This is a genomic window from Geodermatophilus sp. SYSU D00691, from assembly GCF_054050275.1.
This window is the reverse complement of sequence record NZ_JBJGYZ010000024.1, coordinates 1-89,410: the sequence shown is the minus strand read 5'-3', so window position 1 is coordinate 89,410 and position 89,410 is coordinate 1. Positions and strand designations below refer to the sequence as shown.

The following is an 89,410-nucleotide window of genomic DNA, read 5'->3' as shown; positions in this document are numbered from 1 at the left end:
GCGCGCCCCCCTCCCCCCCCCCCCCCCCCCCCCCCCCCCCCCCCCCCCCCCCCCCCCCCCCCCCCCCCCCCCCCCCCCCCCCCCCACCGGGGCCGCTGAGCTGCCGAGATCACGCGATCTCGGCAGGAGTCGGGCGCCGACGTCAGGAACGCCGGCGGCGGGCGGCGACCACGGCCAGCACAGCCAGGACGACGAAGCCCGCCGCCTCCACCCAGAACGACTCCCACCACAGCTCCGCCGCCGTCGACTCCTTGAAGCCGAACAGGCCGACGGTCGTGGAGACGATCAGCGCCCCGAGCGTGCCCAGGCACAGCAGCGCCCCGAGCACCGCCGCGACCGGCAGCCAGCGCAGCGGGGTGACCAGGACCAGCAGCGCACCGCCGATCCCCAGGACGACGCTGGCGAGGAACGACGGGCCGATGACGTCGATCGAGTCGTAGCCCTGCTGCCACAGGTACCAGTGGATCCAGGCCAGCCCGACCAGGGCGGCGGCGCCGAGCAGGCGCAGCACCCAGATCAGGGCCCCGGACCCGGTGCGGGCCGGCGCGGTCGCCGTGGTCATCGCGGACACCTCTTCCTGGTCAGGCGACGGTCACGTCGACCTCCATGCCCATCTGCCGGTGGTTGCCGATGGAGCAGTAGAAGGCGTACGAGCCGGGCTCGAGGGTGACGGTGAAGGTGCTGGACTCGCCGGGGCCGATCTGCTCGCTGGCCGCGACGTCGGAGCCGTCGCGCTCGACGACGAGGTCGTGGGTGGCGTCCCCGTTGTTGGTGAGCGTGATCTCGTACTCGCCGGCGGCCAGCTGGGTGCTGTCCATCTCGAAGTCGAAGTCGACCGAGCTCACGGCCAGGGCCTGGGTCTCCGCCGGGGCGCTCGAGCTGGTCTCGGCGGCGCTGGTCTCGGCCGGCGCGCTGGACGTGGCGCTGCTGCTGCTGGTCGTGGTCGTGCCCGAGGCGGTGTCGCCGCCCTCGTCGTCGTCGCCGCCCCCGCACGCGGTGAGGGCGCCGAGCGCGACGGCGAGCACCACGGCGGCGGAACGTCGGCGGGCATGGAACACGGTGCCTCCTCACGGACCGGCGGCCGGCGCCCGGACGGCGCGCGATCCCGCTGGCCAGATACTGCAACCTTGTAGGACCTCCCCGGAACCCTCCGCAGCCTGTGAAGACCGTGTGAGTCCTCCGGGTGCGGGCGACTCTGCCCGGTTCCGCAACCGGGGGCCAGACCTTCGCGCGCGCTAGGCGCTCGCCCCGAGCGCCGTCACCGCGCGGCACCAGCTCGCCACCAGGTCGAGCACCTCCGCGTCGACCGGCCCGCGCAGCTCGCGGCGGTAGGCGGAGAGCGACGGCGCCCCGGGCTGCCGGCGCAGGGTGTGCGTCAGGTCGGGGACGCGGTGCACGGTGACCGGGCCGGGCACGGTCGCGGCGACGACGTCGAGGTCGGCGGGGTCGACCTGCAGATCCTTGGCCCCGGTCACCGCCAGCACCGGGACGGTGATGCGGCGGAGGTCGGCGCGCGGGTCGTGGTCGAGGAACTCGCGGGTCCACCGGGCGTTGAGCCGCGCCCCGCCGATGCGGGCGACGTCGGTGGTGGTCGCGCGGATCTTCTCGTGGTTGCGCGCGACCCTCGCCTCCAGATCGGTGCGCAGCAGCCGCAGCAGCCCGCGGACCGGCGCGGGCAGCGTCGGCGCGATCTGCCTCGCCTGCCGGCGCAGCAGCTCGTCGCCGGGGGTGGCCGACGACGACAGCAGGACGACGCCGCCGACTGGTGCCCCGCGGACGGCCAGCGCCGCGGCGAGCAGCGCTCCCTCGCTGTGGCCGGCGAGCAGCAGGCGGCCGGGGTCGACCTCCGGGCGGGCGGCGAGCGCGGCGAGGACCTCGCCGAGGTCGTCGACGTTCTGCAGCAGGCCGACGCGGCGCCAGTCGCCGGGGCTCTCGCCGACGCCGCGCTTGTCGTAGCGCAACGAGGCCAGCCCCGCGTCGGCGAGGGCGTGCGCCAGTTGCCGGGCGACGTCGAAGCGGGCCCGCTTGTGATTGCTGTCGCGGTCGAGCGGCCCCGAGCGCGAGGCGATCAGGACCGCCGGCAGCGGACCGGGCGCGTCGGGGAGCGCGAGGGTGCCGGCCAGGCCGCCAGGGGTGACGAGGTGGATCTCGCGCACGTCAGCCGCCGAGCTCGGCGGCGAGCGCCGCGGCGTCGTCCGCCCCGATGAGCAGGGTGTCGTAGCGCTGGCCGGAGAGGTCGACCCGGACGGCGGGCTGGTGCCGCCGGATGCTGACCAGCGTGCGGGTGCCCCGCCGGCGCCAGGTGCCGATCTTGCGGACCCCGGGCAGCCCCAGGCCGGGCGCGCGCAGCCCCCGCAGGTCGGCGAGGGGGTCGGTCACGAGAGCGACGCCGGTGACCGCGCTGCGGGGGACCTCGAGGTCCCGCACCAGGCCGCCCAGCTTCTCGGCCGGGGTGAAGGAGACGCGGACGGTGTCGGCGGTGCGTTGCAGGGTGGCCATGCCTCGATTATTCTCATCGCTGCGACCGATGCCAAACATGAGAACGGTGGAGGTCGGATGGCGACCGCGGACCTGCTCCTGCACCCCGTCCGGCTGCGCGTCGTCCAGACGTTCCTCGGCGGCCGGACGCTGACCACGGCCGACCTGCGGGCCGAGCTGTCCGACGTGCCCGCGGCCACGCTGTACCGGCACGTCGGCGTCCTCGCGGAGGCCGGCGTGCTGGAGGTGGTGGGGGAGCGCCGGGTCCGCGGCGCCACCGAGCGCAGCTACCGGCTGGTGGACCGGGCGGCGTCACCGAGTGCCGCCGAGCTCGCCTCCCTGTCGGGGGAGGAGCACCGGAACGCGTTCGGCACCTTCGTCGCCGGTGTCCTCGCGGACTTCGACCGCTACCTCGACCGCGCCGGTGAGCCTCCCGACCTCACGCGCGACGGCGTCGGCTACCGGACGGTCGCCCTCTGGCAGACCGACGAGGAGTTCTCCTCGTTCGTGCTCGCGCTGCGCGCGCTGCTGCTGGAGCGGATGGCGGCCGGCCCGGGGGAGGGCCGGCGCCGCCGGATCGTGCACGTCGTCCAGCTGCCCGGCAGCTGACCTCAGGACGTGCGGGCGGCCTTGCGGGCCTCGCGGCGGCCGGCCTTCTCGGCCCGGCGCGCCCGCTTCTCGGCCTTGCGCACCGAGACGCTCGGCCCGCTGAGCCCGCGCAGCACGATCGACAGGCCGATGCCGGCGAGCCAGGCGTCCTTGGCCAGCGCCAGCCCCTCCTGGGTCGGCGCCAGGCTGCCCTCCTTGCGCATGCCGGGCGTGCGCAGGTAGAGCCCGAGCAGGCCCCCGGAGAAGGCGGTCAGCGCCGTGCCGGCCACGACGGTCGGCACGAACGGCGTCAGCAGGGCGGCCCCGAGCACGATCTCGGCGGTCGAGAGGTACTTCAGGAACTGCTGCGGCGGCACCGACCCGAGGAACGGGTAGGTGCCGGCGGCGAAGCCGTGCATGCCGGCGGCGGTCGCCTCGTCGGCGCCCCGTTTGCCGAGGCCGCTGTTGAGGATGAACGCGCCGGCCGACACGCGGGCCGGGATCTCGGAGAGGGTGATGGGCAGGGCCATGCGCGGACAGTGCCCACCACCCGGCCGGTCAACCGCCCGGTCAGCGACCCCGGCGGGAGCGGGCGCTGAACGAGGCGGCCGACGTCGTCCCGGCCCGCGCGGCCAGCTCGGCGCGCGTGCGGGCCGGTCCGGTCGGGCGGCCGGTCGTCCCCGCCGATCCGGCCGTCGCGGGCTTCCCCGACGAACCGCCGCGGCGACGACGGCCGCCGCCGGCGGCCTGCGGCTGCGCGGCCGGCGCGGGCGCCGGCTCGACGTACGGCGCGGCCGGGCCGGTGAGCGCGGTGATCTCCGCGGCCCCGGGCCGGACGGCGGTGACGGTCGGGCGGATGCCGGCCTGGCGGGCCAGCGTGCGCACCTCGCCGGCCTGGTCGGGCGTGCAGACGGTCACCACGGTGCCGCCGGCGCCGGCGCGGGCGGTGCGCCCGGAGCGGTGCAGGTAGGCCTTGTGCTCGGCCGGCGGGTCGACGTGCACGACGAGCGAGACGTCGTCGACGTGGATGCCGCGGGCGGCGATGTCGGTGGCGCACAGGACGCGCGTGCTGCCGGTGCTGAACGCCTCGAGGTTGCGCTCGCGGGCGTTCTGGCTGAGGTTGCCGTGCAGGTCGACGGCGGGCACACCGGCCGCGGTCAGCTGCTTGGCCAGCTTCTTCGCCTGGTGCTTGGTGCGCGTGAACAGCACGCTGCGGCCGAGGCCGGAGGCGAGCTGGCGGACCACCTCCGCCTTGTCGGCGGCGGCCACCTGGAAGACGTGGTGGGTCATCGTCGCGACGGGGGCGACCGCGGGGTCGACCGAGTGCGTCGTCGGGGCGGTGAGGTAGCGCTTCACCAGGACGTCGACGCCGTTGTCCAGCGTCGCCGAGAACAGCAGCCGCTGGCCGCCCTTCGGCGTGCGGTCCAGCAGCCGCTTGACGCCGGGCAGGAAGCCCAGGTCGGCCATGTGGTCGGCCTCGTCGAGCACGGTGATCTCGACGGCGGAGAGGTCGGCGTGCCCCTGGCCGATGAGGTCCTCGAGCCGGCCGGGGCAGGCGATGACGACGTCGACGCCGCGGGCCAGAGCCTGCACCTGCGGGTTCTGGCCGACGCCGCCGAAGATCGTCGTCGCGCTCATGCCGAGCGCGCGGGCCAGCGGCTCGACGACGGCGAGCACCTGGTTGGCCAGCTCGCGGGTCGGCACGAGCACCAGCGCGCGGGGCTTCCGCGGCGTCCGCCGGCTGTCGGAGGCGGCCAGCCGGGCGACCAGCGGCAGGCCGAACGCCAGCGTCTTGCCCGAGCCGGTGCGGCCGCGGCCGAGCACGTCCCGGCCGGCGAGGCTGTCGGGCAGCGTGGCGACCTGGATCGGGAACGGTGCGGTGATGCCGCTGGCGGCGAGCACCTCGACGAGCGGGGCGGGGACGCCCAGGGCTTCGAACGTGGTGTCGGTCGGCAGGACGGTGGCCTCGGCGCCGACCGGGAGGACCGGGGCCTCGACGGCCCTCTCGACCGGGGCGGGCCGGGTGGCGGGGTGGCTGCCGCGACCGCGGCCACCGCGGCGGCGGCGGGTGCGGGTGGGCGTGCTGTCGGACTGCGGAGCAGGGTGGGTCACGGACTTCCTCGACGTCTGTGGTGGCCGTCGTCGTCCGCAGCGCAGCGGGGAACGCGCGCCGGCGGGGGACGTCGAACGGCCTGGCGCGCCTCGGTGGCGCTGCCCGGGCCCGACGTCGAGTCCTGCTCGGGATGAGCGAGGGCGGCGCCGGTACCCCTACTCAACCAGACGGGGCGCCTCCCCGGCGTGCTGGAAGGGCGAGTCGCGTGTCACATCACCCACTCCACCGGGGGACAGGGTGACCGCCACCTTCATCACGAAGAGTCACCAGCACCCCGAGTTCCGGCGGTGAAAGCCCAGCTGATCACCGGATCGGGCGCCCCTTTGTCCCCTGGTGCCCCCCGCTTCGTGACGCTTAGTGTTCGGCGCTCGTCATTTCGGGACGAGTCGTGCTGAAACGGGGGGCGTTTCATGAAGGCCTGGGCAACAGGCGTGACGAGCCGGTTCGTGGCCGGTGTGGTGAGCCTGCTGCTCGTGGCAGCGGCCCTGGGGATGGTCGGTCCGGAGGTGGCCAAGGCCGACTCCGCGCCGCCGGCCTCGGCCGCGCAGCCCACCACGGTGAGCGCCGATCCGCTCCCCACCGTCCAGGTCAACGGCGTGGTCTGGTCGCAGGTCGTCGTCGGCAACACGGTCTACGTCGCCGGCCGGTTCACCCGTGCCCGCCCGGCCGGTGCCGCCGCCGGGACGCAGGAGGTCGTGCGCAACAACCTGCTCGCGTACGACATCCGCACCGGGGCCCTGGTCACGTCGTTCACGCCCGATCTCAACGCCCAGGCGATGGTCGTCACCGCTTCGCCGGACGGCTCGCGCATCTACGTGGGCGGGGACTTCACGGTCGCCAACGGCCAGGCGCGCAGCCGGATCGCCGCCTACGACACGGCGACCGGTGCCCTCGTCACCACCTTCCGGCCGAGCGTCAACTCGCAGGTCCGCGCGATCGCGGTCAGCAGCCAGCACGTCCACTTCGGCGGCAGCTTCTCCGCCGTCGGCGGGGTGAGCCGCACCCGGCTCGCGGCTGTCCGGCCCGACGGCACCCTGCTGCCGTGGGCGCCGGTGCCCAACGGCACGGCCAACGAGGTCCTCACGATGGTCCTGGCCAACAACGGCGCGCTCGTGGTGGCGGGGGGCCGGTTCGCCACGGTGAACGGCGTCAGCGCCCGGGGCATCGCCGCCATCGACGCGCTCTCCGGGCAGACCCGCTCGTACGGCATCAACTCGATCCTCACGAACAACGGCCCCGACTCGGCGGTGTGGGGCCTGTCGACGGACGGCACCAACGTCTACGGCACCGCCTACGACTACGGCGGCCCGGGCAACTTCGAGGGCGCGTTCGCGGTCGACCCGGCCACCGGGTCGCTGCGCTGGGGCGCGTACTGCCGTGGTGACTCCTACTCGAGCTTCGCCACCGGCGGCGCGCTCTACGTCGCCTCGCACCAGCACAACTGCAGCTTCATCGGCGGCTTCGCCGAGACCAACCCGGTGGTCTGGAAGTACGCGACCGCCTTCGGCCTCTCGGCGACGACGACGATCTCGGGCAACCTGTGGAACAACCAGAACTGGATGGGCAAGCCCGCCCCGTCGATGCTCAACTGGTGGCCGGCGCTCGCGCAGGGCAGCGTCACCGGTCAGTACCAGGCCGGGTGGAGCGTCTCCGGCAACGCGCAGTACGTGGTCTACGGCGGGGAGTTCCCCCGCGTGGGCGGGGTCGCCCAGCAGGGCCTGGTGCGGTTCGCGATGCCCTCCCTCGCTCCGAACGGGGTGGGGCCGGACAGCTCCACCGGGCTCACCCCGACGCTGGCGTCGCTCGGCGCGGGCACCCTCCGGGTCAGCTGGCGGGCCACCAGCGACGTCGACAACGAGCACCTCACCTACCGCGTCTACCGGGACGGCGGGACGACGCCCGTCTACACGACGACCCGGGCCTCGCAGTGGTGGACGATGCCCACCATCGCCTTCGCCGACACCGGCCTCTCCGCAGGCACGCACACGTACCGGGTGACGGCGTCCGACCCGTTCGGCAACACCGTCACCTCGGGGACGACGTCGGCCACCGTCGCCACCGGCGGCACCACCCGGCCCTACGTGCAGGCCGTCCAGGCGGCCACGCCGTCGGACTACTGGACGCTCGGCGACCGCTCCGGTGCCGCCTACGACCTCGGCGGCACGGCCGACCTGACCCTGGCCACGGGCGTCACCCGCGGAGCGGCGGGGGCCGTCAGCGGGGACGCCGACACGGCGTACGCGTTCAACGGCACCGCCAACGCCTACGCGTCGACCCGCCAGCTGATCGCCGGGCCCAACACCTTCGCCGTCGAGGCCTGGTTCCAGACCACCTCGGCGCAGGGTGGCCGGATCGTCGGCTTCGGCGACACCAGCACCGGTCAGAGCAACATCTTCGACCGGCACCTCTACATGGACACCGCCGGCCGGGTGCTGTTCGGCGCCAAGCCGACCCCGGCGGGGGCGATCGTGCAGAGCGGCACCGGGCTCAACGACGGCCGCTGGCACCACGTCGTCGGCTCGATCGGCGGCGGCGTGATGTCGCTCTACGTCGACGGCGACCTGGTGGCCTCGCGCACCGGCGTGACCGGCGGCGAGCGGTACAACGGCTACTGGCGGATCGGCGCCGACAAGAGCTGGGCCGGCGCCAGCACGTGGAACGGCCGGATCGACGAGGTGGCGATCTACCCGGCGCCGCTGACCGCCGACCAGGTCCGCCAGCACCACACCCTCGGCAGCACCGGCTCGGGCAGCAACCTCGCGCCGACCGCCCGGTTCCAGTCGACGGTGTCCGACCTGGCCGCCACGGTCGACGGGTCGGCGTCCGCCGACACCGACGGGACGGTCAGCTCGTGGGAGTGGTCCTTCGGGGACGGCTCGATCGGCACGGGCCGGACGCAGTCGCACACCTACGCCGCCGCGGGCACCTACACGGTGCAGCTCACCGTGACCGACGACGACGGGGCCACCCACACCGTCACCGCGCCGGTGACGGTGACCGCCCCGCCGCCGAACCGCCTGCCGAACGCGGTGTTCACCTCGTCGGCGTCCGGCCTCACCGCCACGTTCGACGGGCGGGGGTCGAGCGACGCCGACGGCACGATCGCCGGCCATGCCTGGGCGTTCGGTGACGGCGCGACCGCGACCGGCCCGACCGCGTCGCACGACTACGCCGCCGCGGGCACCTACACGGTGCAGCTCACCGTCACCGACGACGACGGTGCGACGCACACGTCCACCGGCACGGTGACGGTGACCGCGACGCAGACGGACGTGCTGGTCCGCGACACCTTCGGGCGCACCGTCACGGGCGGGCTCGGCACCGCCGACGTCGGTGGGAGGTGGACGGCGTCGGCCGGTGCGACGCGCCAGTCGGTGACGCCCGGCGCGGCCGTGCTCACCGTCCCCGGGGCCGGCAACAACACCGGCTCGTACCTCGACCGGGTGCTGCCGGCGGGGACGGACACACGCACTACGTTCTCGCTCAGCGCGATGCCGACGGGCACCGGCACCTACGTCTACGTCACCGGCCGGCGGGTCGGGACGGGGACCGAGTACCGCGTGCGGGTCCGTCTGCTGCCCGACGGCACGGTCGCCCTGGCCCTGTCCCGGCTCTCCGGGGGCGCGGAGACCTTCCCCGGCGGGGAGGTCGTCGTCCCGGGGGTGACGTACACCGCCGGCTCGCCGGTCAACGTGCGGGTCCAGGTCTCGGGCACCGGCACCACGACGGTGCGCGCGACGGTGTGGACCGGGGCGACCGAACCGGCCACGCCGCAGCTGGTCCGCACAGACACCACGGCGGCGCTGCAGTCACCGGGCGGTGTGGGTCTGAACGTGTACCGGCCGAGCGCCAACACCGTGGCGACGACGGTGCGGGTCACCGCCTTCACCGTCACGCCGCTGGCCTGACCCGACCGACCGGCCCGGCCCCCCGCGGGGGGCCGGGCCCGTCGGCTCAGCCGCGGAACGAGCGGCGGTACGCCTGCGGCGAGACGCCGAGGGCTGCGCGCAGGTGCGCGCGCAGCGACGCCGGCGTGCCGAAGCCGGCCTGCGCGGCCACCTGGTCGACCGGGGCGTCGGTCGACTCCAGCAGGTGCCGGGCCAGCGAGATCCGCTGGGCCGCCAGCCAGCGCAGCGGCGAGTCGCCGGTCTCCTCGCGGAAGCGGCGGGTGAAGGTGCGCACGCTCAGGTGCGCGTGCCCGGCGAGGTCGGCCAGCGTCAGCGGCTCGCCGAGCCGGTCGAGCGCCCAGATCCGGGTGGCCGCCGTCCCGCTGCCGCCGTCCTCGGGCACGGGGCGCTCGACGAACTGCGCCTGCCCGCCGTCCCGCCACGGGGCGACGACGTTGCGCCGGGCGACCCGGTTGGCCACCTCGCTGCCGTGGTCGCGCCGCACCACGTGCAGCAGCAGGTCGATGCCGGCGGCGACCCCGGCCGAGGTGAGCACGTCGCCGTCGTCGACGAAGAGGACGTCGGGGTCGAGGTGCACGGCCGGGAACACCCGGCGGAACTGCTCGGTGTCGCGCCAGTGGGTGGCCGCCGGCCGGCCGTCGAGCAGCCCGGCCGCGGCGAGCACGGAGGCGCCGGTGCACAGGGAGACCAGCCGGGCGCGCCCGGCGGCCTCCCGCAGGGCGGTGCGCAGCGCGTCGGGGATCTCGCCCCGCTCGAGCGCCGGGCCGCCCTCCATCCCGGGGATCACGACGGTCTGCGCGCCGTCCAGCAGGGAGAGGTCGTGGTCGGGCTGGACGGTGAAGCCGTCCGACGTCCGCACCGGTCCGCCGTCGACGCTGCCCACGCGGACCCGGTACAGCGGGCTGCCGGAGCCGTCCTCGGCGAGGGCGAGCAGGCGGTGGGGGAGGCCGAGCTCCCAGGCGACCACCCGGTCGAGCGCCACGACGGCCACCTCGTGCGGTGCGGACGGCGGCATGGCCGGATCCTTGCACTTGTTGGCCGTCCGGCCACTCGTCGCACCGGGGGCCGTCCGGCATCCTCGACCGTCGTGACGAGCACCGCTGCGCCGACGCGCCGGATCCACCCCGCCTGGTGGGTGGCCGCGGTGACCTTCCTGGCCCTCGTCGGCGCGGCCGCGTTCCGCGCCGTCCCCGGCGTGCTCATCGACCCGCTGCACGCCGAGTTCGGCTGGTCGGTCTCCACCATCTCGGCCGCCGTCGCCGTCAACATGGCCCTCTACGGGCTGACCGCGCCGTTCGCCGCCGCGCTCATGGAGCGCTTCGGGATCCGCCGGGTCGTGATGGGGGCGCTGCTGCTCACCGCGCTCGGCAGCGGCCTGACCGTGTTCATGACGGCGAGCTGGCAGCTCATCGTGCTCTGGGGCCTGCTGGTCGGCCTGGGCACGGGCTCGATGGCGTTGGCACTGGTGGCGACCGTGACCGGCCGCTGGTTCGTCGCCCGCCGCGGCCTGGTCAGCGGCATCCTCACCGCGGGCGGCGCGGCCGGCCAGCTGGTGTTCCTCCCGCTGGTCGCGTGGGCCGACGCGCGCTGGGGGTGGCGGACGGCGGCGCTGGGCACCACCGCGGCCGCCCTGGCCGTCGTCCCGCTGGTGGCGTGGCTGCTGCGCGACCGGCCGCGCGACGTGGGCGTCGTCCCCTACGGCGGCACCGCCGCCGACGACGTCGACCCGGTGCGCACCGGCGCGGCGCGCACCGCGCTGCGCGGGCTGGCCGACGCCGCGCGCAGCCGGGTCTTCTGGGTGCTGGCCGTGAGCTTCATGGTGTGCGGCGCCTCGACCAACGGCCTGGTGCAGCCGCACTTCATCCCGGCGGCGCACGACCACGGCATGCCGGTCACCACCGCCGCGGGCCTGCTCGCCGTGGTCGGGATCTTCGACATCGCCGGCACGATCTTCTCCGGCTGGCTGACCGACCGCTACGACCCGCGGCTGCTGCTGCTCACCTACTACCTGTTCCGCGGGCTGTCGCTGTTCCTGCTGCCCTCGCTGTTCGCGCCGGGCGTGGGGCTGTCGATGGTGGCGTTCATCGTCTTCTACGGGCTGGACTGGGTGGCCACCGTGCCGCCGACGCTGGCGCTGTGCCGCGAGTACTTCGGCGCCCGCGCGCCGGTGGTGTTCGGCTGGGTCTTCGCCGCCCACCAGGTCGGCTCGGCGATCGCCGCGTTCGGCGGCGGCGTCGTCCGCGACCTCACCGGCTCCTACAACCCCGCCTGGTACGCCGCCGGGCTGCTCTGCCTCCTGGCCTCGGCGCTGTCGATCTCGATCCGCCGCGGCCCGCGGGACGGCTCGTTCGCCGGGCTGCCGCCGTCACCGGTGCAGGCCGCCGCCGCCTCGACCCACGGCTGAGGCGACGGCCCGGGGCGCGTGCGGCATCGCCACCGCGGCCGCCGCGGCGATGCTGTGCACGCCGAGCCGCTCCCGGACGTGCTCCATGTGCTTGCGCACCGTGCCGACCGACAGGAACAGCTGCGCGGCGATCTCGGCGTAGGACCAGCCGGCCGCGGCCAGCGCCAGCACCTCCCACTCCCGCGGGGTCAGCCGCGGGACGCCGGCCCGGCGTCGCTCGGCGGTGAGCCAGATCTCCTGGACGTGCGGGCGGACCAGCTCGGCGAGCTGCCGTTCCCGCTCGGTGAAGGGCGGGCCGTCGGAGCGGAAGAAGAGGATCCGCCGCGCCTCGCCGGGGGGCGCGGGCAGGGTCAGGACCATCTCGTGGCGGATGCCCGGGAGGAGGTCGGTCATCGGGTCGGCCCGCCGCTCGCGGTCCGAGGCGTAGGCGTCCCCGCTGTGGACGACGCTCATGTCGCCGGTGCGCTGGGCCCAGGAGCACATCCCCCGCCAGGACAGCGGCCAGAACGGGTGCTCCGGTGTCGGCGGGTCCGGACCGACGGGCCCGAAGCGGTCACCGGCGAGCTCGACGCCCTGCATGAGCAGCACCTGGCGGTGCCGGTAGTCGTGGTGCTGGTAGCTGATGTCGTAGTCGCACGGGATCAGCTCGTGCAGGCCCGCGAGGAGGGCCCACGGCATCGCCGGGCCGGGCTCGTCGGCCCGGGCCTCGGCGAGGACGCGGAGCAGGCGGTCGAGGTCGCGCTCGCCCAGGTGACCGTTCGGCATGGCTCCTCCGAAGGCCGGTTCCCCTGCCGGAACGGTAGGACCGCCCGGGTGCCGGCGGAATACGCACGAAGGCGGATACCGGTCCGCGGGCGGGACGAGCAGCGTCGCCGCCGTCCCTGCTGGTCCTCGTCGGAGGAGCCCCCGATGTCCGCCATCTCCTCCCGGCCGGCCCACGTCTGGGCCGCCGGACACCGCCTCCTGCTCGCCCTCGCCGCGGTCGTCCTCGCGGTCGCCGTGACGGTGACCGTCGTCGTGCTCGCCTCCGGCCGGGCGGACCCCGCCACCGGCACCGGGAACCTGCCCGTCGTCGACGACCTCTGCGCCGAGGTCGGCCCCGGCCTGCCCTGCTGACCACTGCCGCTCCCGGCGCCGGGAGAGGTTCGGCTCCCGGCGCCGGGAGCGGTCAGGAGGCGGCGGTCAGGGCGGGGTCGACGCTGCGGCCGCGGATCAGGTCGGCGGCCCGCTCGGCGATCATGATCGTCGGCGCGTTGGTGTTGCCGCGGACCAGCGTCGGCATCACCGAGGCGTCCACCACCCGCAGGCCCTCGAGGCCGTGCACCTTCAGCTGGGGGTCGACGACGGCGAGGTCGTCGACGCCCATCCGGCAGGAGCTCACCGGGTGGTAGAGCGACTCGAGCGTGGCGCGGACCTTCGCCCGCATCGCCTCCCGCCCCGACACCGTGCCGCCCGGCGACCACTCCTCGGCGAGCACCGGGGCCAGCGGCGCCGTCTGCGCGATCTCCCGGGCCTTGCCCACGCCGGCGACCAGGGCGTCGAGGTCGCGCTCGTCGGTGAGGTAGCCGGCGTCGATCGCCGGCGCCCACGACGGGTCGGCCGAGCGCAGCCGCACCGAGCCGCGCGAGTGCACGTGCACCAGCACCGTGGCGGCGGTGAAGGCGTCGACGTCCGGGTCGACCTCGGCCTGCCGCCAGAACTTGACCGGCAGGAAGTGGAACTGCAGGTCGGGCTCGGCGAGGTCGTCGCGGGAGCGGGTGAAGAGCCCCGCCTCGGCCAGGTTCGACGTCAGCGGGCCACGGCGGGCGCCGAACCACTGCGCGTAGCCCGACGGCGACTCGGCCCGGAACAGCGACCTGCCGCTGCGCACGTGCCAGATGACCGGCACGAGCGGGTGGTCCTGCAGCCCCCGGCCGACGCCGGGCAGGTCGTGGACGACGTCGACGCCGACCTCGCGCAGGTGGTCGGCCGGGCCGATGCCCGAGAGCAGGAGCAGCTGCGGCGAGTTGATCGCGCCGCCGGCGAGCACCACCTCGGCCGCGGCGCGGGCGGTGTGCGGCGCGCCGCCGTGGCGGTACTCGACGCCGGTGGCGCGGCCGCCCTCGACCAGCACCCGGGTCGCGTGCGCGCCGGTGAGCACCGTCAGGTTCGGCCGGTCCAGCGCCGGCCGCAGGTAGGCGTCGGCGACCGACCAGCGCCGGCCCCGCCGCTGGGTGACCTGGTAGAAGCCGGCGCCCTCCTGGGTGGGGCCGTTGAAGTCCTCGTTGCGCGGGTAGCCGGCCGCCACCGCGGCCTGGACGACGGCGCGGCTCCACCGGTGCGGCGAGCGGAGGTCCTCCACGCGCAGCGGGCCGCCGACGCCGTGGTGCTCGTCGGCGCCGCGGGCGTTGTCCTCCATGCGCGTGAACAGCGGCAGCACGTGGTCGTAGGACCAGGAGTCGTCGCCGGTGAGCTTGGCCCACTCGTCGTAGTCGGCCGCCGCGCCGCGGACGTAGATCATCGCGTTGAACGACGACGAGCCGCCGAGCATCTTGCCGCGCGGCCAGAACAGCCGGCGGCCGCCGAGACCGGGCTGCGGCTCGGTGGTGTAGTTCCAGTCCCGGCGGGTGCGCCACAGCTTGTACAGCGCCGCGGGGATCTTGACCTCGAGGACGTCGTCGGAGCCGCCGGCCTCGAGCAGGAGCACCTGCAGCGACGGGTCCTCCGACAGCCGCCCGGCCAGCGCGGCGCCGGCCGAGCCCGCCCCGACGACGACGACGTCGTACCCCGCCATCAGCGGTGCCGCCCGTGCACGAGGCCCATCACCCGGGCGAGGGCGTCGGCGGCCTGCGCCGGCCGGCCGAAGCTCATCAGGTCCACCGGGAGGGGAAACTTCCGCCGGGTGATCGCCTTGGCCCGGGTGAACTCCTTGAGGCCGTCCTCGCCGTGGATGCGGCCGAAGCCGCTGTCGCCCACGCCGCCGAAGGGCAGCGCCGGCACCGAGGCGAAGGTGAGCACCGAGTTGACCGACGTCATCCCGCTGCGCATGCGCCGGGCGAGGTCCATCGCCTTGTCCTTGGACCGCGAGAACACCGCGCCGGCCAGGCCGTAGGTCGTGGCGTTGGTCCGCTCGAGCGCCTCCTCGGCGTCGCGCACCTTCGTGATGGTCAGCGTCGGGCCGAAGGTCTCCTCGCGGACGGCGGCGGAGGTCTCGGGCACGTCGACCAGCACGGTCGGGGCGATGAGGCCGCCGTCGACGGTGCCGCCGACCAGCGCCCGCCCGCCGTTCGCCGTCGCGTCCTCGAGGTGGCGGCGCACCACGTCGGCCTGCGACGCCATGGTCATGGGGCCGTAGGCGGCGTCGTCGTCCGACCCCGGCCGCAGGCCCTCGACCTTACGGCGCACCTCGGCGACGAAGGCGTCGTAGACCTTCTCGGTGGCGTACACGCGCTCGATGCCGATGCAGGTCTGCCCGGCGTTGCTCAGCCCACCCCACACGGCCGCGTCGGCGGCCGCGGCGACGTCGGCGTCGTCGTCGACGATCATCGCGTCCTTGCCGCCGAGCTCCATGAGCACGGGCACCAGGTTCTCCGCGCAGGCGGCCATGACCTTCTTCCCGGTCGGCGCCGAGCCGGTGAACGCCACCTTGTCGACGCCGGCGCGGCACAGCGCGCCGCCGGTCTCGCCGAAGCCGGTGACCACCTGGAACGCGTCGGCCGCGTCGGGGACGGCGGCCCGCCAGGCGGCGGCCAGCCACGCGCCCACGGCGGGGGTGTGCTCCGACGGCTTGAACACGACCGCGTTGCCGGCGGCCAGCGCGTAGGCGATCGAGCCCATCGGCGTGAACACCGGGTAGTTCCACGGGCCGATGACGCCGATGACGCCGAGCGGCTGGTACTCCAGGTACGCGGCGTGGTTGGCGGCGAGCAGGCCGGCGCTCACGCGGCGCGGTCCGAGGGTCTTGCGGGCGTGCCCGCCGGCCCACGCGAGGTGGTCGACGGCCAGGGTGATCTCGAGGATGGCGTCGGCGTGGGGCTTGCCGTTCTCCCGGTGCACCAGGTCGGTCAGCTCGTGCATCCGCCGGGCGAGGTAGCCGCGGTAGGCGGCCAGCCGCTGCTTGCGGCCGTCGTACCCGAGGGCCTGCCAGGCCTCGGCGGCCGGCCGGGCCTTCGCGACCGTCTCGCGGACGGCGTCGGCGTCGTGCACGGGGAAGACGCCGACGACGGCGCCGGTGGCCGGATCGGTGGACTCGAACGTCTCGGTGGTGGCGTGCCGGTCGACCGTGCCCGCGGCGACAGCGGTGACCGTGTCCATCTCTTCGGCGAGCGACATGTGGCGGAGGTTACCCCGCAAGTTACCGGCGCGTAGGGTCGGTGTCGGGCGCCGTCAGGACGCCTGCGCCGTCTCCAGCGTCTCCCGGTCGGACTCCAGGACGTCGGCGGCGGCGACGACGATGTTCGGGTCGGGGCGGCCGACCACGCGCTCGTCCTTGCCGTCGTACTCCGACCGGCACAGCAGGTACCGCATCGCCTCGAGGCGGGCCCGCTTCTTGTCGTTGCTCTTGATCACCGTCCACGGCGCCCAGGGGGTGTCGGTGGCGGCGAACATCGCCTCCTTGGCCGCGGTGTAGTCGTCCCAGCGGTCCAGCGAGGCGAGGTCGGTGGGGGAGAGTTTCCACTGCCGGACCGGGTCGAGCTGCCGGACGATGAAGCGGGTGCGCTGCTCGCGGCGCGAGACCGAGAACCAGAACTTGACCAGGCAGATGCCGCTGTCGACGAGCATCCGCTCGAACTCCGGCGCCTGCCGGGTGAAGCGCTCGTACTGCTCGTCGGTGGCGTAGCCCATGACCCGCTCGACGCCGGCGCGGTTGTACCAGGACCGGTCGAACAGCACGATCTCCCCGGCCGCGGGCAGGTGCTGCACGTAGCGCTGGAAGTACCACTGGGTCTGCTCGCGCTCGCTGGGCTTGTCCAGCGCCACCACGCGGGCGCCGCGCGGGTTGAGGTGCTCGGTGAAGCGCTTGATCGTGCCGCCCTTGCCGGCGGCGTCGCGGCCCTCGAAGAGGACGACGACCTGCTGGCCGCTCTCCTTGACCCAGCCCTGGAAGCGCAGCAGCTGGATCTGCAGGCGGCGCTTCTCCCGCTCGTACACCCCCCGCGGCAGCTTCTCGTCGTACGGGTAGCCCTCGCGCCAGGTCTCGACCAGCCGCCCGTCGGGGCCGAACAGGGCGCCGTCGTCGTCCCAGTCCTCGTCGGAGTCCTCGTCGGGCAGCGCCTGGAGGCGGTACTGCGAGAGGTCGACGGTCGAGGCGAGGGGCGGGGCGTCGGTGCTCACACCGGCGCACTACCCGCCCGCGGGCGCTGCGATGCTGTCGGCGTGCCCGACCCCTTCGACACCGCGGGGATCGGGCGGCGGGTGCTCGCGGCGTGGGCGGACAGCCCGGCCCGCTTCCGGGAGGACGCCAACGCGGAGGAGGACCTGGTCCGCGGCGGCTATCGCGACCGGGTGCTGGTCGAGCTGGCGCAGAACGCCGCCGACGCCGCGCTGCGGGCCGGCGAGCGCGGCGTGCTGCGGCTGGAGCTGCGCGCCGACGAGCTGCGGGCCGCCAACACCGGGGCGCCGCTGGACGCCGCGGGCGTGCAGGCGCTGGTCACCCTCCGGGCGTCGGCGAAGCGGGACGGGTCGACGGTGGGCCGGTTCGGCGTGGGGTTCGCCGCGGTGCTGGCGGTCAGCGACGAGCCGGCCGTCGTCTCGGTCTCCGGCGGCGTGGCGTTCAGCGCCGGGCGCACCCGCGCGGAGGTGGCCGCCGTCCCCGCCCTGGCCGGCGAGCTGGCCCGCCGGGACGGTGCGGTGCCGGTGCTGCGGCTGCCGTGGCCGGCGCCCGGCTCCCCGCCGGAGGGGTTCGCCACCGAGGTCGTGCTGCCGCTGCGGCCGGGCGCCCACGCGACCGTGCGGACCGCCCTCGGCGCCGTCCAGGCCGAGCTGCTGCTCGCCCTCCCCGGCCTGGAGCGGATCGACGTCGTCGTCGGCGACGCCGTCCGCACCCTGACCGTCGAACCGCTTTCCGCACCGAGAGCGGGACCGCTTCCGGTGCGGAAAGCGGTGTTGTCGGACGGCGGGCGGACGACGGTGTGGCAGGTGGCAGAACGGTCGGGGGAGCTGCCGGCCGCGCTGTTCGCCGAGCGGCCGGTCGAGGAGCGCGAGCGCCGCGGCTACACCGTCACCTGCGCCGCGCCCCTGGACGACGACGGCCGGCCCCGCCCGCTGCCGGTGCCGCAGGTCGTGCACGCGCCGACGCCGAGCGACGAGCCCCTGGCGCTGCCCGTCCGGCTGATCGCGCCGTTCCCGCTCGGGCCCGACCGGCGGCACGTGCTGCCCGGGCCGGTCACCGCCGCGCTGGCCGAGGTCGCCGCCGACGCCTGCGCCGACCTGGTCGCGGCGCTGCCCCGCGACGCCGCCGTCCTCGGCCTGGTGCCGCGGACCGGGCTGGCCGCCGCCGAGCTCGACGCCGTCCTCGGCGCCGCGGTGCTCGACCGGCTGCGCGCCGCCGCGTGGCTGCCCGTGGCCGGGGACGACGACGCGGTGCAGCCGCCCTGGCGCGCCGCGGTCCTCGACGACCCGACCGACGAGCGGGTCGCGGCGCTGACCGGCGTCGTGCCGGGGCTGCTGCCGGCGAGCTGGTCGCGCCGGGCCGACGCGCCGGCGCGGACCGCGCTCGGCGTGCGGCGGGTCGGTCTCGCCGACGTGGTCGAGGCAGTCCGCGGCGTCGACCAGCCGCCGGCCTGGTGGGCCGGCCTCTACGCGGCGTTCGCCGACGCCGACCGCGAGGAGCTGGGCGCGCTGCCGGTCCCGCTCGCCGACGGCCGCACCGCGCACGGCGCCGCCGGCGTGCTGCTGCCCGAGCCCGGGCTGCCGGTGGAGCGGCTCGGTCCGCTGGGCCTGCGCGTCGCGCACCCGGAGGCCGTCGCGGGGCCGGATGGGCGGCGGTTGCTGGAGCGGCTGGGCGCGCGCCCGGCCACGGCGGCCGCGGTGCTGGCCGACCCGGCCGTGCGGGCCGCGGTCGAGGAGTCGGTGGACGCCGTCGACGAGCTCGACGGGCCCGATCCGCGCGCGCTGGCCGACGCCGTGCTGGCGCTGGTGGCCGCCGCCCGCCCGGCGCCCGGGGAGCTGCCGTGGCTGGCCGAGCTCGCGCTCCCCGACGCCGACGGCGGGTGGGCGCCGGCCGGTGAGCTGGTGCTGCCCGGCTCGCCGCTGGCCGCCGTCCTCGCCCAGGGCGCGCTCGGGCTGCTCGACCCCGCGCTGGCCGGCGACCCCGAGGCGCTGCGGGCGGTCGGCGTCCTCGGCACCTTCGCGCTGGTCACCGCCGACGACCCGGACGAGCTCGACGTCGACGGCGCCGAGGACTGGGCCGACGCCGTCCTCGACCGGCTGCCGCCCGGTGCGCCGCCGCCCGCCTGGCCGTCGCTGACCGCCGTCCGCGACCTCGAGCTGGTCGTCGACTGGGCGGGTGCCCTCCCGCTGCTGGCCGCGCTGCCGGCCGCGGCGTGGGCCGACGTGCGGCTCGGCGAGGTCGCCGTCCCGTCGTACCTGCGGTGGTGGCTGTCGACCCATCCCGTCCTGGAGGGACGGCGACCCGACCGGCTGCGCGACCCCCGCGGCACCTCGTTGCAGGGACTGTACGAACCGGCCGCCGCCGACCCGGCGCTGCTGGACCTGCTGCGGCCGCCGGCCACGGTGGACGACGTCCTCGCCGACGTCGACGGCGCGCTCGACCTGCTCGAGCGGCTCGGCGACCGGGCCCGCACCGTGCGCCCCGAGGTGCTGCGCACGGTCTACGCCCGGCTGGCCGCGGCTCTCGACGGGGTCGACGTCGCGCCGCCGGCCCGGATCCGGGTGGCGCCCGACCGCGTGGTCGAGGACGCCGTCGTGCTCGACGTGCCGTGGGTGCAGCCGCTGGTCGACGCGCCGCTGGTGCCCGCCGGCGGTGACCCCGAGGCGGTCGCCGACCTGCTCGACCTGCCGCTGGCGAGCGAGCTCGTGTCGGGTGCCCCGGACGGCACGCCGGAGCGGCGGCTGCCCTGGCGAGAGGTGCCGGGCGCCGCGCTGGCCGCGGCCCGGCTGGGCCTGGACGACCTGGACGGCGAGGTGGCCGTGCACGCCGCGCTCACCGTCGGCGGCCGGCGGGTGCCCTGGTGGCCCGGGGCGGACGTCGACGCCGTGGACGGGACGCCGGACGCCAGCGGCCGGGCGCTGGCCTGGCGGGCGGGCGCGTGGCCACTCCGCCAGGCCGTGGCCGAGGCGTTCGCACACCCCGACCGCGCCGACCAGCTGGCCGCCGAGGACGGCGTGACGGGCTGACCGTCAGTGCCAGCGCGGTGCCGCCATCGCGCCGGGGGCGTGGCCGTGACCGTTGGACGACCGACCGCGGGCGCCGCGGGCCACCGGCGCCCCGGCCGCCGGCACCCGGCCGGACGTCGTCCAGACGGCGAACAGCGACAGCCACTGCTCGGCGGAGAGCGACGCCGGGCGAGCGGTGGGCGACACCCCCTGCGTGTGCAGCCAGCGGAAGCCCGCCGGCCCGGGCAGGGCCGACCGGAGCGCCGGGCCGAGCGACGACGAGGCGAGGACGGCCGAGGTCAGCCGGTCGAACCGGGCGGCCTCGTCGGCGGGGAGGGCGGCGCGGGCGGTGGCGACCGCGCCGTCGGCGGGGGAGTGGGCAGGGCGTGACAAGGCGGTACCTCCTGCGGGCAGCGGCGCCGGCCCGGGGCGCGGGGCAGCCCGGGACGGGGAAGGGGAGCGGAGAGGGAGCCGGCGGTCAGCGGTGCCGGCGGGAGCGGCTCAGCGGGCCGCTCGGCGCGAGCCGTTCAGGAACGGCGCAGCCGCAGGGAGTTCCACACGCGCAGCACGCTAGCCAGCGGCCGCGAGGGCCGTCGAACGATTTACCGGCCGCCCTTGCGCGCCTGGTGGGCCTCCCACAGCGCCCGGTCCCTGGCGCGGGCGTCCTTGGTCCGCTCCCGCTTGGCGGCGCGCTTGCGGGCGCGGTCGAGCTCGCGCTGCTCGAAGGTCGGGTGGCGCTCCCAGTCACCCGCGACGGCCACCACCACGACCAGCGTCGCGGCGAAGATGCCTACGAAGGCGGCGAGGACGGGGTGGAGCAGCCAGACCGCCAGGCCGGTGAGCACCGCCCAGACGGCACCTCCGAGAAGCCACCGTTTCGCCACGCATCCAGTATCCGCCACGGCCGTGCGGAACGGGATCGGTGGTGCGCAACCGGTCGGGGCCGCGGTGCCTTGCGGTGCGGTGATCCGCTCCGTACCGTCGGGGGCAGCGGTTCAACCACCAGCCGTGAACTGCCAGTGTCGAGTTGTCCGTCGTCCCCGACGCCGTATCGCTCTCATTGGTCCGGACCTCGATGTGAAGAGGTGCTCGTGACCGCAACGCTCGACCCTCCCTCCGGCGACCTCCTGACGCTGTCCGCGACCGTCGACGGCGCCACCGCCCGCGTCTCCACCACCGGTGAGATCGACTCCTCCTCGGCGCCGGACCTGCGCGCCGAGCTCGACCGGCTCCTCGAGGCCGGTGCCCGTGAACTCGAGGTCGACCTCACCGGCGTGACCTTCCTCGACTCGGCCGGCCTGTGCGTGCTCGCCGCCGCCCACCGGCGCGCCGCCGCCGAGGGCGTGCGCCTGCGCGTGCGCGCCTCCAGCCGCGCGGTGATCCGCCCGCTGCAGATCACCGGGCTGTTCGACCTGCTCCGCGTCGAGACCACCTGACCCCTAGGCGGACTGCAGGTAGCGCCGCCGCAGCACGTGCTTGAGCAGCTTCCCCGTCGGCGTCCTCGGCAGCTCGTCGACGGCGTCGATGCGGCGCGGGCACTTGAACCCGGCCAGCCGTGACCGGCACAGGTCGGCCAGCTCCTGCCCCAGCTCCGGGGTCCACGGGACCCCGGCGGCGGGCTGGACGACGGCCGTGACCGCCTCGCCCATCTCCTCGTCGGGCACGCCGATCACCGCGACGTCGTAGACCGCGGGGTGCTCGATGAGCACGTCCTCGATCTCGCGCGGGTAGATGTTCACCCCGCCCGAGATGATCATGTGCGACTGCCGGTCGGTGAGGTACAGGAACCGGTCCTCGTCGAGGTATCCCATGTCGCCGACCGTCGTCCATGTGGGGTGGTCGGGGTGCTGCGCCGCGGCGGTCTTCTCCGGGTCGTTGAGGTAGCTGAAGGGCACCTCGTCGCGCTCGAAGTAGATGACGCCGCTCTCGCCGGGCGGGAGCTCGCGGCCGTCGTCGCCGACGACGTGCGCGGTGCCCAGGACGCCGTCCCGGCCCACCGAGCCCGGCTTCTCCAGCCACTGCCGGCTGTCGATGAACGTGATGCCGAGACCCTCGGTGGCGCTGTAGTACTCGTAGAGCACCGGGCCCCACCAGTCGATCATCGCCCGCTTCACCTCGACCGGGCACGGCGCCGCCGCGTGCACCGCCACCCGCAGGCTCGACACGTCGTAGCGGGCCCGCACCGCCTCGGGCAGCTTGAGCATGCGGACGAACATCGTCGGCACCCACTGGCTGTGCGTGACCCGGAACCTCTCGATCGCGGCCAGCGCGCCCTCGGCGTCGAACGACTCCATCATCACGACGGTGCCGCCGACCGAGTGGACGACGCCGACGAAGCGCAGCGGCGCGGCGTGGTAGATCGGTGCGGGGGACAGGTAGACGGTGTCCTCGCCGAACCCGTACATCGGCTGGAACACCGCGACGTAGGTGTCGCCGGGCTCGGTCACGTCCCGGTCCGGCAGCGCCGGCTTGATCCCCTTGGGCCGGCCGGTCGTGCCGGAGCTGTAGAGCATGTCCGCGCCGCGCGGCTGCTCGGCGGGAGGCACGGGCGAGGCCGCGGCGAGGGCGGCCTCGTAGTCGCCGAAGCCCTCGATCGCGCCGGCGAAGGCCAGGGCCTCGGTGATCGCGGGGGTGGCCGCGCGGACCTCGCGGGCCAGCCCGCCGAGCGCGGCGGAGGCGATGAGCACCCGGGCGCCGCAGTCGCCGACGACGTAGGCCGCCTCACCCGCCGTGAGGTGCCAGTTCACCGCGGTCACGTACAGCCCGGCGCGCTGGCAGGCCCAGTAGACCTCGCACGCCTGGGGCCGGTTGTCGGTGAGCAGCGCGACGACGTCCCCCGGGCGCAGACCCAGCCGGCGCAGGTGGTCGGCCAGCCGCACCGAGCGCTCCTCGAGCTGCGCGTAGGTCAGCGTCTCCCCGGACCCGGCCATGACGACGGCGGGCCGGTCGGGCGCGGTGGTGGCGAAGACGCCGGGATAGGGCACGCAGGACCTCCGAGCGGGCAATCCATCACGGGCTCGTAACGAATCGACGCACTGGAGTGACCCCACCCTTCCAGCGCGCCGCATCGTCACCCTAGTGTCGCTGCTCACACCGAGTGAGTGACCAGGGTCACTTTTCGTTGCCGAGTGCAACGTGTTCAGACGAGGGGCGGTCGGTTGCTCGCAGTCCAGAACCTCGAGGTCGTCTACGACGACGTCGTCCTCGTGCTGCGCGGGGTGAGCGTGGAGATCCCCGACAAGCAGATCGTCACGCTGCTCGGGGCCAACGGCTCCGGGAAGACGACGCTGCTGCGGGCGCTGTCCGGGCTGCTCGACATCCACCACGGGGAGGTCACCCGCGGCCGGATCACCCTGGACGGCGACCGGATCGACCACCTCGACCCGCAGCAGATCGTCGCCCGGGGGATCAGCCAGGTGCTGGAGGGCCGGCGGGTCTTCGCCGAGTTCAGCGTCGAGGAGAACCTGCGGATCGGCGCGCACACCAAGCCCAAGCAGCGCGCCGCGAACCTGGAGCGGGTCTTCGACCTGTTCCCGCGGCTGCTGGAGCGCCGCACCCAGACGGCCGGCTACCTCTCCGGCGGCGAGCAGCAGATGCTCGCCATGGGGCGGGCGCTGATGAGCGACCCCCGGTACCTGCTGCTCGACGAGCCGAGCCTCGGGCTGGCGCCGCAGCTGGTCGGCTCGATCCGAGACCTGATCACGGCGATCAACGAGCAGGGCACCACGGTGCTGCTGGTCGAGCAGAACGCGTCGATGGCGCTGTCGATCGCCGACCACGGCTACGTGCTGGAGAACGGCCGGGTCGTCATGGACAAGCCCGCCGCCGCGCTGCGCGACGACGAGGACATCCAGGAGTTCTACCTGGGCCTGGGCGCGGAGGGGTCGGAGCGGTCGTTCCGCGACGTCAAGCACTACCGGCGGCGGAAGCGGTGGCTGTCATGACCGAGCCGGTCCTCGAGGTCAGCGACGTCACCCTGAAGTTCAAGGGCGTGACGGCGGTCAACGGGGTGTCGTTCACGGTGGGCCCGCAGGAGCTCTTCGCCGTCATCGGCCCGAACGGCGCCGGGAAGACGTCGATCTTCAACGTCCTGTCCGGGGTCTACCGGCCCCAGGAGGGCCGGGTCCGCTTCCTCGGCGAGGACGTCCTCGGGCTGCGGCCGCACACCATCGCCGCCCGGGGGCTGGCCCGCACGTTCCAGAACATCGAGCTGTTCGAGAACCTGACGGTGATCGACAACCTCATGCTGGGCCGGGCGCACACCGTGCGGTACGGGATGCTCGCCGCGGCCGGCTGGCTCGGCCCCGCGCGCAAGAGCGAGATCGCCGACCGGGCCGCTGTCGAGGAGATCGTCGACTTCCTCGAGCTGGCCTCCTACCGGGCGTTCCCCGTCGGACTGCTGCCGTACGGCGTGCAGAAGCGGGTGGAGCTCGGCCGGGCGCTGGCCATGGGCCCGCGGCTGCTGCTGCTCGACGAGCCGGTCGCCGGGATGAACCTCGAGGAGACCGAGGACACCGCCCGCTTCATCCTCGACATCCGCGACGAGCTGAAGATCCCGATGATCATGGTCGAGCACGACATGGGCCTGGTCATGGACCTCGCCGACCGCGTGATGGTCGTGGACTTCGGCGTCCCCATCACGACCGGGACGCCGCCCGAGGTGCAGCGCAACCCCGACGTCATCCGGGCCTACCTGGGCGAGGACCACGCGACCGGCGGGCGCCGGTCGAAGGGCAGCACGGCAGCAGGAGGTGCTCCGTGACCACCACCGCCGACCCCCGCACCGGCGTCGCCTCGACCGCGACGACGACGGTCGTCACCCGCGTCCGCGACCGCGCGGTCGCCACCCCCACCGGGGTGGCGATGCGGTCGAAGGCGTTCGGCCTCTGGCGGGAGACCACCTGGGCCGCGTACTGGGAGGAGATCCAGGACGTCGGCCACGCGCTGCTGGCCCTCGGGGTGACCCGCGGCGGCCGGATCGCGATCCAGTCGGAGAACCGGCAGGAGTGGCTGACCGCCGACCTGGGCGCCGTGGCGATCGGCGCGGCCACCGTCGGCATCTACCCGACCAACCCGGCCGCCGAGGTGGTGCACCTGCTGCGCGACTCCGGGGCCACCGTCCTGGTCGCCGAGGACCAGGAGCAGGTGGACAAGGCGCTGGAGGTCACCGCCGAGACGCCGGAGCTGAGCACGATCGTCTACATCGAGCCGCGCGGCATCCGCGGCCGCTACGACGACCCGCGCCTGCTGCACTGGGACGACTTCCTCGCCCGCGGCCGCGAGCACCGCGCCGCGCACCCGGGCGCCGTCGAGGACGCCATGGCGCAGACGCAGCCCGGCGACCTGATGACGCTCATCTACACCTCGGGCACCACCGGCCTGCCCAAGGGCGCCATGCTCACCGTCGCCAACGTCGAGGCGACCATGGCCGCGCTCACCGGCCCCGGGCTGGTCGAGCCGCCGGCCGGCCCCAAGGACCTCGCGCTGTCCTATCTGCCGCTGTCCCACGTCGCCGAGCGCATCTTCACCACCTGGAACAACGCCGCGACCGGCATCCAGGTGAACTTCGCCGAGTCGATCGAGACCGTCCCGGAGAACCTCCGCGAGATCCAGCCGACCTTCTTCTTCGCCGTCCCCCGCATCTGGGAGAAGCTGCTGGCCACCGTCCAGGTCAAGCAGGCGGCGGCCAGCCCGCTCAAGGGCGCGCTCGGCCGCGCCGGGCTGTCGCTGGCCGCGGGCGTGGGGGAGACCCTGGCCCGAACCGGCGGCCGGCACACGGCGGGCTCCCGCCTGAAGTTCGCGCTGGCGTGGGTGCTCGTCGTCCGGGCGCTGCGCGAGCGGCTGGGCCTGCGGCGGGTGCGCTGGGCCGGCTGCGGCGCCGCGCCGGTCGCCCTCGACGTGCTCAAGTTCTTCCTCGGCCTCGGCATCCCGATCTACGAGCTCTACGGGATGACCGAGAACACCGCGTCGGCCACGGCCAACAAGCCGGGCCGCTGGAAGCTCGGCACGGTCGGCGTCCCCCACCCCGACGTGGAGCTGCGCATCGACGAGCTCACCGGCGAGGTGCTGACCCGCGGGCCGGCCACCTTCCTCGGCTACTGGAACCGGCCCGAGGCGACCGCGTCGACCATCGACGACGACGGCTGGCTGCACACCGGTGACGTCGGGGTCGTCGACGAGGACGGCTTCCTGCGGATCACCGACCGCATGAAGGACATCATGATCACCGCGGGCGGCAAGAACATCGCGCCGTCGGAGATCGAGAACGCCCTCAAGGTCAGCCCGTACATCAAGGAAGCGGTGCTGATCGGCGACCGCCGTCCCTACCTGACCGCGCTGATCGGCATCGAGCCCGACACCGTCTCCGACTGGGCGCAGCAGAACCGGATCGCCTTCACCACCTACCGCGACCTCACGCAGAAGGAGGAGGTCAGGGACCTGGTGCAGGGGATCGTCACCGACGTCAACAAGAACCTCGCCACCGTCGAGCAGATCAAGTCGTTCCGGCTGCTGCCGAAGCTGCTCGACCACGAGGACGGCGAGCTGACCGCCACGCAGAAGGTGCGCCGGTCGGCCATGGCCGAGCGCTTCACCGACCTCGTCGAGTCGATGTACTCCGGTGGGGGACGCCGCTGATGGCCGAGGTCGTCGCCACCTTCGTCCGCGGGCTCGGGTTCGGGTCGCTGTACGCCATGCTCGCGGTCAGCTTCGTGATCATCTACAAGTCGTCGAAGGTGATCAGCTTCGCGCAGCCGGCGCTCATGCTGGCCGGCGCGGTGCTGGTCAGCTACCTCGCCGGGCCGGTCGGCTTCTACCTCGCCGTCCCGATCGCCGCGGTCGCCCTGGCCTTCGTGGGGCTCGGCGTCGAGCGGACGACGATCCGCCCGATGATCGGCCGGCCGGTCTTCGTGGTCGCGATCATCACGCTCGGCCTCGACATCGCCATCCGGGTCGTGGTCAACGTCTTCATCGGCGCCAACGTGCGCCAGGTCGGGGACCCGTGGGGGCTGTCCACCGTCGACATCGCGGGCATCCGGATCCAGCAGCGCTACATCGCGATGATCGTGGTGCTCGTCGTCGTGGTCGCCGCCCTCTTCGCCTTCTTCCGGTACAGCCGGTGGGGGCTGGCCATGCGGGCGGCCTCGCTCGACCAGGAGACGGCGCTGGTGCAGGGCGTCTCGGTCGGCGGCGTGATGGCGCTGTCGTGGGCGATGGCCGGCGGGCTGGCCGCGGTCGCCGGGGCGTTCGTCGGCACCGGCGGCGGTGTGGACCAGTCCACCTGGATCATCGCGCTCAAGGCGCTGCCGGCGATCATCATCGGCGGCCTGGACTCCATCGAGGGCGCCGTCATCGGCGGGCTCCTCGTCGGTGTCTTCGAGTCCTTCGTCGCCGCGTACCAGGACGACTTCGCGCCCTGGCTGGGGCAGAACTTCGCGCTGGTCTCGCCGTACGTGCTGCTGTTCATCGTGCTGCTCGTCAAGCCCTACGGACTCCTGGGCACGAGGGAAGTGGAACGGGTATGACGACCACCGAGCCGCGCACCGGGACGTCGGCGCCGGAGCCGGCCCGCGGCCGTGCCCGGCGCCCGCGCGGCCGCCCGGCCATGTACACCGCGTACGCGCAGGACATGGCGCTGTTCAACACCGGCGCCAAGCGGGCCGGCGTCGCCGTGCTGCTGGTGGTCGCCGCACTCGCGCCGTTCCTGTTCCAGGACGACATGCTGCGGCTGCTGGCCATCGGCTGCGTGACGTCGATCGGCGCCATCGGGCTCAACCTGGTCACCGGCTACGCGGGGCAGGTGTCGCTCGGGCACGCCTTCTTCATCGGGGTGGGCGCCTACACCGCCTCGGTCGTCTCCGGCGACCCGACCGACGAGGACGTCTGGGGCTTCGGCATCACGTTCCTGCCGGTCTGGATGCTCGCCGCCGGCATCGTCGCCGCGCTGCTCGGGCTCCTCGTCTCGCCGCTGGCCAGCCGGCTGCGCGGGCTGTACCTCGCCATCGTCACCCTCGGCCTGGTCTTCATCGGCGAACACATCTTCCGCGAGTGGGACTCGCTCACCGGCGGCGTGGGCGTCGGCCGGCAGGGGCCCGACCCCGTGCTGTTCGGCACCGACCTCTCCCGCCGCACCGAGTCGTTCTCGGGCGACCAGCAGATGTACTGGCTGATGCTGGTGCTGCTGATCGTCTTCGCCGTGGTGGGCCGCAACATCGCCCGCTCGGCGATGGGCCGCAGCTTCGCCGCGGTGCGCGACCGCGACATCGCCGCGGAGATCACCGGGGTGGATGTGCGGCAGGTCAAGCGCCGGGCGTTCGTGGTGTCGAGCTTCTACGCCGGCTGCGCGGGGGCGCTGTGGTACTCGATCCTCGGCTACATCGACCCGGCGTCGTTCGGGCTGCTCGTGTCGGTGCAGTTCATCGCGATGGTGCTGATCGGCGGGGTCGCGACGATCTCCGGCTCGATCATGGGCGCCTTCTTCATCGCGCTGCTGCCGCGGCTCACCCGCGAGTTGCCGGAGTACCTGCCGTTCCTGTCCTCGTCGGCGACCGAGACGCCCAACGTCTTCCAGGTGGAGACGCTGCTCTACGGCCTGCTGATCGTGATCTTCCTGATCTTCGAGCCGCGGGGGCTGTTCGGGCTCTGGATCCGGTTCCGCAACTACTGGAAGGCCTGGCCCTTCAGCTACTAGCCGCACCACCACGTCGTACGCGTTCACCCGGCAGAGGTGCCGGTAGAAGGGAGCACCCATGAGGAGCACGTCCCGGCGGAGGGTCGCTGCAGCCGCGCTGGCCGGAGTCGCCGTGCTGGCAGCCGGTTGCCGCGGCGGCGACAGCGGCGGTGGCGGAGGGGGCGGCGAGGGTGGCGACGTCGCCACCGACGTCGGCGTCACCAGCGAACCGTGTCCCGACGCGGTCAACGAGGACAACGGTTGCATCTACCTCGGCACCCTGTCCGACCTCACCGTCGGCCCGTTCGCACCGGCCGGCCCCCTGATCGTCGAGGGGCAGGTGGCGTTCTGGAACCGGGTCAACGAGGACGGCGGCATCGGTGGCTACGACATCAACGTCACCGAGTACGTCCGCGACAACCAGTACAACCCGCAGGTGACCAACCAGGTCTACCAGGAGATCAAGCCCGACGTCCTCGCCCTGGCGCAGAGCCTCGGCTCGCCGCCCACCGCCGCGATCGTCGACGACCTCGACGCCGAGGACATCGTCGCCGCCCCGGCCGGCTGGACCTCGCTCTACCTCTTCCAGGACGTGATCGTCGAGAGCGGCGCCACGTACTGCGCCGAGGCGATGAACGGCGTCGACTACGCCGTGGAGAACGGCGACGTCCAGTCGGTGATGGCGGTGCACTACGCCGGGGACTACGGCGGCGACGCCGCGGCCGGCGCCAAGGTCGCCGCCGACGCCAACGGGCTCGAGTTCATCGACCTGGAGACGACTGCCGGCCCCGACAACCAGGCCGCCGCCATCGCCGCGATCCTGGAGCAGCAGCCCGACCTGGTGATCATCTCGGCCGGCGCGGCCGACACGGCCACGGTTGTGGGCCAGGCCGTCGCGGGCGGGTACCAGGGCCAGTTCATGGGGTCCTCCCCGACCTGGAACCCGGCGATCCTGCAGTCGCCGGCCGCACCGGCGTTCCAGGCCTCGTTCATGCACATGGGGCCGTGGGGGCCGTGGGACGCCGAGACCGACGCCCACGCCGCGGCGAAGGAGGCGCTCGGTGACGTCGAGCCGAACGAGTACTACCTGTCCGGCTGGTTCTGGTCCTACCCGCTCAAGGCCGCGCTCGAGGCGGCGGCCGAGAACGGCGACCTGACCCGCGCGGGTCTGCGCGAGGCTGCCGAGGGCCTCGAGGAGGTCGACTTCGAGGGCGTCCTGCCCGAGGGGTCGGGCAACTACGCGGGTGGCCCGAACGAGGCGGCGTCGCGGGCCACGTACATCAGCGCGATCGACCCGAACGCGAGCACGGGTCTGGCCCCGGTGGCCGAGGCGTACACCGGTCCCACGGCCGAGGACTACGAGTTCACCGGTCCCTGCTACGAGGAGGTCGACCTGGGCTAGGTCCGCAGCCCTGACCGACCGAGCGGCCGGCTCCCGTCGAGGGGGCCGGCCGCTCGCCGTTCCGGCCAGGCAGCGACGCTGTGCGCGAACTGGCAGCCGGAGCGCCAGGGACTGCCAGTCCGCGCGCACGGTCGCGGCCCGTGTGCGGGAACCTGCTACCCAGCACGCCGGGAGGTTGGAGCACACTCGGGGCAGGGCTGGTCTGACGTGGACGTCGACGAACGAGGAGGAGCACGTGCGAGATGCGGTCATCTGCGAGCCGCTGCGGACCCCGGTGGGGGGTTTCGGCGGATCGCTGCGGGACGTGCCGGTGCAGGACCTGGCGTCCACGGTCATCAAGGCGCTGATGGAGCGCACCGGCCTGCCGCCGGAGTCGGTCGACGACGTGCTGCTGGGCAACTGCTACCCGACGATGGAGTCGCCCGCGCTGGGCCGCATCGCCGCCCTGGACGCCGGGCTGCCGGTCACCGCCACCGGCCTGCAGATCGACCGCCGCTGCGGCTCGGGCCTGCAGGCGGTGCTCTACGCCGCGATGCAGGTGCAGAGCGGGGTCTCCGAGGTCGTCCTGGCCGGTGGCGCGGAGTCGATGAGCAACGCGCCGTTCTACTCGGTCGGGATGCGCTGGGGCGTCAAGGCCGGCCCGGGCGTGCTGCTGCAGGACGGCCTGTTCCGCGGCCGGGTGACCGCGGGCGGCAGGAACCACCCGGTGCCCGGCGGGATGATCGAGACCGCCGAGAACCTCCGGCGTGACTACAAGATCTCCCGCGAGGAGCAGGACGAGTTCGCGGTCCGCTCGCACCAGCGGGCGGCCGCGGCCACCGCGGAGGGCCGGTTCGCCGACGAGATCGTCCCGGTGACCATCTCGGGCCGGAAGGGCGACACGGTCGTCGAGCGCGACGAGCACATCCGCCCGGACTCGGACGTCGAGACGCTGGCCAAGCTGCGCCCGATCATGGGCAAGGACGACCCCGAGGCCACCGTCACCGCCGGCAACGCCAGCGGTCAGAACGACGGCGCCGCGGTCTGCGTCGTCACCTCGCCCGAGAAGGCCGCCGAGCTGGGCCTGCGCCCGCTGGCCCGGCTGGTCTCGTGGGGCGTCGGCGGCGTGCCGCCCAAGACCATGGGCATCGGCCCGGTGCCGGCGACGGCCAAGGCGCTCGAGCTGGCCGGCCTCAAGCTGTCGGACGTCGACCTCATCGAGCTCAACGAGGCCTTCGCCTCCCAGGTGCTCGCGGTGACCCGTGAGTGGGGCTTCACCGAGTCCGACTTCGACCGGATGAACGTCAACGGCTCCGGCATCTCCCTCGGCCACCCGGTGGGCGCCACCGGCGGCCGCATCCTGGCCACGCTCACCCGCGAGATGGACCGGCGCGGGGCCCGCTACGGCCTGGAGACCATGTGCATCGGCGGCGGGCAGGGCCTGGCCGCGGTCTTCGAGCGGGTGGCGGCATGAGCGCGTCGACCCAGCGGGTCGCGATCGTCACCGGCGGCGCCCGCGGCATCGGCGCCGCGACGGCCCGGCGGCTGGCCGCCGACGGGTTCGCCGTCGCCGTCCTCGACCTCAAGGAGGACGACGCCCGCGACACCGTGTCGGCGATCGGGGCCGCCGGCGGCCGGGCGCTGGCCGTCGGCGCCGACGTCGGCGACGCCGAGCAGGTGCAGGCCGCGGTCGAGCGGATCGCCGCCGAGCTCGGCCCGCCGGTCGTCCTGGTGAACAACGCCGGGGTGACCAAGGACAACCTGCTGTTCAAGATGAGCGACGACGACTGGGACGTCGTCATGCACGTGCACCTGCGCGGCTCGTTCCTCATGACGCGGGCGACGCAGAAGTACATGACCGAGGCGAAGTGGGGCCGGATCGTCAACCTGTCGAGCACCTCGGCGCTCGGCAACCGCGGCCAGGCCAACTACTCGACGGCCAAGGCCGGCCTGCAGGGCTTCACCAAGACCCTCGCCATCGAGCTCGGCAAGTTCGGCGTCACCGCCAACGCGATCGCACCGGGCTTCATCGCCACCGACATGACCAAGGCGACCGCCGCCCGCATCGGCCGCGACTGGGACGAGTACGTCGCCGAGCGCGCCGCCGCGATCCCGGTGGCCCGCGCCGGGCAGCCGGAGGACATCGCGCACACCGTCTCGTTCCTCGTGAGCGAGGGCGCGGGCTTCGTCTCCGGCCAGGTCATCTACGTCGCCGGCGGCCCCAAGGCCTGACGCTGAGGCCCGGGGGCACCGGCGCTGCGCGGACGTCACGATGAGCCGCCTGACCGCCCGTCGAGCCACGTCACGACCCGGCTCGACGGGCGCCCGCGCGGCTTGACCTACTGCGCGGCGGAGCGCGGTGGGGGTGGCGGCGTCTCTCCTCCGCTCTCGGCGCCGGGAGCGGAAGTTCTGCGGCCTCCCGGTCCGTCCGTCATGATCACGGCGAGCGGACCGGGAGGGAGGCGGGGTGAACCTCGAGAAGGTCGTCTTCGGCTTCTTCGTGGTGCTCGCCGCCACGCTGAACTTCGGGTTCTTCATCGGTGACATCTCCGACCCCGACCTGCACAACCCGTACGAGCTGTTCGCGGCGGTGATCGTCAACCTCATCGCCACCGTGCTGAAGTTCGGCGACCGCACGCAGATCGGGGCGGTGCACCTGGCCACCAGCCTGGTCGCCGACCTCCAGCTGATCGGCGCGGCGCTGATGTACGGCTACGCGGTCTACGTCTCCTCGGCCGGGCTCACCGAGTCCTGGACGGCCAGCGTCGTCTCGCTCTCCGGCGGCGCGCTGCTGGCCAACATCGTCTCGGTGGTGCTGCTGGTCGTCGAGACGGTGTCGTTCCACCGGAGCTGATCGGAGACCGCCGTGGGCAACCCCCTGCTCACCTTCTGGACGCGGCTGTTCGGCCCCGACCAGGACGAGCGGCGGGTGCGCCGTGCCCCGGTCCGGGCCGCCGCCGCGTCGGCCGCGCGGGCGTCGGAGGCGGTCTTCCTCGTGATGCGGCGGATGCGCGCGCCGCTGATCGTGCTCATCGTCATCTTCGCCGTCAGCGTGCTCGGGCTGACGTTGATCCCGGGCGTCGACCCCGAGGGCCGGCCCTGGCGGATGGGCTTCTTCGACGCCTTCTACGTCATGAGCTACACGGCGACGACGATCGGGTTCGGCGAGATCCCGTACCCGTTTACCTACAACCAGCGGATGTGGGTCACCGTCTCTATCTACCTGACGGTGGTCGGCTGGGCGTACGCGATCGGCTCGCTGCTCGCGCTGCTGCAGGACCGGTCGTTCCGGCAGGCGCTGGCCCTGCAGCACTTCAGCCGCAAGGTCAGCCGGCTCGGCGAGCCGTTCGTGCTCGTCGCCGGGTACGGCCGCGCCGGCGAGCTGCTCGGCCACGCCCTGGACCGGCTGGGCCGGCGGTTCGTCGTCCTCGACGCGTCGGCCGAGCGGATCGAGGGCGTCGAGCTCGACGCCTTCCACGGCGACGTGCCGGGCCTGGCCGCCGACGCGCGCGACCCCGGCATCCTCGCCGTCGCCGGGCTGCGGCACCCGCGGTGCGAGGCCGTGGTGGCGCTCACCGACGACGAGGAGGTCAACCTCTCCGTCGTCCAGGCTGCCGCGCTGCTGCGCCCCGACCTGCCGGTGGTCGCCCGGGCCACCTCGCAGACCATGCAGGACCGGATGGAGGCGTTCGGCACCCCGAGCGTGGTCAACCCCTTCGACCGGTTCGGCGACCACCTGCGCCTGGCGCTGCGCTCGCCGGCCGGCTACCAGCTGCTGACCTGGCTGGAGAGCGGCCCCGGCGCGGCGCTCCCGCCGCGCGGCCGGCCGCCGCGCGACGGCCGCTGGGTGGTCTGCGGCTACGGCCGCCTCGGCCGGGAGATCACCGAGGACCTGCGCGCCGAGGGGATCGAGGTCACCGTCGTGGAGCCGCACCCCGACCCGGCACAGGGCCCGGACGACGGCATCGTGGTGGGGGACGGCGTGGAGCCGGAGGTGCTGGCCCGGACGCGGCTGGCCGACGCCGTCGGGTTCGTCGCCGGCACCGACAACGACACCACCAACCTGTCGCTGGTCGCCGCCGCCCGCCGGGTGAACCGGTCGCTGTTCGTGGCCGCCCGCCAGAACCGGCCGGCGAGCGCGCCGCTGTTCGGCGCGATGCGCATCGACGCGCTGCTCGTGCCCACCGAGGTGATCGCGCACGAGGTGTACGCCCAGCTGTCCACCCCGCTGCTGTGGCGGTTCCTGCGGGAGATGCCCGCGCTGGGGGAGGAGTGGGCGGCCGCCATCGTCGAGCGGCTGCGCGAGCTGTGCGGGCTGCGGCTGCAGGCGCTGTGGAAGATCCGGGTCAACCACCAGGAGGCGCCCGCCCTGCACGCGCGGGTGGCCGAGGGCGGCGTGACCCTGGGCGAGCTGCTGCGCGACCCCGAGACGCGGGAGGACCCGTTGCACGCCGTCGCGCTGCTGGTGCTGCGCGGCGACGAGGCCCACCTGGCCCCGGACGCCGACTTCGTACTCGCCCGCGACGACGAGGTCCTGCTCGCCGGCCGCCCCAGTGCCCGCCGCTCGCTGTCGACGATCCTCGTCGTCGACGCCGTCCTCGAGTACGTCGTCACCGGCCGGCGGGTGCCGTCCGGCTGGATCTGGCGCAAGCTCTCCCGGACCCCCGAGCGGGAACCCGAGCCCGCCGGTCAGGTGCGCTCGGGGTAGCGCGCCCGCACGAGCAGGAAGGCGCCGAACGCGGCGATCCCGACCGCGACCAGCGTGAGCAGGGCGGCGCCGAACGGCGCGTCGAGGATGGCGCGCAACGCGCCGTCGAGCCCCTGCGCCTTGGACGGGTCGAAGGTGATCGCCGCGTAGAGCAGCAGCCCGCCGACGACGGCCAGCGCGACGCCCTTGGCCGGGTAGCCGGCCTGGCCGAGCCGGGTGACCAGGCGGACCGCCTTCGGCGGCGCCTCCACCAGGTCGATCTCCTTGAGGAACGACTTCTTCACGCCCTTGACCACGTGGTGCACGCCGATGCCGACGAGCACCAGCGCCACGATGCCGACGAGCCAGCGGCCGGCGGGCCAGCCGAAGACACCGGCGGTGGTCTGCTGCTGGCTCTGCGAGCTGGACTGCCCGTTGCCGGTGGCGAACTTGATCGTGAGCACCGCCAGCGCGGCGTACACCGCGGCCTTGGCCAGCGACTTGGCCGACTTCCAGACCGCCTTCTTGCGCAGCTGCCCGGACGCCGACCAGCCGCTGCGCCAGCGCAGCACCTCCATCGCCTGCCAGGCGGCGAGCGCGACCAGGCCGACCGCGATGACCCACAGCAGCGGCTTGCCCACCGGCGACTCGGCCAGGGTGGACAGCGCGCCGGACTGGTCGGCCGACTCGCCCCCGCCGCCGCCCCACGCCAGCTGCAGGGCCAGCCAGGCGACCAGCAGGTGGACCACGCCGTAGGCCAGCAGGCCCACGCGGGCGAGGTGCTCCAGGCCGTCGCTCGCGTCGAGGCGTCCGGCGGTGCTCGTGGCCGTGCCCTGTGCGCTCATCCCGAGATCCTCTCCGGCACCCGCCCTCGGCTGGACGGCACGCCGGCGGGCCATTACCCGTGACCGGGCGTGTCATGCACGGGGCCCGGCGGGTCGCCCGGTCGGGTGGGGGACACTGGGCGGCGTGGCGAGCGCAGCACCCGGCATCCTGACCGCGCAGGCGGACCCCGACGTCGCGAAGCGGGCGTGGCCGCGCTGGGGAGCGCTCGGCCTGGCGATGCTGGCCGTCGCCGCCGTCGGGTTGTTCTGGCCGGTGACCGGCGGGCGCGTGCTGCTCGGCGCCGTCGGGCTGTTCCTCGTCGCCCGCGGGGTGGTGGTGCTGCGCGCCGGCGCGCTCGAGGGCCCCGCTCGCCGGGTGGGGACGGCGGCCGCCGTCCTGGGCGCCGCGGCGGTCGCGGTCGCCGCGGTCTCCGCCACCGCGACCGGCTGGGTGCTGCTGGCCGCCGTCCCGGTGGTGCTCGTCGGCGGCGCGCTCGGCCTGGTCGGCCGGGGTGGCACGGCCCGCCGCGGCGGCTGGGCGCTGCTGGTCTGGGCGGTGCTGGTCACCGGCCTGCTCGCGGTCACGGGTGCGGCGCAGGGCTGGGCCCGCGCCGCCGAGGTCGGCACCGTGGTGTCGGCCGTCGCCGTCGCCGTCCTCGCGGTCCCCGTGCTCGTCGGGGCGGCCGGGCTGCGCGCCGCCGCGGCCCGTCCGGCACCGCGCCCCGCGCCCGCCGGGGCCGGCTGCGCGGGCTGCGCCTGCGGCGCCGGCGGCTGTGGCGCCCTCGGCTGACGGTCTCAGTCCGACCGGTCGCCGGCCACGGTCCACAGCACCACCCCGCCGGCGCACACGCCGAGGGCGTGCACGGTCCCGTCCGGCGCCAGCGCGAGCGCCTCGGACGACCGCACGCCCGCGCCGCACAGCTCCGCGGTGGCGGTGACCGACCCGTCCGCGGGGTCGACCCGGGAGAGCGTCGTCCCCGGGCCGAGCACCCACACCCCGCGGTCGTCGACCGCGATCGCCACCGGGAGCTCGCCGGTCCCGCCGAGGTCGCGCAGGCGGTCGTCGCCCGGTCCGAGGACGGCGAGCCGGTCCGGCGCACCGCTCGGCGCGAGCCCGGCGTGGACCGTTCCGTCGTCGCCGACCGCCAGGCCGTGCAAGCCGGTGTGCGAGGTGCCGTCGCCCAGCGGCACCGGGGGTTCCACGGCACCGGTGCCGCGGTCGACCCGGACGAGCACGGTCACCGTCTCCTCGGCACCGTCGAGGCCGTACAGGTGGACGGCGGCGACCAGGTGCCGGCCGTCCGGGCTGACCACCAGCCGCTCGGGCTCGACGTGGCCCGCGCGCCCGGGCAGCCCGTCCAGCTCCAGGACCGCCGAGCCCAGCAGCGCCCCGGTCGCCGGGTCCACGGTGTGCAGCACCGGCGGCGCCGGGGAGCCCGCCGTCCACAGCACGACCAGCGTGCCGTCGGGGGCGAACGCGGCGACGGTGCCGCCCTGGTCCGGGGGGACGGCGTCGACCGGTCGGTGCTCCAGCAGGGCCCCCGTCGCCGGGGCGACCACCCACACGCCGAACACCCACGGCGCCGAGGGGTCGGTGTGCCCCCGGCCGGCGAGCAGCACGACGTCCCCGTCGACCCGCGCGGCGTCGACCGCCAGGTCGAGGACCTGCGCCTCCGACCGCGGTCCGACGTCGCCGCTCGCCCCGTCCACCAGCGTCAGCCAGTCCGCCACCCCGGCCTCGCCGAGGGAGCGGACCAGCACGTCGCCGTCCGCGGTGGGCACGACGTCGGCCGGCGTGAGCAGGTAGGGGGCCTCGATCCCGACGCTCGCGGGCGTGCCCAGCCGGTCCGGGGAGCCGACGGAGGAGGTGGTGCAGGCCGACAGCGCGAGCGTCGCCGCGGCGGCCAGCAGGAGGGGGCGGGCGATCACCGCGGGGCCTCCTCGGGTGCCAGCACCCACAGGTGCGCGGCGCCGTCGCACACCGCGGCGGCGTACACGGTGCCGCCCGGGCCGGCCGCGAGGACCACGGGGGCCTCGGACTCCCCGGGGCACAGTTGCGCCGACCCCGTCACCGCACCGTCGGCCGCGTCGACCCGGAGCAGCTCGCCGTCCCGGTCGAGCACCCACAGCTCGGTGCCGCTGACGGCCACCGCGTCGGCGTCCCCGTCGAACTCCTCCAGCGTCCGGGTGGTGTCCCGGCCGCCGGGGCGGGTGACCAGGACGTCGGTCAGGTCGTCGCCGTCCTCGCGGGTCACCGCGACGTGCACGGTGCCGTCGTCGGCGACCGCCGGGGGCCGGGCCAGCGACAGCTCGTGCCCGGTCCCGAGCGCCTGCGCCTCCGCCTGCCGGAGGTCGGCGTCGATCGGCACCACGAGGGGCACCTGCTCCGCGCGCTCGCGGTCGGAACCCACCAGCTCGACGGCGAGCCAGCGGCCGGTCGGGCTGACGGCGAGGGACCGGGGGAAGACGTACGGCAGCTCGGCGGCCCACCGGCCGAGGTCCAGCTCGACGGAGCCGGTCGCCGCACCGGTGGCGGGGTCCACCGCGACGACCGTCGGCCCCTCCGGCGCGTAGCCGTCCAGGACGACGTACAGCGTGCCGTCGGGCGAGAAGACCGCCGCCGACTCGCTCCAGCCCGGCCCCACGGCGTCGACCACCCGCTGCTCGAGCACCCGGCCGGCGCCGTCGACCACCAGGACGACGAAGGCGTCGGGGGAGGGGTCGCCCGGCAGCCAGCCGGCGACCAGGAAGGTGTCGCCGTCGGCGGTGGCGGCCGCGGGCAGGAAGCCGTCGAGCCGGACCTCGACCTGGTCGGCGCGGGGCGAGCCGGCCGGCACCACGGTGAGCAGGGCGCCGTCGCCGGACTCGTCGGTGGTGAGCAGCACCGCGTCGCCGTCGGCGGTGAACCCGAACGACCGCGGGGCCACCCCGGCGAAGCCGTCGGGCTGGTCGAGCCGCACGCCGGCGGGCACGTCGCGGTCGATGCCGCCGGCGCACGCCGCCAGCACCAGCAGCGCGACGGCCAGGAGGACGGCGGGCAGGGAACGGGTGCGCACGTCAGCCCACCGCCCAGACGACGCCGCTGCCGCTGCAGTCGCCCCCGAGGTAGACGGTCCCGCCGACGCGGGCCGGGGCCAGCGTCCGCACCTCGCCGTCGGCGCACAGGGGTAGCTCGGCGAGCGCCTCGCCCGCGGCGACGTCGACCACGCTCAGCACCAGCCCGCCGTCCACCTGGGCCGGCAGGTATGCCCGCCCGTCGGTGCCGACCACGACGTCGCCGGTGTATCCGCCCGTCTCGGCGCCCGCGTCGAGCTCGACGACGTCCTCGAGGACGTCGGCGGCGACGGCGACCAGCCGCAGCCGCTGCGCGTCCCCGGTGCCCACCTCGACGGTGACCAGCACCCGCCCGTCGGGGAGGACGGCCAGCGAGCGGGCGCTGCCGTCCTCCCCGTCGGGAGTGAGGCCCACCGGCTCGCCGCGGCGGGTCAGGGCCGCGTCGAACTCGGCGGCGACGGCCGAGCCGCCGATGTCGAAGACCGCCACCAGGCCGCCGCCCGGGACGACCACCAGGCCGCGCGTCTCCACCGGCTCACCGGTCAGCAGGTCGACCGGCGCGCGGGCGGTGACGGTGCCGGTCGTGGGGTCGGCGGCGACCAGGGTCACGTCGCCGTCGCGGTCCTCGACGAGCACGTGCAGGGTGGCGCCGTCGGGGGAGAAGGCGGTGTACACCCGGCGGGCGTCGGGCCCTAGGTCGACGGTCACGGGCTCGGTGGTGCCGCCGTCCTCGTCGACGGTGACCACCCGCAGGCGCAGCGGGTCGCCCGGGTGCGGGATGCCGACCAGGACGACGGTGCCGTCGTCGGCGGTGTGCGCGGCGTGCGGCTGCCCCACCGAGGGGACCGTGCGCTCCTCCACCACGTCGATCACGTCCTCGCCGCCGCCGTCGGACAGCGGGCCGACGTCGACCAGCGCCGGGCTCCCCTCGGGCGCGTCGTCGGGCGTGACCACCGCGTGGGTGCCCGAGCCGCGGTCGGGGGCCAGCGCCGAGGGACCGTCCTCGACCGGGACGACCGCCAGCACCTCGGCGGGGCCCCCGGCGCCGACCGGGTCGGCGCCGCTCGCCGTCCCCCGGACCTCGACCGAGCAGCCGGCCAGCACGAGCAGGGCGGCGGGGAGCAGGACGGGCAGCGGGCGGCGCATCGGGCGTTCCTCGGGTCGGTGGGGTGGTCGGGTCCAGCCTCCGGACGGCGCTTGCGCCGCACCTGCGCCGCGCTAGGGCCGGGCCAGCACCCAGAGGTAGGCGTCCTCGTCCTCGCACACGCCGGTCAGCCAGACCGCGCCGTCGGCGCCCGCCAGGACGTTGCCGCCCTCGTTGTCGAAGGGGTCGTCGCACAGGGCCTGCGCGCCCTCCAGCACGCCGCTCGCGGCGTCGTACCGGGACAGCTGCACCTCGGCGCCGACCACCCAGAGCGTGCCGCCGGCGACCGCCAGGTCGTTGACCCCACCGCGGAGGGAGGCGAGCGGCCGGGCGTCGGCCGCACCGGGGGCGACGGCCACCAGCGCGGTCGAGTGCTCGGCCTGCGTGTCCCGGGCGGTGGCGTAGACCGTGCCGTCGTCGGCCACGGCGACCCCGCCGGTGCCCGGCGCGTCCCAGACGGAGGGGAGGGCGACCGGCGGGCCCAGCGGCGCCAGGTCGGCGCCCACCCGGACGAGGACGGTCGTGTCCGGTGCGATCTCGCCGTCGCTCACCGCGGCCACCACGGTCGACCCGTCCGGGCTCACCGCGATCTCGTCGGGGAAGAAGTCGCCGGGCACGCCGGGGTCGACCGGCGTGGCGGCCCGCACGGCGCCGGTGGCCGGGTCGACGGCGAGCAGCTCGGGCACCGAGCCGGGCCGCTCGTACAGGACGTAGAGCGTGGCGCCGTCGGGCGAGAACGCCGCTCGCGTCGCGGGCAGGCCCTCGGGCACGGCCGGGATGCGCCGGAACTCCTCGACCACGCGGCTCTCCGTGCCGACGACGGCGATGCCGTAGCGGAACGGCGTGGGCCCCTCCTGCGTCCAGGTGACCAGCAGCAGCCGGTCGCCCTCCTCGGCCACGGCGTCGGCCTCGAGCAGGTCGCCGCGCACCGGGTCGGTCTCCTGCCGCACCTCGCCGGTGCGCGGGTCGGCCTGCACGACGCCCAGCCCCAGCCAGCCGAGGACGACGAGCAGGTCGCCGTCGGCGGTGAGGGACAGCTGCTCGGGCCGCGGCTCCGGAGAGGGGGCGGGCAGCTCGGTGCGGGAGACGACGTCGAGGCCGACGCCCTCGGGCTCGGCGGCGGCAGCGGTCAGCAGCGAGAGGGGCACCAGCAGCAGGGCGCCCAGCAGCACGCGCATTCCGCGCAGGAGGGGGGCGGGCATCGGTCGTGTCCTCGGTCGGGGGATGTCGGCACCAGCCTCCGCGGCCGGCTTGCGCCTGGCCTGCACCGGACTTGAGCGGCCGTCCGGTCCCGTTCCGATTCGCCCGCGGCGGGTAGGGCAGGGGCGTGCACGGCCACGTCTTCGTCGTCGGGGCGGACCTGACCCGGCTCGCCTGCGACGACGTGCTCGTCCCCACCGACCGCCGGCTGCGGGTGGCACCCGGCTTCCGCGAGCTGCTGCCCGACCACCTGGTCACCGCGGAGGGCCGCGACGGCGCCTGCCTCGGGCTGTCCTGGTCGGGGGAGGAGCGGGTGCTCGAGGTGCCCGCCGGCGGCGCGCGCCGGGTCTGGCTGGTCGACACCGTCGACGACGGCGGGCGGGGTCTGCCCTGGCTGCTCGACGGCGCCCGCGAGGCCCTCGCCGCGGTGGCCCGGCGCGAGGTGGGCGAGCCGGTGCACGGGCGGGCGCGCCGGCTGGTGGGGCTGCCCGCGTTGGGCACCGGCTGGGGCGGCGCCGCCGGCGAGCGCGGCACGCTGCTGCGCGAGCTGCTGCCGGTGCTGCGGGAGGCGGCGCGGGAGCACGGCTTCGACGTCGCGCTGGTGCTCAAGGGGCCGAGCGACCTGGCGGCGGCCCAGCGGGTGCGCCGCGGCGAGCCCGACGGCTGGGACCTGCCCGACGGGCTGCGGTCGCTCGCCGAGCGGCTGGGCGAGGACGCCCGGCTCGGCCGGCTGGCGGTGTTCGTGGGGGCCGGGGTCAGCGCCGCGGCCGGGCTGCCCACGTGGGAGCAGCTGCTCGGCGAGCTCGCCGAGCGGTCGGGGCTGGACGAGGAGCTGCGCGCGGGGATCGGCCGGCTGCCGCCCCAGGACGCCGCCGCGCTGCTGGCGCGCGAGCTCGGCCGCGACGCGCTGGAGGCGTTCGTCAAGGAGCGGTTCGGGCCGGGCTGCTACGCGCTGGCGCACGCGCTGATCGCCGACCTGCCGGTGCAGGAGTTCGTCACCACCAACTACGACCCGCTGGTCGAGCTGGCCGCGCAGGGCATCGGCCGCACGCTCACCGTGCTGCCCTACGACGAGGCGGTGCCCGGCTCGCCGTGGCTGCTCAAGCTGCACGGCGACGCCGCCCACCCGCAGAGCGTCGTCCTGACCCGCGAGGAGTACCTGCAGCTCGGCGACGCGCGGGCGGCGCTGGCCGGCGTGCTGCACGCGCTGCTGCTCACCCGGCACGTGCTGTTCGTGGGCACCTCGATGCTCGACGACGACCTGATCCGCATCGCCCACCAGGTGCGCAGCGCGCTGGACGTCGACGGCGTCCGCAGCCGGCGGCGCAGCGGCACCGTGCTGGCGTTGCGCGAGGACCGGGCGCGGGCCCGGCTCTGGGAGCGCGACGTCGACACCGTGGCCATGTCCTCGACCGGGACGCCGGCGGCCGAGGCGGCGCGGCGGCTCGAGGTGCTGCTCGACCTGATCTGCTGCCTGTCCACCCCGCCGACCGGCTACCTGCTCGACCCGGCCTACCGGGGGCTGCTCAGCGAGGAGGAGACGGCGCTGGCGGAGTCGCTGCGGGCGGTGGCCGAGCACTTGCCGGACGGCGGCGACCGGTCCTGGGCCGGCGAGGAGGTGGCGGCGCTGCTGCGGCGGCTGGGCGGCGGCAGCTCGGCCGCGCACGGCGACACCGCCCCGGCCGACGAGGCCACCCGGCCGCACGACGACCGCAGGCAGGAGCAGCGTCCCGGCTGACGGCCCACGGTTGCCGCCCCGGTCCCCAGGGAAGGGCCGGGCCATGGCGTTCGACGGTGCGAAGCTGCTGACCAGGGGCTACGGGTGGCTGCCCGACCAGCGGCGGGCCCGTGCCCGGCGGACGGTGCGCACCCGGCTGGCCGGGCTGCGCGCGGTCGGCCTGGAGGGTCCGGACGCCGCCCGCTTCTTCTACGACGAGGACCACGTGCGCCGCGCGCACGCGATCCCCGAGCCGGTCCAGGCGACGCTGTTCGGCAAGGGGGCGGTGCACACCCTCGACGGCTACGAGCACCGGGTGCGCAAGGCGATGTTCGTGGCCCTGCTGCTGGGCGACGGCACCGGCCCGCTCGTGCAGCGCACCACCGCCGCCTGGGACGACGCGGTGCGCGCGTGGGCGCAGCGCCGGTCGATCGTGCTGTTCGAGGAGTCGGCGAAGGTGCTCACCGGGGCGGTGTGCCGCTGGGCCGGCGTCCCGCTGGACGACGACGAGGTGCCCGCCGTGGCCCGGGACCTGCAGGCCCTGGTCGACGGCTTCGCCACCGGCGGGCCGCGGCACTGGCGCGCCCGCCGGGCGCGCGGCCGGCGCGAGCGGTGGCTGGCGCAGCTGGTCGAGGACCACCGGGCGCAGCGGACGACGGAGGTCCCGGTCGGCTCGGCGGTCGACGTCGTGGCGCACCACCGCGACGCCGACGGGGAGCTGCTGGAGCCCCGGATCGCCGCGGTCGAGCTGCTCAACGTGATCCGGCCGACGGTGGCCGTCTCGTGGTTCGTCGCCTTCTCCGCGCACGCCCTGGTCCGCTGGCCGGGGAACCGGGAGCGGCTGGCCTCCGGCGACCCGGCGTTCGCCGAGGCGTTCGCGCACGAGGTGCGCCGGTTCTACCCGTTCGCGCCGTTCATCGGCGGCCGCGCCCCGCACGCGGTCGAGTGGGACGGTCAGCGGATCCCGGCCAACGCCGTGGTGCTGCTGGACCTGTACGGGCAGAACCACGACCCCGAGGTGTGGGGCGACCCGTACGCCTTCCGGCCCGAGCGGTTCCTCGGTCGCGACATCGGCGCGTTCGAGCTGGTGCCGCAGGGTGCCGGCGACCCGCGGTCAGGCCACCGCTGCCCCGGAGAGCAGATCACCGTGGCGCTGCTGTCGGCGCTGGCCGTGCGGCTGGCGCAGCTGCGCTTCGACGTCCCCCGGCAGGACCTGTCGATCTCGCTGCGCCGGATCCCGGCGAAGCCGGCCAGCGGCGTCGTCCTGCAGGTGCACGGCACGGACTGACCGGGGGCCCGGGCCGGGGCCGAGAGCGGCCGCGGCTGACGCGCGTGCCCCTTCCTGGCGGCGGGCCCGCGGTGGCACCGTTGCCCCGCACCGGATCGACGAGGAGGTGGCCCGTGTCCCGGACCGTCGCGCGGGGGATCGCGCTGACCGGGCTCGCCCTGATCGGGGTCGCGGTCGTCCTGCTGTGGTCCGCGGGACCGGACGGCGACGGGACCGCCGGTGCCGTGGTCCTCGCCACCGGCCTGGTGCTGCTGGCCGCCGGGAACGGGGAGCGCGCGGCTCGCCCGCCGGACGACCCGGCCCGGGCCCTGCCCCACCGTCCGTGGCGGGCGCGGCTCACCGGCTGGCTGCTCGTGCCCGGCCTGGTCGGCATGCTCGTCGCGATCGCGCTGCTCCCGGTGGTCGAGGGTGCGACGTTCGCGTGGCTCTTCGCCGCCGGCGGCGTCGCCCTGGTGGCCTGCGGTTTCCTCCTCGGCGGCCGGCTGAGCCTCACGGGGGGCGGGGCCGCCCCGTACCACTACCGCGGGTTGTCCGACCCCTCGGGGAGCTCTTCCGGTGGGGGCGGGAGCCGCCGATCCGGCGGCGGCTCGTTCGGTGGCTCCTCGCGACGCGGCGGCGGCCGGTTCTGACCTGCGCAGGCCGAGATCCCGTGATCTCGGCACCTCAGGCGCTCTGACTCGCCGAGATCACGCGATCTCGGCGAGAGGGAGGCGGGTCAAGCCGTTCCCCAGCGGGGCGCAAGCGCCGCCGGGCAGCCTCGACGGCGTCGCGAACCGTCCCGTCCGAGGAGTTGACCACCATGTCCGGCCTGTCCCGCCCCGCCGTCAAGGCCCGACTGGCCGTCGGTGCGGCTCTCGGGATCGTCGTCGCCGTCGTCTGCGGCTACTACTGGTCGTGGGACGCGAGCGGCTTCCTGCTGCTGGCCGTCCTCGGCGGCGGCATCGGCTACTACGCCGTGCTGCTCACGGTCGTCGCCCAGCTCGCCCGCGCCGCCGAGAAGGCCGCCCGGGACGACGCCGAGCCGCGCAACGTGCCGATCGGCCTCTAGGACGCCGGCGCCGGCCCGAGCCCCGCGTCGCGGGCCAGCGCCACCGCCTCGGCGCGGCTGGCCGCGTGCAGCTTGGTCAGGACGTCGGACACCCGGTTGCGCACCGTCTTCTCCGACAGGAACAGCCGCTGCGCGATCGCGACGTTGGGCAGCCCGTGCGCCACGAGGTCGAGCACCTCGCGCTCGCGGTCGGTGAGCTCGGGGAACGGCACCGCGCTCGACCGCGCCCGCGACGAGGCGAAGAAGGCCAGCACCCGGTCGGCGATCCGCGGCCCGAACACCGCCTCCGAGCGCGCGGCGGCCCGCACCGCCCGGGCGATGTCGGCGCCCTCCGACTCCTTGAGCAGGTAGCCGCGGGCGCCGGCCCGCAGCGCGGCGAACACCGAGTCGTCGTCGTCGCTCATGGTCAGCACGACCACCGAGGTGCCGGCGTGGGTGGCGGCGATGCGGGCGGTCGCCGGCAGCCCGCCGGTGCCGGGCATGCGCAGGTCCATGAGGACGACGTCCGGGCGGTGCTCGTCGACGGCGGCGACCGCGGCCTCGCCGTCGGCGGCCCGGCCCACGACCTCGATGTCGGCCTCGTCGCCGAGGGCGTCGGCGACGCCGTCGCGGTAGACGGGGTGGTCGTCGACGACGACGACCCTGATGGTGCTGTTCAGCGGGGGGCCTCCAGGGGGAGCCGGGCGCGGACCGTGGTGCCCGCGCCCGGTGCGGTGACGACCTCGAGCGTGCCGCCGAGCTCGGCGGCGCGCTCGCGCATGCTGGTGGTTCCGACACCGGGGACGGCGTCGTCGGGGACGCCCCGGCCGTCGTCGGCGACCTCGACGAGCAGGTCGCCGTCCTCGGCGGCCAGGGTGACCCGGCAGGCCGTCGCCTCGGCGTGCCGGACGGCGTTGGCGACCGCCTCGGTGGCGATCCGGTAGGCGGCCACCTCGACCGCCGCGCGCAGCTCGGGCAGCTCGCCGGCGACGACGGTGACCCGGTCGGGCTCGGCCTCGGCGGGGGCGCCGCCGGCGGGAACGGGCATGCGGTAGGCCGCGACGTGCTCCCGCAGCGCGCCCACCAGGCCCAGCTCGTCGAGCGCGGGTGGCCGCAGGTCGTCGACCACCCGGCGGACGGCGGCCACGGTGCGCCGCATCTGGTCGCGCAGCCGCCCGGCCGGCCCGGATAGCTGCTCGTCGCCGGCGAGCTTGCCGGCCAGCCGCTCCAGCTGCAGGGCCATGCCGGCCAGCTCGGGACCGACGCCGTCGTGCAGGTCGTGGCGCAGCCGGCGGCGCTCCTCCTCGCGGCCGGCGACGATCCGCTCGCGGCTGACGGTGAGGTCGGCGACCAGCCCGGCCGCCCACACCAGGATGGCCGCCCGGCGGGCGACGTCGGCGAACGCGGCCCGCTCGGTGCGCCGCCACCGCTCGCCGGGGTAGCGGTGCGTGACCCGCAGCAGGCCGACGTCGGTGCCGAGGGCGTTGAGCGGCAGGTCGGTGACGTCGCCGTCGTCGCGGCCCGGCCCGTCGGCGGCCGCGGCGGGCAGCCGGGGGTCCGCAGGGACGATGGCCACGCGCGGCAGCCGCAGCGCCCGGCGGACCTCGTCGGCCAGCGACTGCAGCGCCTCGGCGGGTCCGCCGGCCAGGTCCAGCGACGTCCCGACCCGGTCGGCGACGGCGAGCGGGTCGCGCCGTTCGCCGTAGAGCAGCCGCTCGACGGCGCGCTGCGCCCGCTCCCAGAGCGCGGCGGCGGCCAGCGCGCTCAGCGCGACGACGGCGACCGCGATCCTCCGCTCGCCGGTGGACAGCTCCCCGGCGGCGGCGACGACGGCGGCGTAGGCCAGCACGAGCAGCGTCGAGAGCACCGTGAAGACGACGGCCCGGCTGGCGACCAGGCCGACGTCGAACAGGCCGTGCCGCAGCACGGCGATCGCGATGGCGACCGGGACGGCGGCGAAGCCGGCCGCGAACAGCGCGATCTCCACCGCGCGGGGGGCGGTGAGCACGAACGTGCCGAGGACGCACACGAGCAGCGCCGACGTGCCGAGGACGAGCCACTGCAGCTGGGTGCGCTCCGTGCCGGTCGAGCGGCGCATGCGGACGACCAGGGCGGCCACGCCGAGCGGCGCCCCGAGCAGGAAGGCGCTCATGGCGCCGATGCGCAACGCGTACTCGGGCACCAGCGTCGTGGTGACCGACAGCGGGTTGGCGAGGTCCTCGGAGAAGTCCGACGACTGCCGCAGCATCGCCCCCACCGTGGCGATCGCGACCAGCGTGACGAGCACCCGCGCGACCGGCCGCCAGCGGGGCGAGGGCAGCCGACCGGTCGGGAAGTACAGCGGGACCAGCGCGATGATCGCGTAGTAGGGGGCGAACCCCCAGGCGGTGAGCCACGCGGCGAAGCCGCCGAGCGGCCCGTCCGCACCGTGCTCGAGCGCCGTGCCGACCGCGTAGTCCGCCGAGAGCAGGTACGGGCCGGTGATCGCCGTCGTCATGAGCAGCCAACCGACCGTGTTGCCGGGCGCCCGGCGCAGGACCAGGGCGGCCACCGGCGGGTAGAGCAGGCCCAGGATGGCGTCGGCGGGGTCGACGGGGATGCCGTCGCCGAGCACGGCCAGCCCGATCGCCACCGCGGTGCCGGCGACGCCGACCAGCGCGAGCAGCCCGGGCACCCAGCGGGGCACCCGGCTCGCGGTGGACCCCGGCTCCGGCACGCGCGACATCCTGCCTGCCGCACCGGGGCTTTCGGTGCAGAAAGCACCGGATCGTGTCGGGGACACCGCTGCCCGGGACTCCGGGACGGCGGGCCCTGGGGGCGGGGACGCCGGGCGGGAGAGCTTCTAGCCGTTCCGCACGACCCCCGAACCCCGGAAGGACACCCCGATGACCGCGTCCACCGAGCCGACCGCCGTCGCGGCCGCGCCGAGCACCGAGGTCACGCCCGGCAGCCGCTTCCGCCGGATCGGCGGTGGGCTCTCGCTCATCGCCTCCGGCACGCTCGTCTGCCTCAGCCTGGCGATGATCCCCTTCGAGAACAACACCGACGCCGAGTACCTGCAGGTCGGCGCCGAGCACACGCAGCTCACGCTGTGGGCCGCCGTCGTGCTGCACTACGGCTACCTGCTGCTGCTGCCCGCGGCGCTGACCCTCGTGCACCTGGCCCGCCGCCGCGCGAGCAGGACCGCCATCGCCGCGATGCTGTTCGCCGGCCTCGGGGCGGGGTTGTCGGGCATCGTGGCCGTCGACTTCTACGACGTCGCGCTGGCCACCACGCTCCCCGCCGACCAGGCGCTGCAGGTCTACGAGGCGGCCGGTGGCTACGGGCAGGGTGCGCTGTTCAACCTGCCGGCGGTCTTCGGCCTGCTGATCGGCACCAACCTGGCCGTGTTCGCCGCGTGGCGGGCCAGGGCCATCCCGGTGTTCCCGCTGGTCCTCGGCCTGGTCGGCTGGCTGGTCTTCTTCTTCTTCGCCAACGACGCGTGGCTGCCCACCCTGAGCACCGCGCTGGTCGCGATCTCGCTGGCCTGGTGCGGCGTCATCGTCCTGCGGATGCGGGACGAGGCCTGGGACCGCGCCTGATCCCCGCCCGGGCGGAGGCCCGGAGCGCAGGAACCCTGCGCTCCGGGCCTCCGCTCACGCGTGCGCCAGGGCCGAGAGGTAGGGCGGCAGCTCCCCGGGGTGGACGACGGCCAGCGCGCGGGTCGCGCGGGTGAGCGAGACGTACAGGTCGCTGAGCCCGCGCACCCCCTCGGCCACGATCCCCGCCGGGTCGACGACGAGCACCGCGTCGAACTCCAGCCCCTTCGCCGCCTCCGGCGCCAGGACGACGGGGCCGGCGGTGAGGTCGGCGTGCGCGTCGGCCGACGTCCCGGGCAGCCGCGCGGCCACCGCCTCGGCCACCGCGTCCAGCCGGCTCGGCGGGACGAGCACGGCGAGCGTGCCGCCCTCCGCCGCCAGCCGGGCCGCCGCCGCCGCGGCCCGCGCGGGCAGCTCGGCCTCCTCGACCCGCTCCGCCGTCGGGTGCTCCCCGGTGGCCCGCACCGAGCGCGGCGGCTCGGTGCCGGCCCCGCTCGCGGCCAGCACGCCGGCGGCCACGGCCATGATCTCCGCCGGCGTCCGGTAGTTGACGGTGAGCTGCTCGATCCGCCACCCGTCGCCGAGGTGCGGCCGCAGCGTGTCCTCCCACGAGGTCGCCCCCGCCGCCGAGCCGGTCTGCGCGACGTCGCCGACGACGGTCATCGAGCGGGTCGGCACCCGCCGCAGCACGGTTCGCCACGCCATGGCCGAGAGCTCCTGCGCCTCGTCGACGACGACGTGGCCGAAGGTCCAGGTGCGGTCGTCGGCGGCCCGCTCGGCGGCGGTGCGGGTGTCGACGACGGCCTGCCGCTCGGCGAGCAGCTCGGCGTCGAGCACGTCACCGGCCGAGAGGAACTCCGCCTCCTCGTCGACGTCGACGTCGGTCGACTGCGAGCCGAGCAGGATGTCCAGGGTCTCCTGGGCCTGCCGCACCAGCATCTCCCGCTGCCGGTCGGCGCGGGCCTGCCGGGCCGGGTCGACGCCGAGCAGCTCGTCGGCCTCCTCGAGCAGCGGGACGTCGGCCGGGGTCCACGCCGCGCCCGCCGGGCGGTGCAGCAGCGCCCGCTCGGCGTCGGACCAGCCGCGGGTGGCGGCCCGGATCCGCCGCGGTGAGGCGTACAGCTCGGCGAGCAGCCGCTCGGGGGTCAGCCGCGGCCACAGCCGGTCGATCAGCTCCCGCACCGACGGCTCCGCGGCCACCTCGGCGCGCAGGTCGTCGAGGTCGTGCCGGCTGAACAGGGTGCCGCCGCCGAGCGGGTCGGCCCCGAGCTGCTCGGCGTACCGGCGGGCCAGGATGTCGACCACCTCGCGGGCGAACACCGACCGGCCCTCGTTGTGCAGCCGCCGGCCCGCGCGTCCGCGGGTGCGCGCGGCCTTGGCGTCGGCCGGCCGGAACTCCACCTTGGTCCGGTCCACGACGACGGTCTCGGTGCCGGTCGGCAGCTCCTGCCGGTCGCGGACCGCGGCCCGGACGACGTCGGCCATCGCCAGCCGGCCCTTGACCTCCGCGACCTCCGGCGGCTCCGACCCCGTCGCGGTCAGCCCGGGCCGCAGCGAGGCGAGGTCGCGCAGCAGCACGCCGGTCTCGCCGAGCGAGGGCAGCACGTCGGCGATGTAGCGGAGGAACGTCGTCGACGGGCCGACGATGAGCAGGCCGCTGCGGGCCAGCCGCTCGCGGTGGGTGTAGAGCAGGTAGGCGGCGCGGTGCAGGGCGACCGCCGTCTTGCCGGTGCCCGGCCCGCCCTGGACGACGAGCACGCCCTTGGCGTCGGCCCGGATGATCCGGTCCTGCTCGGCCTGGATGGTGCGGACGATGTCGGTCATCCGGCCGGTGCGCTGCGCGGTGAGCGCGGCCAGCAGCGCCGACTCGCCGGTCAGCCCCGAGGAGGTCGCCGCCGCCGGGTCGTCGGGGTCGAGCACCTCGTCGCTCACGCCGACGACGCGGCGGCCGCGGGTGCGGATGTGCCGGCGGCGGGCGACGCCGAGGTCGTTGAGGGCGGTGGCGACGTAGAACGGCTGGGCGGCCGGGGCGCGCCAGTCGACGAGCAGCGGCTCGTCGCCGTCGTCGGACGGGAGACCGATCCGGCCGACGTAGCGCGCCCCGGTCGCCTCCTCGCGCAGGTCCAACCGGCCGAAGACCAGGCCGCTCTCCGCCGCGTCGATCGCCGCCATCCGGGCGGTCTGGAAATTGGCCGTGGCCTCCCGCTCACCGACCGACTGCGGGGTCGTCGGCCGGGTGGCGAGCGCCTCGCGGAGCCGGCGCACCGCCAGCTCTCGGGCCTCGTCGAGCCGCTGGTAGCGCGCCGTGACCGCGTCCTGCTCGGCGGTCAGCTCCCGGTCGGCACCGGCCGGGGGGACGGCGTCGGATCGAGTCCTCGACAATTCCTGCTCTCTCCGTTAGAATGTGCGCAATTCACCGCGAATTGCGCATTTCGCGCGCCGCGCAGCAATTGACCATTGTGCGCAGGTCCCCCGCCGGTTGTCACCCGACCCGGGCGGCATGTCGCGCTATCGTCGGGTCTCGTGGGCGTCGGGCTGCTCGTCGCGCTGACCCTGCCGGGGCTGGTGCTCCTGCTGGTCGCCGTCGCCGTGCTCGAGCAGGTGGCCGCACGGGTCGGCCGCCGCGGACCGCTGTCGCGCCGCCGCCGCTCGGCGCTGTCCGCCGGGGGCATGGACGTCTTCTCGGCCGCGCTCGCCCCCGGTCGCGCGGTCGACCTCGAGCAGCAGCGCGTCCGGGAGCTGCGCCGGGACGACGTCGAGGACGGCGCGCCGCCGGCCCGGATCGACCTCGACGGCGGCGCCGCCTACCTGTGACACGCGGCATGTGAGCGATCACATGCACGTTGACCCGCGCAAACCGAAGCGCAACCTCGAGGTCACGGAGCCGTCACCTCCGCTTCCTACCGTCGTCCTCGACCGCCACCGAGGGGGACGAGATGAGCACCACGACCGAGGAGCGGCAGGCCGGCACCTGGACCTGCCCGAACTGCCGGAGCGAGACGCGGGCGCCGCGCAAGCGCTGCACGGACTGCGGCACCTCCCGCTACTAGAAGGACCCCGCTGCAGGGCCCCACGCCTCGCACGCGCGGGGTGGGGCGCTGCAGCGGGGCCTCGAGAGGACTGCGTCCTAGACCGCGGGGGGAGCACCGCGCAGCTTGACGACGGCGGCGCGGTAGCGCCCGTGGCCGACGAGCCGCCACGCCCACCGGCGGGGAGCGGGCAGGCCGGAGAGCAGCCGGGCGCGGTCCGCGGCGCAGGCGTCCTCGAGCGCCAGGCCGAGGACGAGGGTCTGCTCGCGGGGCGTGAGGTCGGAGCGGACCGAGCGGGCGATGCCGGCCCACGCCGAGGCGTCCAGGCTCCCCTCGAGCAGCGGGTGCAGCACCTGCTCCTCGCGGGCGGTCTGCGCGTCGACCGCGTTCGCCAGGTCCAGGCAGGCCATGGCGAAGCCGTCGCGGGCCGAGCAGGTCTCGGCGACCGCCCACTGCCGGGCCGCGGTGGAGAGGTCGCGCACCGCGTGGTCGATCCGTCCGCAGCTGGTGGTCCACTCGGCGACCGCCGCGGCGAGGGCGGCGTCGTCCCCGAGCGCCCGCTGCAGGGCGGGCCAGAGCAGCTCGCGCTCCACCCGGTGGTGGTGCAGCAGCACCCGCCCGACGAGGTCGGCGTGCCCGGTCAGCGCGGCGGTGCGGGCCGGCTCGCCGGCGGGCGCCCAGGTGGCCAGCTCGGCCAGCGTGCGCAGCTCGCGGCGCACCAGCTGGTGCACCACGCGCTGGTGGGCGACGGCGCGGCAGGACGTCGGGGCGGACCCCGGCGCCGGGGTCGCCGGCGGGCGGGAGGAGCGGGGGAGGACCGCGGTGGCGGTCATGGGACACCTCGTTCGCGTCGAGTTCTGGTCGTCTCCGACTCGGATCGGGCAGCAGAGTAGGGAGCCCGGTGTCCCGGCCGACAGGGATTTCTGTCCCGTTCCGGGCCGGGACGCCGGAAATCATCCGCGTGGCGCAGGCGGACGGCGACCGGGTCCGCCGCAGGGGTGAGCGGGGGTCCGCCGCAGGGCGGACGTTCCTGTGCCGCTTGCGCTTGTCGGCTTCCCCGGACCCAACCACGATGAGGCGATGGACGTCGTGACGCGCAACCGGGTGCGCGAGCGCGGCCTCCCGGGTGGCCGGCCCGTGCTGTTCGCGCACGGCTTCGGCTGCGACCAGGAGATGTGGCGGTTCGTGGCGCCGGAGTTCGAGCGGGACCACCGCGTCGTCCTGTTCGACCACGTCGGCTCGGGCGGCTCCGACCTGGCCGCCTACGACTTCGGCAAGTACGCCTCGCTGCGCGGCTACGCCGACGACGTCGTCGAGATCTGCCGCGAGCTCGGCCTCGCCGACGTCGTCTTCGTCGGGCACTCGGTCAGCGCCATGATCGGCGTCCTGGCCCTGCAGCAGGCGCCCGGGCTGTTCGGGGCGATGGTGATGATCGGCCCCAACCCGCGCTACGTGGACGCCGAGGGGTACGTGGGCGGGTTCAGCCGCGAGGGGATCGCCGACCTGCTCGACGCGCTGGACAGCAACCACCTCGGCTGGTCGGCGCAGATGGCGCCGGTGATCATGGGCAACCCCGACCGCCCCGAGCTGACCGAGGAGCTGACCAACAGCTTCTGCCGGACCGACCCGGACATCGCCCGGCAGTTCGCCCGGGTCACGTTCCTCTCCGACAACCGCGACGACCTGCCCGGGGTCGCCGTCCCCACCCTGGTGCTGCAGTGCAGCGACGACGTCATCGCCTGCGACGCGGTCGGCGAGTACGTGCACCGGCGCATCCCGGGCAGCACGCTCACCCGGCTGGCGGCGACCGGCCACTGCCCGCACCTGTCGGCGCCGGAGGAGACGGTGGCCGCGATGAAGGCGTTCCTGGGACCGTGACCGGGGTGGACGTCGGCGGCCGCGACCCGCGGCTCGAGCTCTCGCGGCTGCTCGAGGAGGACCCGGCCGACCTCTACGAGAACGCGCCGTGCGGCTACCTGTCCACGCTGCCCGACGGCACGGTCGTCAAGGTCAACCACACCTTCTGCGCGTGGACCGGCCGGCCGGCCCGCGACGTGCTCGGCAGCCGGTTCCAGGACCTGCTGACCATCGGCGGGCAGGTGTTCCACGAGACCCACCTGGCGCCGCTGCTGCGCCTGCAGGGCGCGGTGCGGGAGATCGCGCTCGACGTCGTCCGGGTCGACGGGTCGGCGCTGCCGTGCCTGCTCAACGCCGTCGAGGTCCGCGACGACGCCGGGGCCCCGCTGCTGGTGCGCGCGACGCTGTTCGACGCCACGGCCCGACGGCGGTACGAGCGGGAGCTGCTGGGCGCCCAGCGGGCCGCGGAGGACTCGGAGGCCCGCTCGCGGACCCTGCAGGCGGTCGTCTCGGACCTGGCCGCCGCCACCACGGTCGCCGACGTGGCCGGCGTGATCGTCGAGCACGGCCGGCGCGCCCTGCACGCCCCCGGGGCGGCGCTGCTGCTGCTCGAGGACCCCGCGCCGGACTCGGTGGAGGAGCCGCCGCTGCGCCTGGTGCGGGCCGACGGCCTGACGGCGTCGCTGCTGGAGCAGCTCCGGGAGGCCGCGCGCGGCCGGCTGGCGCTCGAGCTCGCCGGCGGGGTGCGCGCGGTGCCGGTCGACGCCCGGCTGCAGGAGCTCCAGCCGGTCGTCGCCGAGGAGATGGCGGCCGCCGGGCTGACCGACCTGGTCGTCGTCCCGGTGTCGGCGCACGGCCGGCGGCTCGGTGTGCTGCTGCTGGGGCTGGGCAGCGGCGGCGACGGCCTGATCAGCCTCGAGGAGCCGGTGACCGGGGTGCACCGCCCGCTGCCCGCGCCCGACGTCGACCTGCTGCGGACCCTCGGCCGGCAGGCCGGGCAGGCGCTCGAGCGGGCGCGGCTGCACGAGCAGGCCACCCGGGCGGCCGAGCGCTCGGCGTTCCTGCTGGAGGCGGCGCGGCTGCTGGCCGGCGCGGCCGACGTCACCGACGTGGTCGACCGCCTGGCCGGGCTGGCCGTCGAGCGGCTGGCCGACCTGTGCCTGATCGACCTGGCGACCGACGCCGGCGTCACGCGGGTGGCGGCGCGGCACGGCGACCCGGGGCGCCAGCCGCTGGTCGAGGAGCTGCGCACGCGGCACGTGCCGCACCGGGAGCGGCCGCACCCGAGCACCGAGGCGATGCGCCGGCTGCGCACCGAGTGGATCCCCGAGCTCACCGACGAGGGGCTGGCCCGGATCACCGACGACCAGCACCTCGCCGTGGTCCGCCGGCTCCAGGTGCGCAGCCTGATCAGCGTCCCGCTCGTCGCGGAGGGGCGCGCGCTCGGTGCCCTCACCCTGGGCAACGACCGCGGCCGGCCGGGCTTCACCGCGGCCGACGTCGAGGTGGCCGAGCAGCTGGCGCTGCAGGTGGCGCTGGTCGTCGACCGGGCGCAGCGCTACGAGCTCGACGTCCGCACGTCGCACACGCTGCAGGCGAACCTCCTGCCGCCGCCCCCGCCGGCGGTCGAGGGGCTGGAGCTGGCGGTGCGCTACCTGCCCGCGACGCGGGGCGTCGACATCGGCGGCGACTTCTACGACGTCGTCGTCCTGCCCGGCCACGTGGTGGCGCTGGCGGTCGGCGACGTCGTCGGCCACGACATCACCGCGGCGGCCACCATGGGCCAGCTGCACAGCGTCTACCGGGCGCTGCTGGCCGACCGGCCGTCGCCGAGCGCGGTCATCGACCGGCTGCAGGCCAGCTGGTCGCTGCTCGGGCTGCAGCGGATGGCGACGGCGCTGTTCGGGACGCTGGACCCCGTCACCGGCCAGCTGCGGATCGCCTCGGCCGGGCACCTGGCGCCGCTGCTCATCACCGGGGGGCACGCCGAGCTGCTGCCGGTGCAGCCCACCCGGATGCTGGGCGCGCCGCCGGCGCCGGCGCCGGCCGTGGAGTGGGCCGGCGTCCTGCCACCGGGGGCGACCCTGGTGCTCTACACCGACGGGCTGGTGGAGAGCCGGGACGCGGACCTCGACGACGGCCTGGCCCGGCTGCTCGAGGCGGCCGCGCGCACCGGCGACCCCGATCCGGACGAGGTCTGCGACCGGCTGCTGGCCGAGCTGACCGGCCCGTTCCGCGCCGACGACATCGCGCTGCTGGCGCTGACCCGCCTACCCGGTTGAGAAAGGGGCCGCCGGGCGAGGATCGTGGGGGCAGCACGGCTCCGGGGGAGGCGCCATGGAACGCGACGACGCGATAGCTCAGGCCCTCGACGGCGCGACGGGGGACTACGCCGTCTCCGGCGACGCCATGCGCTGGTCGCCGGACCTGGCCGAGCAGCCCGCCCGCTCGCCGCTGGGCGGCGGCCTGCCCGGCGTCGACGTCGCGGCCGGTCTCGGGTCGGTGCTCGGGCTGGACGCCGCCGGTGTGCGCCGGCTGGTCTCCGGCGCGCTGTTCTCCCTCACCGCCGCGGCCAGCGACGTCGTCAGCGAGCTGCGGCAGCTCACCCGCGGGCCGTCGGCGGACGACGACCGGGACCGCTGACCTCGCGCGGCCGCCGCCCCGGCCCTCTGGCAGGGTGCGGGCATGAGCTCGTCCTTGACGCTGGCACCGGCGCCGCGGTCGGAGGCGGCGGAGCGGGTGCGCGAGGAGGTGCGCGAGTTCCTGGCCGCCGAGCTCGCCGCCGGGTCGTTCACCACGCACGTCGACACCTGGCTGTCCGGGGTGGACCCCGCCTTCTCGAGGAAGCTCGGCGAGCGCGGCTGGCTGGGCATGACCTGGCCGAAGCGGTACGGCGGGCACGAGCGGACGGCGATGGAGCGCTACGCCGTCACCGAGGAGCTGCTCGCCGTCGGGGCGCCGGTCGCCGCGCACTGGATCGCCGACCGGCAGTCCGGGCCCAACCTGCTGCGCTACGGCACCGAGGCGCAGCGGGAGCAGCTGCTGCCGCGGATCGCGGCGGGGGAGTGCTTCTTCGTCATCGGGATGTCCGAGCCGGACTCGGGCTCGGACCTCGCGTCGATCCGCACCCGCGCCACCCGCAACGGCGACGGCGACTGGGTGGTCACCGGCGCCAAGGTGTGGACGTCGAACGCCCACCACTCGCACTACGCGATCGTGCTCGTGCGCTCCTCGCCGGCCGACCCGGCGAACCGGCACGCGGGTCTCTCGCAGCTGCTGGTCGACCTGACGCTGCCCGGGATCACGGTCAACCCGATCCGGATCCTCGACGGCGGCCACCACTTCAACGAGGTGGTGTTCGACGACGTCGTCGTCCCCGCCGACATGCTGCTCGGCGAGGAGGGCAACGGCTGGCACCAGGTGACCGCGGAGCTGGCGTTCGAGCGGTCGGGGCCGGAGCGGTTCCTGTCGACCTACCCGCTGATCGCCGAGTTCGCCCGCCGGGTCGCCGACTCGGGCGACCCGGCCGGGGTGGCGACGCTGGGCCGGCTGTCGGCGCGGCTGCTGGCGCTGCGCCAGATGTCGCTGCGGATCGCCGCGGCGCTCGACCGCGGGGAGCTGCCGAACATCCCCGCGGCGCTGGTCAAGGACGTCGGGACGACGTTCGAGGCCGACGTGATCGACGAGGTGCGCCGGGTGGTGGAGGTGACGCCGTCGCTGGGGTCGCCGGACCCGATGGCGCGGGCGCTGGCCGAGGCGCAGCTGCACGCCCCGGGCTACACGCTGCGCGGCGGGACGAACGAGATCCTCAAGGGGATCGTGGCGCGTGGACTGGGGCTCCGGTGAGCGATCAGGACCTGGTGGTCGAGACCGTCCGCGACATCCTCGCCGGGCACGAGCCGTTCGTGCTCACCCCCGACCGGCCGTGGGACGAGGGGCTGTGGGCCGCGCTCACCGACGCCGGCCTGACCGCTGTCGGCATCCCCGAGAAGGCCGGGGGCTCCGGCGGCGAGCTGGCCGACGCCGTCGCCGTCGTCGCCACCCTGGCCGTCGGCGCGGCCGCGGTGCCGGCGGCCGAGCAGCTGCTCGTCGCCGGCCCGGCGCTGGTGGCCGCGTCGGTCGAGCACACCGACCTCGACCGGCCGCTGACCTTCGCCGTCGCGGACGCGGTGACGACGACGGCCTCCGACGACGGCGACGGCCCGGGGCGGTTCCTCCTCACCGGGACGGCGACCGACGTGCCGTGGGCCGGCGTGGCCGGGCGGGTCGCCCTCCTGGCGCGACCCCCGGCCGGCCTCGACGGCGCGCTGCTCGCCCTGGTCGACGCGACGGGGCTCGAGGCGACGGCCGCGGCCAACCTGGCGGGGGAGCCGCGCGGGTCGTTCGTGCTCGACGGCGTGCCCGCCACCGGCGCGGTCCTCACCCCGGCCCAGGCCGAGGGGCTGCGGGCCCGGTTCGCCCTGGCGCGGGCGGTGCAGCTCTCCGCCGCGCTGCAGCAGGTGCTGGACTGGACGGTGCAGTACGCCGGGGAGCGGCACCAGTTCGGCCGGCCGCTGGGCAGGTTCCAGGCGATCCAGGTGGAGCTCGCCGAGATGGCCGGCGAGGTCACCGCGGTCGCCGCGCTGGTCGACGCGGCGGTCCAGGCGCTCGGCCGGGGCGAGGACGTGCTGCTGCCGGCCGCGGCGGCCAAGGTGCGCGCGGGCGCCGCGGTGGAGGTGGTCGCCCGGCTGGCCCACCAGGTGCACGGCGCGATCGGCTTCACCCAGGAGCACAAGCTGCACCATCTGACCCGGCGGCTGTGGTCGTGGCGCGACGAGGCCGGCGGCGAGCTGCACTGGTCGCGGGTGCTCGGCGGTGGGCTGCTGGCCGGCGGCGCCGAGGGGCTCTGGCCGGCGCTGACCAGGGTGGTCTGAGGATGCTGGTGCTCTGCCCACCACGGTGGGCAGAGCACCAGCACGCCGGGCTACACCAGTTCGGGCACCCTCAGGTGGGCCAGCACCAGTTCGAACTCCGCCACCTCGGTGATCTCGCCGCCGGTGGCGCGCGTGAACTCCTCCCGCAGGCCACGGCCGGCGTCGGCGGCGCGCATCATCGCGTCCCGGCTCTCGTAGGTGGCCGCGGTCGCGGAGCGGCCGGTCATGCGGTCGACCATGACGCTGACGCTGCAGAAGCCGGGCAGCTCCTCCATCCGCGGGATCATCATGCGGAACGTCTCCATGGTGCTCTGCATGTCCGCCGGGTCGCCGCGGCCCCAGATCACGCGCGAGCACGCGCCCTCGCCGGCCTCGTGCACCCGGTGCATGAGCGCGATCTCCCACTCGTTGACCTCGGGCTTCGGGTCCCCGAGCAGCTCCACCGCCCGGGCCCGGCTGGCCTTGACCGCCTCGGCGCTGGCCCGCATCGCCTCCTCGGTCTCCCACGCCGTCGTGGCGATGCAGCGGCCGGTGTCGCGGTCGCAGAGCATCGACAGGCCGACGCAGCCGTCCAGGCCCATCACCATGGGCATCACTTCGTCGCGTACGTAGGCGATCCCCTCGTCGAGGCGTGACGGGTCGCCTCGCACGGTGGTGGAACGGGCGTACATGCCACCACTCCTTCCGCAGCGTCGGCGACGCCCGGGCGGCGTCGCCGCACGGGTCACTGTCCTCGCCCTGCCGGGCGGGGGGCAACGGTCCGCTACACCAGCTCGGGCAGGCGCAGGTGGGCCAGGACGAGCTCGAACTCCGCGACGTCGTCAATGTCGAAGCCGTGGCTGGCGGCGAACCGGTCGCGCAGCGCCAGTCCCCGCTCGGCCGAGGCGTCCATCGCCGCCCGGCTCACGTAGCTCACCGTCGCCACCGCCCGGCCCGAGGCGCGGTCGACGAACACGCTCACCCCGCAGAACCCCTCCATCTGCTCCAGCTGGGGCGGGATCGTCGTCCGCCACGCCTCGAGGATCCGCTCGAGGGCGCCGGTCTGGGCCCGGCACCAGATCACCCGTGCGCAGGCGCCCTCGCCGGTCTCGCGCACCCGGTGCATGGCGGCGATCTCCCACTCCTCGGTGACCGGGGCGGGGTCACCGACGAGCTCGGCGGCGCGCCGGCGCAGGTCGGCGACGTCCTGCTCGGTGGCGTGCAGCGCGGTCTCGTCGGCCCAGGCGGAGGTGACGACGCAGCGCCCCGCCTCCCGGTCGCAGAGCATCGAGACGCCGACGCAGCCGCTCATCCCCGACAGCGCCGGCAGCGCCTCCGTGCGGACGAAGGCGATCGCGTCGTCCACGGTCTGCGGATCGCCCTGGAGCGTGGTGGAACGGGCGTACATGCCGCGGCTCCTCTCCCGAAGCGGCGACGCCCCTGCGGCACCGCCGCGGGAGTCACTGTCCTCGGAGGGGGCAGCGGCGGGCAACATGCTCCCCATGGCCGGAGCGACCCACACCCACCGCCTCGACCTCGACGACGCGACCGTCCGCGAGTGGGACGCCACCGTGCTCGCCGTCGACCCCGAGCGGGGGATCGTGCTCGACCGGTCGGCCTTCTACCCCGGCGGCGGGGGCCAGCCGCCGGACGAGGGCGTGCTGCTGTGGGGCGGCGTGCGCACCCGGATCGCCGGCACCCGCAAGGGCGATGAGCTCTACCTGGTGCCGGTCGAGGGCGATCCGGTGCCGCCGCCGGGGACGGCGGTCCACGGCGCGCTCGACGACGAGCGGCGGACCGCGCTGATGCGCACGCACTCGGGTCTGCACGTGCTCACCGGCGTCGTCTTCCGCGACTTCGGTGCGCTGGTGACCGGCGGGAACATGGAGCCGCTGACCGCGCGCATGGACTTCGACCTCGCCGAGGTGCCGCCCGACTTCAAGGACCGGGTCGCCGAGGCGGTCAACGCCGAGATCACCGCCGACCGGCCGATCGAGGTGAGGACGCTGCCGCGCGAGGAGGCGTTCGCGATCCCCGACATCATCCGGACGGCGACCAACCTGCTGCCCCCGGACATCGAGGTGGTGCGGATCGTCGACATCGTCGGGCTCGACACCCAGGCCGACGGCGGCACGCACGTGGCGTCGACCGCGATGGTCGGCCGCGTCGAGGTCGTGAAGATGGAGAACAAGGGCCGCGGCTTCCGCCGCCTCCGCGTCCGCGTCGTCTAGACAGGGGCCGTCCGGACCGCTGCGCCCACCTCGGGCCCGACCAGGGCGGTGAGGACGTCGTCGAGCCGGCCCGCGTGCAGCCGTGCGAAGAAGTCGGTGGCCCACTCGCGCGGCAGGGTCAGCCATCGGATCCCGCACGGGCCCTCGACGCGGATGACGTAGGCCCACCACGTCGCCGACACCACCTCGGTGCGGACGTCGCCCGCCCGGTGCCCACCGAGGTCCAGCGGGTGCAGCCCCACAGCATCGGCGTCGGACGCCGCCGGGGCGGGGTCCTCCAGCGGCAGCGGCAGCCGGCCGGCGGCGACGGCGCGCAGGTCGGCGAGGTCATCGGCGGCGAGCAGCGCGGCCAACCGGGGCGCCAGGAGCTCGACCACCGCCGCCAGGTGGGCGCCGGCGGTGGTGGGACCGCGTCGGGTCCGCAGCGGAGCGCCCCGGCCTGCGGCGTAGAGGTCGGAGCCGAACGCCGTCCGGTCGACGTAGGTGCCGTACCGCTGGCGCGATGCCTCGGTGCGGACCCGCAGGCGGGGCGGGAGGTCGCGGACCGGCGTCGACGCGCACAGCCCGGCGACCGCCACCACGACGGCGACGACGTGCCGCAGGCCGCGGCCCTCGAGGTGCTCGCCGCAGATCTCGAGCCGGCCGGGACGCGGACGCACCAGCAGGCCGGGCGAGGAGGCCCGGTCGAGGAGCAGCATCAGGGCGGGGGCGAACCGCTCGACGACCAGCCGGGCCGTGCTCCGGACCATCGCGTCGGGGACGGCGACGCTGACGTGCGTGGAGTAACCGGTCAGCGCCGTCCCGGCCGGCAGCGCGGCCGTGAGGAACTCCCGACCGCGGTGCGCCCACGCCGCGACCTCCGCCGGCGCACCCGGCCCGACAGCGACCGGTGGGGTGACCACCTCGGCCTCCGCGCCATCGGCGGTGACCACCCCGCCCCACGGCCCGCGCGCGGCGTGGGGATCGCCCGGGTCCATCCGGCGCCCGAGCGGGAGGGCGTCGACGAGGTCGCGGAAGTCGAGGACCCGGCCGGCCGCGTCGCGCACCTCGTACTCGTGCTCGACGCCGCAGACCGGGCGCGCGTCGGCGCGCAGCCTCGTGGTCAGGTCGACGGTCACGCCGAGGCGAAGGTGTAGCGCCCGAGGTAGATGCCGCACTGCGCGCCGCTGAGACCGGGGAGCACCGGGACCGCCGAGTCCTCCACCCACTCCCCGGCGATCACCGGCGCCAGGGGATCGCCGCTGACCGTGAAGGTCACGGTGCTGGTGATCTCACCGCCGACGCAGTCGGCGGTGGACCAGTTGACCGGTCCGGTCAGCGTGGCCGCGTACCCGGTGCCGGTGGGCGTGCCGACGAGCGGCAGCACGCACTGGCCCGGAGCGGCGCAGTGCTCCACGGTGCAGGGCCCGGTGCCGTCGCACGGCCCGGTCAGCGTCCACGTGCGCTGCCGCACCTCGCCGACGGTGCCGAACGTCGGATCGGGGGCGAACCCGGGCGGCGCCGTGATGGCCACGGTGGTGAGGGTCATCGGCACGGTTCGCGGCCCGGGGTCCACGGGCGGGGGTGGGGTCGGTTCCGGCGTCGGCTCCGGGTCGGTCGCCGCGGCCGACGTCGAGGACGCAGCCACCCCGGCCGGAGCCGGCGTCGCGCCGTCGCGCGTCAGCAGGACCGCGGCCAACGCACCGGCGACGACGAGCACCCCGGCCGTGACCAGTGCGACGGTCTGCTTGGGAGAGCGCGCCGAGCGGCCCTTGTCCGCCCGTCCACCGGGGTCGCCGAGGAGCGGCTTGCCGGTGCGCAGGTCCCGCTCCACCGGCACGCCCGTCTTCGCGGGAGGGGCGCTGTCGGACACGGTGGGCCGCGGCACGGCGGGCCCGACGGGCCGGCTCACCGCGGGCTGGGGGAGTCGTCCGGCCGATGCTCGGTGCGGACGGCACCGCCCACCACCGGCGGGAAGGAGTGCCCGGGCGCCGCCGGCGGCGGGACGGGGTGCCCGGCGGCCGCCGGTGCGGCGGGAGCCGCCCCGTCGTCCTTCGGCGGCCCGAAGGCGTGGTCGCCGTCCTTCGGGGCGCCGGCCGGCGGGGCGCCGTCCTTGGCCCAGACCGGTTCGCCGACCTTTGGTGCGCCCGGCAGGCGCGCGTCGTTCCCGATCAGGGAATTGCCCTTCTCACCCATGGTCGTTCTCGCTTCTCCCGGTGCCCGCGCGACGGGCGTGTGACCGGGGAGTGTGACCGTGGGTGAGCGGCGCGGGAGCTGAGGTCACCCGATCGTGCGGACGGCGGGCGCTCGGACCACCCGAAGGCGTCAGCGGTGGGCGATGCCGCCGGGGCCGTGGTCGGCGGGGACCGTCTCCTCCTCGGGCGGCGGCCCGGGCGGGGTCCCGTCGCCGAACGGCCGGCCGCCGAGCTCCTCGCGCCCGTGCGGGGTCAGCCAGTTCGCCGTGTCCGGGCCCTTCGGGATCACCTGCGTCGGGTTGATGTCGGCGTGGACGACGTAGTAGTGCTCCTTGATCTGCGGGAAGTCGATCGTGTCGCCGAAGCCGGGGGTCTGGAACAGGTCGCGGGCGTAGGCCCACAACGCCGGGAACTCGGTCAGCTTCTGCCGGTTGCACTTGAAGTGGCCGTGGTAGACGGCATCGAAGCGGGCCAGCGTCGTGAACAGCCGGACGTCGGCCTCGGTGATCGAGCCGCCCATCAGGAACCGCTGCCCGGCGAGCCGCTCCTCCAGCCAGTCCAGCGCGGTGAACAGCCGGTCGTGGGCCTTGTCGTAGGCCCGCTGCGAACCGGCGAAGCCGCAGCGGTACACGCCGTTGTTGACCTCGGTGTAGATCCGCTGCATCACCTCGTCCATCTCGTCGCGCAGCGGCTCCGGGTAGAGCTCGGGCGCGCCCTCGCGGTGGAACGCCGTCCACTCGGTGGACAGGTCGAGGGTGATCTGCGCGAAGTCGTTGGTGACGACGGCCTTGGTGGGGACGTCGACCAGGGCCGGCACGGTGATGCCGCGGTCGTAGTGCGGGTCGCGGGCGAGGAACGCCTCCTGCAGCCGCTCGTAGCCGAGCACGGGGTCGCGCCCGCCGGGGTCGAGGTCGAAGGTCCAGCTGCGCTCGTCGTGGGTGGGGCCGCACATGCCCATCGAGAGGACCTTCTCCAGGCCCAGCAGCCGGCGGACGATCACCGCCCGGTTCGCCCACGGGCAGGCCCGCGCGACGACGAGCCGGTAGCGGCCGGCCTCGACCGGCCACCCGCTCGAGCCGTCGGCCGTGATCCGGTCGGTCAGGTAGTTGGAGTCCCGCTTGTACTCCCCGCCGCCGCTGACGTAGCCCGAACCGGTGTTGTCGTCGCTCACGCGCACACCCTTACCCAGCGCGAGGCCTCATGTCCCAGACGGCACGGTTTCGTTTTCAACGGTGCAGGAGGGACCCGAGAACGCCTCGGCGATCCGGCGGGGGGTCGGTCACGCCGGCACGTCCCGGCGGCGGAACCCGGCGATCCCGGCGGCGGCCAGCGCGGCCGCCACGACCAGCAGACCGAGCAGGGGGACGGTGTCGAGCTCCTCGGCCGGCACCTGGGGCACCCATCCGAACGGGGAGAGCCGCAGCGCCCAGTCCGGCAGCGACAGCAGCTGCCCGAACATGCCGGCCAGCAGGCCCCACACGAGCGCGGCCCAGGCCAGCGGCGCCCACCGCGGCGCCAGGCCGACCAGGGCGGTGGCCAGGCCGACCAGGACGAGGACTGCCGGCAGGTGCACCAGCGCGGCCGCGAGCTGCCGGCCCACCTCCCCGGCATCCCCGGTCACCCCGGCGGCGGCCAGCCCGCTGCCCAGGCCGGCGACGAGCAGCAGGAGCGCGGCGGCGCCGGCGGCGACGGCGAGCGCGGCCCCGGCGTAGCGGCGCCGGTCGAGGGCGGTCGACAGCAGCAGCTCGCTGCGACCGCCGGTCTCCTCGCCGCGCAGCCGGAGCACCGAGGCCACCGCGAAGCCGCCGGCGAGCAACCCGTAGTACAGCGCGGCGATCGCGGAGAAGGAGTCGGCCGGGTCGGCGCCGGTCGCGGCGAACACCTCGGCCAGCTGCGGGTTGCCGGAGAGCATGTCGGTGACCTGCTCGGTCAGCGAGCCGAAGGACAGCCCGAGGACGAGCAGGCCGACCGCCCAGCCCACGACCGTCCCGCGCTGCAGGCGCCTGAGCAGCCCTCCCGGCCCCGACAGCGAGGCAGCGGCGACGGCGGGCCCGCGGCGCGGTGCGAAGACGCCGGCGCCGACATCGCGCCGTGCGGTGAGCCGGGCGGCGACGACCAGGAGGACGGCGACCAGGCCGACCGACAGCAGCAGCGGCCACCACCGCAGGTCGACGAACGCCCGGGTTTGCTGAGCCCAGGCGATCGGGGACAGCCACGACAGCGGACTGCCGCCGGTCTGCAGGATGTCGCCGATCCCCCGCACGATCACGGCGGCCAGCAGCACACCCAGCGCCGCGCCCGACGCCGCCCGCCCGGTCTGGAACAGCTGGGCGCTCACGGCCGCCACGGCGCCGAAGACCATGCCGGTCAGCGCGAACCCGGCGGCGAGGGCGAGCGAGCCGGTGGCGCCCAGGCCGGTGGCCAGCAGCCCGGCGGCGACCACGACGGCGATCGCGACGTTCGCGGCCGTCATGAGGGCCAGGGCCGTCGTCAGCGGCGTGCGTCGGCCGACCGCCCCCGAGAGCAGCAGCTCGGTGGCGCCGCTCTCCTCCTCGGCGCGGGTGTGCCGGACCACCATCAGGATCGACATGACGCCGAGCGCCACCATGACCGACAACCCGAGCTCGTTCGCGATCATCGCGCCGGGCGTGTACTCGTCGACCCCGAACGCCGGCCCGCTGAACATGATGCCGGCGGGGGTGTCGACCGCTGCGGCCCGCGCCTGCCGGTCGGCCGCGGTCGGGTACACGGCGGTGAGCGCGACGGAGGAGTACACGGTGAGCAGGCCGAGGGCGACCACCCAGATCAGCAGCCGCCGGCGGTCGCGGCGCAGCTCCAGCCGCAGCACCGTCCCGGTGCCGGCGTAGGCCGGGGCGGTCATCGCCGTCCCACCGCCTCGAGCTCGGCGAGCTCGTCGCCGTAGTGCTGGAGGAACAGCTGCTCCAGCGAGGGCGGCGCGCAGACCAGGCTGGTCAGGCCGAGCCGGGCGAGCGCGCCGGTGACCGTGTCGAGGTGGTCGTTGTCCACGAGGAAGGTGACCCGGTCGCCGTCGGCGGCGAAGTCGTGGACCCCGGGCAGCGCGGCCAGCGGCGCCGGGTCCGACCGGACCACGGCGGTGACGGTGTTCCGCGTCAGGTGCCGCAGCTGGGTCAGCGTGCCGCTCTCGACCGTGCGCCCGCCGCGGATGATCGTGACGGTGTCGCAGAGCTTCTCCACCTCGGCGAGGATGTGGCTGGACAGCAGCACCGACCGCCCCGCGGCCCGGGCCTCGCCGACGCACTCGGTGAACACCGCCTCCATCAGCGGGTCGAGGCCGCTGGTCGGCTCGTCGAGCACGAGCAGCTCCACGTCCGAGGCGAGCGCGGCGACCAGCGCGACCTTCTGCCGGTTGCCCTTGGAGTAGGTGCGGGCCTTCTTCGTGGGGTCGAGCTCGAAGCGCTCGAGCAGCTCGGCGCGGCGCCGTCCGTCGGCCGGGCCGCGCAGCCGCAGCAGGAGGTCGATCACCTCGCCGCCGGTGAGGTTCGGCCACAGCGTCACGTCGCCGGGCACGTAGGCCAGCCGGCGGTGCAGGGCGACGGCGTCGGTCCACGGGTCGCCGCCGAGGAGGCGGACGGTGCCGCCGTCGGCCCGGAGCAGGCCGAGCAGCACCCGGATCGTCGTCGACTTGCCGGCGCCGTTGGGACCGAGGAAGCCGGCGACCGTGCCCGCCTCCACGGTGAGGTCCAGCCCGTCGAGGGCGCGGACGTCGCCGAAGCTCTTGGTCAGGCCGGTGATCTCGACCGCGTTCATGACTTCTCCCGGTACTCCAGATAGGTGTCGAGCAGCGAGCTGTCGGTGAGCAGGCCCTCGGTGTAGATCTCGAGAGCGGGCAGGGCGGCGGCCTCGGCGTACGCGCGCAGGGTCGCGCGGTAGTCGCCGTCCACCGGCGGGTGCCGCCGCACGAACGCCAGGACGGCGCCGATGCCGACGTCGACCAGCCAGGCGGCGCGCGCGGCCGGGTCGCGGCTCGGCCGCATGGTGCCGGCCGCGACCGCGTCGGCGAGGTACTTCTCGGCGTCCTCCGTCATGTGCTGCAGCAGGGTGGCGGCCAGCTCGCCGCCGGAGAGCAGGGTCTGCACCAGGTAGCCGACCAGCGGGCCGTAGTCCTCGATCGCGGCCATCTGCTGCAGCCAGTCGCCCGGGCCGCCCCGGGTGAAGGCGCCGGTCTTGGCGTCGGCGATGACCCGCAGGACGTGGTCGTCGCAGGCGGTGCGCAGCTGCTCCTTGGACCCGAAGTGGTGGATGACCAGCCCCGGGCTGACCCCGGCGTCGGCGGCGATCGCCCGCACCGACGTGCCGAAGCCGTCGACGGCGAACCGGCGGATCGCCGCGTCGCGGATCCTCGCCCGGCCGGTCAGGTCGTCGTCGACTGAACGCACGTGCAGCACGCTAAACAGGCGTTCAGTCAAGCACCAGGGCCTTTCGCCTCCGGACGGCTCACCGCTTTCGGCGCCGAAAGCGGTCGTGTCAGAGGAGGCGGCCCAGGGTGAGCTCGTCGGCCGCGCCGCCGAAGTACTCGTCGAGCACCTGGCCGAACACCGGGTCGCCGTCAGCGGCGGCGAAGAGGGTCATCGACGAGCGCAGCTTCTGCGCGTCGACCGGCCCGAGGACGGCGACGGCGTCGCGGCCGGGCAGGTCGAGCAGGGCCCGCGCGCACTCGACCAGCCGCGGTCCGAGCACCGGGTCGGCGAGGTAGGCGCGCGCCTCGTCGAGGTCGGCGATCGCGTAGTGCTGCGCCGTCTGGCTGCGGCCGAGCCCGGCCACCTGCGGGAAGACGAACCACATCCAGTGGCTGTGCTTGCGCCCCGCGCGCAGCTCGGCCAGCGCCTGCTCGTACACGCCGCCGTCCTGGGCGGAGAGAAATCTGGAGAGATCTGCGCTCATCTGTCGATCCGGCCGTCGTCCGTTCGTGTAGGGGTTGAGCCGGCAGGGTGCCGGCCGCGGAGGAGGGGACCAGCGATGGCCCAGTACCTGATCAGCATGTACCAGCCCGACGGCGAGATCCCACCGCCGGAGTTCCTCGCGCCGGTGATGGCGAAGCTCGGCGAGCTGCAGCGGGAGATGGAGGCGGCCGGGGCCTGGGTGTTCGCGGGCGGGCTGCACGACGCGAGCACCGCGACGGTCCTGCTCACCAAGGACGACGGCGAGGTGCTGATCACCGACGGCCCGTACACCGAGGGCAAGGAGCACCTCGGCGGGTTCACCGTCGTGGAGGCCCCCGACCTCGACGGCGCCCTGCACTGGGCGCGCCGCCAGGCGGAGATCACCGGCCTGCCCCTGGAGGTGCGGCCGTTCCGGGAACGCTTCGAGTGACCGACGCCGCGGAGGTCGCGCGGGTGTTCCGCGAGGAGCACGGCCGCGCGGTCGCCGTCCTCACCCGCGTCCTCGGCGATCTCGACCTCGCCGAGGACGCGGTGCAGGACGCGTTCGAGAAGGCCCTCGAGCGCTGGCCGCAGCAGGGCCTGCCACCCAGCCCGGCCGGCTGGATCCTCACCACCGCCCGCAACCGGGCGATCGACCGCCTCCGGCGCGAGGCCGGCCGCGACGACCGGCACGCGCAGGCGGCGCTGCTGCACGTCCAGGAGGCACGGGAGGAGGGTCCGGTGCCCGACGACCGGCTGCGGCTGATCTTCACCTGCTGCCACCCCGCGCTCGCGCCGTCCGCGCAGGTCGCGCTCACCCTGCGGCTGCTCGGCGGCCTGACGACGGCGGAGATCGCCCGCGCCTTCCTCGTGCCCGAGCCGACGATGGCGCAGCGGCTGGTGCGGGCCAAGGCGAAGATCAAGGCCGCCCGCATCCCGTACCGGGTGCCCGCCGAGGCCGAGCTGCCCGACCGGCTGCGGCCGGTGCTCGCCGTCGTCTACCTCGTCTACACCGAAGGGCACACCGCGACCGCCGGCGACCGGCCGGTGCGCGACGACCTGCGCGCCGAGGCGATCCGGCTCGGCCGGCTGCTGGCCGAGCTCATGCCCGACGAGCCCGAGGTGCTCGGCCTGCTCGCGTTGATGCTGCTCGTGGAGTCGCGGCAGCCCGCACGGGTGGGCGCCGACGGCGAGCTGGTGCTGCTACCCGACCAGGACCGCACCCGCTGGGACGCGGCGCTGGTCGCCGAGGGGCAGGCGCTGGTCCGCCGCTGCCTGCGCCGCAACCGGCCGGGCCCGTACCAGGTGCAGGCGGCGATCCAGGCCGTGCACTCCGAGGGGACGACGGACTGGCGGCAGGTCGTCGCGCTCTACGACCAGCTGCTGGCCCTCACGCCGACCCCGGTCGTGGCGCTCAACCGGGCGGTCGCCGTCGCCGAGGTGGACGGCCCGGGCGCCGGGCTGCGCCTGGTCGACGAGCTGGACCTGCCCACCTACTACGTGTTCCACGCCGTCCGCGCCGACCTGCTGCGCCGCCTCGGCCGGGACGAGGAGGCGGCGGAGGCGTACCGGCTCGCGGCCGGGCTCACCCCCAACCCCGCCGAGCGGGAGTTCCTGCTGCGGCGGCGGGGGCAGCTGACCCCGAGTTGAGCGGACGCGGCCGTTTCGTTAGCGTCGCGAAACGCCGCAGCGTCGACACGGGGCCAAGTCCTGACGCTGCAGAGCAGGGGGAGGACCTCGACGCATGCGCACGAAGCTCGGGATGTCACTGGCCGCCGCGGGGGCCGCGTTCGTCCTCGGGACGGCGAGCCCGGCGGCGGCGATCACCTACGGTGAGCCGGACGCCGGGGAGCACCCGTACGTCGGTTTCATGATCTTCTACGACCCGGCCGAGCAGGGCTGGTTCAGCTGCTCCGGCGCGCTGCTCGACCCGGACACGTTCCTGACCGCCGGCCACTGCACGTACGGCATCGGCACGGGCGGGCAGGCGGCCGGCACGAGCGGGGGCACCGACGTCTGGGTGACCTTCGAGGAGAGCGACGCGCTGGCCGGCTGGCCCAGCGCGGCCGACTACCCGAACCCTGCGGCGCTCTACGCGGCCCGCGCGGCCTGGCTCGAGAACCCCGCGAACGGCTTCACCCAGGGCACCGCCTACCCCCACCCGGACTACGACGGCTTCGCCCAGTTCCCCGAGAACTACGACGTCGGCGTGGTGGAGCTCCAGGCGTCCCTCGGGGGTCCGTACGCCGAACTGGCCCCGCTCGGCACCGTCGAGGCCCTCGTGACGAACGCACCCACACCGAACGACGCGATCGTCGAGAACGTCGGCTACGGCATCCAGGAGGTGCGGCCGGAGCTGATCCGGGAGATCGACCGGTACAAGTCGACCTCGCGGATCGTGGAGACGCGGGGCAACGCCGCCCGCGCCGGCAACCTGCACACGCTCAACAACCCCAGCGAGGTCGGCGGGCGCGGGGGCACGTGCAACGGCGACTCCGGCGGGCCGGTCCTCGTGAACGACACCGACCAGATCGTCGCCGTCGTCTCGTTCGGCTACAGCGGCACGTGCCACGGTGCCGACTACTCGTGGCGGGTCGACACCCAGAACAGCTACGACTTCATCAGCCAGTACCTGGGCGGCTGAGGCCGTAGACCCACACGGTGGCCCGGGCGCTCGGCGCCCGGGCCACCGTCGTGTCCGGACCTCAGTGCACCAGGTGGGGCAGCACCTCGGTGACGGCGGCCTGCAGGTCGGCCGCCGCCGACGGCTCCCCGGCGAGCTGGCGCAGCAGCGCCTGCTGGAACAGCCCGTCGAAGACCGCGTACATCGCCGGTGAGGCGATCTGCGGCTGCGCGCCGGCGAGCTCGGCGTAGCGGGTGACGACCCGCCAGATCATCCGCTCGAGCAGCAGGTCGATGTCGGCGACGTCGGCCCGGAAGGCCGGCTCGAACATCGACTGGTTGCGCAGGTCGTACCAGAGGCGGTGCATCGGCGCCTCGTCGGTCAGCGTCGCGGCCAGCTTCTGCAGGAACCCGGCGGCGAGCTCGTCGGCCGTGGTCGCGGTGGCGACCACCTCGTCGTAGCGGGTCGCGCACTGCTCCTTGTACTCCCGGACGCAGTGCGTGATCAGGTCGGTCTTGTCGTTGAAGTAGTAGTGCAGGACGCCGTGCGAGAACTCGGAGTTCGAGGCGATGTCGCGCAGGCCCGTCTGGGCGTAGCCGCGCTCGGCGAGGGTGCGCAGGGCCGCGCCGGCCAGCTCGCTGCGCCGGGCGGCGAACTTGTCCACCCGCTGGGTAGCCGCGGTCATCGGACTCCCTTCGTCATCGGGAATCGTAAGCCCTTGACGGGTGTCAAAGAAATCCTTGACACCCGTCCAAACGTCGCACAACCATGACCGGCGTCACACGGGGGCGCGACGAGGCGAGGAGTGCGGCATGGCGGGACTGGACCTGACCGGGCGCAGGGCGCTGGTCACCGGAGGGGCGAGAGGGCTGGGCCAGGCGATGGCCGAGGCGCTCGCCGGGGCCGGCGCGGCGGTGATGATCGGCGACGTCCTCGACGAGGTCGGCACCGAGACCGCCCGGCTGATCGCCAAGGACGGCGCCACCGCCGCCTTCACCCACCTCGACGTCACCGACGAGGCCAGCTGGGAGTCCGCGATCGGCGAGACCGTCGCCCAGCTGGGCGGGCTGGACATCCTGGTCAACAACGCCGGCATCGAGGTCACGCAGCTCGTGGTCGACCTCGACCCGGAGCGGCTGCGGCGGATGCTCGACGTCAACGTCGTCGGCACCGCGCTGGGCATGAAGCACGGCTTCCGGGCCATGCGCCCGGGCGGGGCGGCGGGGAACGGCGGCTCGATCGTCAACATCGCCAGCGTCGCGGCGACCATCGCCTTCCCGGGCATCGCCGGCTACTCCGGCACCAAGAGCGCGATCGACCGGATGACCCGGATCGCCGCCGCCGAGGCCGGCAAGCTCGGCTACGGCGTCCGCGTCAACTGCATCTACCCGGGCCTCGTGCCGACGGCGATGGGCATGCAGCTCGCCGTCGACTGCGCCGAGCTGGGACTGTTCCCGAGCGTCGAGGAGGCGGTCGGCGCCGTCGTCGCGCTGACGCCGTCCGGACGCCTGGGCGACCCGACCGACATGGCCGACGCCGTCGTCTTCCTCGCCTCCGACGCCTCCCGCTTCGTCAACGGGACCGGCCTGGCCGTGGACGGGGGCATGGGCTCGTGAGCACCAAGCCCGTCGTCGTCTACGGCGCCTCCGGCTACACCGGCCGGCTGATCTGCGAGTACCTGCGCGAGCTCAACGTCCCGTTCGTCGCGGCCGGCCGCGACAAGGACCGCTGCCAGGAGGTCGTCGGCCGCATCCCCGGGATCGAGACCGCCGACTACGAGGTCGTCGGGGTCGAGCACACCGTCGAGGACCTGACCGACCTGTTCAGCGGCGCGCAGGTCGTCTGCAACACGGTCGGCCCGTTCATCAAGTTCGGCTTCGAGGTGGCCGAAGCCTGCCTGGCCACCGGGGCGCACTACCTCGACACCACCGGCGAGCAGGACTGGGTGATGGGGGTGCAGGAGCGGTTCGGGACGGCGTTCGCCGACACCGGCCTGCTGCTCGCCCCCGGGATCGCGCAGATGTACACGACCGGCGAGATCGCGGCCAACATCGCGCTCGAGACGCCCGGCCTGGACACCCTCGACGTCCTCGTGCTCTGGAAGGGCTTCCCGACCTACGCGTCGACCCAGACGATCTTCACCATCCTCAAAGCCGACTGGTTCCACCTCCAGGAGAACCAGTACGTGAAGGTCGACCCGCTGTCGAAGTGGGACGTCGTGGTGCCCGGGCAGCACGAGCTCGGGCTCACCGTGCCGTGGGGCGGCACCAGCCACCCGGTCTGGTTCAAGGACGACCCGCGGGTGGCGAACGTGAAGGTGCAGGGCGGGGTGATGAACCGGCCGGTGATGGAGGCCGTCGTCGCCACCACCGCCGCGGTGGAGAAGGACATCAAGACCCTGCCGCCCGAGCAGTGGGACGACGCCCTGGCCGCCGTCGCCGACCAGTGGGCCACCGGCATGCCGCCGCGCGAGAACCCGCGGCTGAACATCTCGGTCGACTCCGTGCACGCCAGCGGGCCGCTGGGCCGCAAGCACGTGGTCATCCACGGCAACAGCAACTACAAGCAGACCGGGCTGATGCAGGCCTGGGCGGCGATGTCGCTGCTGCAGCAGCCGCCGCGGCGGGTGGGGTTCGCCAGCGGCTGCCAGGCGTTCGGCCACCGCGAGCTGCTCGGCGTCATGCGCCAGTTCGGGCTGGTGCTCGACCCGGTGGTGACCGAGCACCGATGAGTCTCGCCGCCTACCTCGACAAGGGCGCGTCGCTCGGACCCGACGCCCCCTGCCTGACCATGGGGGAGCGCACGTTCTCCTACGGCGAGGTGCAGGCGTTCACCCGGCGGGTCGCCCGGGCGCTGGTGCGCTCGGGCGTCCGGCCCGGGGACCCGGTGGCGGTCCTGTCGGGCAACGACCCCACCGCCTTCGCCTGCGTCTTCGGCATCGCCCGGGCCGGCGCGGTCTGGTGCCCGGTCAACCCGCGCAACGAGGCGGAGGAGAACCGGGAGCTGCTCGAGCTCTTCGGCTGCACCACGCTGATCTACGCCCCCGCGTACGCGGCGCTGGTGTCCAAGATCCGCGACCGGCTGCCCGCGCTCACCACGCTGGTCTGCCTCGACGACTCGGGGCCCGACGTCCCGCTCGACGAGTGGCTCGACGCGGCGGCCCGACCCGACCAGGACGACGTCGAGCCCCCGGACGACGTCGTCATGCTGGTCGGCACCGGGGGGACGACGGGGCGGCCCAAGGGGGTGCGGCTGACCGGCCGCAACCTCGAGACGATGTCGGCACTGACGCTGATGAGCTACCCGTTCGACGGCCGCCCGGTGTACCTGGCGCTCGCGCCGCTGACCCACGCCGCCGGGGTGCTCTGCTTCCCGGTGCTGGCGCTCGGCGGCGAGATCGTCGTGATGCCGGCGCCCGACCTGGGCGAGTTCCTCCGGCTGGTCCCGCAGCACCGGGTCACCCACGCCTTCCTGCCCCCGACGTTGATCTACGTGCTGCTCGAGCACCCGGCCCTCGACGCCACGGACCTCGGCAGCTTCCAGTGCCTCTGGTACGGGGCGGCGCCCATGGCCCCCGACCGGCTGGCGGAGGCGATCGAGCGGATCGGGCCGGTGCTCGGCCAGCTGTTCGGCCAGTCCGAGGCGCCGATGATGATCTCCACCCTCGCGCCGGCCGAGCACCTGCACCCCGACGGCACGCTCGCCCGCGAGCGGTTCGCCAGCGCCGGCCGGCCCACCCCGCTGGCGACCGTCGCGATCATGTCGACCGACGGCGAGCTGCTGCCGACCGGCGAGCGGGGGGAGGTCGTCGTCCGCTCGTCGCTGGTGATGGCCGGCTACCACCGGGACCCCGTCGCGACCGCCGAGGCGTCGCGGTTCGGCTGGCACCACACCGGCGACATCGGCTACCTCGACGACGCCGGCTACCTGTTCCTGGTCGACCGGGCCAAGGACATGATCATCACCGGAGGCTTCAACGTGTACTCGGCCGAGGTGGAGCGGGCGCTGATGGCGCACGAGGGGGTGCAGGACTGCGCCGTCGTGGGGCTGCCGGACGCGAAGTGGGGTGAGCGGGTCGTCGCCGTCGTCCAGCCGAAGCCGGGGGTGGAGCTGGACCCCGCCGAGCTGCAGCGGTTCGCCAAGGAGCGGATCGGCAGCGTGAAGGCGCCCAAGCAGGTGGAGGTCTGGCCCGACCTGCCGCGCTCGAAGATCGGCAAGGTGGTCAAGCCGGACATCCGCGCCCGGATGCTGGCGCAGGGCTGATCCGGCGTCGACATCGGCGCTCTCGCACGCTTGCAGGGGCCAAGGCGTGCGAGAGCGCCGATCTCGACGATCACAGGTGCTGCCGGAACCAGTCGAGCTGGCGCGGCGCCGACTGCGCGAACGCCTCGCCCACGTAGGCCTCGAAGTGCCCGCACTTGAGGGCCACCAGCTCCTTGGGCTGCCGCGCGCGCTCGAAGTACTCCAGCGACAGGTCGGCGACCGTGAGGTGGTCCTGGCAGGCGACCACCATGAGCAGCGGTGTGGGCGCGATGTCGGCGATGTAGGCGCCCGGCTCGTACTCCACGAACATCTCCACCGAGCGCAGCGTCACCTCGTTGCGCCAGTTCGGCGCCCGGTCCTGCACCGGTCCGAAGAAGAAGTCGTGCGTGTCCTGGGTTGGCAGCGCCGCGGGCTCGGCCGGGTCTTTCTCCCACGCCACCTGCATCATCTGCGGTGCGGCGCCGGCGTAGCGGGCCGCGCGGTCGGCGTCGAACATCTGCCGCGTGGCCGCGAACAGGTCGGAGCGGATCAGCCGGCGGGCGTTGGCCAGCCCGCTGACCAGGGGCACCTGCGAGACCACCGCCCTGACCCGCTTGTCCAGCGCGGCGACGACGAGCACGTGCGCGCCGCTGTAGCTGGACCCCCAGATGCCGATCCGGTCCGGGTCGGCCCACGGCTGCGTCTGCGCCCAGGTGATCGCCGTCCGGTAGTCGCGGACCTGCTGCCACGGGTCGATCTCGCCGCGCGGGGTGCCGTCGGAGGCGCCCAGGTTGCGGTTGTCGTAGACCAGCACGCCGAGGCCGCCGTCGCAGAAGTAGCCGGCGAAGTCGTCGAGCAGGTGCTCCTTGACCGCCGAGAAGCCGTGCGCCATGACGACCAGGGGAGCGGGGCCGTCCACGCCGTCAGGGGCGTAGTGCCAGCCGCGCAGGGTGACGCCGTCCTCGGTGGGGAACTCGATGTCCTCTCGCATGCGGCCGACCCTGCCCGGCCGGCGGCCGGGCGGTCGCGACGATCCGTGCAGCAGGGACGGCGTTGCCTGCAGGGCTTGCCAGCGGGGACGTCGGCGCTGTTCCATGCCGCGCATGGCCCTCGCGACGCAGCGGTGGCGTCCGGCGGAGCTGCCCCCGGACGAGCGGGCCGACGCCTTCCGCGAGGCGGTCAGCGCCACGCACCTGCCGTGGTCGGTCACCCCCGAGGGCGAGGGCGCGGACGACGACGGGCTGACCCGGTACCGCCTCGGCGACCTGGCGCTGGTCGACTGCCGGTGCGGGCCGTGCAGCGGGCACCGCGGGCGGGCGCAGTTCGCCGCCACCGACGACGACGCGGTCGGCGTGCTGTTCGTGCGCGCGGGTGCCGAGCAGGTGGAGGTGGCGGGCGAGCGGCTGCTGGTGCGCGCGGGCGAGGCGGTGCTCTGGCGCGGCGACGAGCCGGTGCGGTTCCGGGTGCCCGGGCGGCTGCACAAGTGGACGCTGCTGGTGCCGCGCGCCCGGCTGCCCCGCACCGGCGCGCGCCTGCTGGAGGGGAGCGCCGTCGGCCTGCTCACCGCGCTGCTCGGGACGGCGGTGCGCGACGCCGGCGCCCTCGACGACCGGCTGGCGCCCCCGCTGGCCGACGCCGTCGTCGACCTGCTGGCCGGCGCGCTGCAGGAGCCGTCCGACGACGACGCCGCCTGGTTGCGGGTCACCGCCTACGTGCACCGCCACCTGCGCGAGCCCGACCTGACCCCCGACCGCATAGCCGCCGCGGGCTACCTCTCCCGCCGCTCGCTGTACGCGCTGTTCGCGACCCGGGGCGAGACGCCCGCCGGTTACGTGCGGCGCGCGCGGCTGGCGGCGGCCCGGCGCGACCTCGAGTGCGGCCGCGGGACGGTGGCCTCGGTTGCCGCCGCGTGGGGGTTCGCCGACCAGGCGACGTTCGGCCGCAACTTCCGCGTGCTCTACGGCCGCACGCCGGGCGAGGTCCGCCGCGGCACCTGACTTCCCGAGCTCCACGATCGGCGGGGTCACCCGCGCAGGGCGGCCTCCACCTGGGCGGCGACGGCGAGCAGCGCGCAGTCGTCGCGGGGGAGGGCCTCCAGCGAGAGGCCGATCGGCAGCCCCGCCGCCGTGGTGCCGGCGGGCAGCGAGATCGCCGGCATGCCGGCGGTCGAGCCGGGCCCGGTGTTGCGGATCGAGGTGAGGAAGACCGGCACCTGCTCGCCGTTGAGCTCGGTCGTGTCGTCGTCGCCGAGCGGCGGCGGGGGCAGCGGCACCGTCGGGTAGACCAGGGCGTCGAGCGGCTCGCCGTCCGCTGGCCGCAGCGCGGTGCGGTAGGCGTCGCGCAGCCGCTGCCGCGTCGACAGCGCCTCCAGGTAGACCTCGCGCGTCATCGACCCGCCCGCCGCGAGCTCCATCGCGCCGCGGACGTCGGGGGAGGCCACCTGCGCCAGGACGTCGGCGAACGTCAGCTCCCGCTCGGGCCCGGGCAGGGTCGCCAGGTAGGCGGGCAGGTCCTCGGCGATCTCGAAGAACACGATGGGGAAGCCGCACTCGGCGTCGAGGTCGTGCGCGTCGGCGACGTCGACCTCGACCAGCCGCACGCCGGCGTCGGCCAGCCGGTCCAGCGCCCGCGCGGCGGTGGCGGCCACCTCGGGGTGCAGGCCGTCGAAGTAGCCGCGGCGGGGGACGCCGAGCCGCGGCGGCCGGCCGGGCTCGGCCACCGGGTCGCCGCTGACCAGGGAGTCGACCAGCGCGACGTCGGCGACCGAGGTCGCGAAGACCCCGGCGGTGTCGCGGGTGCGCGAGATCGGCACGCAGCGGTCGGTGCCCCAGCGGCCGACCGTCGGCCGCCACCCGATCACGCCGCAGTGCGCCGCCGGCACCCGCATCGAGCCGCCGGTGTCGGTGCCGAGCGCGATCGGGACGACGCCGGTGGCCACCGCCACCGCCGAGCCGCCCGACGACCCGCCGGCCGAGCGGTCGTGGTCGTGCGGGTTGCGCACCGGCCCGAACGCCGCGTTGTTGCTCGTGATCCCCAGCGCCAGCTCGTGCAGGTTGGTCTTGCCGATCACCGCCGCCCCGGCGGCGCGCAGCCGTTCGACCGCCAGGTGGTCGCGCCCGGGCCGGGACCGCGCCAGCGCCGGGGTGCCGCCGGAGGTGGGGAAGTCGACGGTGTCGAGGTTGTCCTTGACCGCGAGCGGGACGCCGGCCAGCGGGCCGGCGCTGCCCTCGGCGCGCTCGGCGATGTGCAGGAACGCGCCGAGGTCGGCGATCCCGTGAGCCCGCGCGATCGCCTCCTCCACCGACGGGGACGAGCGGAGCGCAGACGTCATGCCGACACCTTCCCCCAGGAAGGTCGGCGGGGCACCCCACGCCGCCGAGGCACGGTCGGCCGGGCCGTGGGTGCTGGTGGAGCACCGCGCCGCCGCCGGCCCCGCCGACCTCCCGCAGCGCGAGCTGGAGGTGCTCGTCGAGCCGGCCACCGGGGCGACCGACCGGATCATCGCGCGGACGCTGCGCATCACCGAGCGGACGGTGGCCACGCACGTCGAGCACCTGCTGCCCAAGCTCGGCGCCGGCAATCGCGCCGGGGCGGCGGCGTTCGCGGTCGCCGCGGGGCTGGTGCGCCTGCCGGGGTGACCGCGTCGCGAGTGCGCCCGCTCGGCGCCGCGGTGTGCGACAGTCCTCCGCCGCGACGGGAGGAGAGGCATGCGGGCACGGACGGTGTGGGGCGTCGTGTGGATCGTGGTCGGGCTTGCGGTGTCGATCGGCGGCATGGTGCTGGCGATCGTGGATCCCGACCGGGCGCTGCTGGGGGGCATCGGCTTCGGCGTCGGCATCCTGCCGTTCGTGGCCGGCCTGTTCCTGGTCCGGCACGCGATCCCGGAGCCGGAGGGCGGCGGCGGGCGCCCCTGGGACACGTCGGGCAGCTTCTGGGACTTCTTCAAGTAGCGCTGACCCCCCTGCCGCGACGATCATGAAGTTCGGGAAGCGACACACCGGCTCGGCGCCGCGTGTCGCTTCCCGAACTTCATGATCGCGGCGGAGGGCCGCCTACAGGACGTGCGCGACGGCGGGGGAGCGGCGCACCGCCACCTCCCGCCCCGCCCGCTCGGCCGCCCACAGGTGGTCGGCGAGCAGCTCGGCGCCCGGCGTCGACAGGAAGACGACGGAGCCGGCGTCGATGCAGTCGATCCGCGCGGGCTCGCGGCCGTAGCGGCGCCAGAACGAGTCGACGGCGGCGGCGTCGACCACCCCGGCCAGGCACAGCGCGCGCCCGCCGGAGGTGTTGAGCAGGCGGACGACGCCCCGAGCGGTCACGCCACCAGTGTGCGCGGCTTCCGGCGCGGCCTCGCGGTGTGCCAGGGTGCGCCCGTGCCGAAGAACCTCGCGCTCGGGATGCTGATCAGCACGCTGGGGCTGGCCGCCGTGGTGGTCGGCGTCCTGCTGCTCACCGGCGACGGCGGTGGCCTCTGGCTGATCGTCGCCGGCGTCGTCGTCGACCTGGTCGGCGTGGCGATCGTGGTCTCCGGCCTGCGCGCCCGGCGCAGCGGCTACCAGCCGTACGAGGGCTGACGCCGTGTCGAAGCTGACCGCCACCGGCGTGCTGCTGCTCCTGGCCGGCATCGCCGCCGTCGTCGTTCCGCTGTTCCTGCTCGACCGGCTGGACGTCGGGCTGCTGACCGGGCTGATCGTGGGCGGGGTCGTCGCCGTCACCGGCGGGGTCATGGTGTTGTCCTGGTCGCTGACCAGGAACGTGGAGGTCGACCCGGCGGCGGCGCCGAAGGGCCGCGGGCGCACCGACTGGGCGGGCTGGTCGAGCTTCTTCGACGCGTTCAGGTGACCGCGACCGGCTGGCGCGCCCACTCGGCGGTCGCCTGCCCGAGCGCGACCGCGTGGGTCAGCCGCAGGCTGCCGGCCAGCCACACCAGGACGTCGTGGATGCGCAGCCGCGTCACGGGCGCGCCGAGCAGCCGGGCGGCGGCGTCCTCGAGTGCGGCGAACGCGTCGGCCGAGCCGCGCAGCTCCCGGTGCACGACCGCCTCGACGCCGCTGTCGCTCTCCCGCAGGTGCGGCCCCAGCTGGCGGTGCGTGGTCGGGTTCAGGTGCGGCACCAGCGACGGCGCGCGGTGGTGCAGGGCGGCGAGGACGACGGAGTCCTGCGGCAGGCCGCGGACCTCCCGGAGCAGGGCGCCCACCGTGCCCGGCTCCTCGAGCACCGAGAACTCGTCAGCCGGCAGCTCCCAGAACGCGCGCCCGCCGGCCCGGGCCGCGACGGCGCGGAACAGCGGCCACGCCTCGTGCAGCGACGCCCGCGCCGCCGTCCACGACGCCCGGTCCAGCCGGCCGTGCAGGCCCTCGGCGACCAGGACGTCGAAGTCGCCGGGGACGTCGGCAGGGGGCGGCTGGCCGTCGAACCTCGACCAGCCGAAGGCGGGCACCTGCACCCAGCGGCCCTCGGGGTGCGAGGGCGACCGGAAGCGCAAGGGCCGCCGTCCGCGGGCGTAGCCGAGCACCGCGGCCAGGGCCGTGTCGACGGGGATCGGCTCGGGGCCGGCGCTCGGCAGGTCGAGCACGTCGACGTCCACGGCCACCACCCCCCGGCGCGGCCCGCGGGCAGGCGGGCCGGTCCTCTCGGAGGGTAGCCGGGCCCAAGCGGGCGCCAAGCGCCGAACCGGACCCTCGTCGGCGACCCGATCGGGAGGAGAACGATCGTGAAGATGCTGCTCGGCGCGTCGTCGCTGGTGGTGTGCGCGCTCGCCGTCGTGGGCGGTGCCTCTTCCTAGAGACGCCGCAGCCCCCGCTGGCTTGGGCGTGATCGGCGGGGGCGCGCTATTCGGTGCGCTCGGCGCGCTTCTGGTGCACGTGGGTTCACCCCGGTGACCGGGGCGCCCGCCGGCGCGAGGCAAGGGTCCCGCCGGGTACGAGGCCGCCAACGCCATCGGTGCCGCGCTGGATGCGTTCATGTGAGGACGGCGCTCCTCGTCGCGCTCCTCGCGGGCATCGGCACGGTCATCGGCGGCATCGCCGTCCTGGTGCAGGACCCGCAGCCGCCGGAGGCGGGCCTCGGCGTGATGGGGGCGGGTTCGTGCTCGCCGCCGTCGCCGTGCTCACCCTGGTGGTGCGGCTCAACCGGCGCTTTCCCTAGACGAAGGGCGCCGAGCTGCTGGAGAGGCGCAAGCAGTCCGGGTTCAGCGACGGGGTGGACGCGCTGTGCGGGCCGTCGCCCAACTCGCACGGTGGGCTGGTCGGTCTGCAGGCCAAGATCTGCGGCTGACCGCACGGTGGCCGCCGTCCCCCGGGTTCAGCCCGGGACGGTGACTGCGACGTTCGAACTCTGCTCGGCTCGTTCGCGCTCAGGGAGCTCCCTGTGGGGCGTCAGCAACGGAGGTGTCGGCCATGGTGCCCGCGTCGGATGCCGACCCCCTCGGGCTTCCTCCACCGGTGACGGGCACGAGGCGGAGCCCCGGCCTGGGCGACGGGGCACCGTGCCTAAAGGCATCCTCGGGCTCGTCGTTCCAGGACCCGGCCAGATCGAGCAGTTCTCCAGTGCGTGCATTCACCACAGTTCGCCGTGCTCCGGTCAGGCCGTACGAGGGTAGGGGTGCGTCCGCCGCGGGACCGGCAAGCCGGCTGTACGGGAGGGCGAGTTCACCGGGGCGTTCGTAGCCCGAGCGGAAGGCGTGCAGCCAGTCCTCTAGCCCAGCGGTCGCGGTCCGGAAGCGGATCCAGCGGTGGTTGTCCCAGCCCGCAGGCGAGGTCTCCGCCGGACGGCGCTCGGCGAACCGCTCGACCAGCTTGGTCGCGGCTCCGTCGCCTCGGTCGACCAGAGCGGTCACGACATCGTCCGGCATGGAGAGGTTCATGCCGCCTTCCCGGTGGTCGTGCCAGATGGTGACGATGCGGTCCCGGTATCCGGGCATGACGACTTGGCCTTCGTCCACCCACGTTCGGGCGGTGTCCACGATCGACCGGCCAAATCCGAGCAGGGCTCCCAGCCCGCCGGGTGCCCACGCGGTCCACCGCCGCTGAATCCCGCCCTGGTTCACGCCGGGTAGGTAGCTGTTGTCCGACTCGTGGGGAGACTTTGCACGCTCCGGTGGGAAGGGAGCGAGGTCGATGGCGAAGGTCGGTCGCGTCGGCAACGGCCGGTCGAAGAAGTGCACGGGCAGGTTGCTGCAGATTCCCCCGTCGGAGAACCAATTCAGGCCGAACAGCGGCTGCGGTAGCTCCCTGAGGGCCTGGTCCAGGCTGCCGTGCGGATGCTCGCGCCGCCACCGCTGGGCCGCCCCACGGGCGTCCCGACTGGCGGCCGACGAGTAGTAGTCGACGGCGTGCAGCGGTACCGACGAGATGAGCAGCGGGAAGCTCAGGCTCATCCGGGTCGCCACCACGACCGGCAGGGCGGCCGGGGCGGGCAACGGTCGAAGAGGAAGTGCCTGAGCGCGAAGCAGCTCCGTGTCGGCCACGGCGACCGGGCCTCCGGTGGGCTCCGGTGGGTGGTTCTCGAGCCAACTGACGACGTCGTCGGGAAACAGCCGCCGCCAGACCTGCGGGTCGAAGAAGTACTCCCTCGTCGCCGAAGGCAGGGCGAGCGGCTGACGACGGGTGAGATTTGTAGTCATCATCCTCAGGTCGACGCTGGCGCGTTCCAGGTCCCCGAAGGTGAGCGGCGGTGCGCCGTCTTCGCGTCCGGCGAGATCCTGCAACGTCCGGTGCAGCCAGGGCGTCAGTGGCGTCGATCCCGTGCCGTCCATCCCGTTGCACAGGCCGAAGCCATTGGCAGGAACGGCTGACCCCAGCCGCCGCACCAGCCCGATCGCCGCTCCGAGAAGTAGCCCGAGCACGAGCACGAGGACGCCTGCGGCGCCCACCCCAATCGCCACGGCCGCCGAGCTCTCGGTGGTGAACCAAGCCAGAGTCAGGACGAGCAACCCCGGCAAAGCTCCGAGCAGCGACCACAGCGGGAACGCTGTGAGGGCGGCGAGGCAGGTCCGCAGCCACCGGTCCGCTCCCGACCGGCCTAGCCCGGCGGTCATGACCCTGAACAGCCCCGCGGTCGCCGGCTGCGGCTGGAAGAGGTTGAAGAGCACGGACTCGCCGGACGCCGTCCGTGCCGTCAGGTCCGACGGCAACTTCTCGAGGCGCTCGAACCCGCCGCCATCCCGCCCGTACTCGGCCGCCGCGGCAGCGGCCGCGGCGATGGCGCCGGCCGAAGCGCCACCGATGGACCGGAGCCGGTAGACCCGCGCCAGCCGGCAGACCGCTCCGGGGTAGATCACCCCGCTGGTGATTCCGCCCTTCATGATCAGGTCGCAGTCGAGGGTGGGGGACCGCGGGTACGAAGCCATCTCCGCTCCTGTTCGTCGGGGCCGGGGGCCGTTCCGGTTCGGGCCAGTGTCGTCCTCCGACCGGGAATGCGGTGCGACCGTTAACCTGGCGCGATGGACCTGCGGGTCACCCGTTCTCTTCCTAGCGGCGGCTGAGGATGGCCGGCGGGGACGTGGTCCTCTCCTTTCCCCCGACCCTGGCCGGGTCGGCTAGATCGTTGCGTGCCGCGTTGGAGATCGAGGGGCTCACCGTCTGGTCCAGCGCCGAGGACGTTCCCCTCGGCGTCTCGATCCGGGATGCGATCGAAGCCGCCGTCACACGCGCCTCAGCACTCGTGGTGCTCTACGAGACGCCGGAGCTGGGGGAGTGGCAGCAGGCGGAGCTCGCCGCCGTGCTTCCGCGCACGCGGGTGATCCCGTGCGCCACAGCTCCGGGCGTCCCGACGCCACCGGACCTCGCCGAGTACCGGTCGCTGCGGCTGGACACGCCGGCATCCGCCGAAAGGATTGCGCAGCAAATCACGCAGGCCGTTGCCAGCGCTCCGGTCACCGAGCCCGGTGAGCCGCCGTCCGGCCTCGTTGACGCCCTGCGGCTGGGTACGTGCGTCCTCGCCGTCGGCAACGCGCCGCTGGCTCCGGAGCAGTCCAGCCGGGCCGACCTCGCCGGTCGCTTGTTGGAGTGGGCCGCCAGCAGTGGGCACGTCGATTCCCGTCGCGAGGTTTCGCTCAGGCTCGGTCTGCGCCGCGGCGAGGTTGACCTCGTCCTCGACACGATCTCCGCGGCGGTGGTTCCCGACGACCTGGAGCGCGTGGTCTCCGACTTCATCCCCGCCCATTCGGCACCGTCTCCGGACTACGCCGTCCTGGGGCAGCTGCCGTTCGCCTCCGTGGTGACGCTGCGCCATGACGACGTCTCGGAGGAGCTGTTCGCTTCCCGCTTGCGGACGCAGTCCCAGGAGGCCCGCGACATCTCCAGGCTCACAGGAGGTCAGGAGCTGTCCGCTCTCGCGCTCGGTGATGTGGAGGGGCGTCGGTTGCTCGCCTGTGGGACGGCTGACGGTCGTCTCCTCCTGGTCGATCTGGGGAACGGCACTATGCGTACCGTCGCGGCCGGGCTCTCCCCCCCGACGCGGCTGGCCTTCGGGCAACTGGGAGCTCGTCCGGCTCTAGCGTCCGGGCACGAAAATGGTGCCGTCGGGCGGTGGAATCCGCTGACGTTCGAGCCGCTGGGGCGTTCGCCCGCCAAGGGCCACAGCAAACAGGTGTCCGCGCTCGCCTTCGGCTCGTTCGAGAGCGAGCCCGTGCTGGCCTCGGCAGCCGTGGACGGATCGGTGAACGTGTGGCGGCTGGGCCGGACGTACCCCTCGCGGGCTGCGGTGTTGAGCGGTCCCGTAACCGCACTCGGGTTCCGGCTGGGTGGTCTACCGGACGGCCCCCTCCCCGCTGGGGCGGACGCCGTGGTCGCACTCAGCGAGGGGCGCCTCACACTCGCTGTGCCCGCAGCCGGACGCGACTCCCCTCAGCGGCAGCACACCGTGGAGCGGGCGGTACCTGTGTCCGAGCCGGTCGCCTTCGTCGAGCGCAACGGGCGGAGCCTGCTGCTTGGCGCGGACCTTGGGGGGTGGGCTCTGCAGACGGTGGAACTCGACACCGGCGAGCACGGCGTCTTCTGGGAGCAAGCCATCTTCTGGCCCGGGGCGGATGCGCGCATCAGTGCGCTGGCTACCAGCTGCTCCTCGGACGGGTCCTGGGCCGCCGTCGGGTTCACGGACGGCAGCGTCCATGTGTTCGACCTCGCGTCGTCGGAGTCCTGGGAGGTTCAGGCCCAGACCGGCGGCGACCGCCCGGCCGGCTCGGTCCGCGGGCTGGCCGTTAGCGCTGACGGTCGCGAGGTGATCGTCGCGAGGGACGACGGCACGGTGGTGCAGGGGGGCCGAAAACGCGTGTCCGTCGAGCTCACACCGGCGGAGGCCGAGCAGGTCCTAGACGCGCACGCGCAGGGCGAGTTCTTCGTCCTGCATCTGCTGGGATCGCCCCGTCGCCCGGGGAGCTTGTTGCTCACCACGGCGCAGTTCGCCGGGGTCTACAGCCGCAACCGGGACTTCGCACGCTTTATGCAGGGGCTGATCCGCACCACGTCCCTCTTCTTCGTCGGGACCGACCTGCACGAGATCGAGGATCTGCTGAGCGTCGTCGGTGGCACCACGGACCCCGCTGACGTCCCGGTCCGGCACTTCGCGCTCGTGGAGGTGACGGACCCGGGCTGGGAGCCCCGCGCCGACGCGCTACGCCGCCGGTTTGGGGTGCACGTCCTGCCGTACTCACCGGGACGGGACCGGGGCTTCCTCGAGGCGCTGGCTCGCGAGGTGCGGAGTGCACCCCTGACCGGACCGACGGCGACCCTGCTGGGGCGGCTCACGCTCGTCGACGTCGGGCCGTTCCGAGAACTGGAGCTGACCTTCCGCCCCGGGGTCAACGTGCTCCTGGGGGACAACGGGGCGGGCAAATCCACGGTGCTGCGGGCGATCGCCGGCGCACTCACCGGCGAAGCGAGCCGCCCATGGGTGGAGCGGATCCTACGGGCCGGCCAGACGTCCGGCTCCATCCAGCTCGATTTAGGACCGTCGACCGTCCACGCGGAGCTTTACCGCACCAGCGCCGGGGGTGAGCTCTCCGTGACTCCGGTGGCACCGCTCTCGACCGTCCGCTGGCTCGCGCTCGGGTTCCCGGCCGCTCGGGGTTTCCGCTGGGGGCGCATGGACACCCTTCCCGTCGATCCCCGCCGGGGTCGCGCGCAGGAGACCGACCTGCTGCCGCTGGTGACCGGTGAGCCCGACGCGCGCCCCGACCAGCTCAAGCGGCTCTTGTTCGACCTCGACCATGAGCGCACCCGCCGGCAAGCGGCGAAGCAGTCCACGGGAGACGTCGACCTACTCGTCGGTGACATCTTTCGGGTGCTCGGCCGTGTGACCGGCGGCTTGGACATCCGGCTGGAGCGCATCGATCTGGAGACCCAGCAGATCCTCGTCGCCACCGAGGACGGCGTGGTGCCGCTGGAGGCCCTGAGCCAAGGCACCGCCTCGCTGCTGGGCTGGCTCGGGGTGCTGGTGCAGCGGATGCACGACGTCCACGGCGCGACCTGGAGCCAGCCCCTGAACGCCCCGGCCCTCGCCCTGGTCGACGAGGTCGATGCGCATCTGCATCCGGCCTGGCAGCAAGACCTCCTCCCCGCGTTGGTCGAGCTCTTCCCGCAGGTGCAATTCATCGTCACCACGCACTCCCCGCTCGTGGTGACGGGCCTCTCGGTCGACCAGGTGACGCGGCTGGAACGACGGCCCGGTGGCCCTTCTGTGGTCGAGGTCGAAGAGGACATGACCATGGGACGGGCCGACCAGGTCCTTACCAGCCCGCTGTTCGGGTTGTCCTCGACCCTTGATCAGGCGACGGAGTCGCTGCTCGGGCGGTACGGAGAGCTCCTCGCCATGGACGACCGGAGTGCCGCTCAGCAGCGCGAGTTCGAGGAGCTGGCGGCTCAGCTCCGGTTTCGCATTCCCTTGCCTTACGAGACCCCGGCGGAACGTCGGGCTGACGAACTGGTGCACAGCCTGCTCAGGCTGAACTTCGGTAAGAGGCACCCTGACGTACAGGCCCGCTTGCTGGAGGCCGCGCGGCGACTGCTGAAGGAGGCGAGCAGGTCGTGATCGGCGTTCCCTTCTCTCCTGAGCTCCTCGACGGCGACCAGCGGGAGTGGTTCCAGGGCTGGAACCGTCGTGCCGAAGACGCCATGAGAACAGTGCTCGAGCGCTGGGAGAAGACAGGCACGGTGAAGTTCTCCGCTCGCGAGCAGAAGCTCTGGGGGGAGCTGAAGAATTGGCTGCTCGAGAACGTGTTCTTCCACAAGTGCGCGTACTGCGAGCGCAAGCTGTACAAGCAGAGCGTGGACGCCGAGCACTATCGCCCGAAGGCGGGCGTGCGATGGGCCAAGGCCCAGGGGCACGACATCGTCAAGGTGGTCCGGTCAGACGGCACCGAGGCGCCGCATCCCGGCTATTTCTGGCTGGCGCTGGACTGGCGGAACCTCGTGCCGGCGTGCGAGGGATGCAATGCGCGCGACGGGAAGCTGAACCAGTTCCCGGTGGCGAAGACCCATGCCGCGGTGGCCTCGCCACCGGTGCCGCACCCCGCCTTCCAAGCCCTTGATCTCGCGGAAGAGCCCTTGCTTCTCCATCCGTTTGTGGACGACCCGACACTCCACCTGCGCTTCGGAGAATTCGGGGAGGTCGTCGGCCTCACCGAGAAGGGCAGGATCTCCATCCAGGTCTACGACTTGAACAACGACGAGCAGAGGCGCGCGCGGAGTAAGGCCCAGCTGGCGGCGGAAGGAGTCGCACAGGCGGCCGTTTACGCCCGCCCCCGGAAGTGCTCGATCCGGGTAGCGCGGCAGCAGGCATTCAATGAAGCGCTCGCCAGCGATGAAGCCGCCTCGGCGAGGGCTGAATATGCCGCCGCAGTCAGGGCCTGGCTGCAGGAGGTCCTGCCCGGCATCTAACCCGGCCTTGATCTTTGGCGGCCGCCGTCCCCCTGACCCGGGACGGCGGCCGCCGCGTAGCGATCAGTGCCCGGCCATCGGCAGCCCGCGGTCGGTCGCCGAGTGGCCGCAGGTGCAGGCCCCGTGCCCGCAGTGCGCGCAGGACGCGCTCGGTGGCAGGTCCAGCGCCGGGTTGCCGTCGAAGAACCCGACCGGCTTGAGCATGAACCCGACGTACGCGCAGGGCATGACCGGCCAGTCCTCCGGCCGCACGACGTGGTGCGCGCCGACGGTGTACCAGAGCACGACGTCGGTGTTCTCCAGCGGCGCGTCGTCGGCCTGGTAGACCGGCAGGCCCTGCACGTCCGGCGACTGGTACGGGTAGTCGCCGGCCGCGTAGAGCTCCCGCGGGTCGTACCTCGTGACCCACAGGTCGTGCTGCACGAACCGGGCCCGGTCGTAGATGTAGCTGCCCTCCTGGACCATCGTCGGGACGACGTCCTTGGGCATGAGCTTGTAGCCGACCGGGCTGCCCAGCTCGTTCACCTTGTCCGGGTTGACGACCTTCCAGTAGCGGGCCGTCCGGTGGTTCCAGTCCCGGGCGCCCTCGGCCTCGGAGGAGACGAGGGTGTCGCGGGTGATCCAGGCGTTCTTGTGCGGGTTGAGCGCCGGGTCCGGCTCGGGGATCGAGTCGACCTCGTAGACCGAGTTGCCCGGCCCGTCGACGGTCATGTCCATGCGGACGCTGAAGAAGTGCTGGTGGTGCGGGCCGTAGATGCCCGGCGCCACCAGGTTGCCCCAGCGCGGCTTCTCGCCGACCGCGATCGCGCCGGTGGTGAGCACGCCGGTCAGCTTGATCTCGTGCTCGATGTTGCCGTCGGTGTAGAGGTACCAGAAGAAGCCGTACTCGTAGTTGCCGACGGTGGCGATGAAGCTGATCACCAGCCGGCGCGAGCGGCGGACCTCGACCTCGCCGGTGCGGAAGTCGGTGTGCTTCCAGGCGATGCCGTAGTCCTCCTCGTGCATGCAGACGGCGTTCGGGATGGTCACCGCGTTGCCGAGCGAGTCGTTGACGACGCCGTCGAAGTAGTGGATCTCCCCGAGGCAGTCGCAGCCGAGGGTGAGCGGGTTGGCCATCAGGCCCATCCCGACCTCGCCCATGTCGAACACGTTCTTGTTCCAGTGCGTCGGCGAGGTGTCGCCGTAGGGCACGACCATCTCCGACAGCGCCGCCCGGTACATGACCGGCCGGATCTCGCCCCGGTCGGTGTAGGCGAGCTGGTGCAGCACCAGGCCCTCGCGTGGGTTGAACCCGACCCGCAGCGACCACTTCTGCCAGGTCACGTTCCAGCCGTCGACGGCGAAGCTCGGCCCCTCGGGCTGGGTGATCTCGATGGGCTTGAGGTCGTCGCGGAACTGCGTGAACGCCGGGCGGTTGTCCGGGTCGAACATGAAGCGCTCGGTGTAGTTGCCGGCGGTGGGCGGCAGCGGGACGACGCCGTGGTCCTCGATCTCGACGACCTCCATGGCGTCGAGGTCGAAGTGCACGATCAGGCCCTCGACCGGCCGGGCGTAGCCGTGCTCGCCGGGTGCCGAGCGCATGAAGGTGAGCGGCCGGCAGACCAGCGGCGAGTTGTCGTAGTGGTCCTGGGCGCCGTAGTAGCCGGCCGGCCACGGGTCGACCATCGCCAGGTCGAAGTCGGTGACACCGCGCTTGCGCATCGCCGCCTGCCAGCCCGGGTCCTCGCGCACGACCTTCTCCACGCCGTCCATGTGCTCGGCGAGGTAGGACGGGAAGCGGCCGGGGACCGGGGTCCACGACTCGACGAGGCCGAGGTCGAGGTCGACGACGCCCTCGAAGATCATCTTCTGCGCGGTGTCGTAGGCGACGACGAAGGCCTTGCGCGGCGGCGCCTCGTCGAAGACCAGCGACGCGGGCTTGGGCGGCTCGGCCAGCGAGATCATCACGAACCGCAGGGTGTCGCTGGTGTGGTCGCTGCCCTGCACGACGGCGGCGGCGCGCTCGATCTCCGCGCCGGTCAGCGGGTCGAGCGGGTGCGCCGCGGCGGACGGCGCGCCGCTGAGGTCGGCGAGGGCGGTGTCGACTGCCATGAGGTGGAGCTCTCCTGTTCCTTGAAGGGGTTCGGGTGCTTCGTGGGGCGTACGCCCCCGGGGGTGTTTTCGGCGCATCACCCGGGGTGTCGGGCGTGGGGGGGTGGGGCTTATTGT

At 74.6% G+C, this 89,410-nt stretch carries 82 protein-coding genes; 42 read left to right on the top strand and 40 right to left on the bottom strand.

Translation table 11 applies throughout. The annotated features are described in order from the left end of the window. Positions 1–142: 142 nt before the first annotated feature. From ACI797_RS17665 to ACI797_RS17650, 4 genes are all read right to left on the bottom strand, one after another. Complete coding sequence (locus tag ACI797_RS17665; protein WP_456860054.1) at positions 143–562, bottom strand: hypothetical protein; 420 nt, start codon at positions 560–562, stop codon at positions 143–145. Between the two features lie 19 nt (positions 563–581). Beyond that, entirely contained in the window at positions 582–1,058 is a 477-nt protein-coding gene (locus ACI797_RS17660; protein ID WP_456860053.1) for a cupredoxin domain-containing protein, read from the bottom strand. A gap of 177 nt (positions 1,059–1,235) precedes the next feature. Continuing rightward, the gene (locus ACI797_RS17655) at positions 1,236–2,156 is read right to left on the bottom strand and encodes an alpha/beta hydrolase family protein (RefSeq protein ID WP_456860052.1); all 921 of its coding nucleotides are present in this window, start codon (positions 2,154–2,156) and stop codon (positions 1,236–1,238) included. Between the two features lies 1 nt (position 2,157). After that, complete coding sequence (locus ACI797_RS17650) at positions 2,158–2,499, bottom strand: hypothetical protein (protein WP_456860051.1); 342 nt, start codon at positions 2,497–2,499, stop codon at positions 2,158–2,160. A gap of 57 nt (positions 2,500–2,556) precedes the next feature. On the opposite strand from ACI797_RS17650, the gene ACI797_RS17645 reads away from it, so the two are divergent. Next, entirely contained in the window at positions 2,557–3,087 is a 531-nt protein-coding gene (locus ACI797_RS17645; protein WP_456860050.1) for a helix-turn-helix domain-containing protein, read from the top strand. Between the two features lie 2 nt (positions 3,088–3,089). On the opposite strand, the gene ACI797_RS17640 is transcribed toward ACI797_RS17645, so the two are convergent. Both ACI797_RS17640 and ACI797_RS17635 read right to left on the bottom strand, forming a co-directional pair. Continuing rightward, positions 3,090–3,596 carry a hypothetical protein gene (locus ACI797_RS17640; RefSeq protein ID WP_456860049.1) on the bottom strand — a complete coding sequence of 169 codons (507 nt, stop codon included), beginning with the start codon at positions 3,594–3,596 and terminating at the stop codon, positions 3,090–3,092. Positions 3,597–3,636: 40 nt separating this feature from the next. After that, positions 3,637–5,178: a DEAD/DEAH box helicase gene (locus ACI797_RS17635; RefSeq protein ID WP_456860048.1), complete on the bottom strand. Its 1,542-nt coding sequence runs from the start codon at positions 5,176–5,178 to the stop codon at positions 3,637–3,639. 432 nt (positions 5,179–5,610) lie between these two features. Here ACI797_RS17635 and ACI797_RS17630 point away from each other — a divergent pair, with 432 nt between their 5' ends. Next, positions 5,611–9,087 carry a PKD domain-containing protein gene (locus ACI797_RS17630; RefSeq protein WP_456860047.1) on the top strand — a complete coding sequence of 1,159 codons (3,477 nt, stop codon included), beginning with the start codon at positions 5,611–5,613 and terminating at the stop codon, positions 9,085–9,087. Positions 9,088–9,133: 46 nt separating this feature from the next. Here ACI797_RS17630 and ACI797_RS17625 read toward each other — a convergent pair whose 3' ends face one another. Further along, the gene (locus tag ACI797_RS17625) at positions 9,134–10,102 is read right to left on the bottom strand and encodes a GlxA family transcriptional regulator (protein WP_456860046.1); all 969 of its coding nucleotides are present in this window, start codon (positions 10,100–10,102) and stop codon (positions 9,134–9,136) included. Positions 10,103–10,174: 72 nt separating this feature from the next. On the opposite strand from ACI797_RS17625, the gene ACI797_RS17620 reads away from it, so the two are divergent. Next, on the top strand, positions 10,175–11,491 hold the full coding sequence (locus ACI797_RS17620) for an MFS transporter (protein ID WP_456860045.1): 1,317 nt from the start codon (positions 10,175–10,177) through the stop codon (positions 11,489–11,491). Here the strand turns inward: ACI797_RS17620 and ACI797_RS17615 are convergent. After that, the gene (locus ACI797_RS17615; protein ID WP_456860044.1) at positions 11,453–12,256 is read right to left on the bottom strand and encodes a helix-turn-helix transcriptional regulator; all 804 of its coding nucleotides are present in this window, start codon (positions 12,254–12,256) and stop codon (positions 11,453–11,455) included. The genes ACI797_RS17620 and ACI797_RS17615 overlap by 39 nt on opposite strands. A gap of 144 nt (positions 12,257–12,400) precedes the next feature. Here ACI797_RS17615 and ACI797_RS17610 point away from each other — a divergent pair, with 144 nt between their 5' ends. After that, positions 12,401–12,607, top strand: a complete 207-nt coding sequence (locus ACI797_RS17610; protein ID WP_456860043.1) for a hypothetical protein — start codon at positions 12,401–12,403, stop codon at positions 12,605–12,607. Positions 12,608–12,659: 52 nt separating this feature from the next. Here ACI797_RS17610 and ACI797_RS17605 read toward each other — a convergent pair whose 3' ends face one another. From ACI797_RS17605 to ppk2, 3 genes are read right to left on the bottom strand one after another with little or no spacing between them, the layout of a single operon-like run. Then, positions 12,660–14,264: a GMC family oxidoreductase gene (locus ACI797_RS17605; RefSeq protein WP_456860042.1), complete on the bottom strand. Its 1,605-nt coding sequence runs from the start codon at positions 14,262–14,264 to the stop codon at positions 12,660–12,662. Next, complete coding sequence (locus ACI797_RS17600; protein WP_456860041.1) at positions 14,264–15,802, bottom strand: aldehyde dehydrogenase family protein; 1,539 nt, start codon at positions 15,800–15,802, stop codon at positions 14,264–14,266. Before ACI797_RS17600 ends, ACI797_RS17605 begins: the two co-directional genes overlap by 1 nt. Before the next feature lie 54 nt (positions 15,803–15,856). Then, positions 15,857–16,804, bottom strand: coding sequence for a polyphosphate kinase 2 (ppk2, locus tag ACI797_RS17595; RefSeq protein ID WP_456860040.1), 948 nt, complete (start codon positions 16,802–16,804; stop codon positions 15,857–15,859). 42 nt (positions 16,805–16,846) lie between these two features. Between ppk2 and ACI797_RS17590 the strand changes: the two genes are divergently transcribed. Next, positions 16,847–19,828, top strand: coding sequence for a sacsin N-terminal ATP-binding-like domain-containing protein (locus tag ACI797_RS17590; RefSeq protein ID WP_456860039.1), 2,982 nt, complete (start codon positions 16,847–16,849; stop codon positions 19,826–19,828). 3 nt (positions 19,829–19,831) lie between these two features. On the opposite strand, the gene ACI797_RS17585 is transcribed toward ACI797_RS17590, so the two are convergent. Further along, complete coding sequence (locus ACI797_RS17585; protein WP_456860038.1) at positions 19,832–20,200, bottom strand: hypothetical protein; 369 nt, start codon at positions 20,198–20,200, stop codon at positions 19,832–19,834. Positions 20,201–20,409: 209 nt separating this feature from the next. Next, positions 20,410–20,691, bottom strand: coding sequence for a hypothetical protein (locus ACI797_RS17580; RefSeq protein ID WP_456860037.1), 282 nt, complete (start codon positions 20,689–20,691; stop codon positions 20,410–20,412). A 207-nt stretch (positions 20,692–20,898) separates the two neighbouring features. Here ACI797_RS17580 and ACI797_RS17575 point away from each other — a divergent pair, with 207 nt between their 5' ends. Further along, complete coding sequence (locus ACI797_RS17575) at positions 20,899–21,243, top strand: STAS domain-containing protein (protein ID WP_456860036.1); 345 nt, start codon at positions 20,899–20,901, stop codon at positions 21,241–21,243. A 3-nt stretch (positions 21,244–21,246) separates the two neighbouring features. Here ACI797_RS17575 and ACI797_RS17570 read toward each other — a convergent pair whose 3' ends face one another. Further along, positions 21,247–22,791 (bottom strand): acyl-CoA synthetase, encoded by a 1,545-nt coding sequence (locus tag ACI797_RS17570; protein ID WP_456860035.1) that lies wholly within the window; start codon positions 22,789–22,791, stop codon positions 21,247–21,249. A gap of 174 nt (positions 22,792–22,965) precedes the next feature. On the opposite strand from ACI797_RS17570, the gene ACI797_RS17565 reads away from it, so the two are divergent. From ACI797_RS17565 to ACI797_RS17520, 10 genes are all read left to right on the top strand, one after another. After that, positions 22,966–23,751, top strand: a complete 786-nt coding sequence (locus tag ACI797_RS17565) for an ABC transporter ATP-binding protein (protein WP_456860034.1) — start codon at positions 22,966–22,968, stop codon at positions 23,749–23,751. After that, positions 23,748–24,569: an ABC transporter ATP-binding protein gene (locus tag ACI797_RS17560; protein ID WP_456540884.1), complete on the top strand. Its 822-nt coding sequence runs from the start codon at positions 23,748–23,750 to the stop codon at positions 24,567–24,569. Before ACI797_RS17565 ends, ACI797_RS17560 begins: the two co-directional genes overlap by 4 nt. Continuing rightward, a complete protein-coding gene (locus ACI797_RS17555) occupies positions 24,566–26,443 on the top strand; it encodes an AMP-dependent synthetase/ligase (RefSeq protein ID WP_456860033.1) in 1,878 nt (625 codons plus the stop codon). The genes ACI797_RS17560 and ACI797_RS17555 overlap by 4 nt, the downstream gene beginning before the upstream one ends. Next, positions 26,443–27,330 (top strand): branched-chain amino acid ABC transporter permease, encoded by an 888-nt coding sequence (locus ACI797_RS17550; RefSeq protein ID WP_456860032.1) that lies wholly within the window; start codon positions 26,443–26,445, stop codon positions 27,328–27,330. The genes ACI797_RS17555 and ACI797_RS17550 overlap by 1 nt, the downstream gene beginning before the upstream one ends. Continuing rightward, complete coding sequence (locus tag ACI797_RS17545; RefSeq protein ID WP_456860031.1) at positions 27,327–28,496, top strand: branched-chain amino acid ABC transporter permease; 1,170 nt, start codon at positions 27,327–27,329, stop codon at positions 28,494–28,496. The genes ACI797_RS17550 and ACI797_RS17545 overlap by 4 nt, the downstream gene beginning before the upstream one ends. Before the next feature lie 58 nt (positions 28,497–28,554). Continuing rightward, the gene (locus tag ACI797_RS17540; protein ID WP_456860030.1) at positions 28,555–29,877 is read left to right on the top strand and encodes an ABC transporter substrate-binding protein; all 1,323 of its coding nucleotides are present in this window, start codon (positions 28,555–28,557) and stop codon (positions 29,875–29,877) included. Positions 29,878–30,112: 235 nt separating this feature from the next. Then, a complete protein-coding gene (locus ACI797_RS17535) occupies positions 30,113–31,330 on the top strand; it encodes an acetyl-CoA C-acetyltransferase (protein WP_456860029.1) in 1,218 nt (405 codons plus the stop codon). Next, on the top strand, positions 31,327–32,088 hold the full coding sequence (gene fabG, locus ACI797_RS17530) for a 3-oxoacyl-ACP reductase FabG (RefSeq protein ID WP_456860028.1): 762 nt from the start codon (positions 31,327–31,329) through the stop codon (positions 32,086–32,088). Before ACI797_RS17535 ends, fabG begins: the two co-directional genes overlap by 4 nt. A 235-nt stretch (positions 32,089–32,323) precedes the next feature. Then, on the top strand, positions 32,324–32,710 hold the full coding sequence (locus ACI797_RS17525) for a DUF6394 family protein (RefSeq protein WP_456860027.1): 387 nt from the start codon (positions 32,324–32,326) through the stop codon (positions 32,708–32,710). Between the two features lie 12 nt (positions 32,711–32,722). Then, positions 32,723–34,564: a potassium channel family protein gene (locus tag ACI797_RS17520; RefSeq protein WP_456860026.1), complete on the top strand. Its 1,842-nt coding sequence runs from the start codon at positions 32,723–32,725 to the stop codon at positions 34,562–34,564. On the opposite strand, the gene ACI797_RS17515 is transcribed toward ACI797_RS17520, so the two are convergent. Next, positions 34,546–35,388 (bottom strand): DUF1206 domain-containing protein, encoded by an 843-nt coding sequence (locus ACI797_RS17515; protein ID WP_456860025.1) that lies wholly within the window; start codon positions 35,386–35,388, stop codon positions 34,546–34,548. The genes ACI797_RS17520 and ACI797_RS17515 overlap by 19 nt on opposite strands. 124 nt (positions 35,389–35,512) lie before the next feature. Between ACI797_RS17515 and ACI797_RS17510 the strand changes: the two genes are divergently transcribed. After that, positions 35,513–36,157 (top strand): hypothetical protein, encoded by a 645-nt coding sequence (locus tag ACI797_RS17510; protein ID WP_456860024.1) that lies wholly within the window; start codon positions 35,513–35,515, stop codon positions 36,155–36,157. Positions 36,158–36,162: 5 nt separating this feature from the next. On the opposite strand, the gene ACI797_RS17505 is transcribed toward ACI797_RS17510, so the two are convergent. The 4 genes from ACI797_RS17505 to ACI797_RS17490 form a co-directional block, all read right to left on the bottom strand. Beyond that, on the bottom strand, positions 36,163–37,296 hold the full coding sequence (locus ACI797_RS17505; protein ID WP_456860023.1) for a hypothetical protein: 1,134 nt from the start codon (positions 37,294–37,296) through the stop codon (positions 36,163–36,165). After that, a complete protein-coding gene (locus tag ACI797_RS17500) occupies positions 37,293–38,423 on the bottom strand; it encodes a hypothetical protein (protein ID WP_456860022.1) in 1,131 nt (376 codons plus the stop codon). The genes ACI797_RS17505 and ACI797_RS17500 overlap by 4 nt, the downstream gene beginning before the upstream one ends. A gap of 1 nt (position 38,424) precedes the next feature. Then, a complete protein-coding gene (locus ACI797_RS17495) occupies positions 38,425–39,567 on the bottom strand; it encodes a hypothetical protein (RefSeq protein WP_456860021.1) in 1,143 nt (380 codons plus the stop codon). A 72-nt stretch (positions 39,568–39,639) separates the two neighbouring features. After that, the gene (locus ACI797_RS17490; RefSeq protein ID WP_456860020.1) at positions 39,640–40,767 is read right to left on the bottom strand and encodes a hypothetical protein; all 1,128 of its coding nucleotides are present in this window, start codon (positions 40,765–40,767) and stop codon (positions 39,640–39,642) included. A 125-nt stretch (positions 40,768–40,892) separates the two neighbouring features. Here ACI797_RS17490 and ACI797_RS17485 point away from each other — a divergent pair, with 125 nt between their 5' ends. The 4 genes from ACI797_RS17485 (at position 40,893) to ACI797_RS17470 (ending at position 44,818) form a co-directional block, all read left to right on the top strand. Beyond that, positions 40,893–42,503, top strand: a complete 1,611-nt coding sequence (locus ACI797_RS17485; protein WP_456860019.1) for an SIR2 family protein — start codon at positions 40,893–40,895, stop codon at positions 42,501–42,503. A 43-nt stretch (positions 42,504–42,546) separates the two neighbouring features. Next, entirely contained in the window at positions 42,547–43,770 is a 1,224-nt protein-coding gene (locus ACI797_RS17480; RefSeq protein ID WP_456860018.1) for a cytochrome P450, read from the top strand. Positions 43,771–43,883: 113 nt separating this feature from the next. Next, complete coding sequence (locus tag ACI797_RS17475; protein WP_456860017.1) at positions 43,884–44,399, top strand: hypothetical protein; 516 nt, start codon at positions 43,884–43,886, stop codon at positions 44,397–44,399. A gap of 170 nt (positions 44,400–44,569) precedes the next feature. Next, entirely contained in the window at positions 44,570–44,818 is a 249-nt protein-coding gene (locus ACI797_RS17470) for a hypothetical protein (RefSeq protein ID WP_456860016.1), read from the top strand. Here ACI797_RS17470 and ACI797_RS17465 read toward each other — a convergent pair. Further along, the gene (locus tag ACI797_RS17465; protein WP_456860055.1) at positions 44,815–45,465 is read right to left on the bottom strand and encodes a response regulator; all 651 of its coding nucleotides are present in this window, start codon (positions 45,463–45,465) and stop codon (positions 44,815–44,817) included. The genes ACI797_RS17470 and ACI797_RS17465 overlap by 4 nt on opposite strands. Before the next feature lie 8 nt (positions 45,466–45,473). Continuing rightward, entirely contained in the window at positions 45,474–47,513 is a 2,040-nt protein-coding gene (locus ACI797_RS17460) for a sensor histidine kinase (protein WP_456860015.1), read from the bottom strand. A 169-nt stretch (positions 47,514–47,682) separates the two neighbouring features. Here ACI797_RS17460 and ACI797_RS17455 point away from each other — a divergent pair, with 169 nt between their 5' ends. Further along, positions 47,683–48,378 (top strand): hypothetical protein, encoded by a 696-nt coding sequence (locus tag ACI797_RS17455; protein WP_456860014.1) that lies wholly within the window; start codon positions 47,683–47,685, stop codon positions 48,376–48,378. A 54-nt stretch (positions 48,379–48,432) separates the two neighbouring features. Here the strand turns inward: ACI797_RS17455 and ACI797_RS17450 are convergent, their stop codons facing one another. Further along, positions 48,433–50,757 (bottom strand): HelD family protein, encoded by a 2,325-nt coding sequence (locus tag ACI797_RS17450; protein WP_456860013.1) that lies wholly within the window; start codon positions 50,755–50,757, stop codon positions 48,433–48,435. A 141-nt stretch (positions 50,758–50,898) separates the two neighbouring features. Here ACI797_RS17450 and ACI797_RS17445 point away from each other — a divergent pair, with 141 nt between their 5' ends. After that, positions 50,899–51,189 (top strand): DUF6191 domain-containing protein, encoded by a 291-nt coding sequence (locus ACI797_RS17445; RefSeq protein WP_456860012.1) that lies wholly within the window; start codon positions 50,899–50,901, stop codon positions 51,187–51,189. Positions 51,190–51,502: 313 nt separating this feature from the next. Here ACI797_RS17445 and ACI797_RS17440 read toward each other — a convergent pair whose 3' ends face one another. Next, positions 51,503–52,237, bottom strand: coding sequence for a hemerythrin domain-containing protein (locus ACI797_RS17440; protein ID WP_456860011.1), 735 nt, complete (start codon positions 52,235–52,237; stop codon positions 51,503–51,505). 247 nt (positions 52,238–52,484) lie between these two features. Here ACI797_RS17440 and ACI797_RS17435 point away from each other — a divergent pair, with 247 nt between their 5' ends. From ACI797_RS17435 to ACI797_RS17415, 5 genes are read left to right on the top strand one after another with little or no spacing between them, the layout of a single operon-like run. Further along, positions 52,485–53,282 (top strand): alpha/beta fold hydrolase, encoded by a 798-nt coding sequence (locus tag ACI797_RS17435; RefSeq protein WP_456860010.1) that lies wholly within the window; start codon positions 52,485–52,487, stop codon positions 53,280–53,282. Then, positions 53,279–55,543, top strand: a complete 2,265-nt coding sequence (locus tag ACI797_RS17430) for a SpoIIE family protein phosphatase (RefSeq protein ID WP_456860009.1) — start codon at positions 53,279–53,281, stop codon at positions 55,541–55,543. The genes ACI797_RS17435 and ACI797_RS17430 overlap by 4 nt, the downstream gene beginning before the upstream one ends. A 55-nt stretch (positions 55,544–55,598) precedes the next feature. Continuing rightward, positions 55,599–55,904 (top strand): hypothetical protein, encoded by a 306-nt coding sequence (locus tag ACI797_RS17425; RefSeq protein ID WP_456540912.1) that lies wholly within the window; start codon positions 55,599–55,601, stop codon positions 55,902–55,904. Positions 55,905–55,946: 42 nt separating this feature from the next. Next, positions 55,947–57,107 carry an acyl-CoA dehydrogenase family protein gene (locus ACI797_RS17420; RefSeq protein ID WP_456860008.1) on the top strand — a complete coding sequence of 387 codons (1,161 nt, stop codon included), beginning with the start codon at positions 55,947–55,949 and terminating at the stop codon, positions 57,105–57,107. Beyond that, a complete protein-coding gene (locus ACI797_RS17415; protein WP_456860007.1) occupies positions 57,104–58,174 on the top strand; it encodes an acyl-CoA dehydrogenase family protein in 1,071 nt (356 codons plus the stop codon). Before ACI797_RS17420 ends, ACI797_RS17415 begins: the two co-directional genes overlap by 4 nt. Positions 58,175–58,224: 50 nt before the next feature. Here ACI797_RS17415 and ACI797_RS17410 read toward each other — a convergent pair whose 3' ends face one another. Continuing rightward, a complete protein-coding gene (locus ACI797_RS17410) occupies positions 58,225–58,845 on the bottom strand; it encodes a hypothetical protein (RefSeq protein ID WP_456860006.1) in 621 nt (206 codons plus the stop codon). A gap of 92 nt (positions 58,846–58,937) precedes the next feature. Continuing rightward, positions 58,938–59,561 (bottom strand): hypothetical protein, encoded by a 624-nt coding sequence (locus ACI797_RS17405; RefSeq protein WP_456860005.1) that lies wholly within the window; start codon positions 59,559–59,561, stop codon positions 58,938–58,940. A gap of 94 nt (positions 59,562–59,655) precedes the next feature. Between ACI797_RS17405 and ACI797_RS17400 the strand changes: the two genes are divergently transcribed. Further along, entirely contained in the window at positions 59,656–60,384 is a 729-nt protein-coding gene (locus tag ACI797_RS17400) for an alanyl-tRNA editing protein (protein WP_456860004.1), read from the top strand. Here ACI797_RS17400 and ACI797_RS17395 read toward each other — a convergent pair. From ACI797_RS17395 to ACI797_RS17360, 8 genes are all read right to left on the bottom strand, one after another. After that, entirely contained in the window at positions 60,381–61,502 is a 1,122-nt protein-coding gene (locus ACI797_RS17395) for a hypothetical protein (protein WP_456860003.1), read from the bottom strand. The genes ACI797_RS17400 and ACI797_RS17395 overlap by 4 nt on opposite strands. After that, positions 61,499–62,203: a hypothetical protein gene (locus ACI797_RS17390; RefSeq protein ID WP_456860002.1), complete on the bottom strand. Its 705-nt coding sequence runs from the start codon at positions 62,201–62,203 to the stop codon at positions 61,499–61,501. The genes ACI797_RS17395 and ACI797_RS17390 overlap by 4 nt, the downstream gene beginning before the upstream one ends. A gap of 68 nt (positions 62,204–62,271) precedes the next feature. Then, positions 62,272–62,559 carry a hypothetical protein gene (locus ACI797_RS17385; RefSeq protein WP_456860001.1) on the bottom strand — a complete coding sequence of 96 codons (288 nt, stop codon included), beginning with the start codon at positions 62,557–62,559 and terminating at the stop codon, positions 62,272–62,274. Positions 62,560–62,688: 129 nt separating this feature from the next. Beyond that, positions 62,689–63,729 (bottom strand): glutathione S-transferase family protein, encoded by a 1,041-nt coding sequence (locus ACI797_RS17380; protein ID WP_456860000.1) that lies wholly within the window; start codon positions 63,727–63,729, stop codon positions 62,689–62,691. A 108-nt stretch (positions 63,730–63,837) separates the two neighbouring features. Then, complete coding sequence (locus ACI797_RS17375; RefSeq protein WP_456859999.1) at positions 63,838–65,439, bottom strand: ABC transporter permease; 1,602 nt, start codon at positions 65,437–65,439, stop codon at positions 63,838–63,840. Next, positions 65,436–66,347 (bottom strand): ATP-binding cassette domain-containing protein, encoded by a 912-nt coding sequence (locus ACI797_RS17370; protein ID WP_456859998.1) that lies wholly within the window; start codon positions 66,345–66,347, stop codon positions 65,436–65,438. Before ACI797_RS17370 ends, ACI797_RS17375 begins: the two co-directional genes overlap by 4 nt. Then, the gene (locus ACI797_RS17365; protein WP_456859997.1) at positions 66,344–66,976 is read right to left on the bottom strand and encodes a TetR family transcriptional regulator; all 633 of its coding nucleotides are present in this window, start codon (positions 66,974–66,976) and stop codon (positions 66,344–66,346) included. The genes ACI797_RS17370 and ACI797_RS17365 overlap by 4 nt, the downstream gene beginning before the upstream one ends. Before the next feature lie 88 nt (positions 66,977–67,064). After that, positions 67,065–67,481, bottom strand: a complete 417-nt coding sequence (locus tag ACI797_RS17360) for a DUF1810 domain-containing protein (RefSeq protein ID WP_456540924.1) — start codon at positions 67,479–67,481, stop codon at positions 67,065–67,067. A gap of 75 nt (positions 67,482–67,556) precedes the next feature. Here ACI797_RS17360 and ACI797_RS17355 point away from each other — a divergent pair, with 75 nt between their 5' ends. The 3 genes from ACI797_RS17355 to ACI797_RS17345 all read left to right on the top strand — a co-directional run bounded on the left by ACI797_RS17355 (position 67,557) and on the right by ACI797_RS17345 (position 70,103). Continuing rightward, a complete protein-coding gene (locus ACI797_RS17355; RefSeq protein ID WP_456859996.1) occupies positions 67,557–67,910 on the top strand; it encodes a YciI family protein in 354 nt (117 codons plus the stop codon). Continuing rightward, complete coding sequence (locus ACI797_RS17350; RefSeq protein WP_456859995.1) at positions 67,907–69,109, top strand: RNA polymerase sigma factor; 1,203 nt, start codon at positions 67,907–67,909, stop codon at positions 69,107–69,109. Before ACI797_RS17355 ends, ACI797_RS17350 begins: the two co-directional genes overlap by 4 nt. Before the next feature lie 94 nt (positions 69,110–69,203). Next, a complete protein-coding gene (locus tag ACI797_RS17345) occupies positions 69,204–70,103 on the top strand; it encodes a trypsin-like serine protease (RefSeq protein WP_456859994.1) in 900 nt (299 codons plus the stop codon). Between the two features lie 61 nt (positions 70,104–70,164). Here ACI797_RS17345 and ACI797_RS17340 read toward each other — a convergent pair whose 3' ends face one another. Then, positions 70,165–70,767, bottom strand: coding sequence for a TetR/AcrR family transcriptional regulator (locus ACI797_RS17340; protein ID WP_456859993.1), 603 nt, complete (start codon positions 70,765–70,767; stop codon positions 70,165–70,167). Between the two features lie 127 nt (positions 70,768–70,894). On the opposite strand from ACI797_RS17340, the gene ACI797_RS17335 reads away from it, so the two are divergent. From ACI797_RS17335 to ACI797_RS17325, 3 genes are read left to right on the top strand one after another with little or no spacing between them, the layout of a single operon-like run. Further along, the gene (locus tag ACI797_RS17335; RefSeq protein ID WP_456859992.1) at positions 70,895–71,698 is read left to right on the top strand and encodes an SDR family NAD(P)-dependent oxidoreductase; all 804 of its coding nucleotides are present in this window, start codon (positions 70,895–70,897) and stop codon (positions 71,696–71,698) included. After that, positions 71,695–72,813: a DUF5938 domain-containing protein gene (locus ACI797_RS17330; RefSeq protein WP_456859991.1), complete on the top strand. Its 1,119-nt coding sequence runs from the start codon at positions 71,695–71,697 to the stop codon at positions 72,811–72,813. The genes ACI797_RS17335 and ACI797_RS17330 overlap by 4 nt, the downstream gene beginning before the upstream one ends. Further along, entirely contained in the window at positions 72,810–74,345 is a 1,536-nt protein-coding gene (locus ACI797_RS17325; RefSeq protein WP_456859990.1) for an AMP-binding protein, read from the top strand. Before ACI797_RS17330 ends, ACI797_RS17325 begins: the two co-directional genes overlap by 4 nt. A 70-nt stretch (positions 74,346–74,415) precedes the next feature. Here ACI797_RS17325 and ACI797_RS17320 read toward each other — a convergent pair whose 3' ends face one another. Continuing rightward, positions 74,416–75,315 carry an alpha/beta hydrolase gene (locus ACI797_RS17320; protein ID WP_456859989.1) on the bottom strand — a complete coding sequence of 300 codons (900 nt, stop codon included), beginning with the start codon at positions 75,313–75,315 and terminating at the stop codon, positions 74,416–74,418. Positions 75,316–75,427: 112 nt separating this feature from the next. Here ACI797_RS17320 and ACI797_RS17315 point away from each other — a divergent pair, with 112 nt between their 5' ends. Next, a complete protein-coding gene (locus ACI797_RS17315) occupies positions 75,428–76,321 on the top strand; it encodes a helix-turn-helix domain-containing protein (protein WP_456859988.1) in 894 nt (297 codons plus the stop codon). A gap of 26 nt (positions 76,322–76,347) precedes the next feature. Here the strand turns inward: ACI797_RS17315 and ACI797_RS17310 are convergent, their stop codons facing one another. After that, positions 76,348–77,655 carry an amidase family protein gene (locus ACI797_RS17310; RefSeq protein ID WP_456859987.1) on the bottom strand — a complete coding sequence of 436 codons (1,308 nt, stop codon included), beginning with the start codon at positions 77,653–77,655 and terminating at the stop codon, positions 76,348–76,350. Between ACI797_RS17310 and ACI797_RS17305 the strand changes: the two genes are divergently transcribed. Together ACI797_RS17305 and ACI797_RS17300 are read left to right on the top strand one after the other, a co-directional pair. Further along, positions 77,654–77,962, top strand: a complete 309-nt coding sequence (locus tag ACI797_RS17305; RefSeq protein ID WP_456859986.1) for a LuxR C-terminal-related transcriptional regulator — start codon at positions 77,654–77,656, stop codon at positions 77,960–77,962. The genes ACI797_RS17310 and ACI797_RS17305 overlap by 2 nt on opposite strands. A 69-nt stretch (positions 77,963–78,031) precedes the next feature. Then, positions 78,032–78,274, top strand: coding sequence for a hypothetical protein (locus ACI797_RS17300; protein ID WP_456859985.1), 243 nt, complete (start codon positions 78,032–78,034; stop codon positions 78,272–78,274). A 102-nt stretch (positions 78,275–78,376) separates the two neighbouring features. Here ACI797_RS17300 and ACI797_RS17295 read toward each other — a convergent pair whose 3' ends face one another. Further along, positions 78,377–78,643, bottom strand: a complete 267-nt coding sequence (locus tag ACI797_RS17295; RefSeq protein ID WP_456859984.1) for a hypothetical protein — start codon at positions 78,641–78,643, stop codon at positions 78,377–78,379. Positions 78,644–78,697: 54 nt separating this feature from the next. Between ACI797_RS17295 and ACI797_RS17290 the strand changes: the two genes are divergently transcribed. Both ACI797_RS17290 and ACI797_RS17285 read left to right on the top strand, forming a co-directional pair. Next, positions 78,698–78,898 carry a hypothetical protein gene (locus tag ACI797_RS17290; protein WP_456859983.1) on the top strand — a complete coding sequence of 67 codons (201 nt, stop codon included), beginning with the start codon at positions 78,698–78,700 and terminating at the stop codon, positions 78,896–78,898. Between the two features lie 4 nt (positions 78,899–78,902). Continuing rightward, positions 78,903–79,166, top strand: a complete 264-nt coding sequence (locus tag ACI797_RS17285) for a hypothetical protein (protein ID WP_456859982.1) — start codon at positions 78,903–78,905, stop codon at positions 79,164–79,166. Here the strand turns inward: ACI797_RS17285 and ACI797_RS17280 are convergent. Together ACI797_RS17280 and ACI797_RS17275 are read right to left on the bottom strand one after the other, a co-directional pair. Beyond that, complete coding sequence (locus ACI797_RS17280) at positions 79,159–79,911, bottom strand: hypothetical protein (protein ID WP_456859981.1); 753 nt, start codon at positions 79,909–79,911, stop codon at positions 79,159–79,161. The two genes, ACI797_RS17285 and ACI797_RS17280, sit on opposite strands and share 8 nt — an antisense overlap. A 768-nt stretch (positions 79,912–80,679) precedes the next feature. Further along, positions 80,680–82,674: a hypothetical protein gene (locus ACI797_RS17275; protein WP_456859980.1), complete on the bottom strand. Its 1,995-nt coding sequence runs from the start codon at positions 82,672–82,674 to the stop codon at positions 80,680–80,682. A 137-nt stretch (positions 82,675–82,811) separates the two neighbouring features. On the opposite strand from ACI797_RS17275, the gene ACI797_RS17270 reads away from it, so the two are divergent. Together ACI797_RS17270 and ACI797_RS17265 are read left to right on the top strand one after the other, a co-directional pair. After that, positions 82,812–86,354, top strand: coding sequence for an AAA family ATPase (locus tag ACI797_RS17270; RefSeq protein ID WP_456859979.1), 3,543 nt, complete (start codon positions 82,812–82,814; stop codon positions 86,352–86,354). Beyond that, positions 86,351–87,202, top strand: coding sequence for an HNH endonuclease (locus ACI797_RS17265; protein WP_456859978.1), 852 nt, complete (start codon positions 86,351–86,353; stop codon positions 87,200–87,202). The genes ACI797_RS17270 and ACI797_RS17265 overlap by 4 nt, the downstream gene beginning before the upstream one ends. A 63-nt stretch (positions 87,203–87,265) precedes the next feature. Here the strand turns inward: ACI797_RS17265 and ACI797_RS17260 are convergent, their stop codons facing one another. Beyond that, positions 87,266–89,293: a primary-amine oxidase gene (locus ACI797_RS17260; RefSeq protein WP_456859977.1), complete on the bottom strand. Its 2,028-nt coding sequence runs from the start codon at positions 89,291–89,293 to the stop codon at positions 87,266–87,268. Positions 89,294–89,410 lie beyond the last annotated feature (117 nt).

Bases quoted from the DNA above. Each gene is read 5' to 3' on its own strand.
- ACI797_RS17550 (WP_456860032.1), top strand. From the start codon at position 26,443: ATGGCCGAGGTCGTCGCCACCTTCGTCCGCGGGCTCGGGTTCGGGTCG.
- ACI797_RS17435 (WP_456860010.1), top strand. From the start codon at position 52,485: ATGGACGTCGTGACGCGCAACCGGGTGCGCGAGCGCGGCCTCCCGGGT.
- fabG (WP_456860028.1), top strand. From the start codon at position 31,327: ATGAGCGCGTCGACCCAGCGGGTCGCGATCGTCACCGGCGGCGCCCGC.
- ACI797_RS17490 (WP_456860020.1), bottom strand. From the start codon at position 40,767: ATGCCCGCCCCCCTCCTGCGCGGAATGCGCGTGCTGCTGGGCGCCCTG.
- ACI797_RS17605 (WP_456860042.1), bottom strand. From the start codon at position 14,264: ATGGCGGGGTACGACGTCGTCGTCGTCGGGGCGGGCTCGGCCGGCGCC.
- ACI797_RS17385 (WP_456860001.1), bottom strand. From the start codon at position 62,559: ATGGGTGAGAAGGGCAATTCCCTGATCGGGAACGACGCGCGCCTGCCG.
- ACI797_RS17425 (WP_456540912.1), top strand. From the start codon at position 55,599: ATGGAACGCGACGACGCGATAGCTCAGGCCCTCGACGGCGCGACGGGG.
- ACI797_RS17400 (WP_456860004.1), top strand. From the start codon at position 59,656: ATGGCCGGAGCGACCCACACCCACCGCCTCGACCTCGACGACGCGACC.
- ACI797_RS17305 (WP_456859986.1), top strand. From the start codon at position 77,654: ATGCCGACACCTTCCCCCAGGAAGGTCGGCGGGGCACCCCACGCCGCC.
- ACI797_RS17355 (WP_456859996.1), top strand. From the start codon at position 67,557: ATGGCCCAGTACCTGATCAGCATGTACCAGCCCGACGGCGAGATCCCA.
- ACI797_RS17360 (WP_456540924.1), bottom strand. From the start codon at position 67,481: ATGAGCGCAGATCTCTCCAGATTTCTCTCCGCCCAGGACGGCGGCGTG.
- ACI797_RS17495 (WP_456860021.1), bottom strand. From the start codon at position 39,567: ATGCGCCGCCCGCTGCCCGTCCTGCTCCCCGCCGCCCTGCTCGTGCTG.
- ACI797_RS17600 (WP_456860041.1), bottom strand. From the start codon at position 15,802: ATGTCGCTCGCCGAAGAGATGGACACGGTCACCGCTGTCGCCGCGGGC.
- ACI797_RS17340 (WP_456859993.1), bottom strand. From the start codon at position 70,767: ATGACCGCGGCTACCCAGCGGGTGGACAAGTTCGCCGCCCGGCGCAGC.
- ACI797_RS17260 (WP_456859977.1), bottom strand. From the start codon at position 89,293: ATGGCAGTCGACACCGCCCTCGCCGACCTCAGCGGCGCGCCGTCCGCC.
- ACI797_RS17370 (WP_456859998.1), bottom strand. From the start codon at position 66,347: ATGAACGCGGTCGAGATCACCGGCCTGACCAAGAGCTTCGGCGACGTC.
- ACI797_RS17480 (WP_456860018.1), top strand. From the start codon at position 42,547: ATGGCGTTCGACGGTGCGAAGCTGCTGACCAGGGGCTACGGGTGGCTG.
- ACI797_RS17610 (WP_456860043.1), top strand. From the start codon at position 12,401: ATGTCCGCCATCTCCTCCCGGCCGGCCCACGTCTGGGCCGCCGGACAC.
- ACI797_RS17665 (WP_456860054.1), bottom strand. From the start codon at position 562: ATGACCACGGCGACCGCGCCGGCCCGCACCGGGTCCGGGGCCCTGATC.
- ACI797_RS17310 (WP_456859987.1), bottom strand. From the start codon at position 77,655: ATGACGTCTGCGCTCCGCTCGTCCCCGTCGGTGGAGGAGGCGATCGCG.
- ACI797_RS17650 (WP_456860051.1), bottom strand. From the start codon at position 2,499: ATGGCCACCCTGCAACGCACCGCCGACACCGTCCGCGTCTCCTTCACC.
- ACI797_RS17455 (WP_456860014.1), top strand. From the start codon at position 47,683: ATGACCGCGTCCACCGAGCCGACCGCCGTCGCGGCCGCGCCGAGCACC.
- ACI797_RS17410 (WP_456860006.1), bottom strand. From the start codon at position 58,845: ATGTACGCCCGTTCCACCACCGTGCGAGGCGACCCGTCACGCCTCGAC.
- ACI797_RS17420 (WP_456860008.1), top strand. From the start codon at position 55,947: ATGAGCTCGTCCTTGACGCTGGCACCGGCGCCGCGGTCGGAGGCGGCG.
- ACI797_RS17405 (WP_456860005.1), bottom strand. From the start codon at position 59,561: ATGTACGCCCGTTCCACCACGCTCCAGGGCGATCCGCAGACCGTGGAC.
- ACI797_RS17315 (WP_456859988.1), top strand. From the start codon at position 75,428: ATGGCCCTCGCGACGCAGCGGTGGCGTCCGGCGGAGCTGCCCCCGGAC.
- ACI797_RS17325 (WP_456859990.1), top strand. From the start codon at position 72,810: ATGAGTCTCGCCGCCTACCTCGACAAGGGCGCGTCGCTCGGACCCGAC.
- ACI797_RS17270 (WP_456859979.1), top strand. From the start codon at position 82,812: ATGGCCGGCGGGGACGTGGTCCTCTCCTTTCCCCCGACCCTGGCCGGG.
- ACI797_RS17625 (WP_456860046.1), bottom strand. From the start codon at position 10,102: ATGCCGCCGTCCGCACCGCACGAGGTGGCCGTCGTGGCGCTCGACCGG.
- ACI797_RS17345 (WP_456859994.1), top strand. From the start codon at position 69,204: ATGCGCACGAAGCTCGGGATGTCACTGGCCGCCGCGGGGGCCGCGTTC.
- ACI797_RS17560 (WP_456540884.1), top strand. From the start codon at position 23,748: ATGACCGAGCCGGTCCTCGAGGTCAGCGACGTCACCCTGAAGTTCAAG.
- ACI797_RS17515 (WP_456860025.1), bottom strand. From the start codon at position 35,388: ATGAGCGCACAGGGCACGGCCACGAGCACCGCCGGACGCCTCGACGCG.
- ACI797_RS17640 (WP_456860049.1), bottom strand. From the start codon at position 3,596: ATGGCCCTGCCCATCACCCTCTCCGAGATCCCGGCCCGCGTGTCGGCC.
- ACI797_RS17375 (WP_456859999.1), bottom strand. From the start codon at position 65,439: ATGACCGCCCCGGCCTACGCCGGCACCGGGACGGTGCTGCGGCTGGAG.
- ACI797_RS17300 (WP_456859985.1), top strand. From the start codon at position 78,032: ATGCGGGCACGGACGGTGTGGGGCGTCGTGTGGATCGTGGTCGGGCTT.
- ACI797_RS17645 (WP_456860050.1), top strand. From the start codon at position 2,557: ATGGCGACCGCGGACCTGCTCCTGCACCCCGTCCGGCTGCGCGTCGTC.
- ACI797_RS17440 (WP_456860011.1), bottom strand. From the start codon at position 52,237: ATGACCGCCACCGCGGTCCTCCCCCGCTCCTCCCGCCCGCCGGCGACC.
- ACI797_RS17545 (WP_456860031.1), top strand. From the start codon at position 27,327: ATGACGACCACCGAGCCGCGCACCGGGACGTCGGCGCCGGAGCCGGCC.
- ACI797_RS17470 (WP_456860016.1), top strand. From the start codon at position 44,570: ATGTCCGGCCTGTCCCGCCCCGCCGTCAAGGCCCGACTGGCCGTCGGT.
- ACI797_RS17540 (WP_456860030.1), top strand. From the start codon at position 28,555: ATGAGGAGCACGTCCCGGCGGAGGGTCGCTGCAGCCGCGCTGGCCGGA.
- ACI797_RS17615 (WP_456860044.1), bottom strand. From the start codon at position 12,256: ATGCCGAACGGTCACCTGGGCGAGCGCGACCTCGACCGCCTGCTCCGC.
- ACI797_RS17335 (WP_456859992.1), top strand. From the start codon at position 70,895: ATGGCGGGACTGGACCTGACCGGGCGCAGGGCGCTGGTCACCGGAGGG.
- ACI797_RS17275 (WP_456859980.1), bottom strand. From the start codon at position 82,674: ATGGCTTCGTACCCGCGGTCCCCCACCCTCGACTGCGACCTGATCATG.
- ACI797_RS17320 (WP_456859989.1), bottom strand. From the start codon at position 75,315: ATGCGAGAGGACATCGAGTTCCCCACCGAGGACGGCGTCACCCTGCGC.